We start from the raw sequence: 115,343 nt of genomic DNA, 5'->3' as shown, positions 1-115,343 counted from the left end.
TGGCAGGTCTTGACGATATATTAACATTCAAATGGCAGTTTTCAATGAATGGCGAAGAAATTTCAGCTGAGGCTTTCCAAAAACTTGTGGACGAAAAACGGGAATTTGTTCGTGTCGGTACAGAATGGTTCCGAATCGATGCAGAATGGCTCAATGAAATGCGTGAACTGATGGAACAGGCGAAAGAAGAAAATTGGACAGTACGCGATTTACTGTTCCGTGAACTCCCTGAAACGCTGACTGCGCCTTTGGAAGATGAAGGAGATTCAGATGCCGAGCGTGATGACCCATTATTCGCATTTGAGATGCAGCAATCTCTTCAATCCTATATTGACCAGCTGCAAAATAAAAAAGGATTACCAAAAATCAAAGTACCAGCTAAGCTTCATGCTGAGTTACGTCCATACCAGCAGGAAGGTTTTGAATGGCTCGTCTTTATGCGTGACCAGAAATTTGGTGCCTGTTTAGCTGATGATATGGGGCTTGGTAAAACTGTACAGCTTATTACGTATATGCTGCATACAGTATCCGTGCTCCAAATTGATAAACCGACATTAATTGTATGCCCTACATCCGTTGTCGGAAACTGGCAAAAAGAGCTAACACGTTTCGCTCCTGATTTAGAAGTCTATACACATTATGGACCCCGTCGTCTAAAAGGCGATGATTTAACAAGCTATGTAGCGACACAACGTCCTCATGTCATTCTTTCGACATATGGAACGGTTACTCAGGATGCGGATGATTTACAGCAAATTGATTGGTCGACAATCGCTTTGGATGAGGCACAAAATATTAAAAATATGCAAACATTACAATCCCGTGCAATCCGTAAATTAAAGGGCGAACATCATATTGCGTTAACTGGAACACCTGTTGAAAACCGACTTTCCGAGCTTTGGGCCATTTTTGATTTTATTCATAAAGGGTATTTAGGTAGCTTTACGAAGTTTGCTGATAATTTTATTACACCAATTGAACGGGATGAATCAGAAACACATAAGCGCGTTTTACGTATGAAGATCCGACCATTTTTACTGCGTCGTTCAAAGAGAGATCCCGAGCTTCAGCTAAACTTACCGGAAAAGCAAGAATCGCTTGAATTTTGTGCTCTTACACCTGAGCAAGCTGCACATTATGAAGGATATATTCAAGATACACTGGCATCACTTGAACAACTTACTGGTTTTGAGAAAAAAGGGCGTATTTTAAAAATGCTCAATAAATTAAAACAGCTATGTAATCACCCTGCGCTATTCTTAAAAGAGCCATTTGATAGTGCCAATAGTATGGTTAATCGTTCAGTAAAGCTAAAGCGTATTATTGAAATGACAAAGGAAATTATTGATAATGGTGAACAATGTTTAATTTTCACTCAATACATCGGAATGGGTAATTTAATCCAGCATTGTTTAACAGAGCTTTATGATGTGGATGTCCCGTTCCTGACCGGGAGCATGCCAAAACAACAGCGCGACAATTTAGTCGAACAGTTTCAGGCAGGTGAATTCCCTGTATTTTTACTTTCGCTTAAAGCGGGCGGTACCGGGCTCAACTTAACTGCAGCTACACATGTACTCCATGCTGATCGATGGTGGAATCCAGCAGTTGAAAACCAGGCAACAGACCGGGCTTATCGAATCGGGCAAACACAGTTTGTACAGGTGCATAAGTTTGTTACGATTGGGACAATTGAAGAGAAAATCGATAAAATGATTGCAATGAAATCTACACTGTCCGAAGAATTAATACAATCGAGTAAATGGCTGACAGAGCTTGATGATTCAGAATTAATGGATTTACTCGTTCTCGATACTGGCAATTTAAAATAATAAAAAGAGTCTACTTTTACGCCATGAAGTAGACTCTTTTTCATGCTTACTTCACTACTTATATTCAGTTGTTATAGGATTGTGAGAAAGAATGTACTACTGTGCGGTCAAACAGTAGATTAAAGCTGTTCACCTCCGCTATAGGAATTTACTTTTAGGAGAGTACACAATAATTTAAAGTGTTTTTACGAGTTTGCTGTCATGTTCAGGTAGTACGAAATCTGCTGAAATAGAGGGCTGTGATGCAAGTATTTCTGCTTCACCAGGGGTTTTTAATGCATAAAATTGGACTTCCTCCGCATTCACTTCCATCGTATACACCTTTTGGTTATCACGATTTGTATAAGTTCTTGACTGTATACGTCCTTTAATACCGATGAGCGAGCCCTTTCCACAATACTTCGTGATTACTTCGGCTATTTTCCCCCATGCAATACATTGTACGAAATCCGCATCCACCTTCCCTTCACTATTTTTGTATGGGCGGTTGACGGCGACGGCGAAACTTGTTTGCACACGCCCTTCCGATAATTGTCTGAGTACAGCATCTTTCGTCGTTCGTCCAACAAGTCCAACATGATTCATTCTTTGACCTCCCTTCTTTCGGAACTAGCTTTATCATAGCTGATATGATTCTTTTTTGGCAAAACGGCAAAATGACAATTTCAAGCGATATGAGCTTCGAAAAATTTTATTTAGCCTACTTGGTTACAGACTGATTTTTAGGTAAATGCTAATAAACAGTAGCTTGAAAGCATTAATTTAAGTATGCTGATTCTTACAGTTTCGCATTTTTTATATGTTATACTTTTACAAAAGACAATTGAGGGGGGATTTAATAATTGAAGACATTTAAAATGCTTGGTTTCGATTTATTACTTTCGAATGAAATTAAAAAGATCCCTTTAATTGATGGGATTATTATAAATCAGGAAAACAGCCATCAAATGTGGATTTTAGAGCTTTTTACAGAAGATACATACTATGATTTTTTCCAAAACTATATCACATCCGGCGAAGCTATTGATGCACGTGCAATTATCTCTCTTCCTGACAATGAACCCGCACCATTCGCTGTTGTCGTGCACTCCATTACAAAATTGGACGATAAAATTTCAGTACTTATAAAAGGTCGCTTAAAGGCACAACGTAAAAAATACGCGGAGCTATTATTAGGAAAGCTGCTTGAGGATGGTTTACGTAACGATGAACTTCTTGAGGCATTTGAACAAGGGATGCGTAATCGTCCTTCATTAAAAGATAAAAAATGAAAGTACAGTAATTGATACTGTGCTTTTTTTGTAGAATTGAATATTTAATATGAGCAGATATGGTGTAAAAAGCAATTTACTTTAGCAAACGATTTGAAATTGAAATTTTGGTGTAATTTGTAAATGAATTTCACACATCGTATATTTATGGTGGAGGTGAAATCAGTGCAAAAATCAAGGCATTACCTTTATACAGAAACCTTAATAAAACGAATTTTACCAGATGACTATGAGGTGAGTTCAATTCAGCAGGAGTTTTATCGGTTGGAGGCGGGATTATCGGGTGAAGTGAAGCTAAAGCAAGCTCTTTCTGACTATTTTTTTAAAACGGAATATCACATTATTTATAATTTCGAATGTATAAATGAAAATGGCTTCTCGCACCAAATTGATGCGATTTTAATTACTCCATTCTTTGTTTTGATATTTGAAGTAAAGCAACTATCCGGCGCATTATTCTACAAACCTGGACAGCATGAATTTTTCCGCATCCATAACGACAAGCGTGAAAATTTCCGGAATCCGCTTGATCAAGTATACCGCCACCAACTATTTTTGGAACAATGTTTGCGGAAATGGCAAATCAATATTCCTGTTTATTTTGCTGTCGTCATTGCAAATTTCCAGGCAACCTTGGATGCATCATTGGACAAATTCCCTATTTTTCATATTAGCGGTGTTCCTAGTTTTATCGAAAATCTATACTGCACTACATCTAAAACAAATGCTAATATTGATGTTATTTTTGCAAAGCTTAATCAACTTTATAACCCTCTTCCTCCACGCCGTTTCATAAGCCCGAATCGACTTCGTAAAGGTGTCCTCTGTAAACAGTGTAATTTTGAAAATACTATGTATTATCATTATGGTTTATTTATTTGTAATTTCTGTAATTTGAAAAGCCGTTCTGCCCTTTTCGAAACATTCTATCACTACCGTACTTTAATTAGCGAAAAAATTACTAATCAACAGTTCCGCGAGTTTTTTGGAATTCAAAGTATCCAAGCTGCTTCAAAGCTTTTAGTACGACTCGGCCTCGAGCGCCATGGTACGAAAAAAGGTACTTATTATATTATTCCCGAAGACATTTTACAATGGGAAGAAAGAAGACCGCGAAAAGCACGCATTAAGTAACTTTAGCGGATGAAGATTATAATAAAAAAATGGCATATTTTCTATTTGACGATTATCATCGCTGAAGTGGCGAATATCCGATGCTAGGTGACGAATACCTCAGTCCAATTGACGATTATCGATTCATAAGTGACGATTATCTTGATCAAAGTGACGATTTTTTTCTATTTGACGATTACTGAGGCTGAAGTGGCGAATATCTGATGCTATGTGACGAATACCTCAGTACATTTGACGATTATCAATTCATGAGTGACGATTATCTTGATCAAAGTGCTGATTTTTTCTATTTGACGATCACTGAGGCTGAAGTGGCGAATACCTCAGTACATTTGACGATTATCGATTCAGAAGTGACGAATAACTTGATCAAAGTGACGATTTTTTTCTATTTGACGATTATCATCGCTGAAATGGCGAATATCCGATGCTGAGTGACGAATACCTCAGTTCATTTGACGATTATCTTGATCAAAGTGACGATTTTTTTCTATTTGACGATTACTGAAGCTGAAGTGACGAATATCCGATGCTAGGTGACGAATACCTCAGTACATTTGATGATTATCAATTCATAAGTGACGAATAACTTGATCAAAGTGGCGGTATTTTTTCTATTTGACGATTATCATCGCTGAAGTGGCGAATATATAATGCTAAGTGACGATTATGACAGAAGACTTGACGATTATCGATTCAAAAGTGACGAATAACTTGATCAAATTGACGAACAACCCCAAAAAGCTCACTCGGAACCAAAAAAACCAGCGTCCTAATTGAACGCTGGTTTCCTTTTATTAACGGTTGTCTATCTTGTCTTTATCATCGCGGTCTTTTTTATCCTCAATGATATCTTCTTGGTTAACGGATGGTGCACCTGGTGCAGTTACGCCGTTATCACCATTTGGACCGCTTGAGCCATTCGGTACATTGGTATTGTTGTCCATTGTACTTTCATTTGTTTGCCCGTTTTGGCCATTTGCATTTGGATCAACCGTGTCAACCGTATCATCAATGACGTCACGTGTATCATCCATTACATCATTGACACCATTTTTAACATCCCCCGCAGGAGTATTGCCGTTTTGAGCGTTGTCGTCGTTGTTACATGCCGCTAAAAATAACGCCGAACCAAGTGAAAGTGCTAACAAAAATGATTTTCGCATAAAAAAATCCCTCCTCTCCGTATGCATTCATTGCTCAATCACATCATGTCCTCATGTGATCGTACATAGATTGCCCGGGAAAAGAAGGATCTATCCTACAAAAAAAGTGTGGTTATTTTAATTTATCTTTTAAAAGCTGTTCAACATAAGCGGCTTCTGCTTTGCAGTCAAATTTGAAATTTGTTCCTAATTTTTTCTGCAATTGAGCAATGTCTTTCTTTTGCTTTTCTGTTGGCTCTTCATTTAAAATTTTTGCAATGACCTCATCCATTTTCTTTGCAATTTCTTCATGGAATTCTGTGCTAAGCAAAATGTCTGCCGGTATTTTATCAATCCAAGCTGCATTTTCCTTAAAATAATTTTGCCAGCTTGCCATGAAGTCTTCCATTGAAAACTTTTCTTCATCCCAGCCAATGCTTGCTAAATAAGCTTCAAACGACGTCGATATTGATCGTGTAATGCTAATTTTTACGCCTGAAGACAGTTGTTTATACATCTATTTTAAAACCTCCTACGTTTAAAGCCGAACTTCGCTCATTATATATGAGTGTTTGAAACTTCCATAAAAAGGGGTAACTTACAATAATCTCACTCTTTGTAATATTTGGTAACTTTTTGTGAAAAGATGTCGGATAATATCTTTAACCTTTATATTTTATAATCTTTATGTTATAAATGCAAATCGCTTACTTTGGCTGTTCTGGTCCAATAGCAAACAGAATTTCACATTCACATACGAGCTCGCCGTCAACCGTTGCAGTTCCTCGGCCTTTACCCATTTGTCCACGCAATTTTATAAATTCGACTTCCAACTTTAATTGATCGCCCGGTACAACTTGGCGTTTAAAGCGACAATTATCTATACCTGTTAGGAAAACAAGTCTCCCTTTATATTGTGGTGCATTTAATAGAGCAACACCGCCAACTTGAGCCAATGCCTCGACAATTAAAACACCTGGCATAACCGGATAGCCCGGAAAATGACCATTAAAAAATTCTTCATTTATCGAAACGTTTTTTAAACCTAGTGCACGCTTTCCTTCTTCTATTTCCAGAATGCGATCTACTAATAAAAACGGATAGCGGTGTGGTAATATATTTTGAATTTGTTCTGAGTTTAACAAAATAATCCCCCTCATTACTCTATAATATTATGTATATAAATGTTCCCAAATATGTATGGCTCATTAAAACAACGAAAGGATGGAAGAAAAGCGCATATTCCCTGCTGCTTTTGTTCCGCATATACTTTTTCGTTGCAAAGGGATTGCTCGGTAATGATCTTCCCGACAATCCCTACTCTTTCCCATTTATAATATTGAGAAGATGCTGCCATGTATCGCCTTTTAAAACATCTGATGTCGCGCCATCCCCTATAATACTATAGCCAACAATTAGCCCTGCAATTGTTGCGATGCCAAAGACAAGGATGACAACTATTATACGCAGCCAAATGGGAATTAGACGAAGTCGGACCCAGCGAGTAGGCTGATCCGTATTGGGCTCAGAAACTTCTTTTAAGCTACGTCTCGTCTTTTTTGCTGGAGACGCTTGTTGTACAACTCGTCTATCTAACTCTTTTGTCATAAATTTTCTCCCCTAGAAATACTGCTTAGCGAATGCCGTTAATTAGTCCAAGCATTTGGTCTGCAATAGTTACTGCACGTGTATTAAATTGATATGAGCGTTGTGCCTGAATCAGATTGGTCATTTCTTGCGATAAATCTACATTCGACATTTCAAGCGCACCTTTTTGAATACCTACTTGACGATTCGCTCCCTGTAAATCCGTTAGCACTTGTGCTTGTGTAAATCCAAGCTCGCCCAGGTTTTCCGGTAACCCAATATATGTCCCACCCTGTAATTTTTCCATTACTTGTGGTTTTTGCAATGATGAAATACCTAGTTGAAACGTTAAGGTTGTACCATTTTCATAGTTCGCAACTAAAGTACCATCAGGATCCATCGTGAATTGTGTCACATCATCTGGGAAAGTTATCGGTTGACCGTTTGCATCTGCTACTTGGTATCCGTCACTGTTCACAAGTGTCACAATTCCAGCTTCTGTAGGAGATACGTAAAAGCTACCATTACGTGTGTATGCAGTACGCACTTCACCTGCATCATTTTGCATCAATACATTAAAGTATTGATTTTTCGTTGTTAAAGCAAAATCCAAATCACGTTCTGTTAATTGGATTGAACCCTGTGCCTGGTTTGATTGAATTTGACCAATTTGTGCCCCAACACCATAACGAATGCCTACTGGCGTATCCCTTACAGTACGGTCATATTCATCGTTTTTAAACTGTTGATAAAGCATTTCAGAAAAATTTGCCTGCTGCGCTTTATAACCATGCGTATTACTATTTGCAATATTTGAACTGATTGTATCTAGTTGCTGTTGAACTTGTGACAATGTGTTTGTCGCAGTCATCATTGTACGTAACATTTTCTAGTACCTCCCTAATTATACGAAACTTCGACGGTTAAAGAAAATCATTTGCCATTTCCTTATTTAGTTAACGCGCCCAATTTCGTTTACGGCTTTCTCCATGCTCTTATCATATGCCTGCAGCACTTTTTGATTTGCTTCAAATGCGCGATATGCGGTTAAAAGGTCTGTCATTGCTTTTGATGCATCGACATTTGAACCTTCTAAATACTGTTGTTGCATTGAAAACTGAACATTTGCCTGGCCGTATGCTGAAGGTAAATCGACACCATCCAATGTCGTAAATAAACCATTTTCTTGTTTCATAAGTACATCTGGATTTTCAGAAAATGCGACACCTAATGTGCCAACCTGTACATCATTTTCGTCAAAAATTGCACCATCTGCACTAATACGAATATTGTCGTTTGAAAATTGCAGACGCTCGCCATTCGAATCTAATACAAATAGTCCTTGAGGATTTACTAGATTCCCTTGTCCGTCCATCGTAAAGTTCCCGTTACGTGTATAGCTTTCTACACCATTTTCATTTTCCAGACGGAAAAATATTTGAGCAGAATTGCCTGAAGCCTCGTCAATTGGTAACGAACTATTTATTAATGCTACATCTGTCGTTAGGCCTGTAGAGTAAATTTGGCCTTGCGCTTGATTAGGCATTGTTTCTTGTAAATATACGCCAGCATTTAACGCGCCCACTGGATTTAGCTTTTTTAATGCAAAGCCCTTTTCGGTAGGGATTGTTGTCGAATTTACTGCAGACATTAACATATCCGGAAAAGAACGAATTGTCGTTTGGTCTGATTTGAAGCCAGGTGTATTAGCATTGGCCATATTATTTGTCAGAATTTCTGTTTTACGTTGTTGTGCAACCATTCCTGTAGCTACTGTATAAAAACCTTTAAACACCCTTTTCACCTCTAATTATGTTTGTATTTATAATTTATCGGTAAAATTTAAAGAATTATTAGTAATTTAACTTATTTATTTACCGCACGATCAATATTGTCTAGCATAATTCCAGTTCCAATTGCGACACAATCCATTGGGTTTTCCGCAACAAATACAGGTACTTTCAGCTCTTCAATTAACAGCTGGTCAATCCCGTGCAATAATGCACCACCGCCTGTTAAAATAACACCTCGATCGATAATATCTGCCGATAATTCCGGTGGCGTTTTTTCCAGTACATCTTTCGCTGCCTGAACAATCATCCCAATCGATTCTCGCAATGCTTGCTCAATCTCTTCTGAATTGATCTCGATTACTCTTGGTAAGCCAGTAACCATATCTCGACCGCGAATTTCCATTGTGTCTTTTCGTCCACCAGGGAAAACTGTACCGATTGTTGTTTTAATATTTTCTGCTGTGCGTTCACCGATTAACAGCTTGTATTCTTTCTTTATGTATTGCAAAATATCATTATCGAATACATCCCCTGCGACTTTTATAGATTCGCTTGTTACAATATCCCCCATAGATAGCACCGCAACATCCGTTGTACCTCCACCGATATCAACGACCATATTGCCACTAGGCTGGAAAATATCCATTCCTGCTCCGATTGCTGCAACTTTAGGTTCTTCTTCCAAGTATACTTTTTTGCCGCCTGATTTTTCTGCAGCCTCACGAATAGCTTTTTGCTCAACGGAAGTAATATTAGTTGGACAGCATATTAAAATACGTGGCTTTGACATAAAACCTTTTAAGTCCAATTTATTAATAAAATGCTTTAGCATTGCTTCTGTTACATCAAAATCAGCAATTACTCCATCTTTTAATGGACGAATTGCAACGATGTTTCCAGGTGTACGTCCTACCATTTGACGTGCTTCTTCACCGACTGCCAGTACTTTATTTGTCTTTTTATCAATCGCTACTACAGATGGCTCATTTAAAACAATCCCTTTACCTTTTAGGTGAATGAGTACATTTGCAGTACCTAAATCTATCCCAATATCTTTAGAAAACATGTTTTGTAATTCTCCTTCCGACCTTTTCAACATGCATACGAATCTTTATATCTGTATCTTAGTTATTTTATCATATACAATACTTAATTACATCAATATTATGGGAAGGTTTTTCCTTTATAATGGATTTTAATGGAATAATTCTGGAGTTATAATCACTTAAAAAAGCATTTAGTTGCTATAAAAACAGCCTAAATGCTTTTTTCTTGTTGCTTTGATATCCATTTTTTACGTGTTGCTTCACCACCGCGTAAATGGCGAATTGATTTGTTGTAGGATAATACCTGTTGTACTTGTAGCGCAAGTGGTTCATTCACTTGTTTTAGGCGCTCTGTCAAATCTTTGTGTACAGTACTTTTAGAAAATCCCGTCATTTTCGCGAGTGCACGCACGGTTACCCCTGTCTCTACCAACAGTTCACCCAATCGAACGCAGCGTTGCCGAATATGTTCGTGCACGTCCTCTCCCTCTCTATCTCAATTCTAAAGAGCCTTGCTTTCTTAATATTTCACCTTATGTGAGTTGGCTCTTATTTATTCGAGTTAGAATGAAGGAATCGATGAGATCTTGCTAAAAACATTTCCGTATCTATCCATTTTGTCAGGAAATCAAAAGGATAAATATTTGTTCGGGTTCACTAATACCCCATTTTCAACAACTTCGAAATGTAAATGGATACCTGCTGTAGGATTCCATTCATTTTCTTGGGAAGTAGCGATTGGCTCTCCTTGAGAAACTTTATCTCCTTGTTTTACAAGAATATCTGCCACTGAGTTATAGCGCGTTTGCATACCGTTTGGATGCGTTAGGGTAATCATATTGCCCGTAAATGAATCCATCTTAACCTCAGTCACTTCACCGCTCATTGCAGCTACTACTTCAAAAGGCTCGCTATTAATCGCAATTGATACCCCAGTTGATGTTGTAAACACTTGATTAAATACTAGTAATGCATTTTCTCGTGTTGCTTCATCTTTTGTCACATCATAAAAATCTTGTAAAATTGTTACTTCACTTAAGTATTGTTCTTTAAATGGATACTTTAATGTTTCCTGAGCTGTAGAAGTTGGAATAATTGTTTCTTCCACTGGTGCAGTTACTTCAGTTAATAATTCTTTTTCTTCCTGACTTTCGTATAAAGCGGTAAAACTAAAAATTACAGCCACAATCATTAATGCCATACTACTGTACGCTACCGGCCAAAACCACTTTTTTTGTGTAAATGGTTTCTGAGAAGGCTTTTGTTTAACTTCTCTCATGTTCATCACCTCAAGTGAAAGTGTAGACAGGAGTTTCAAAAGTTAAACATTATTTTTTACAATAATTTATCAATTTTAAGGTAGTATTTGGATAATAATGCGCAAGTATTTGTTCAGCTGCTGTTCCACTATGTGCCATCGCATTGGCCCCATACTGGCTCATACCTACCCCATGCCCGTACCCATAGGTCGTAATTGAAATACCGGTAGCTGTAGCTGACCATGTAAAACTGCTGGATTTTAAATTTAAAAGTGTTCTGATTTCTCGTCCTGACCAGATTTTTTTCCCAATTTTTATCTGCTCTATACGTTTAGAATCATTGAGCTGAATTTTAGCGTTTTGTAATTCGGATTTCGTGAATTTCTGTTGAAGCATTTTATTTAGTTGCTCAAATGTGTAGTGCGTTTCTTCAGGGTCGACTTTTTCAGGTGAAGTGGTAGTTTTTAAGTATGGAATGGAATTACCGCTATAATTTTTGGCGGATTCTGTTTGTTGATAGGACGCAGCATGAAACATTGCGGTAATTAGTTCATCATTGTAGGTGAGGATTTGATTGGCTGTTTGCTGAACGGCTTCTGTTAGTTTTTGTTCATATTCTGCAAAGGTAGTTTGCCATTTTTGTTCACGTAAATTTTGATCATTGTATACTTGGTGTGCGGTCGTTGTAAGAATTGGTTTTGCTCCATAGTCTGTCTGCTTCAATACGTATGTGCGTGCAGCAATAGCCTGAGCTTTCAAAGCTTCTAAATGGAAGCTTGCCGGCATCTCTCCTGCAAGTACACCGATTAAATAGTCTTCAATTGGTATTGTTTCATTGTTTGCAGTTATAAGTAATGGACATGACGCTGTTTCTGTTATTGGATCAGCTGAAGTAATATTTGGTTTTTTAGTCTTAAAAGTAAGAGGGATTAAAAATAACAAAACACAAATGATAAAATAAATTATAATTTTTTTCATGAGACAGTATATGAGAAGGTTGGAGGATTATGAGTTGGATTATTTAAGAGAAAATGTGGTATGAACATTCTACTTTATATTGTCATTATCTGTTTTTCGGGACATATATTTTACTGAATAGGAATTTTCGTTGATTCCTATATAAACTCTCTATTATTTATAAAATCTCCCGAAAATTAAAAAGCATTCCGAAAACTTTACTAGTCCTCGAAATGCCTTAAACTATTTATTTTTATACTGATACGATTGTTTCCTGTAAGATTTCTTCTTCTGTATCAATACGCTCAATATGGGCACCTAGAGAAGCCAATTTTTTGTGGAAATCAACATACCCTCGGTCTAAATGGTGTAATTTTGTTACTCGTGTTATACCTTCCGACACTAACCCAGTTAATATAAGTGCTGCTGCTGCGCGTAAATCTGTAGCTGAAACTTCAGCTCCCTGAAGATTTTTTCCACCTTCAATAAATACAGAGCGTCCTTCGATCTTTGCATCTGCATTCATTCGACGGAATTCTTCAACATGCATGAAACGGTTTTCAAAAACTGTCTCCGTAATGATGCTTGTTCCGTTCGCTGTTAACATTAAGGCCATCATTTGTGATTGCATATCGGTAGGGAATCCTGGATGTGGCATAGTTTTGATATCCACCGCTTTTAAGGGGTCATTTGAACGTACGCGTACGCCTTCATCTTCCTCAATAACTTCAACGCCCATTTCGCGCATTTTCGCGATTAATGCCGTCATATGCTCAGGTACTGCATTTTCGATAAGTACATCACCACGTGTAATTGCTGCTGCTACCATAAATGTTCCTGCTTCAATACGATCTGGAATAATGTAATGCTCGCAACCTTTTAGTTCCTTAACACCCTCGATGCGTATAGTATCTGTACCGGCACCGATAACACGACCACCCATTGCGTTAATAAAGTTTGCTAAGTCTACTATCTCAGGTTCTTTTGCAGCATTTTCAATAATCGTTGTACCTTTTGCAAGTGCTGCTGCAGTCATGATATTTTCTGTAGCGCCAACACTTGGGAAGTCTAAATAGATTTCTGCGCCTTTTAATTCATCTTTCACCTTTGCTTCCACATAACCATGTCCAAAGGAGATTTCAGCACCCATTGCCTCAAAGCCTTTTAAATGAAGTTCAATAGGACGAGAGCCAATAGCACATCCGCCAGGTAATGCAACACGTGCATAGCCGTTACGTGCTAATAGTGACCCCATCACTAAAATCGATGCTCGCATTTTACTAACAAACTCAAATTGTGCTTCACTTGATAGTTTCATAGAGGCATCTATAATCATTTCATTATTCTCAGCATTAAACTCTACAATCGCATTTAAACTTTTTAATACTTCACCAATCGTTCTAACATCTGCTAGGTTTGGTACGTCTTTAATCATATTTTTATTTTTAGAAGCTAATAGAGAAGCAGCTAAAATTGGCAATACGGCATTTTTTGCACCTTCAACACGTACTGTACCTTTTAGAGTCTGACCCCCAGTAACAATAATTCTCTCCACAATTCGTCCCTCCGAATTCAATTCTCATATAATAAATGGATAAGTTCAATTTAACAATAATTATTTTAAACTTCATTTGACTTCAATTTTACACACAAAAATCATACTACATTTATTGGTACTGTATTTCAAGCACCCAAATTACTATTTTAAGCTAATTTTTCTGAAAAGGCTATTAAATTATAATACGCAGCGCAACTATTTAATGTGAATAGACAAATTTCCACAAATAAGTACCACCATCTACTAACTACCCAAAACCTGTATATTCGCAAACGTCTATATTTCCTAGGAAATTTTATTTCTTGGAGTGAAAAACAAACAATTATTGCTCCCTACAAGAAATAAAATGGTCACATCCCCTTTAACCGAATATATAAGGGATGGTTTGAGACCAATCCAAAAAATTTAAAAAGAAGTCTGCTACAGCTGAGCCGATTGCAATACTCACAAATATATAGAAGAGCTGGATCTGAAACGTTTTCCCTTTTTTAAATAATTGTTCAATACGTAAGCCCTGTAATGCATAAAGAGCCATTCCTATAAATATAATATATGCTAAAACATTAATGATTGCCTGTTGACCAGCTTCAACAAATAAATCCATTTTTCTCCACTCCTTTTATACAACGAAAATATGTTTTGTGCAATATTATGACGAATCCTACTTTCAACTTTTTTTATTACTCGAAAATATGTTACACCCAAAAAAAGCGGGCAGAGAGACCTCTGCCCGCGTGTCATCAAATTTAGATGTTACCCTCATGAACGTTGATACGATTCATCGCACGATTTAAAGCTAGTTCCGCACGTTTGAAATCGATGTCATCTTGTTTCTTTTGAAGGCGACCTTCAGCACGCGCTAAAGCTTCTTTAGCACGTGCAATATCGATTGAAGCAGCAACTTCAGCAGAAGGAGCCAAAATCGAAATTTTATCAGGACGAACTTCAATGAAACCACCGCTAATCGCTGCAACTTCTGTCGTGCCATCTGCTTTTTTAAGCTTCACTGCACTAATAGCAAGTGGAGCAACCATAGGAATATGGCCAGCTAAGACACCGATTTCACCTGAAGTCGTTTTAGCGATTACCATCGTAACCTCTGAATCGTATACTGAGCCGTCGGGAGTGACAATATTGACTGTAACTGTCTTCATATTTTTTCCTCCTCGTCAGCTAATTAAACTTGTACGCCCATTTCTTTAGCTTTCGCTACTACTTCATCAATTGAACCAACTAAACGGAAAGCATCTTCTGGTAAGTGATCCCATTTGCCATCAAGGATTTCCTTGAATGAACGAACAGTTTCTTTAACAGGTACATAAGAACCTTTTTGACCAGTGAATTGCTCCGCTACGTGGAAGTTTTGAGATAAGAAGAACTGGATACGACGAGCACGTTCTACAGTTTGTTTATCTTCATCAGATAACTCATCCATACCTAAGATAGCAATGATATCTTGTAACTCACGGTAACGTTGGATTGTACGTTGAACACCAGTTGCGATTGCATAGTGTTCTGGTCCAACGATTTCCGGTGATAATGCACGAGAAGTCGAAGCTAGTGGGTCTACCGCTGGATAGATACCCATCTCAGATAATTTACGCTCAAGGTTAGTTGTTGCATCTAAGTGGGCGAATGTTGTAGCCGGAGCCGGGTCAGTATAGTCATCGGCTGGTACGTAAATCGCTTGGATAGAAGTTACAGAACCTTTTGTAGTAGATGTGATACGCTCTTGTAATTTACCCATTTCTGTAGCAAGTGTTGGTTGGTAACCTACCGCTGAAGGCATACGACCTAATAGGGCAGAAACCTCAGAACCTGCTTGTGTGAAACGGAAAATGTTGTCGATGAATAAAAGTACGTCTGCACCTTGCTCATCACGGAAGAATTCAGCCATTGTTAAACCAGTTAAAGCTACGCGCATACGTGCTCCAGGTGGCTCATTCATTTGACCGAATACCATTGCAGTTTGTTTGATTACGCCTGAATCTGTCATTTCGAAGAATAAGTCGTTACCCTCACGAGTACGCTCACCTACACCTGCGAATACAGAGATACCTGCGTGTTCTTGTGCGATGTTGTTGATTAATTCTTGGATTAATACTGTTTTACCTACACCGGCACCACCGAATAGACCGATTTTACCACCTTTGATGTATGGTGCTAATAAGTCTACTACTTTGATACCTGTTTCAAGGATTTCTACAGTAGTTGATAATTCATCGAATGTTGGAGCTTCGCGGTGAATTGAATCACGACGAACGTCTGCAGGAATTTCTTCACCTAAATCGATAACTTCACCAAGTACGTTAAATACGCGACCTAATGTAGCATCACCAACTGGTACTGAGATCGGTGCTCCTGTGTTTGTTACTTCTGCTCCACGTTGTAAACCATCAGTAGATGACATGGCAATTGTACGAACAGAATCGTCACCTAAGTGAAGCGCTACTTCTAATGCAAGAGTAGTCGGAGCTTCGTTAGGACGTTCAATTTTAACTGTTAATGCGTTATAAATATCTGGTAATTGACCATTAGCAAACTTTACGTCTACTACTGGACCCATTACTTGAAGAACGTGTCCGTTGTTCATTACTTTGTACCCTCCTATCGTATTCTTATACGACGTTGGTGAATGCGCCTATTCTAAGGCAGCAGCTCCACCAACGATTTCTGTAATTTCTTGTGTAATCGCCGCTTGACGTGCACGGTTATATTGTAGAGAAAGGTCTGCAATAAGATCGTTTGCATTGTCTGTAGCGTTTTTCATGGCTGTCATACGTGCTGAATGTTCACTCGCTTTTCCATCTAATATAGCGCCATAAATTAAGCTTTCCGCATATTGTGGAAGTAATACTTCTAAAATGGCTTCACCTGATGGCTCAAATTCATAAGCAGCATCGCTTGATGAAGGTGCAATATCAGTTAAAGGAAGAACTTTTTTCACAGTCACTTCGTTTTGAATAGCAGATACGAAGTGATTGTAGTACATATAAAGTTCATCATACGTACCGTCAATGAACATACCAACAGCATTACGAGCGATTTCTTTAATATCAGCAAATGATGGTTGGTCTGGAAGACCGATAACATCTGCGATAACATTGTGTCCACGCTTTACAAAGTAATCACGAACAACACGACCTACTGCTAAGATTACATACTCATCTGTAGAGTTGTGACGTTTAATAATAGTGTTTTGAACCTCACGTAAAATGCTTGAGTTGTAAGCACCTGCTAACCCGCTATCAGAACCGATAACTAAGTAAGCTGTTTTCTTAACAGGACGAGACGTTAACATTGGATGTCCACTATCTTTAGTACCTGCTGCGATTGCGCCTACTACCTCTTGAATTTTCTCCATATATGGAACGTAAGCCTTAGCGTTTTGCTCTGCACGGCGCAACTTTGAAGAAGAAACCATTTGCATTGCTTTAGTAATTTGTTTCGTAGACTTTGTAGAGTTAATACGACCTTTAATTTCGCGTAAGTTTACCACTGGTATTTCACCACCTTTTGATTTTTATCAAGCTCTTATTAAAAAAGAGTTGTCCAGTTTTTCACGCTTTATAAACATGCGTGAAAAACCGTTCAATTCTTACTTACTCAGATTTAGCGAAAGTCTTTTTGAATGCGTTAATTGCTTCAACATACTCTGCATCTGGAGCAAGTTCTTTAGTTGTACGAACATGATCTAAAACATTTGTGTGGTTTGTATCTAACCAGCTTAAGAATTCGTTTTCAAAACGAACGATATCTTGTACTGGAATATCATCTAAGTGACCTTTAGTTAATGCATAAAGGATCGCAACTTGTTTTTCAACTTTAAGTGGTTTGTTTAAGTCTTGTTTTAACACTTCAACTGTACGTTTACCACGCTCTAATTTACCAAGCGTAATTGGGTCTAAGTTAGATCCGAACTGAGCGAATGACTCTAATTCACGGAACGCTGCTAAGTCAAGACGTAATGTACCTGCTACTTTTTTCATCGCTTTGATTTGTGCAGAACCACCTACACGTGATACTGATAAACCAGCGTTGATTGCAGGACGTACACCTGAGTTGAATAAGTCAGATTGTAAGAAGATTTGACCATCTGTAATAGAGATTACGTTTGTTGGGATATATGCAGAGATATCGCCCGCTTGCGTTTCTACGAATGGAAGCGCTGTAATCGAACCATTTTTGTAAGTTTCGTTTAACTTCGCAGCACGCTCAAGTAGACGGCTGTGTAAGTAGAATACGTCACCAGGGTAAGCTTCACGACCTGGAGGACGGCGTAGAAGAAGTGAAAGTTCACGGTATGCTGATGCTTGTTTAGTTAAGTCATCATACACGATTAATACGTGTTTACCATCTAACATGAATTCTTCTGCCATAGAAATACCTGCAAATGGAGCAAGGTATAATAATGGAGCTGGTTGTGATGCAGAAGCTGTTACAACGATTGTGTAATCTAATGCACCGTGCTTACGGAAAGTTTCAACTACGTTACGTACAGTTGATTCCTTTTGTCCGATTGCTACGTAGATACAAATCATATCTTCGCCTTGTTGGTTTAAAATTGTATCGATTGCTACAGATGTTTTACCAACTTGACGGTCACCGATGATTAACTCACGTTGACCACGACCAATTGGAACTAAAGCGTCGATCGCTTTAATACCTGTTTGTAATGGCTCATGTACTGATTTACGTGCCATTACACCGAAAGCTGGACTTTCGATTGGACGAGATTTTGTTGTGTTGATTGGACCTAATCCATCCACTGGCATACCAAGTGGGTTTACAACACGGCCAATTAGTGCTTCACCAACTGGTACTTCCATAATACGACCTGTACGACGAACCTCATCGCCTTCTTTGATGCCTAGGTAGTCTCCTAAAATTACGATACCAACGTTACCTTCTTCTAGGTTTTGTGCCATACCCATAACACCGTTTGAGAACTCTAAAAGCTCTCCAGCCATGGCGTTGTCGAGGCCATGAGCACGAGCGATACCGTCACCAACAGTGATAACTGTACCTACTTCGCTTACTTTTAATTCCGATTGATAACCTTCAATCTGCTGTTTAATCAGACTGCTGATTTCTTCAGCTTTGATGCCCATGTATGTTCACCTCTCACATTTCTTAAGATTTAGCCAACTAATACTCGTTTTAAGTCCTCTAGCTTAGAAGCTACAGTGCTGTCGAAAATATAGTTGCCGATTTGAACGCGTACGCCACCAATTAATGACGCATCGATAATGTTTGTAATGTTCAGTTGCTCTTTGCCGACTAACTTACTGAAAGCAGCAGAAATTTCTGCTCTCTCCCCTGCCGTTAACTCGCGCGTAGAGTAAACTTTTGCATCTGCAGAGCCTTGAGCAGCTGCTGCTAATGCTTGATACTGTTCTGCTACAGCTGATAATTCGTTTAAACGTTTCTTTTCGATTAAGAATTGAACCATGTTAATTACGATTGGCTGTGCACCAGTTAAAACTTGTGCAATCAGTTCTTTCTTACGGTCAGTAGAAATTTTAGGAGCAGATAGTAATGCTATAAACTCATCGTTTAAAGCCAGTACTTTTGTAAGTTCCTGCAAATCTGCACTTACTTCAGTAAGAACGTTTTGTTTAATTGCTAATTCATACGTTGCTTGAGCATAGCGATTTGCTACAGTCGATTGACTCATTTCGCTTCGCCTGCCTTCGCAATCGTTTCTTTAATTAATGCGCTGTTATCAGCTTCGGAAATTTCTTTCCCAAGAACTTTAGACGCAGCAAGTACTGATAATGAAACGACTTCTTCACGTACAGCAGCGATTGCTTTTTCTTTCTCTGCTTCGATATCACGAACAGCAGATTCTTTTAAACGGTTCGCTTCAGCGCGTGCAGCGACAACGATCTCTTCGCGTGTTGCTTCGCCTTGCTTTTTAGCACCTTCAATAATTGATTGCGCTTCCGTACGAGCTTCTTTAAGAAGGCTCTTTTGTTCTTCTAATAGTGCTTGTGTTTCTTTTTTGGCTTTTTCAGCCGCGTCGATACCGTTTGCAACTAACTCTTCACGTTCGCGCATAATACCCATTAAAGGACCCCAAGCGAACTTTTTAAGAAGTGCCATTAATCCTAAGAAAATCACTAATGTTGCGATAGCGTCTCCTAAGTTAAGGCCAGTAGCACCTGCACCTAGTACAAGATAATCTAAAAACACGATTGTTTCACTCCCTTCAAGAGCTTGAATAGAAATCTATATTTTGTATTACTTTTTATTCATTTTAAAATTTGTAAAAAAAGGGTACTCCTTTTTTATACAAAACTAATGGCGAAGGGTTTCAAAAGAATTCTACTTCGCCACTGGGTTTAAAATAATCTTAATGAAGACTATTGGTTCATTACGATGAATGCGATTACTACTGCGATGATCGGTAATGCTTCTACTAACGCTACCCCGATGAACATTGTAGTTTGAAGAACGCCACGTGCTTCTGGTTGACGAGCGATACCTTCTACTGTTTTTGAAACGATAAGACCGTTACCAATACCTGCACCTAGTGCTGCTAAACCGATTGCGATTGCTGCTGCTAATAAACCTACTGAACCTACCATTGATAATATCCTCCTTGGATGTGTTGTTTTTTTTTTTTCAAATTGCCGCGCTACAATGAATGCGGAAATTTATAATTAATGGTCTGCACTCACTTTGTGAGCCATATAAACCATTGTTAACATAACGAAAATGAAAGCTTGGATAAACCCGATGAAAATTGAGAATCCCATCCATGCCATCATTGGTACGATTGCACCGAAGAAACCAAACACACTTGAAACTGCTAAACCAGTTAGTAACGTTAGTAAAATCTCACCGGCGTAAATGTTACCGTAAAGACGTAGACCAAGAGTTAGCGTATTTGCGAACTCCTCGATAATTTTTAACGGGAACATAAATGACATTGGTTGGACGAATGTTTTAGCATAACCACCTGTACCTTGCATTTTCACGCCGTAATAATGTGTTAATACTAGAATCATCGACGCTAATGTCATTGTAACGACTGGATCGGCTGTTGGTGATTTCCACCATAAATCACTGCCATACAAAATACCACCCATTGGTAAACCAAGTAAGTTGGATACGGCAATGAACATGATTAATGTAATACCTAGAATGTGGAAGCGACCGCCTGTTTTCCAGTCCATGTTACTCTTAATAATATTTTTCACGAAATCCATAATCCATTCCATGAAGTTTTGCATACCAGTCGGTTTTAATGCGAGTCTTCTTGTAGATACAACTGCGATTAAAAATACGATGGCTGCTGCTGCTAAAAGAGTTAACACTGTAGATAAGTTGAAAGTAAGCGTCATAAAGCCTAAATCCAAGTGGAGCTCTGGAGCTGTATGATCCATTTTTGCATTCACCTCTCTTTCAAATGCACCTTAGTGGCTTTTTGTTTGATGTACAATTCTTTCTACTACTAAAAAGATGTACGGAATCATCAGCCCAATGACCGTGCTTATTAAATGAAAATATTGTGGCAACGATATTGCGATTGCGACTGCGGCAACACCTGATCCAAAGCGAAGCGCTGTACCGATAGATGCTACTTTTGTCCCTTCACTAATGGAACGGTCAAATTTTTCCATACGTCGAACTAATATCCAAAAGTTATACGTACCAAAGAACGCACCCAGGGCTATACCAGCAAATACAGAATCATATGGCGAAAATCCCCAGCCTAACGCACAAACAACAAGCAAAAAAAAGAACGCTTTCTTCTGCATTGTAAAAATGTGATGCAAATTTAGCATTGGCAATTAATCTCCTGAAACTTTTTCGAGTAAAGAAAGTGTTCATCGACCATTAAATGAATTAAAATCGTAGTGAATGCACTACAAAATTAGAGGCCGTTACAAGTACTAAATAATTTTTACTATAGACAAATCACATAGTAAACATTCATTTCATACTTCTAAATGTCTCTTAATCTTCACGGACTTAATCCAGACGCAACGTTGCAAATTGACGAATTTCGTTTCAACCGTCAATCTAGTAGAAACTTGATATAACAAGTGTTTCAACGTCTTCAGACTAAACGAAACCCTTATCATTCTTACCCTTTGTAAGCATACAATAGGGGGTTTTTGATGTCAATTAGTAATGGTGAAAAACTTCACACAGTTAAATTCCTTGTCAAATTGTTGACAAATTTGTGTATTCTTGTTCATAATTATTCTCTGCTTTTTTTCACTAAAGCTAAAATTCGCTATTTCATGCATTTTTTCCATTCCCACTTAATATGAAGCATCATAGAAAAATTTTTTTAGCAATAATAGCGAATTTTGCTATTGACAAAATAGAAATAAGTGTAATCTCCTATTTTTCCCTCTTAAATGTTAAAATTATTGCGCTAGGATAAGTTTATCTAGTTTCTGCATTTTTAATTATATCTTCCAATAGTTGCTTTTGTGCGAACTTTAACAATGCTTCCACGATACGAGCAGATGCAAATCCATCACCATATGGGTTCGATGCATGAGCCATCGCTTCGTATGCTTTAGTATTTGTTAATAGTTCTTTCGCCATTGAGTAAATAACTTCCTCATCTGTACCAGCAAGCTTTAATGTACCAGCCGCAATACCTTCCGGACGTTCAGTCGTATCGCGTAATACGAGCACTGGCTTCCCTAACGATGGCGCCTCTTCCTGTACTCCACCTGAATCAGTTAAAATCATATACGAACGGGCTGCAAAGTTATGGAAATCAAACACTTCCAATGGTTCAATTAAGTGAACTCTCGGGTTGTCACCTAAAATTTCATTTGCAACTTCTCGTACTGCCGGATTCATATGCACTGGATACACCACTTGAATATCTTTATGTTCATTTAATAAACGCATAATAGCACGGAACATATTGCGCATTGGATTACCTAAATTTTCACGACGATGTGCCGTCAGTAAAATCATTCGGTCTGTCCCTATCTTTTCAAGTACTGGGTGGGTATAGTTTTCGCTAACAGTAGTTTTCAGCGCATCTATCGCCGTATTACCTGTCACGAAAATTGATTCATCCAATTTATTTTCTTTTAGTAGATTTGCTCTTGATTGTTCTGTAGGAGCAAAATGCAAATCCGCCATTACACCCGTTAACTGTCGATTCATCTCTTCTGGATAAGGCGAGTATTTTTGCCCTGTACGTAAACCTGCCTCTACATGACCAATTGCAATCTGATTATAAAAAGCAGCTAAACTTCCGACAAATGTTGTCGCAGTATCTCCATGGACTAATACAATATCCGGCTTTGCCTCTTTCATTACACGGTCAAGACCAAGTAATGCATTTGTCGCTACATCGACTAATGTTTGGCGATCCTTCATTATATTTAAATCATAATTTGGTGTAATATCGAACGTTTCCAATACTTGATCAAGCATTTGACGGTGTTGCGCTGTCACAGTTACGATGGATTCAATTTCCTCTGGATGCTTTTCTAACTCCAACACAAGTGGTGCCATTTTAATTGCTTCTGGACGCGTCCCAAAAATCGTCATAACTTTAAACTTTTTCGTCATCATTCTTCTCCTTGTCTAATCTAGAGTATTAATTATTGTATTGATTCAGCAGTTGTTTCAAACACTGCCGATTCAAGATAAAACGCCCGTTACTTGTGCACGGGCGTTTGTTGTTTTCATTATTTTGTACCGAATAAACGATCCCCAGCATCACCTAAACCTGGTACGATATAGCCGTGGTCGTCTAGTTTTTCATCTAAAGATGCAATGTAAATATCTACATCCGGGTGTAATTTTTGAATTTCTTCTACACCTTCTGGAGCAGCAATTAAGCACATAAACTTAATGCTTTTAGCGCCACGCTTTTTCAGTGAGTTGATTGCTTCAACAGCTGAACCACCTGTTGCTAACATTGGGTCGACAATAATAAAGTCACGCTCTTCAACATCAGCTGGAAGTTTTGCATAATATTCTACAGGCTTTAGCGTCTCTGGGTCACGGTAAAGACCAATATGCCCTACTTTTGCAGCAGGAATTAGCTTTAAAACTCCATCTACCATTCCGATACCTGCACGTAAAATTGGTACAATCGCAATTTTCTTACCTGACAGTACTTTTGCCTTTGCTTTTGTAACAGGTGTTTCCACTTCAATTTCTTCAAGTGGTAAATCACGTGTAATTTCAAAAGCCATCAATGTTGCGACTTCATCTACTAGCTCGCGGAATTCTTTTGTCCCAGTATCTTTATCTCGAATATAAGTTAACTTATGCTGAATTAATGGGTGGTCAAATACGTATACTTTACTCACATTGACATCTCCTTACTGTTGTTTATCTAAGTTAGTATAACAGAAAATAAAGTTAACGAAAACTCTCACAGGAATGTTTTGAAAAACGTCTTATTTTGTATAGTAGAGTTTATATTTCACAATAATTAAAATGGATATATTTATCACTAAAATAGCTAGTATATGTCCACTCTCTCTTTCAGCTAGCTTTATCCTTAACTTGCCCTCCATATAAAAAAATACCCTTCTTAATATTTGCATGCAGAACATAATAAAAGCCTTTCTAACTACAAATGCGTAGTTGGAAAGGCTGAAATTTAATTAAGCATATAATGGGTATTTCGCTGTTAAAGCTTCTACACGTTTAAGAGCTTCTTCTTTTACTGCAGCGTCTTCATGATTTTTAAGAACAGATGCTATGATTTTGCCTACTTCAATAACATCCTCTTCTTTAAAGCCACGAGATGTTACAGCAGCTGTACCTACACGAATTCCAGAAGTTACAAATGGAGATTCAGTATCGAATGGAATTGTATTTTTATTTGTTGTAATCGCTACTTCATCTAATACATGCTCCGCAACTTTACCTGTTAAACCTAAAGATTTTACATTTAATAGAAGTAAGTGGTTATCTGTACCACCTGATACGATTTCAACGCCTTCTTCCATTAAAGATTTAGCTAATGCTGCTGCATTAAGTTTAATTTGTTTTGCGTACTCTTTAAATTCTGGTTGTAATGCTTCACCGAATGATACTGCTTTTGCAGCGATGACATGCATTAATGGACCACCTTGAATACCTGGGAAAACTGATTTGTTTAATTCTTTTTCCCATTTCGCATCATTTGTTAAAATCATACCGCCACGAGGACCACGTAACGTTTTATGTGTTGTTGTTGTTACGAAATCTGCGTATGGTACTGGGTTTTGATGTTCACCCGCAGCAACTAAACCAGCAATATGTGCCATATCTACCATGAAGTATGCGCCTACTTCATCAGCAATTTCTCGGAATTTTGCGAAGTCAATTTCACGAGGGTAAGCTGAAGCACCTGCAACAATTAACTTTGGCTTAGATTCCAACGCTTTTTGTCTTACATCTTCATAGTCGATAACATTTGTATCTTCAGTTACACCGTACTCTACGAAATTATATAAAATACCAGAGAAGTTAACTGGAGAACCATGCGTTAAGTGACCACCGTGAGATAAGTTCATGCCTAATACTGTATCACCCGGTTTTAAAACTGTATGGTAAACTGCCATGTTTGCTTGTGCACCTGAGTGAGGCTGTACGTTAACATATGTAGCACCGAATAATTCTTTTGCACGGTCGCGCGCAATATTTTCAACTACGTCTACGTGCTCGCATCCACCATAGTAACGTTTCCCAGGATAGCCTTCTGCATACTTATTTGTAAGGTATGAGCCTTGTGCTTCCATTACAGCTTCCGATACGAAGTTTTCTGAAGCGATTAACTCAATGTTCGTGTTTTGACGTTTTTTCTCTAAAAGAATTGCGTCTAAAATTGCTTTGTCTTGTCCAGCTAAGTTTTCAAATGCCATTATAAAAATCCCCCTAAATTTTGTTCCGAATAAATCGGAGTTTCCAATTCAAAATGATGTATGTAACGTTAAAGCGTTACTTATATTGCGCACGTTCTCCACCGATAAGTTTTGGACGTGTTGTCGCTAATGTAATGACAGCATTACCTAAACGTTTAACAGATGTCCGAATAGGTACCGCTACGGCCTTTAAATGCATGCCGATTATAGTTTGACCGATATCAATCCCATAGTGCGCCTGAATTGATTCCACAACAACAGGTTCAGTCATCTGTGAAAAAGCATAGGCGGACATGGAGCCACCCGCTGTACGCACTGGAATGACTGAAACTGGTTCTAAGTGATACTTTTTAGCCACAGCTGACTCAAGCGTTAAAGCTCGATTAATATGTTCGCAGCCCTGAAAAACTAAATGGATATTGTTTCTTTGTGCGAATTTTGAGAATTCTTCATATAAAACTTCTGCAACATTGAGTGCGCCGGCTGTACCAATCTTTTCGCCCATTACTTCCGACGTGGAACAGCCAACGACAAAAAGCTGATCTTCGGTAAACTTCACTTGTTGCTCAAATTCAATTAATGCTTGTTTTAAATCATTTTGCAAATCGTGTAAGCCCGTCATTAGATCACTCCTTGTTACCCTTCAATTTCTGAAATCTTTTCTACGCGGCGAATATGACGCCCACCTTCGAATTCAGTATTCAACCAAGTTTCAACAATTTCTCTAGCCAATCCTGGTCCTATTACACGCTCGCCCATCGCCAATACATTGGAATCATTATGACAGCGTGTTGCTTTTGCAGAAAATACGTCATGTACAAGTGCACAGCGGATGCCCTTAAACTTATTGGCAGCAATCGAAATACCAATACCTGTGCCGCAAATTAGTATTCCACGGTCGAACTCACCTGCTGCTACACGTTCTGCTACGGGACGAGCATAGTCTGGATAGTCTACAGAATCATTCGTTTGTGGACCAAAATCTTCATAACTTATCGACATTTCGTCCAATAGTGACATAATTTCTTTTCTTAAATTATTTCCACCGTGGTCTGATGAAATCGCAATTTTCATAAAGGTACCTCCTACCTCTTTTTTACTCAATTATATTCAACATCAGTGTACCATTTATTACATCAAAATGACACGTGTTTTCCTCAGAAGTTTCGCATTATCAGTTCAAAACACGAATATTCAACCTATAACATTATTATATTGTTATTTTTTTGGACAATTCGCTTTAAAAGTTTACATAAAAAAGATCACCCTTATCAGAGTGACTTTTTCCAATTATTGTATGGATAATAAATAATCTGCTACTGCTTCTTCTTCACCTGCTGCAGTTCCTGCAGGCATTGCGCCTTTACCATTTTCTAAAATATCGATAATTTCCTCTTTAGATAATGAGATGTTAGTTAAGTCTGGTCCCATTGCCCCTGATAAATCTCCCCCGTGACAACCGATACAGCTGGCATTCACTACTTTTTCCCCTTCTGAAACATCTGACGTAGCTGAGTCATTTGGTTCGGTAGATTCAGTAGGTGTTGAATTTGTAGTGTCCGTATCTGTTTCTTCTGCATCCCCACATGCAGCTAAACCAGCTACTACTACACCCATTAATAACCAGTATTTGAGCTTTTTCAAAACGATCCCTCCAGGATTAATTTTTATACGTAATATTCCGTACATACCCTATTCATTTCAACATGAAACGACAAACCCCTTTTATAATGCACATAGAGTCATAATTTTGACAAATAGAAACCCCTTATAAAATTGGATTTTGTCCAAGTCTATAAAGGGTATTGACAATCTATTGATTGCGGTCGAATTGCTGAATCATTCGATATAGCTCAGCAGATTGCTGTTTTAGATCGCTCGCCAATGCTTCTACTTGCTTAATAGCATGCGCTTGTTCTGAAGAAGCAGCACTTACTTCCTGCGCACTTGCGGATGTTTGTTCAGCAATTGCGGCTACTTCTTGTGATTGATGCGATGTATGCTCGATATTTTTCATTTGCTGTTCAACCAATTGAGAGATTTGAACAACATCATCTGCCATTTCATACACTGATTTCGTCATACCTTCAACGGCTGTTGTCGTTTCAGATACACGCGAAGACTCGTTGGCAGCAAATGAAACTTGTTCGTTCATTTGTTTTACTACAATAGATACATTTTGTTGCATCGTCTGAATTAATTTTGTAATTCCTTGAACCGCGTTAGCACTTTCATCGGCTAAACCACGTACTTCTTCTGCTACTACCGCAAAGCCTTTACCGTGCTCGCCTGCTCGTGCTGCTTCAATTGAGGCATTTAATGCAAGTAAATTTGTTTGACCCGCAATATCTCCAACTAAGCCGATAATTCGTTCAATTTGCTCTGCATTTTTTTCTAATTCGCGAATATTAACTAATGAATTTTCATTATCCGCCGCAATTTTTTGAATACTATTTACGACTCCGTGAATCGCATCTGTAGTTGACGTTAAATTTGATAAAAGATCTTTCGAACGACTAGCTGTATGTAATGCTTTATTGTTTACTTCAGATGCTAGTGTACGTACTTCTTCAATAGCTTCTACTGTTTCCTGAATCGCAACTGCAGAAGATTCAGCTCCTAATGAAATTTGACTGATATTGCTCGTAATTTGCTCTGCATTATTTGTTACAGATATACTTTCATCTGAAAGCTTTCGAATAGTTTCATCTGTAGTTTTATAATTCCCCTCAATGCCATTAACCATTTTGCGCAAATTAACGACCATCGCCTGAAATGCCTCAGCTACAGTCCGGATTTCATCATTTGTTTTCGGCATGTCGACATCTTTTCCAATTTTACCCTCAGCTACCTGATTGGCACTGCTCTCTAATCGCTGTAATGGACGTACAATTACTAAACTAAACACAGCTGCCAATGCACAAGACCAAAAGATTCCTAATACATATGTAATAATTTGAAACATGCTCGTACTAGTATTTTCGAAAAACATCGGACGTAAATATTCGATAAATACAAAACTACATGTATATGTAATAAGCGCTAATATCCCGACAAATAATACGAGCTTCCGACGTAAACTAAATGATTTTTTCTGTGAATCCATGTTAAATTTTTCCCTCCAACTGTAATTTGGTCTCTAGTTTATTAATCGCTTCGTTTAGTTGGTCATATGTCTGCTCATATATTTGCAGGTTGCCTCCAAATGGATCTTGAATATCCGGTCCACCCTCCATCGCTACATATTCTTTTAACGTAAACGTTTTATGTGCAGCTTCTTCAACAAGATTAATGACCATTTCTTTATGTGCCGTCGTCATAGTTAAAATCAAGTCTGCCCACTGTGCATCGTTCTTTGTAAATTGCGAAGAATGATGGGGTTGAAAAATATCCTTTTGCAATAATATTTCTTCGGCATTTCGGGACATCCCATTTCCCTCGTAGGCATAAATACCCGCAGAACGTACATTTATATTCTCATAATTTTTAGCTTTTAAAATTGCTTCTGCCATAGGACTTCTACATGTGTTTCCTGTACAAATAAAGTAAATATTTATCTTCCTCACACCCTCTAATCTACCATTTTAATAACATAATACTCATTACAATCAGTAATAATCCAGCAATTTTCTTTAATGCGTTATTTCTCAAAATAGTAGTTTTTTGCGCTACTACTAAAGCTGCATAAGACAATAAGAATGTGGATAACCCTGCACTGATAATAAAAACATATTTTTCTAAATTTAGCATACCAAAAGATAGGCTAACTGAAAAGGTATCAATGCTCGCAAATATGGCAATAATCGGTAAAGATATGGCAGGGAAACTTTCATCTTTTTTTGACAGCAGTAATTGCAAACCTACAAAGAATAGTAATATTGTAGAAAGGCTTGTTGCCCAGTTATTTAAATACACGGCTATCCATTCCCCAAAACGGTATCCTATTAACGGGAAAATCATATGTAATAATGCCGTCCATAACGCTAATAACCACTTAGCTTTAACATTTGTAGCAATTAAATAAAGTGCAACGACATCAAACGACATTAATATCCCAGCAACCACTTCCTGCATTTTTTCCCCTCTTCCTCTATGCGCTGTTGTAATTTATGCTTTTCCAATTAAAATTATCCTACAGATTTACACACAACAAAAAAAACCACATCTACAAAATTTGCAGAATGTGGTCATAAAGATTATTTAAGGGAAAACCAATTGCCGCCAGCTGCTTTTTCCAGGCGGTTCATAATTGCTGTCCCTACCCCGGATTTTGTTGTAGCCGTTGCTAAAATAATTGTTGCATCTGTTTTATCACAAGCGCGCAAAGCATCATACAAAGTTGCACTCATCTGTTCAAGATTATGCGCTTCGCCAAAGGAAAAATAGTAGTCTACTTTTATATCTTTAAAGCTTTCTGGAGCCAATAGAGCAACTTTATGCTCAGATTTTAATTGTTTTATTGCATTTTCAATTGTTTCTTTATTTGCATCTATTAAATAAACAGGTGCATTTGGTGCATAATGGATATATTTCATCCCTGGTGCTTTCGGTGTCGACTCAATTTTTTGTTGTTCAATGCTTGGCTCATCTACCGGACCGATTACTGCTTCTAGCATTTCTTTCGTTACTCCACCTGGACGTAAAATAACAGGGGTATTTAACGTAACATCGAGTACGGTTGATTCTACACCGATCCCTGTCATTCCCCCATCTAAAATGCATGGGATAATACCCTGTAAATCTTCGAAAACATGATCCGCTTTTGTCGGGCTTGGCTTCCCACTGCGATTTGCACTTGGCGCAGCTAATGGTGCTTTTAAAGTTTGCAGCAGTTTGAGAGCAACCGGATGATTAGGCATACGGATGCCAACTGTATCTAAACCCGCTGTTACGCTCGGTGCCAATATATTTGGTTTTGCATGCATAACAATTGTGAGTGGACCTGGCCAAAAAGCCTCCATGCATAATTTAGCAACTTCAGGAATATATGATGTATAGAGGGATACTTCTTCCGCAGTTCCAATATGTACAATAAGCGGATTATCGGAAGGACGACCTTTTGCATCGAATATTTTTTTCACTGCTTTCTCGTCTGTTGCCACTGCACCCAGCCCGTAAACTGTTTCGGTAGGAAATGCAACAACTTCCCCCTTTTTCAACAAATCCACAGCTTGTGTATAATTTTCTGAATTATCCACAAAATAATCCACAGTTAATTGTAAAGTTCGCATCATTTCATCCCCCTATCTATAAGTATTTCAAAAGATTATCCACAATTTGTTAATAACTAACAGTTACCTGTGTATATTCTTTTATTTTCTGTTGATTACTTTTTTGTTTATTTTTCTTCCACCATTCAGAAATATAAAATGTTGGTCGTTCAGTTTTCGCTGGTTCATCTTTTTTACAAAGCGTTGGAAATACTGCACAGAACCAATTTTCTCCGCGTCCTTGTCCAATAACAAAATTGACAGAATAATATTTATTTTGTGGATAAAACTGCCCTAAATACCATTTTGGCGGCATTAAGTTATCCCCAAATTTATATGAAACTTTTAATTGTGGGTAAGTTTTCTGAATTTCTTGATAAATCTTTTCCACACTGTGGATATCTTCCGAAAAATCTGATGTTTCCTGCATATAACCTTGAATTGTTTCTACGACCTCATACTTTACCAATTGATCAGCTTTTGTTGAGCTATTTGCAATTACACGGATTTTTAACTGCTCATCGCTTAGCGCCTGCCCTTCACGTACCCCCTCTACAAAATCAGGTACTATACAAGCTGCACTATATATAAACAACACACTTATTAGTAATTTAGCAACCGCTAAAAATAGATTGGATTCATTTTTAATATCGTAATCATGTAACATTTTCATTCCCCCTTGCAAAACATTGTTTACAAGGAATCTAGTTTTTATTCACTAATCTCACAAAAAATAATTCGATCTTTTTTATTTATATCTTTAACTATTGTTACATCAGCATTTGGGAAGCTCTTTTTGAAAAATCCAGCTACAGCTTCTCCCTGGGTATAGCCAATTTCAAGTCCGATTAAGGCAGGTGTATTCATAATCGCCGGTAAATTTTCTGCTAGTTTACGATAAAGCAACAGTCCATTTTCCTCGGCAAACAATGCACTATGTGGTTCATGTGCTACGACTACATCCGACATGTCCTTCATTTCATCAAACGCGATATAAGGCGGATTAGATAATACGATATCCCATTTTTCATTGGCAATCGGTGTTGTTAAATCACCTTGCTTAAATGTAATTTGTGCGTGGAGTTGCTCTGCATTTTTCTTCGCTTTTTCCAATGCGGCTTCCGAAATATCCGTTGCTGTTACATCAAGATTCGGGCATTCTTTTTTCATCGTAATAGCGATTGCTCCACTACCTGTTCCGATATCCGCAAATTTAAGTTCTTTTTTTTCACCGAATAGCTTTTGTATCCGCTCTATTGTCCCAACGATCAATTCTTCCGTTTCAGGACGTGGAATTAAAACCGACTCATCCACATTGAAAGTTCTTCCATAAAATTCTTCTATACCTGTAATGTATTGTATAGGGCGTCCTTTAATATGTTCCTGCAAATAAGCGTCAAATTGCTGATGATGTTGAACTGCGAACGGCTCATGCATTTTCATCATCAAGCCTGAATAATTTGTCTGTAAAATATGCTGCAATAGTAATCTTGCGGCATTTCCTTCGCGACCGTTTTCCTCTAAAAAAGAAGAAGCCCCATTCAGGGCCTCAAAAATAGTTTTATGCATCTTCATTTAAGTTGGCTAAGCGTGTTGCTTGCTCATCTAAAATAAGTGCATCAATGATTTCATCCAACTTACCTTCAACAATTTGATCAAGTTTTTGAATCGTTAAGCCAATTCGGTGATCTGTTACACGGTTTTGTGGATAGTTGTAAGTACGGATACGTTCAGAACGGTCGCCTGTTCCTACTGCTGTCTTACGTGTTGCATCGATTTCAGCCTGTGCTTCTTGACGGTGTTTATCCGCTACACGCGCTACTAAAATTTTCATCGCTTTTTCTCGGTTTTTAATTTGTGAACGCTCATCCTGCATCGAAACGACAACCCCAGTTGGTAAGTGGGTCATACGTACAGCGGACATAGTTGTATTTACTGACTGACCACCTGCACCTGATGAAGCGAATGTATCAACGCGAATATCCTTTTCATGGATTTCCACATCTTCTACATGTACTTCCGGTAAACACGCAACTGTTGCAGTTGATGTATGAATACGGCCTTGTGATTCCGTAGCCGGAACACGTTGAACACGGTGTGCACCGTTTTCATATTTGAATTTTGAATAAGCACCTTGACCGTTAATCATCAAGATTACTTCTTTATAGCCACCTGCCGGATTTGGCGTTGCTTCCATAATATCCACTTTCCAGCCTTGTGTTTCTGCATAACGTGTATACATACGGAACAAGTCACCAGCAAAAATATTCGCCTCGTCACCGCCAGCAGCACCGCGGATCTCCATAATTACGTTTTTCGAATCGTTCGGGTCTTTTGGAATTAATAAAATACGCAGACGTTCTTCCAAATCGGGAACTTGTTTATTTAAGTCGTTAAACTCTTCCTTCATCATTTCAAGCATTTCTGCATCTTTTTCAATTTCCATTAATTCGCGTGTATCAGCTAGTTGCTCTTTTACTGATTTGTATTCACGATATACGTCTACCATTTCCTGAATATCGGATTGCTCTTTTGAATACTCACGTAATTTGTTCGAATCACTTACGATATCTGGATCGCTCAGTAATTCATTTAATCTTTCATATCGGTCCTCAACCGCCTGTAAACGATCAAACATTTGTATTTCACCTCTAAAAGTTATTTTATTTCCTCACATTACCATGTGTTGATTTCCATTCCGAGTCGGACGCTTTCCGCGGGCACGAGGCCAACACGATGTTGGTCACAAAAGCGTCGCCACAGGACGTGGTGTTCTTAGCTTTTGTTCCTTTTGCTCTACCTCGTGCTCCTGCGATTACTCGTCGCAAATAGCCATTTGCTATTCCCGCAGGAGTCGCCTCCCCTCCATTCCAATCAACGGTCTTTAACATCTAGTTTTATTATCTTCATCTTTAATGAAGCATCAAATTAATTTCTCGAGTTACGTTAAAATGCACCTTTACTAGTATAAAGAAATTTCACGGTTGTTGCTACCTCTACGGCGAACTTTATTCATATCATTTATACTTTGCATAAATACATTTAGGATTCCAGTTTTCTTTGAAATATATACTATATGCCTGAAGTTATAAAGGTGGGTTTGAATGACATTTACGACAAACGGGATAATAACTATCATTGCCCCCAATTTGGATTTGATCACCTGTACGAACGGGTTTTTTATTTTCATCTACTCTTAAATTCATCGTCGCCTTTTTATGGCAGAACCAGCAAATTGTTTTCATTTCTTCAATTTTGTCAGCATAAATCGTCATGTAACGGCTACCTTCAAACAGTTCGTTCTGGAAATCATTTTTTAAGCCGAATCCCATAACCGGTATATTCAACTCATCGACAATTTGAGTCAATTGAAGAACATGCTCTTTTGATAAAAATTGTACTTCATCAACGAGTACACAGTATAATTTTCCTTCATGATCTTTGACGATCTCATAAATATTTGTATCATTAAAAACGGCAATTGCCGGGCGTTTTAAACCAATTCGGCTTGATACCACTCCTACTTCATCACGTGTATCAATGCCTGATGTAAATATAAGAACTGATTTATTTTGTTCTTCATAATTGTGAGCAACTTTTAAAATTTCAATTGATTTCCCGCTGTTCATTGCACCATGTTTATAAAATAATTGAGCCATTATAATTCCTCGTTTCTCCACGTAATTACAGACAAAAGAGCATGGGACAAAACGAAAAATATCTATTTTTTCAAAGAAAAAATAGATATTTTTCTGTTTCTGCCAGAATTGATTTCCGTTACGGGGACGCTTTCCGGGGGCACGGCCTGAGCCTGTAGTCTCAGGCGTCAGTGCTCCTGCGGTTACTCGTCGCAAAATAAATTTTGCTGTTCCCCCAGGAGTCGCCCCTTCACTTCAATCAATTCATATAATATCAATTTCTACATAAGAGTATTTTCCTTTTACAAAGAAATTTCTACTTATGTCCCAGCCTCTTTACTTTTTATTTTTCTTCTTTTATCTTAGCTATTTTTTCACGATTCGTCTATTGCAAACGATGCTGTACTTTAAGAAAACTTGTGTGAAAGACTTCTAATATAACTAAATTTTTGCTAATATAATTTTATTTTTTCTAATAAAACTCGTGTCTTCTAATAAAGTATGTATATTTTCTAATATACGTTTTCCGTTTTCGAATTTACTTTTAATGCTTTCTAAAAACCATTAAAAGTATTCTAATAACTTCACAATATGATCTAATATAATTATTTTGCTTAATATAAAAATCAAAAACCCATCTCCAACAACGTGGAGATGGGTTAAGGTATTATTTCATACCATATTTTTTGTTGAACTTATCAACACGTCCGTCAGCAGAAGCGAACTTTTGACGACCTGTGTAGAATGGGTGACATTCGTTACAGAACTCGATTGAGATCTTTTCTTTAACTGAACCTGTTTCAAAAGAATTACCACAAGAGCAAGTTACTGTTGCTACTTTGTAATCTGGGTGGATACCTTGTTTCATATTCGTTTTCTCCTCTCGCCCTGAACCATCTGGAACAGAGTATTTTCGAACTGCACCTTACATAGCCCGAATATGTCACTACATACGTAATGTGTGGAGGTCAGCTATATATGTGCACGTTTCATACTTAAAGAATTATAGCAACAATTAAAATAGGTTGCAACTATTTTTAATTATTTTTGAAAAGCATTAGAATACAATTCGTTACCTTCACATGGGGGTTAATTTAAAATAGAGTATAGCCTTTCAGCAATTACTTGATGAAAGATTACAATAATCCTTTACCGTTCGTTGCTTTTTTCATATCCGTATCAAGCTTCTCGAAAAATTCTTCATTTGATTTCGTTGTGCGTATTTTGCGTAAAAACTTCTCGCCGAAATCATGAGAGTCACTAAATGTTTTACGGATTGCCCATAACTTATCCAACTGATCTTTCGGAATAAGAAGCTCTTCTTTACGCGTACCTGAACGGCGAATATCTAGTGCCGGGAATATACGGCGCTCTGCCAAGCTGCGGTCTAAATGTAATTCCAAGTTACCCGTCCCTTTAAACTCCTCGTAAATTACTTCATCCATACGGCTACCTGTATCGATAAGAGCAGTCGCCAAAATTGTTAAACTACCACCCTCTTCAATATTACGAGCCGAACCGAAGAAACGTTTTGGACGATGGAATGCAGCTGGGTCAATACCACCTGAAAGTGTACGGCCACTTGGCGGAATAACTAAGTTGTAAGCACGTGCTAAACGCGTAATGGAGTCCATTAAAATAATGACATCACGCTTATGTTCTACTAAACGACGTGCACGTTCTAGCACGATTTCCGCTACTTTCACATGATTTTCCGGCACTTCATCAAAAGTAGAAGAAACAACATCAGCGTTTACTGAGCGCTCGATATCTGTTACTTCCTCTGGACGCTCATCAATTAATAATACGATAAGTTCCGCTTCCGGATGATTTGTCGTAATTGCATTGGCAATTTCTTTTAATAAAGAGGTTTTACCTGCTTTTGGCGGTGCCACAATTAACCCACGTTGACCAAACCCAACAGGAGCTACTAAATCCATAATTCGTGTTGAAAGTTTTGTAGGTACTGTTTCCAATTTAATATGACGGTCCGGGTAAAGTGGCGTTAATGCAGGGAAATGCACTCGCTCTTTAGCTACTTCCGGATCTTCGCCATTTACTGCATCAACTTGCAATAGTCCATAATAGCGTTCGTTTTCTTTTGGAGGACGAACTTTTCCAGATACTTTATCTCCATTTCGTAAATCAAAGCGGCGAATTTGCGAAGCTGAAATATAAATGTCCTCTTTCGAAGGGGAATAGTTAATCGGGCGTAAAAACCCGAAGCCATCTGTAGGAATGATTTCTAAAACACCTTCCATGAAAAAGAAGCCTTCCTGTTCAGAGCGTGATTTTAAAATCGCAAAAATAAGTTCCTTTTTATTTAGCTTACTAGCATTCATAACTTTAAATTGCTTCGCTAAAGCATATAATTCTTTTAATGTCATGCTTTCTAATTGAGCAATGGTTAATGCTGTCATAGGTTTTCTCCAGTCTATTAATTTTTTGGGCTTTTACATATAGAAAATTTAGGAATGCGCGTTGGAAGAAGATTCACTTATTTGAAAGATGCCCGGCTATTATACCGGGCATTAATTATATAATATCGTAAATTAAATGAAAATGGGTTTTTCTATGTTAATTACAATATATGAGAAGTTAGAGTTGACCGTACTTTGGCTTTTTGGCAATACTGTGGCGCCCTTCGATAAAGCGTACTGTACCGGATTTTGCGCGCATTACAACCGAATGTGTCAGTGCATAGGAACCTTTATATTGAACACCACGTAAAAGTTCTGAGTCAGTAACAGCAGTTGCTGCAAAAATTGCATCGTCGCCCTTAACTAAATCATCCATCATTAATACTTTATCTACGTCGATGCCCATTTTTTTGCAACGTTCTAGTTGTTCTTCATCTTCCGGAACTAGTTTAGCTTGGAAATCGCCACCTAAACATTTTAATGCTACTGCTGCGATAACACCTTCCGGAGCGCCACCCATACCAAACATAATGTCGATACCTGTTTCGTCAAAAGCTGTATTAATTGCAGCAGCTACATCGCCATCTTGAATAAATTTAATACGAGCACCTGTTTCACGGATTTCATCAACAATATGCTGATGACGCTCACGATCTAAAAGTGTTGCTACAACATCAGAAATATCTTTATTTTTTGCCTTAGCTACTTGCAGTAGGTTATAAGTAACAGAGGCATTAATATCAACTTTACCTGCTGCTTCTGGACCTACTGCAATTTTATCCATATACATATCCGGTGCGTTTAAAAGGTTTCCACGGTCTGCAATAGCCAGTACTGTCATCGCGCCATTTGTACCTTTTGCTACGATATTCGTACCTTCTAATGGATCCACTGCGATATCAACTTCAGGTCCGCCATTTCGAAGCCCTAATTCTTCACCGATATAAAGCATCGGTGCTTCATCCATTTCTCCTTCACCAATTACAACTGTCGCATGCATTGGGATTGTATCAAACATAACACGCATCGCTGTTGTTGCTGCGTCATCTGCTTCATTTTTAAGTCCGCGTCCCATCCATTTCGCTGATGCAATCGCTGCTGCTTCTGTTACACGTACTACTTCCATTGATAAACTACGTTCCATTTTGTGTTTGCCTCCTGTAATCGGGTAAAGCCGATTTTAACAGCATTAAAAACCGCTGTTTTGAAATTGTATAATTAACTTAACATTATTTTCAAATTTAATTTTAACATATTCTAAAGGTGCACGAATTTGCGCATCAATTATGGCAAATTTTATGCTTTATTATTCGTTTTAATGACTGATGACTCTTTGCGGATATTCGCACCTAACGCACATAATTTTTCAATTAACGAACTATACCCGCGTTCGATATGATGAATCTCATGGATTTCTGTCTCACCTTTTGCAATTAAACCGGCTAAAACCAATGCCGCACCTGCACGTAGATCAGTTGCTGTTACAGCAGATCCTTCTAAAGAAACGGGTCCTTGTATAATTGCGGTATTCCCTTCTACTCGTGCCTTTGCACTCATGCGACTTAATTCATCGATATGTTTGAAGCGTGCTGAATAAATTGTGTCCGTTATCATTGAAGCGCCTTCTGCCTGGGTCATTAATACCGATAATGGCTGCTGTACATCAGTTGGAAACCCTGGATATACAAGAGTTTTAACATCAACTGCCTGTAAATTCGTTTGTTTTGGAATGTACAAACTTTCTTCGTTTTCTTCCACGATTACGCCCATTTCCCGAAGCTTCGCTGTCACTGCCTCTAAATGTAGTGGAATAACATTGTCGATTACTACGCCATCACCAATCGCCGCTGCCATTATCATAAATGTTGCAGCTTCAATTCGATCCGGAATAATCGTATGCTTCGTTCCTTTTAACTCATCGACACCTTCAATACGTATAACACTTGTACCAGCACCTTTAATATTTGCGCCCATATTTGTCAAAAGTGTCGCAACATCAATAATTTCAGGCTCTTTAGCAGCGTTTTCAATAGTTGTTTTACCTTTTGCCCGCACTGCTGCCAGCATTATATTAATTGTTGCACCTACACTTGCCACGTCTAAATAGATTTTTGCGCCGATCAGTTCATCTGCACGCAAATAAATTGCACCGTGCTCATTCGTTACTTTTGCACCTAAAGCTTCAAATCCTTTAATATGCTGATCAATTGGACGCGGACCTAAAAAACAGCCTCCTGGCAAACCAATTACGGCTTGCTTAAAACGTCCTAACATAGCACCCATCATATAGTAGGATGCCCGTAATTTTTTTACATTGCCATTCGGCAGAGGCATTGCTACCATTTTCGACGGGTCGATTGTCATCTTCCCATCTTCAAATGTTACTTCCCCACCGATTTCTTCAAGTAGTGCTTTTAATGTCCACGCATCCGAAATCTCGGGAATTCCTCCAATTGTAACGGAAGAATCCGCCAAAATTGATGCAGGAATTAAAGCAACTGCACTATTTTTTGCACCACTAACAGTAATTTTCCCTTTTAGTCGACGTCCGCCTTGAATTTTAAATACATCCATTTTGTGTTCTCCCTTATAATTGGACAAATTTCACAATGAACCAGATTGCTGTGAAGTATTCTTATTATTTCCCTTCACGCTTTGCCCAATCCGCTAAAAATCCTTCAATTCCTTTGGCTGTTAATGGATGGTTAAACAGTTGCTGTAAAACTTTGTATGGTGTAGTTGCAATATGTGCACCTGCCAATGCAGCTTGCGTAATATGTTGTGGATGACGAATAGAAGCAGCAATTATTTCAGTATCAATCTCATGGATTGCAAACATTTCTGCAATTTCACGAATTAATTCAACACCGTCTTGACCAATATCATCTAAACGTCCTAAAAATGGAGATACATATGATGCGCCTGCACGAGCGGCCATTAATGCTTGGTTTGCAGAGAAAATTAATGTCACATTTGTTTTAATCCCTTTTTCAGAGAAGTGTTTACATGCTTTTAAACCATCTGGAGTCATCGGCAGTTTTACAGTAATGTTTGGGTGAATTGCCGCTAATTCTTCCCCTTCACGAATCATGCCTTCAGCGTCTAAAGAGATTACTTCACCAGACACCGATCCGTTTACTAATTCCGCGATTTCACGTAAGCGATCGTGGAAATTTACACCTGATTCTTTCGCTACTAATGAAGGGTTTGTTGTTACACCTGAAAGAATACCCCAAGAGTATGCTTCTTTAATCTCGTCAAAGTTTGCTGTATCAATAAAAAATTTCATTTATATGTCCTCCGATTTATGTGTACTTAGAAAAACACATCCCGCCCAGTTGTGAACGAGATGCTTGAAGTTGAAAACAAGTGTTCACAAAGAAATGTGCTCTACTTTGCGCATTTCTTTTGTGGAATCATTTATTTGTTAAGCTTTCCCCGAGCTACCGAATTCACGCATTTTTCCGATAACTGTCGCTTTAATCGCTTCTCGAGCCGGCCCTAAATATTTTCGTGGGTCATATGTTTTCTTGTCGCCATCCAAAAATTCACGGATCACTTTAGTCGCCGCGATTTGGTTTTCTGTATTTACGTTAATTTTAGCTGTACCTAACGAGATAGAACGTTGAATATCCTTTGTTGGAATTCCAGTACCACCATGTAAAACTAAAGGTACATCCGTTAGTGTAGAGATTTCTTCCATTTCAGTGAATCCTAAGTTTGGCTCCCCTTTATAAGGACCGTGTACTGAACCTAGTGCTGGTGCAAGGCAATCTATTCCTGTAGCTTCCACTAAAGCTTTGCACTCTTGTGGGTTAGCATACATAATACCACCGATAACACCATCTTCCTCGCCACCTACTGTACCCAATTCAGCTTCTACAGAAACACCTTTTGCATGAGCATATTCAACAACAGATTTTGTTGTTTCTATATTTTCTTCGAATGGATGATGTGAAGCGTCAATCATTACAGAAGTAAAGCCAGCATCGATTGCTTCTTTACATTTATCGAAGCTCGAACCATGGTCTAAATGAATGGCAACTGGAACTGTTGTTTTATAGCTTTCCATTAAGCCCTCAACCATTTTTACAACAGCAATGAATCCGCCCATATATTTACCGGCACCTTCTGACACACCTAAAATTACCGGTGATTTTTCTTCTTCTGCTGCCTGTAGAATAGCTTGTGTCCACTCTAAGTTGTTAATATTGAACTGACCTACTGCATAACTTTCTGCTTTTGCTTTAATTAACATTTCTTTCATTGAAACTAACGGCATTATTAAAATCCTCCTCGAAGATACATAAATAGTTTGCTACTAGAAAAACATAGTTTGTGCAATATGCTTTTTTTAAGTATTTTTTCTATTGTCAATTCTATGCAAATTTAAAAGAATTGATATAAACAATCAGATTAATCATAACAAAAACAGACAGTATGCGCTACTGCCTGCTCACCGGTTAATTTATATTTTTTCGTGGATTGTTAATATTTTTTTGACCTCATCACGTATTTCAAATATATTGAATGGCTTAGAGAAGTACTTTGTCACGCCGAGTTCTGTTGCGGTATCAATCATATGCTGTTCAACGTACGCTGTCATCATTATTACCGGTAAATCTGGATTTTCACTTTTTAAATGAGCTAAAATCTCCAATCCATCCATTCCAGGAATTTTCATATCCAGTAAAACGCAATCTATTGCATTTTCCTTTGCTATTTTTAATGCATCGTAACCATTTGCAGCCAGATGTGTAATAAATCCTTCTTTTTTAAATAATTCATCTAACAGCAACCTTATCCCTCTTTGATCATCTACGATTAATATATCCCTCATAGTCATTCCCCATTTACGATAATGATTTTATATTACTAAATTCAATTTTTATCTTTATTTTCCTTCTTTTACAATAAGTATATATGATTTTGCTTTTTCTTGAGCACAATTTTATAATAGCTTTGAGGTGGAATTATGTCTAAAATTTTAACTACTCAATTAACAGGGCTATTTCAGCGCATTCAACAGTCAGAAGAAGAACCGATTGAGGAAACAGCCCGTTTATTGGCACAGGCGGCAATCGGGCAAGGAACTATTTACTTTGCTGCTTTTGGTGAAATGGAAGCTGTCGCAATCCATGCAGAGCTTGGCGCAAATCCTTTTGCAAAGTTTGCCCGTTATACGGATGAGGTAGAGTTGCTGCCAGCCGATCGTCTCATTATTTTTACGCAGCATGCAACGGATGAACAAGCGTTAAAGCTCGCGCAAAAACTACATGATGACTTTATTCCCTTTGCAGCTGTCGCAAGTGAGGTTGCTGAGACCGGCAATAAATTAAGCGAGCTTGCCTATACGTATATTTCATTAAAAGTACGTGGGGGAATTTTACCCCATCCAACAAAGCTTGGTGAGCGAATTGTATTTCCTCATTTAATGGCTGCTTTATATATTTATGAAGCAATTAAAATGGAATTTGATGAAATGCTGGTCGATGATGAAGAAGATGACGAAGAGGAGTCTATTTCTCCATTTGCTTAATTCGCAAACGATTCTTATTACGTTTCAATACGTAATAGGGGTCGTTTTTTATACGGATTTTCAGTTTCCCCAAAATAAAAGCGTGCCCCATTTAAAATAGGACACGCTACTAAAGTGTTATTTTCGGTTGTTAAACGCAGCTCCAACAAACTCACGGAATAGTGGCTGTGGGCGTTGTGGGCGAGAAATTAATTCTGGGTGGAATTGACCTGCCACAAAGAATTTTTTCTCTGGTAATTCAACGATTTCCACTAACTTATTATCAGGTGATACACCTGAGAATACCATACCTTCCGCTTCCATTGCTTCACGGAATTCATTGTTAAACTCGTAGCGGTGACGGTGACGCTCATACACTAACTCTTCACCGTTGTATGCCGCACGTGCACGTGATCCTTCTTTTAATTTACATGGATATAGTCCAAGACGTAACGTACCGCCTAAATCTGTATCCTCAGATTGATCTGGTAAGAAATCAATGATTGGGTACTTCGTGTTTTTATCTAATTCTGTTGAATGTGCACCATCCAAGCCCATTACATTACGCGCAAATTCTACAGTAGCCATTTGCATACCTAAACAAATACCGAAGAACGGAATGTCATTTTCACGAGCATAGCGAATGGATTCGATTTTCCCTTCAACACCGCGGTCACCGAAACCACCTGGTACTAAAATACCGTCTACTTGTCCTAATAATTGCTCCACGTTTTCAGCAGTAATATTTTCAGCATTGATCCAATCGATTTCAATATCTGAATTGTAAACATAACCTGCATGCTTCAATGCTTCTACTACAGAAATATAAGCATCTTGTAGCTCCACATATTTACCGACTAAAGCGATACGTGTTTTATGTTCTAAGTTTTTCACTAAATGTACAAGGTCTTTCCAATCTTCCATATTTGCCTGTGGTGCGCTAATGCGGAAGTGGTCAAGAACGATTTGGTCGAATCCTTGTGCATGTAAGTTTAATGGCACTTCATATAAATGTTCGGCATCACGCGATTCGATAATATCAGAAGATTGCACGTCACAAAATAGTGCAATTTTCTCTTTCATATCCTGAGGTACCGGCTGTTCAGTACGTAAAACGATAATGTTTGGCTGAATACCTAATGAACGTAACTCTTTTACAGAGTGCTGTGTTGGTTTTGTCTTCATTTCTCCTGCAGCCGCGATGTAAGGCATTAATGTACAGTGGATATACATGACATTTTCATGACCTAGATCACGACGCATTTGACGAATTGCTTCAAGGAAAGAAAGGGATTCGAAGTCACCTACTGTACCGCCAATTTCCGTAATTACCACATCCGCCGAAGTTTCACGGCCTGCACGTTGAATACGGTCTTTAATTTCATTTGTTACATGAGGAATTACTTGAACTGTGCCACCGTTGTAGTCACCACGGCGCTCTTTATTCAATACAGACTGATATACTTTACCAGAAGTTACTGTTGAGTGTTTTCCTAAATTAATATCAATGAAACGCTCATAGTGTCCTAAGTCTAAATCCGCCTCTGCACCATCATCAGTAACGAAAACTTCACCGTGCTGGTAAGGGCTCATTGTACCTGGATCGATGTTTAAATACGGATCAAACTTTTGGATTGTTACTTCCAATCCACGGTTTTTTAATAAACGACCTAAAGAAGCAGCTACAATTCCTTTACCAAGAGATGATACTACCCCACCTGTTACGAATATATACTTTGTCATATAATAAATTCCTCCTTCTTTCTAAAACAAATTAGAAAAACACCCGGTTACTTACTTGAAGCAAGTGAATGTTTTTCTAATATACATATAAAAAAATAAAAAACGCTCCTCCTGCATCAGTTTGCAGGGGGAGCGTATTACTTATACGGTCAATCTCCTTTTTAAAGGAGCCCAAGTAAAAGATTATACGTAACTGAAAAAGAAGTCAAGCACTTTCAATTTTTCAATTGAAACACTACTTATTTTAAATCTTCTTCCTCTTCCAGCTCTTCATCCAATTCCTCTTCGTCGTCATCCTCGATAATAAATGTATCATCTTCATCGATCAGCTCTTCATCGATGTCGGCGTCGATTTCCTCGATGTCTTCTTCTACAAAGTCGATGTCTTCTTCCACTTCATCTTCATCGTCTTCGTCGTCTACGAATTCATCATAATCTTCCTCGAATAATACATCCTCTTCTTCAAGGTCAAGTACTTCTTCATCTTCGTCATCCGCGACTTTAGCTTTCTTTTTACGCGTCTTAATAGTCGGTGCAGTTTCTTCTTCGATTGTTTCTACTTTATACCATTCACGTAATCCCCAACCATTTTCCTGGTTTAATAAGAAACGACCTTCTACATTTAAGTCTGTATAAAATTGCACTAAACGAGATTTCAAGTTTTCATCGGAAATTCCATTTAATTCTTGGATACCTTTTAATAATTCATTTAAAGGCATTGCTTGTTTTTTTTCTTCTAGTAGTGCGTATGCTAAGTCGATTAATGACTCTTCTGCTAATTGTTCATCTGTCATACCACGAAAGTTCAAATCGTGCACGTCCTTTCTTATCTTACATATCTATTTATCCAGAGGCACTATGTTCATTCAACCACACTCAAACACCAGCCGAATGAAGATAAGCATAATACCCATTATATACAAACATGCCATCACTATGCTAGTTTCATTTCTTGTTTTTTAAATTTGTTGCTTTTTTATATGCTACATAAAATAAAATGAATGATAATATCAGCAAAGGGACTGCTGCTAATTGCTGATTGTATAAAAAGAAGGTTGCGATCAGGCATGCTAATATCAAAATGTAATGTAAATATTGCTGCACAATGCCGCACCTTCTTCCTTTAAAATATCATGTGTTTACTAGTATAACGAAATTTACTGTCCACGTGGTATGCCAAATTAATTTATTTGCAATTTTTGCAAAATATTAGTGATTTTTTGCTTTTTCTATTACATATTGCGTCGGTATTGACCGCCAACTTCATAAAGTGCTTGTGTAATTTGCCCTAAGCTTGCTACTTTTACTGTTTCCATAAGCTCTTCGAAAATATTGCCACCCGTTTTTGCAACTTCCTTTAACTTATTAAGTGCTTCAGCACAAATATCCGCATTTGCACCTTTAAAACTTTCTAAATTAGCAATTTGTAAATCCTTTTCTTCTTTTGAGGCACGTGCAATCTCCATATTATTGATCGTATCCTCAGAAGGCGGATTTGGATTTAGGTACGTATTCACCCCAATAATCGGCAGTTGCCCTGAATGCTTTAAATGCTCGTAATACATTGATTCTTCCTGAATTTTTCCGCGCTGATACTGTGTTTCCATCGCACCGAGCACACCACCGCGATCATTCATGCGATCAAATTCCTCAAGCACTGCCTGCTCCACCAATTGTGTAAGCTCCTCGATAATGAAAGCGCCTTGTAAAGGGTTCTCATTTTTCGATAAACCATGCTCTTTTGTAATAATCATTTGAATCGCCATTGCACGACGAACCGATTCTTCTGTCGGAGTAGTTATAGCCTCATCATATGCATTTGTATGCAATGAATTACAGTTATCCTGTAACGCCATTAATGCCTGTAATGTTGTACGAATATCATTAAAATCGATTTCTTGTGCGTGCAGGCTGCGACCCGATGTTTGGATATGATACTTTAGCTTTTGTGAGCGTTCATTTGCACCGTATTTCTCACGCATAACGACTGCCCAAATACGGCGGGCTACACGGCCGATCACTGTATATTCAGGGTCCAGACCATTTGAGAAGAAGAAACTTAAGTTCGGTGCAAAATCATCGATATTCATACCACGACTTAAATAGTATTCCACATACGTAAAGCCATTTGCGAGTGTAAATGCTAGCTGTGAAATTGGATTTGCTCCTGCTTCGGCAATATGATAACCCGAAATCGAAACAGAATAGTAATTGCGGACTTTATGATCGATGAAATATTGTTGAATATCTCCCATCATACGCAGTGCAAATTCTGTAGAGAAGATGCATGTGTTTTGCCCTTGATCTTCTTTTAATATATCCGCTTGTACAGTACCGCGCACAACTTGCAATGTTTGTTCTCTTGTTTCTGTAAACTCTTCTATAGTTAATGTACGACCAAGCTCTTGTTCACGCTTACGTACTTGTTGATCTATTGCTGTATTCATAAACATCGCCAAAATAATCGGTGCCGGTCCATTTATAGTCATCGAAACGGACGTTGAAGGTGCACATAAATCAAAGCCTGCATAAAGCTTCTTCATATCTTCAAGTGTACATATACTTACTCCTGATTCGCCAACCTTCCCGTAAATATCCGGGCGTGTATGAGGGTCCTCCCCATATAGTGTTACTGAGTCAAATGCAGTTGATAGGCGCTTTGCATCATCATCCTTCGATAAATAATGGAACCTTTTATTTGTACGTTCTGGTGTTCCTTCTCCAGCAAATTGACGTTTCGGATCTTCTCCTTCGCGTTTGAACGGAAACACGCCTGCTGTATAAGGGAATTCCCCTGGTACATTTTCTTTATACACCCAGCGTAAAATTTCACCGTAATCTTTATAGCCCGGTAATGCTACTTTTGGAATTTTTAAGCCGGCCAAAGACTCTGTTCGTAAAATGGTTTTAATTTCTTTATCGCGAACTTTAGTAATTAGCTCATCACCCGCATACGCTTCTTTTAATGTTTGCCAATTTTTTAGAATACGCTTTGATTCTGCTGTTAGTTCATTTTGTACCCCTTCCAATAAAGAATTAATCGACAATATCAATGCTGTTTCACTTTCGTTCAGCAATGCTTTTGTTCCTTCGAGCTGATACCATTTTGTTGCGAGGTTTGCCTGTTGTTCTGCATGCTTATGATAGTTACGTACTGTTTCTGATATTTCGCGTAAATAGTAGCGGCGATCATTTGGGATGACAATGTTTTGCTTTTGGGTTTTCACAAATTGCTCATAGGAAGTTTCCCAATTGTAGCCGAACTTTTCGTTGATTTTGGATACGAGTGCAGCAAACAATGAATTCGTTCCTAAATCGTTAAATTGTGAAGCGATTGTCCCGAATACCGGCATTTGTTCAATTGGCTCTTCCCATAGCTCACGTGAACGCTGGAATTGTTTTTGCACTTGGCGTAGTGCATCTTCTGAGCCTTTTCGCTCGAATTTATTGATTGCGATTAAGTCAGCAAAATCTATCATATCGATTTTTTCGAGCTGTGTTGGCGCACCAAACTCACTTGTCATTACATACATTGAAAGATCTGTATATTTTGTGATTTCTGCGTCCCCTTGCCCAATGCCGCTTGTTTCGACAAGAATTAAGTCAAATCCTGCTGCTCGTACTACATCGAGTACATCGCCAATTGAGCTTGATAATTCTGTATGCGAGCCACGTGTTGCCAAACTACGCATATAAACCCGATTATTAAAGATGGCATTCATACGAATACGGTCACCAAGCAATGCACCGCCTGTTTTTTGCTTCGTTGGATCGACTGATATAATAGCGAGCTTTTTATCCGGAAACTCTTGCAGGAAACGGCGGATTAATTCATCCGTTAATGAAGATTTCCCTGCGCCACCAGTACCGGTAATTCCAATAACTGGTGTGTTTAAGTTCTTGCTACGTACAAGCTGCAGCATATTTTGAATCTCTTCTCCATCACCATTTTCGGCAGCTGTTATTAAATTCGCCAAAACTTCCGGTGTATCTGTCGAAAGCTTTTCTAAAAGCTCTTTATAACTCCCTTTTAATGTAGAAAAGTCCGCGCCTTCTAGCTTTTTATTAATCATTCCTTGTAAGCCTAATTGACGACCATCCTCCGGCGAGAAAATGCCGGCAATCCCATACTCATGGAGCTCTTTAATTTCACGTGGTAAAATAACTCCCCCACCACCGCCAAAAATCTTAATATGCGGGGCACCTTTTTCACGCAGTAGGTCATACATATATTTAAAATATTCCATATGTCCACCTTGGTATGATGATATCGCTATCCCTTGTGCGTCTTCCTGTATAGCAGCGTTAACAACTTCCTCTACTGAACGGTTGTGACCTAAGTGAATTACTTCTGCACCACTTGATTGTAAAATTCGGCGCATAATATTAATCGAAGCATCATGACCATCAAAAAGACTAGATGCTGTAACGAAACGAATATGATTTTTTGGTTTGTATACTTCAATTTTCCCCATTTTATTACCCCTTTGTTATAGTGAAATAATGAAAAAACACCATACAAAGCACACTTCCTAAAATAGTTGCTCTACATGGCGTTTTTCCTTTCTTATTTTTCAAACTGCATAATGCCTTGTAAAAACATTGTTGTTTGCAATTCAATATATTCTTCAATTGTATAGCGTTTTTGTAACGCCCATTTACGGAAAGCCCAACTTTGCCCCTGAACGACAATTTGATGCGCCGCCAAATAGATGGCATCGTTTGATAACGATAAATTACCAGAGTCGACACAATCTTTTAGTATACGCTCAAAAATCGCGACCATTTCAATCTCCTTGTCGAGAATATAATGCATTGCTTCTTTCGGCAGTGACTTCGTTTCCTGGTACATAATCGTAAACTCTTCAGGCATTTTATCAATGAGCAGATAATATTGACGAATTGCTTTTTCCAAACTTGCCACTGAACCTATTTCAGAAGGAAATTCCAATAAACATTCCGTCACTTCATTGAAGATATTGTCACATACTAAAAATAAAACATCTTCCTTAGTCCGAATATATTCATACAATGTCCCAATTGAAAATCCGGCAGCCTTTGCAAGTTCTCGTGTTGTTGCACGGTGGAAGCCCTTTTCCTTAAAGAGCTTCACACCTGCATCGATAATTTGCTGGCGCCGCTCTATAATTTTATTTTCATCCTTTATTGACGATCGTACGTGCAGCTTATCATTGTTCGCCATACACTATTTCGTAATCATACGCGAAATTACGAGGCGTTGAATCTCTTGTGTGCCCTCATAAATTTGCGTAATTTTCGCATCACGCATATAACGCTCTACCGGATAGTCTTTTGTATAGCCGTAGCCACCAAAAACCTGAACAGCTTCTGTCGTTACTTTCATCGCTGTATCTCCCGCAAGTAGCTTCGCCATTGCCGATGCTTTTCCGTATGGTAAATCGTTTGATTCCAACCATGCTGCTTGGTACGTCAATAAACGTGAAGCTTCAATTTCTGTTGCCATATCTGCAAGTTTAAACGAGATACCTTGATTTGCTGTAATCGGTTTTCCGAATTGGACACGCTCTTTTGCATAGTCAACCGCTGCGTCCAATGCGCCTTGTGCAATTCCTACTGCCTGTGCAGCAATCCCGTTACGTCCACCATCAAGTGTTTTCATGGCAATTTTAAAGCCTTCTCCTTCTTCACCTAACATATTTTCTTTCGGCACACGGCAATTATCAAAAATAATTTCAGTTGTAGGAGATGAACGAATTCCTAGTTTTCTTTCCTTCTTGCCTACTGAGAAGCCTGGGAAATCCGCTTCAACGATAAAGGCAGTTGTACCGTTTTTCGCCTCTGGATCTGTTACTGCAAACACGACGTAAATATCTGCGATTCCACCATTTGTTATAAAGATTTTTGAGCCATTTAAAATGTAGTCATCGCCGTCTTTTACCGCATATGTTTTCATCCCTCCAGCATCTGAACCTGATGCCGGCTCTGTTAAGCCGTAAGCACCGATTTTCTTGCCTTCAGCCATTGGTCGAAGATATTTTTGTTTTTGCTCTTCATTTCCGAATTTAAAAATTGGCCATCCTGCAAGTGATGTGTGTGCAGACAATGTTACCCCTGTTGATGCACATACTCGTGATAGCTCTTCTACTGCGATACAGTACGCTAAGTAGTCAAAGCCTGCTCCGCCGTATTCTTCCGGCCATGGAATACCCGTTAAACCTAGCTCTGCCATTTTGTCAAAAATGCCGCGGTCAAATTCTTCATGCTCATCGCGGTGTTCTGCTGTTGGTGCTACTTCATTGATTGCAAAGTCGCGAATCATTTCGCGTAGTTGTTGGTGTTCTTCTGATAATTGAAAGTTCATATCCCCATATCCCCTTTAAATTAGATTACCTGTTAATTTCCGTTACGGTTACGCTTCCCACAGGTTTTAAGCATTTGTTCCTCTTTACTTGTGTCCACCGAGAAGCAACCTTAACTACATATCAAAAATATCTACCCAATCACATGCTTACTAATAACGATGCGTTGGATTTCGCTTGTGCCTTCATAAATTTGCGTAACTTTTGCGTCACGGAAATAGCGTTCTACTGGATAGTCTTCTGTATAGCCATAGCCACCGAAAATTTGTACTGCTTCAATTGCTGTGTCCATCGCTGTTTGTGAAGCGAATAATTTGGCCATTGACGCTTCCTTACCGCATGATAATCCTTCACTTCGTAAGTTTGCAGCACGGTAAACAAGTAGCTTTGCCGCTTCAACTGCAGTCGCCATATCGGCAAGCTTAAAACCAACACCTTGCTGCTGGGCTATCGGTTTTCCAAATTGAATGCGCTCTTTTGCATAATTCGTCGCAGCTTCCAACGCCGCTTCGGCAATGCCTAAGCTTTGGGCTGCAATACCAATCCGACCTACATCTAAATTGGCCATTGCAATTTTAAAACCTTCCCCTTCCTGCCCTAGAAGATTTTTGGCAGGAATACGCATGTTTTCGAATGTTAGCTGTACTGTTCTAGAGCCATGCAGTCCCATTTTGCGTTCATCTTTGCCGATAATTAGGCCTGGTGTATTCTTTTCTACAATAAATGCTGAAATACCGCGTGATCCCGCTTCAGGATTTGTAGAAGCAAAAACGATATATACATCGGCTTCCCCGCCATTAGTTATGAATACTTTTGCACCATCCAGTACATAATGCTCTCCATCTCGGATTGCCCGTGTTTTTAAAGACGCTGCATCACTTCCTGCACTTGGTTCTGTTAAACAAAAGGCCCCAATATATTCACCACTTGCAAGCTTCGGTACATATTGTTTCTTTTGTTCATCATTGCCGAAATACAAAATCGGATTTGTGCCAACAGACGTATGGACTGATAAAATCACACCCATTACTGCACTCACTTTCGATAGCTCATTGATGGCAATAATATAGGAAGTAAAGTCCATTTCTGCCCCGCCGTATTCAGCAGGTGCTGTAATGCCCATCAGGCCGAGCTCCCCCATTTTTGTTAGTAAATGCCTGGGGAATTCACCCGCTTCCATTTGCTCGATAAATGGCTCGATTTCAGTTTTGGCAAAATCACGAACCATGTTACGCATCATTATCTGCTCATCAGTAAATTGTAGATTCATAGGAGTCCCTCAGCTTTCGTATATGTAGAAACCTCGGCCGCTCTTTTTGCCTAACCAGCCGGCTGCCACATATTTGCGTAATAATGGACAAGGGCGATACTTACTATCACCAAGTCCTTCGTGTAAAATTTCCATAATCGATAAACATGTATCCAGCCCAATAAAATCAGCTAATGTGAGTGGACCCATCGGATGATTCATCCCCATCTTCATCACATCATCAATCGCTTCTTTCGTTGCTACCCCTTCATATAAGGCATAAATCGCCTCATTAATCATAGGCAATAAAATACGATTTGAAATAAAGCCTGGGAAATCATTTACTTCTACACCTGTTTTACCAAGTTGCTTTGTCATGTCGGCAACCATTTCATATACTGCATCTGTTGTTGCAAGACCTCGAATAATTTCCACAAGCTTCATGACAGGTACAGGATTCATAAAGTGCATGCCAATAACCTGCTCCGGACGCTTAGTAACTGCTGCAATTTCTGTAATTGGCAAACTTGAAGTATTTGTTGCCAAAATCGCATGTTTTGGTGCAATTTCATCAAGCTGTTTAAAAATTGATTGTTTAATATCCATATTTTCAACGGCCGCTTCAATAATAATATCGGCGTTTTTTGCATCTTCAATGGTCAAAGATTTTGTAATGCGTGCTAATATAGCTGATTTTTCCTCTTCTGTTTTACGACCTTTTTCTACATCACGTGTCAGGTTTTTCGTAATGTTATTTAAACCACGTTCGAAAAACTCATCCTTCATATCATTTAAAATGACTTCATAGCCTGCTTGTGCACAAACTTGTGCGATCCCGGAGCCCATTTGTCCTGCACCGATGACCATAACTTTTTGAATCGTCATTTATTTCATCCCCTTAGTTTGTTACTTCGATTAAAACTGCGTCCCCTTGACCACCGCCTGAACAAATTGCCGCAATCCCTAAACCACCGCCACGACGCTTTAATTCGTAAGCGAGTGTTAAAATGATACGGGCACCACTTGCTCCAATCGGATGACCTAATGCAACTGCGCCACCATTGACATTCACTTTATTCTCATCTAATCCGCTAATTTGATTGCTTACTAGCGCAACTGCTGCAAATGCTTCATTAATTTCGATTAAGTCAATGTCTGCCAATGTTTTACCTGACTTTTTAAGTAACTCATTTATTACAAGTCCCGGTGTTTGAGGGAAATCTTCCGGCGCTACGCCCACTTCTGCATGTGCTAGGATTGTTGCAAGTGGCTGGCGGTTTTCCTGTCTTGCCTTTTCTTCACTCATAAGTACTAATGCACAAGCCCCATCATTCACACCCGGTGCATTTCCGGCTGTAATGGATCCATCGCTACTGAATGCCGACTTTAATTTTGCAAGCGTTTCCACTGTTGTCCCTAAGCGTGGTGCTTCATCCGATTCAATGCGGAGCGGCTCACCTTTTCTTTGTGGAATTTCTACAGGTACAATTTCCTCAGCAAATTTGCCTGATTCAATTGCTGCAAGCGCTTTTTCATGGCTACGTGCTGCCCATTCATCCTGCTGTTCACGGGATACCTCAAACTTGCTCGCTGTTTCATTTCCGTAAATGCCCATATGCACTTGTTTCGGATGAAATGCACATGACAAACCATCATAAATCATTCCATCTACTAAACTCGCATCGCCCATACGTAAGCCGAATCTCCCTTTCGGCATATAGTACGGTGCATTTGACATCGACTCCATTCCACCTGCAACGATTACATCTTCTTCTCCTAAACGTATAAGTTGATCGGCAAGTGTGACACTGCGCATTCCTGATGCACAAACTTTATTAATCGTTTCTGTTTTCACATTCCATGGTATACCGGCTTTATTTGCTGCCTGTCGTGAAGGAATTTGCCCCTGACCTGCCTGCAAAACTGTCCCGATAATCACTTCATCTACAGCTTCTGCTGCTACATTTGCTTTTGCCAATGCCTCTTTAATTGCAATTCCACCTAAATCACTCGCTGTTAATGAACTTAAACCACCGCCAAATTTACCGAATGGTGTTCGTGCTCCGTCTAAAATGACTGTTTTCGACAATCCATACACCCCTTTGTTTGAATCTGCTGATCTTGCAAAATCCTAAGTAGAATTTTGCCTTTTTCCCTACCTTTAAGTAACCCCTTACTTAATATCCCTTTGTTTAAATCATTTTTTTGTTATTCGACTGAACGCTCGCTCAATCAATATTTAGAAAAAAATGAGAGTAATATCTACTCCCATTTTTTCACTTAATTTCATTGTATTAAATAGTATTCTAAACTGCAACAATTATTCAAATATACTGACTTTAAATATTATTCTCTTTAATTCTTATTTTCTTTATCTTGTTCGCCATTTTCCTCTAAAGGAGTATCCACCGAATTTTCATCCGTTGCGACTTGCTGTTCTTCTGTAATTGATGATTGTTCCACAGGTGGTGATTCTTTTTCAACTTCTACAAGTTCTGTTTCCTGCACTTTTTCGATAGTCGGTTCTTCAGAAACTTCCACTGGTGCTAAAACAATTTCTTCTTCGATTTCTTCTACTTGCTCTTTTTGTACTTGAACTTTTTCCGGTGTACCGAATACTGCTCGCTCTAAAATTTCCGCAATATCAAATGTTCCAACCGTTTCTTCCACTTCTTTTGCTTTCGTACCATCTGAAAGCATTGTTAAACAGTACGGACATCCTGATGAAATTACAGAAGCCTGTGTTGCCAGAGCCTGCTCTGTACGTGCTACGTTAATACGGTTTCCGACATGTTCTTCCATCCACATTAAGCCACCACCAGCACCACAGCACATACCGTCTTGACGATTACGTGTCATTTCAACCAGCTTAACACCTGCTATGCCTTTTAAAATTTCACGTGGTGGATCATATACATCATTGTAACGACCTAAATAACAAGAATCATGGAATACAATCGTTTCATCCACACGATAGTCCATTGTTAGACGACCTTCTTGGATTAAATCGTATAAAAGTTCTGTATGGTGAAGTACTTCACCTTTCCAGCCGAAATCCTGATATTCATTTTTGAAAATATTGTATGCGTGCGGGTCAATTGTAACAATTTTCGTTACACCATTTTTTTCAAATTCATCAATATTTGCTGTTGCGAGCTCTTGGAACAGGAATTCATTTCCTAAACGACGTGGTGTATCACCAGAGTTCTTTTCCTTGTTACCTAAAATTGCGAACTTAACCCCAGCCTTATTCATTAATTTAGCGAATGCTAATGCAATTTTTTGTGAGCGGTTGTCAAATGAACCCATTGAACCTACCCAGAATAAATATTCCATTTCTTCGCCTGATTTTTTAAGCTCTTTAACTGTTGGAACATGAACAGATTCGTCCAACTCTCTCCAGTTTTCTTTTTCTTTACGGTTTAAGCCCCATGGATTACCTTGGCGTTCGATATTTGTCATCGCTCGCTGTGCATCCGGGTTTACTTTACCTTCTGTCATTGTTAGGTAACGGCGTAAATCAATAATTTTATCCACGTGCTCATTCATTACTGGACATTGATCTTCACAGTTACGACATGTCGTACAAGCCCAAATCTCCTCTTCTGTAATAACATCGCCAATTAATGATGGGCTATAAATATCTTCAATTACCGCACCTTCAGCACCAGCTGCCATCGCTAATTGGTTCCCTTGTGTATTATTGAAGAAAGAAAATGGTACCCATGGCTTTTTCTTTAATTCAACTGCTCCTGTAAATGTTAAGTGATCACGTAATTTTACAAGTAAATCCATCGGAGACAGCATTTTTCCTGTACCTGTTGCTGGACACATATTCGTACAGCGCCCACATTCTACACAGGAATATAAATCGAGCATTTGCTTTTGCGTGAAGTCATGGATTTTACCAACACCGAGCGGCGGCATACTTTCCTCGTCTTCCGCTTCTTCCAAAGCAGCAAAATCGATTGGACGTAATGTACCCATACGTTCCTGACGATTAAAATAAACGTTTAAAATCGACGTGATTAAGTGGAAATGCTTACCTTGTGGAATATAAACAAGGAATGCTAATAGCGCTAATAAATGCGCCCACCACATTACAAAGAACATTACAGCAGCAATTGTTGGGTTCATCCATTGGAATACCCATGCAATAGCTGAGGCAACAGGTTCAGAGCCTGTTAAGCCATGATCATGCCAAATTAAATAAAAACCGTTACCAAATAGTGTAGCAAACATTAAAATTGCTAAAAACATGTATACTAAACCGTTTTTAAATCCTTGCTTTAAACGAGCAAGCTTCTCCATATAACGACGGTAAAATGCGACTGCAACTGCGATTAAAATCGTTAGTACGACAAGCTCCTGTGTAAATGTAAATACTGGGTATAAGCCACCTAATGGCAAATGTGAACCTGGTGCCAGCCCTTTCCAGATCAGGTCAATTGCTCCGAACTGAACCATTAAAAACCCGTAGAAAAACAGAACGTGTACAAGTCCCATCTTTTTGTCTTTCAATAATTTTGATTGACCAAATACTTTCTCAATAATATCTTCCATACGCTCAGAAAATTTTTGATTGAACTCCTCTTTACGGCCAAGCTGAATGTAGTCATAGCGTGTTTTCAATAAGTATGCAAATAACCCTAATGCATAAAGTAGCACAGCAATGAATGCAATCCAGTTAATAATTAAAAATGTATTCATACTTTTCCCCCCTGGAATACTAAGTTTCCGAACCCCTTTGTTCCTATAAACTATATTACCCTATTAATCTATAACCTCATTGTAGTTATGAATGAGCATTCAGTCAACAGATTTCATCATTAATTCTGAAAATTAAATCAAAATATAAAAAATGCTAGCTTGACAATTTATTTGTCTAAGCTAGCATTTTCCTGCTTTATTTAAAGACGTCACCACTGCGAATATATTCAACATCCGGGATGGATAAGCGATAATTCACTACCCGTGCTGCAGCAAATAGATAATCCGATAAACGATTTAAATATTTTTGTACCACAGGTGAAACATCTTCAATTTCTTTCATTAACGATACAGTTTGTCGTTCTGCGCGACGGGCTATCGTGCGAGCAATATGCAATGTGGCAGCAGCAGGCGCGCCTCCTGGTAATATGAAACGTTTTAATGGAGGTGCTTCTTCAGATAATAGGTCAATCCGATTCTCTAGAACTGCAATAGGTTCCTCTGCTAATTTATAGTGACGTTCCTTCATTACATTGGCCAAATCGCCGCCGCCATCGAACAATTCATGCTGGATAGCTGTTAAATCTTCAATAATATCCTGAAATTTACTTGAATCGAGTTCCGAAACTGCTTTACCGATAAATGAATTTAATTCATCAATTGTTCCGTATGCCTCTACACGTAGATGATCTTTATCAACACGCCCTCCAATAATGCTGGTCTTCCCTTTATCGCCTGTCTTTGTGTATAATTTCATCAAATTTCACCCTTTCGATTTAGCGTTGCATTAAAGAATTGTATGATCTTTATACTTTTTTATTGCGGACACAGTAACTTCAAAAACGGCTCTACCGATTAATTTTCCGACTTCAGTAATTGGTCCTGCATACGGCATTTCTTCACCTTGCTGGGTCGCGGCGATTAATAAGCTGTCCGTTGCGGTACTAGTTGCCGTTGTATTTGTTAAAGGGTCTTTAATTTGTTGGTCTGCCATTGCTTTTGTTTTCGCTTCTGTTGCCGTAATCATAGCTTGGATAAATGCTTCATCCGTTAGTTTACCATTAATAAAAACCCATGTATTAATAGTCCCGATATGCGGCTCATCTTCGCGTAAATAAGCTTTTGTGACATCAACACCATTTCCTACCCCTGCTGTTACCATAACACTAATTTCAACATTATCTTTCGAAAAATGCTGAATGGCTGCACATTTCGTTTTCACAGCTGTTAACATAACGACCGTATTTGTTGGTGAAAAGTGATTGTGTTGTAAAAATTGCTCTGTTTCTTCTTTTACATTGTATATATCATATTCCGGAGCAATCGCACGGTTTAAAAATGTATCATACCAGCCTATTCCCGCATTATGTACTGCCGAAGAAATAACTTTTAATGGGGATGGAGAAATGTACTTAACATATTCATCTGTTATTTTGAAATTATTTTTATTTATAGTCGATTGTTTTTGTTCTAATTCATTTGTTGGCATCATTGTTATTTGTGGCTTTGGCAGTTCAGGATGTGGATAAGTCACCACACGCGCCTGGTAGACATCGGCAATTTGATCTTGCATAATGACTTCATGTGGCTCCCCAAAAGCTCGTATTTCCCCATTTTCAATTAAAAGCAGTTCATCACAATATAGCGACGCCAAATTAATGTCATGAAAAATTGATACAACCGTTAATCCATTAAGTTCTACTTGCATTCGAATCATGTCCAAAATTTGCTTCTGGTGAGCAATGTCCAAATGATTTGTCGGCTCATCCAAAAGAAGCAGCTCCGAATCCTGAGCTAGTGCCTGTGCAATAAATACACGTTGTTGCTCACCACCTGAAAGAAACTCCAGATGTCGATTTCTGTAATGCGAAACCCCGGTGCTTTCCATTGCACGATTTACAAGGTTTTCATCTTCCTTTGACCATGTGGAAAAAAAGCCGCTTTGGTGTGGATATCTGCCTAGTGAAACAGCGTCATATACACTGTTCGTAAATACACTGGCGTTTAGTTGAGGAAGAACGGCCATCTTTTTTGCCAACTGTTTAATATCGTAGCTATTAATCGGGTGATCTTCAATCATGATTTCCCCCCGTGTAGGTTTTAAAACGCCACTGATCATTTTTAATAATGTCGATTTCCCACTACCGTTCGGACCAAGAATCCCGAGGATTTTACCTTTTTCCACGTGAAACGTCATATTTTTCACAATCTGTTTCCCGTCATAACCACCTGACAATTCGTTCACTTTTAACACTATGCAACAACCTTTCTACGTTGCTTAAAGAAAATATAGGCAAATACCGGTGCACCAATAAAAGAAGTAATTACGCCAATTGGGAGTTCTACAGGTGAGATGATGGTCCGTGATACTAAGTCGCAAATGACAAGTAGACTCGCACCGTTCATAAAGGATAATGTCAGTAAATGTCGATGATCGGCTCCAACTAATAGACGAATCATGTGCGGGACAACTAATCCGACAAAACCAATCGTACCGGATGCAGCTACAGCCGACCCTGTTAAGATTGAGCCACCTGCTAAAATCATATATTTACTGCGCTTCACATTTACCCCTAAGTATTGAGCACGTTCCTCTCCGTATATCATTGCATTCAGCTCACGGCGATTGAACCATATAATACTCGTACCGATAATCATGAATGGTAAAATCATATTTACATATGACCAGCCGCGCATCGATACACTCCCAAGCAGCCAACCAATAATCGCTCTAAGTTCTTCCCCCGTTAAAGCAACCATTAATGAGATACATGAACCTAAAAACGAACTAAATATAATTCCTGTTAAGATTAACGTTTCCATTTTCATAGAACGATCCACAAGTCGGGCAAATGATAATACTATGACCATTGTACATGCGGCACCTGCCATGCTGAATACTGGTAATGTAAATGCACCAAGAAACGGAATCGATATACCTAAAAAAATCGTCATAACAGCTCCGACTGATGCACCTGATGAAATCCCTAGCGTATAAGGATCGGCCAATGGATTTTTTAATAGCCCCTGGAAAGCCGCCCCTGCAATCGCCAGTGATGCACCAACGATTGCGGCTAAAATTACCCGTGGCATTCGAATTTTCCACAGTATACTGTAAGCTATCGGATCTGTCGTTTTATCCCATAATGTCGAAAGGGGGATATTAACCGTTCCAAATGATACTCCGATCCACAAGCTGCAAAGAAGCAATGCAATGGAAGTAACATAAGCATATATATATTTTCTATTCTTTAAATACATCTGGATAAATTGCCTCACCTAGTGATTCAATACCTTCTACAATACGTGGACCTTGGCGACTCGTCGTATCCCCATCTACGACATGAACATTGCCATTTTTAATTGCATCCATTTCGTTATAGGCAGAGTTATTTACGATGCTTTCATAGTCGTTTTCATATGTTACAATCACTTCGTCCGGATTACTGTCAACAAATTGCTCAGAGCTATACATTGGCCATCCAAGCTCTTGTACTGCATTTTCTACATTTAACACTTCTAGCATTTCATTGATAAATGTTTCTTGTCCCGCTGCATATAAGTCCGGCTCTGTGCCCACTACGATAAACACAGATTTTTCTTCTAAATCAGCAACTTTAACTTCAATGTCTTGAATTCCTTTTTGAATGGATGCAATCATCTCTGTTGCCTCAGCTGTTTTCCCTGTTAATTGCCCAATTTGTTCAATAGTCGTATATGTTTCTTCAAATGTTGTAGTATTTTTCACTACATATACAGGAATGCCCACTGATTCAAGCTGCGCAATCCCTTCTTCATTAAAGCTATAAAGACCTGATTCATGAGCTACTACTAGATCTGGCTGCAATGCAATCAATTGTTCCAAGTTAAATTCCATTCCACCGACTTTTTCTTTTGTCTGAGCTTCTTCCGGGTAATTATCATTATCGGATACTCCAATAATTTGCTCATTTAAGCCTAAGCCAAATAATATTTCTGTATTCGATGGAATAAGGGAAATAATGCGTTCAGGAGCTTTTTCCACTGTCACTTCTTTGTTTAAAGCATCCGTTACCGTTATAGGGAACTGTGCTTGTTCCTCAACCGCGTCCTTCGATTGTTGAGCTGAATCTTTTTCTACTGCTGTTTCTTCAACCCCACAGCCTGCAAGAAGCATAATTGAAATAATTCCCGTTGAAGAAAGTCGTTGCCAAGTTTTCATATGTAATTAATTCCTCCTAAAATTGTTCTAACTTGTAATTTTACACAAAAATAAAAAGCCTCCTACATACTAGGAAGCTTTATGAAAGCAAATAAATTCAAATAAAAAATTCATTCACCACATCCTATCCGCGTAGGCATTAATCGGGCATTATAAAGGCAGGTCTCCTGGCTTATGCATTAACGTTTATGAGCTGCCTTCCCGAAAATTTCAGTGGCATATAGCTCCAAACTAGCAATTACAGTGGCGGGACCGCATCGGATTTGAACCGATTTCCCTTTTACTTCTTACTTTAATTAGATATAGTAAGAACCTTTATAGTACATATTTAATTAATATTTTTATTATAGCGGATATTTCACTTAATGTATGCAAAATTACCAAAGTTTCAGATAATTTGTTTATAATTCAGTTTCTGCGTAGTAAATAACACAGATCATTCTTTTGTTTTTAAATTGTTTTCAATTGCTGTCTCTGCTAAACGCTTAATTGTAATGTCATCCATTGGTGGATTGTGTAAGCCTGCACGTACATCACGGTAATAGCGTTGAAGTGGGTTGGACCGTTGAAGACTCTTTGCGCCAACTAAACGCATCGCCTTATCAACGACTTCAATCGCTGTATTTGTCACAACATGTTTAGCAATATTGATTTCGTTAACTAAGGTCGCCTTCTTCGTCGGGTCATCATACAGTCTTGCTACCCCATAAATAGTAAAACGAGCTTTTGTTAATGCTAAATCCATTTCTCCGATGAGCGTTTGAACATTCGGCAATTGTGCAATTGTCCCTTGAATACTATTTGGTGAATGGCTATTCGCAAAATCAACCGCATAATCCCGTGCTGCCTGCGCAATTCCTAAATAAGTCGCCGGGATAAGCAGCAACCAGCCGTTCAGTTTAAAGCCTGTTGTATAGTTTGGAATTTCCACTAAGTTCGTCTGATCAATGCGTACATTGTCGAGCACTAAATCATCGCTTCCCGTCCCGCGCATTGATGCCACATCCCAAGTGTTTTCGACCGATACTCCTTCAGCCGTTTTCGGAACAAGGAAAAACCCTAGCTGATCCTCATCTTCAATCCATGCAGATACTAAAAAATAATCGAGATCCGGTGCACCGCTCGTATAGTTTTTACGCCCGTTAATTATATAATGTTCGCCACCACGTTTTGCGGAAGTCGCCGGACGCCCACCACGCACTGGACTTCCCATCGCAAACTCACTTACTGCACGATTTACTGTGGCACCATTTGCAATTTCTCCACCAAACCAATCAAGCTTTTGAGGATTCCAGTAACGGTTTTCAAAAATCTCGCCTACATTTTGAATTGTCCACGAAACTGCCAACCCCGTACTTCCGCAATAGCTTGCCAATGTTTCATGTAGTAAAAGCGCATCATATACGGTGAAGCCATCTCCTCCGTATTCCTTTGGCAACGTTATTTTTGTATAGCCAATTTCGCGTAGCTTTTGGAAATTTTCAAATGGAAATGTCGCTTGCTCATCTGTTTGTTGAGCCAATTGTTTTATACTCTCTGAAATTGTTTCGAGCTTTTCCAACCATTGTCGCTGCTCGTCCGTTTCAATAAATAATTCCTTGCTCATGAAAAGCACCACCCTCGTCTGTTGTCTTACGTAGTTATTTCTTCAAATTAATAGTACGTTTCAGAAATTTACAAGTCAATAGATATCCCTAGTTTCTTTGTAGGGATTTATTCACTTAATAAATAAGGGGTAATTTCCTATTTAAAGTGGAACGGTGGCGGGAGAAAGGAGAAAATATTCACGTTAATGTAGAACGTTACGACCCAAAAGGAGAACCTTTACAACAAAAGGTAGAAAGGCTCAGTTAAAAAGTAGAAACATCGCAATTCGAATGAAAAAACACCCTATTTTCCGTTAATAGAAAATAGAGTGTCGTGAAATTTTGGATTACATTTTCTCAGGTGCACTTACGCCGATTAATTTCAACGCATTTGCTAAAGTTGTTTTTACTGCTGTAATTAACGCTAAACGTGCTGCAGTTAACTCTTTATTATCTTGGTTTAATACTTTTTCAGCATTGTAGAAGCTATGGAATGCAGCTGCTAAGTCTTGAATATAGTTTGCGATACGGTGCGGTGTACGGTGTTTCGCTGCATCTGCCACGATTTGTGGGAATGCGCCGACCTTTTTCAGAACATCTTCTTCTTTTTCTGCTACAAGTAAGTTCAGGTTTTCTAATGATGCTTCAAAACCTTGCTCGCTTGCTGCACGTAAAATTGATGAGATACGTGCATGTGCATACTGCGCATAATACACTGGGTTTTCATTAGATTGTGATACTGCTAAGTCTAAATCGAAATCCATGTGTGAATCACCTGCAGTTTTTACGAAGAAATAACGTACTGCATCCAAGCCTACTTCTTCTACTAATTCACGCATAGTTACGGCGTTACCTGTACGCTTACTCATTTTGAACTTCTCACCGTTTTTGTAAAGCTGAACCATTTGAATTACTTCAACTTCCAATGTTTCACGCTCGTAGCCAAGTGCTTCAATCGCTGCTTTCATACGTGGGATATAACCGTGGTGATCAGCACCCCAAATATTGATTAATTTATCAAATCCGCGACGTAATTTATCTTCATGGTAAGCAATATCTGGTGTTAAATATGTGAATGAACCGTCGTTTTTAATTAATACGCGGTCTTTGTCATCGCCAAATGTAGTTGAACGGAACCAAGTTGCTCCATCTTCATCAAATACGTGTCCATTTGCCTTTAGTTTCTCTAGAGCAACATCGATTTTGCCGTTTTCATATAATGAAGTTTCAGAATACCAAACGTCAAATTCAACACGGAAGTTTTTCAGATCGTTTTGTAATTTTGCCAACTCTAGCTTCAAACCGTGCTCACGGAAAAATTTAAAACGTTCTTCTTCTGATTTATCTAAAATTGCAGCACCGAATTCTTCAGTTAACTTCCCTGCAATATCAATAATATCTTGTCCGTGGTAGCCATCTTCCGGCATCTCGGCATCCATACCTAAAGCTTGTTTATAGCGTGCTTCCAATGAGTAAGCTAAGTTGTTGATTTGGTTACCTGCATCGTTAATATAGTATTCACGAGATACATCAAAACCGGCAAAATCCATAACGTTACATAAAGAATCCCCTACAGAAGCACCGCGGGCATGTCCTAAGTGTAAGTCCCCAGTTGGGTTCGCTGATACGAACTCGACTTGTACTTTTTCCCCAGCTCCAGCAGTAGAACGACCGTAATTTTCACCTTGTTCGAATGCTGCTTTTACTACACCTGCTAAGAAGTCTTTACGAACTGTAATGTTTAGGAAGCCAGGACCTGCGATTTCGATTTTTTCGATATCTGTCCCTTCTGTTTTTACATTCTCTAAAATGCTTTCTGCAATGGCACGCGGTGGCTTTTTCGCCAATTTAGTTAATTGCATCGCTACGTTTGTAGCAAAATCACCGTTTGCTTTGTCTTTTGGTGTTTCCAGGTGAATATTTAGTTCTGTGCCAGCTTCGACTAAGCCTGCCTGATTGATCGCTGCTTTTAAAGCGTCTTTAATCGATTGCTGTAATTGTTCTACTGCATTCATGAATATACCTCCGTAAATTGAATTTCCAATGTGTATTGTCCGACAGAATTGCCGCCTATTATAAGATCATATTGCGTTTTAAAACGCCCTGATACTTTTTCGCTTTGTGTTACTTCAATGGATAACTGATGCGTATCGGTAACGATTGGCAATGATCCGAATGGACTTTCATAATGTCCATTTTCCCGTAAGCCCAGATTTAAAGGAAGACGCATGTTGACACCACCGCTTCGCATTATAAAGGCTTTCGCTTCATCTAGCTTTATCGTCGTTTGAATTCGTGTCTCTTCCTGAACTTCTTCATAGCGTAAATAATGATTTGCGCCTTTTTCTACACAGTTGCCTTCTAGCCACATTTCATATTTTTCAAGCTCGCCCTCGGTAGGAATGATGGAGGAAATTAGCTTAATTTTGACTGTTTTCCCATTCTCGTTCGCCACAGCAGTCAGCTCCTATGCATATATTTCTATAACCTTTTTATTATAGGATAAGTTCCTCTCTTTAAGCAACATCGAACTTAAACTTTGCCTTAGTACTTTTATCATCTAGTTTTGAGTATTTTTCCGTTATTTAAATCATTTTTATAGTATTTTGGGTAGAAAAGAGTAATGATTATTTTATAAAGGAGTTAATTATGTTTATCGAAATATTATCTTATTTTTGTATATTATTTACGTTTACACTTTTAATTTATTGGCCATTTATTAATTATTTTAAAATTACACCATTTATTAATCGATCAATTCCATATGTGACAGGTATAAAATTTGGCGTGACGGGGCTTATTTTAACTTATTCTGCAATACATCTTGTTGATGGCGTATTGGTAAATTCCCAGTTTATTTCCGTTCTGTTTAGTGGATTATTAGGTGGACCTTTTGCGATATTAATTAGCGGCCTAATTATAGGGATTGGTCGATTTTTCCTGTCAGAAATATCGATGGCTTCTACTATTTTTAACTACAATTTTATTTTACTAGTATTGGTGCTATTTCTAATTACACGAAGGTATGCAATGACCGCTAAAACAGTATTCATATATTTTTGGTTATGTTTGATTGAAACGATATTGATTTCTTTTATCGGACTTTGCTTTATTAGTAAGGGATTCGGATTCCTCCTGTTATATGGTTTATTTACTATTTTCGCATTTTACTTTATTTTCATCGTAATTCATCATGTAAAACGTACGAATGATACTGTACAGGAAACTACTTATTTGCGAAAAATTGATTATTTAACACAGTTGCCTAATACAGCAGAATTAGAGAAGTGTCTTCAACAACTTGTTAAGAAAAACGGTGTATTCAGTTTATTATTGGTAGATATTCGGGATTTTAAAATGATTAATTCCCGATACGGATTTTCAACAGGCGATTTAATTATTAAGCAGTTGGCTTTTCAGCTAAAAGAGTATGCAGCTAAAAATGATGCATTTGTTGCCCGGTTAGGCGGCGAGGAGTTTGCCATTATTTTAAGGGATATCCCTCCAGCTCTAGCGATTTTTGAGGCGGATAATTTAATAAAGACTATAGCCCAACAGCCTTTTAATGAAATAGGAAAAGAGGAAATTTATATATCCGTTACGATTGGATTAAGCTCTTATCCGGATAATGGCCCAAATTCACATAGTATGATTGAAAATTTAATTAGAGCTTCTCAACATGCCAAATCGAATCTAACATCAGGCTACTTTCATGCAAACAACTTAAAGTAAATACTTAAAAAGCGAGCGACAAAATTTCGTCGCTCGCTTTATTTTTCTTTTTATTTCACCCAACCTAAAATCATTTCGCGAATTAACTTTGCTGCTGTGTTTACTGTTATTTCTGAATGGTCGTAAATCGGTGCCACTTCTACAAGGTCAAAGCCGACAACATTAACTTCAGCGTGCGCGATTTCATGAATCGATGCTAAAAGTTCTTTTGGTGTAATGCCACCTGCATCTACAGTACCTGTGCCTGGAGCATGTGCCGGGTCCAATACATCAATATCAATTGTCACGTAAACATTGCGCCCTTTTAATGTTGGCAGGATTTGCTTTAAAGGCTCGAGTACTTCGAATAATGAAATGTGCATCCCGTTTTCCTTTGCCCACTGCAATTCTTCCTTTAAGCCTGAACGAATTCCGAATGAATAGACATTTTCAGGTCCGATTGTATCCGCAATTTTACGAATTGGCGTTGCATGTGAATACTGTTCACCTTCATAATCGGTACGCAAATCTGTATGCGCATCAAAATGAATAATTGCTAAATCATCATACTTTTCGTATACCGCTTCCATTACTGGCAATGATACTAAGTGTTCGCCACCCATGCCAACTGGAACTTTGTTGTCTGCCAATACTTTACGAACAAATGTCTTAATTTCCGCCAAAGATTTTTCCGGATTACCGAATGGCAACGGAATGTCTCCCGCGTCAAAAAATGGAACATCCGCTAATTCGCGGTCTAAGTAAAAACTGTATTCTTCCAAACCGACTGATACTTCACGGATTCTAGCTGGCCCAAAACGTTGACCTGGACGATAGCTTACTGTCCAATCCATTGGCATGCCGTAAAGAACTGCCTTACTTTCTTCGTAATTTTGGTGGCTTTTAATAAACATATTGCCAGCATAAGTTTCATCAAATCTCATTTACGATCACCTACATCCTTCTCTATTTTAAATTATCAATTATAAATCAATTTGTTCTCAATTTCGTATGCATAGCGACCGGTGATTTTGCTCATACTAAATCTAACAAATGAAACTTTTGATCGCTATTTTCGTATAATTAAGTACAACTGACAAAATTCGACATTGTGAATACGTATAGTCATAGCAGTATTAATGCTTATTTCCATTTAATGTGCTACGACAAAAGTATAGTTGTTTTCATTGAAAGTGCAATAGAATTTTTATAACTTTTCATAAATGACTGAAAATTTTTTGCTTACTATAAAAAAGAAATGAGGTGGAAAAACTTGAAAAGACAGCAATATAAAAAACGAAAAAGCCGTAAAAGATTTATAAAAAAAGTAGGACTCGTTACTATTGCCCTTTTATGTTTTTTCGCTGTAACGTTCCTTTCATTGCGTATATATGCACAAGTTGCCGGAGCACCACCACTTACTGTTCCGAAAGCTTCGATCTTTTTGGATAGCAACAATAATAAAATTGGCGATTATTTTACCGAGGAGCGTCGCTATTGGACAGAATTGGATGATATTTCACCTTATTTAATTGACGCTACTGTAGCCGTGGAAGATAAAGACTTCTTTGACCATAGTGGTTTTGACTATTCCCGAATTGCCGGTGCCGTTTTAGCAGATATTAAAGCGGGAGGTAAAGTCCAAGGAGCTAGTACACTCACTCAGCAATATGCGCGTAACCTTTATTTAACTCATGAAAAAACATGGACCCGAAAAATAAATGAAGCCTTATTTGCCTATCGTTTAGAATTATTTTACTCAAAAGAGGAAATTTTAGAAGGCTATTTAAATACGGTTTACTACGGACATGGAATGTATGGTGTAGAAGCAGCGAGCCGTTATTTTTATGACAAATCAGCAAAGGATTTAACATTAGCCGAAGCTTCTATGCTTGCCGGTGTTCCAAAAGGGCCGACGTATTATTCGCCACTAAATGATTTAAAAAAGGCGACAAATCGTCAGCAAGTTATTTTACGATTAATGGCTGATCAAGGAAAGATTACAGAAGATGAAAAAACACGTGCTACGTCTGAACAAGTTGTACTTAAAAGTGATCAATGGATTGCGTCAAAGTCGATAGCACCTTACTTTTTGGATGTTGTTAGGGAAGAAGCGACTGACATATTAAAATCCAAAAACCTTAGTATTAATGAAGGTGGATGGACGATTCAAACAACATTGAACCAGGCGCATCAGCGTGCAGCTGAAAATGCGATTGAAAAGAATATGCCTAATAGTGATTTACAAGTTGGTTTAGTCAGTATGGATGCGTACACTGGCTATGTAACAGCTCTTGTAGGAGGACGTGATTATGGTGTAAGCCCCTTTAATCGGGTCTCATTGGGAAATCGTCAACCCGGCTCCGCCATCAAGCCGATTTTATACGCAGCGGCTCTTGAAAAGAATTTTACCCCAATGTCGTTTTTGGATGTTAGTGAGACAACATTCACTTATGATAGTGGGCGAGCAACTTATACACCACAAAACGTCAATAATAAGTTTGCAGATCATGCCATTTCCTTAGCCCAAGCATTAGCTATTTCCGACAATATTTATGCAGTAAAGACATTGGAAGGGATCGGCTACCGTTCCTTCCGAGATATTCAAAAACGCTTTGGACTTCAATATTCTGAAAAAGATATCCCATCCATTGCTTTGGGAACCGCTGAAAATTCGCTGTATGATTTAACAAATGCATATAACATACTTGCAGCTGGTGGAGAAAAGAGAAAACCGGTTACCGTATTATCGATTACTGATGCAAAAGGGAAAGTTGTTTATAAATATAAAAAACCGGAGAAAGAACAAGTAATTTCTGAACAGGATGCTTTTGTTCTCACACAAATGATGACAGGAATATTCGATCCTGTATTCAGTGATTACTCTCCTGCAACCGGCCTATCTTTACGCTCTAGAATGTCCCACACGTATGCAGCAAAATCGGGGACGACAAATAGTGATCAATGGATGATTGGCTTTACACCTAGCTTAACTGCCGGTGTATGGAATGGCTATGACCAAGGGAAAACACTATCTGTGCAGGCAGATATGGCAGCTTCCAAACAAGTGTGGATCGATTTTATGGAAACCGCCCTTGATGGAAAAGCAAACGAAACTTTTAAAATGCCAAGTGGCGTCGAGCCTGTTACGGTTGATATTCTAAGTGGTAATTTAGCCGATGCCTCCTGTCCGAACCAGCGTGTCGTTTATATGAAAACGGCAGATATCCCAACGGAATCATGTGGAACATTCGATTTCTTCGATACTGATACATGGGGTAATTTCTTCGAAACATTACCATTTGAAGCATTTAAAGGTTTTTGGGACTAAAAATTAAAAAAGCTCTTTCGTTTCCGGTTCTAGTCCGTAAAACGAAAGAGCTTTTCTATTGTGGTTAACGAAAGGATGAGAATCATGGGGCATTCGGCTTGGGAATGTTCAAATGCCGCTTAATACTCATCACTATTCATTTTCCACGTGTCCTAGCCTACTACTTTGCAAGCTTTAAAATCAGTTTACTTTCTTTTGGAAGCAGTTTCAACCACCGATTAGTATGTTCTTTAAATGTCACATATTGTTCACCGGATGAATTCATTTTCCCAAAAAATAATTGACTGATTATAAATTTATTTGTGTCTTATATTTACCCTATAAGTAGTTTTACGCTAAATCATTTGCTAATTTTTCATCGCTATTGTTCCACATTTCTTCATTGTGGCTTTTCAGGAAGTCTGCCAATATTTTTTTCGATGGTGCATCCATATGGTCAACGATGATATGGCGCTTCATAGATTTATCCATTCTATTTACATGATCCGCCAATATTTTGTAGCCGCGGCGCTTTTCACGGTTCACAACCATTTCACATGCAGTTACGCCTGCAAAGTAGGCACCGGATTCCTTATGGTCAATCGTCACCCATACTAACCAGTAATTCTTCCCGCCTGCAGAGTCTTCACGGTTCGTTGTAAATTTAATGCCACGCTCTACTTCACTTTTTGCATGCATTGCACCTATATCAACAATCGCCGTTCCTTCTGCGACATCGACAATGACTGGCGACACATTTTCCAGAGAAAGTGAGCCAATGCCAAAACCTTTATGCCCATCGGTTGGATCATTTTTAATAATCGTAAAACCCATTTTTGGTTTAGATTTTTCTTCATTTGCCATTGTAAATACCTCCAAATACGCTAATATAAATACTATACACTATATCTTAACTAGGAGGCGACTATATGCCAATCGTTACAATTAAAATGGTTGAGGGGCGTACAGAAGAACAAAAGCGAGCGCTTGTAGAAGAAGTTACACAAGCTGTTTCAAAAACAGTTGACGCACCAGTAGAAAATGTATCCATTATTATCGAAGAAATGTCTAAAAACCACTTTGCAAAAGGTGGCGTGCGATACAGCGACAATTAATTTGTCCTATATTTCAGTTGACTACGCAGTAAACAATGAAATTGCAGTACAAAAGGGATGAATCTATAAATGATTCACCCCCTTTTTTATATATGCTCAATTAGTTTCTGTATTTCCTGACGTAAAGCTTCCGGAATGTTCTCGTCATCGAATAACTCTTCCGGGTAATAAACTTTATGGTCCACTTTTATACGGCCGGCAATTGCTTCAACTATTTGACTTTCCTCTGATAGCTCACACTGCCCACCGTCTTGCATAAGTAAGTATATCGGCTTTTTTGTCCCTTCAATTCCAGGTCGATAAAAGTCATATGGTAAATCGGATGTGGAATCATGTACTAAATAATAATCAGGGTCCATACCCGCCTCTAAAAATAGACGGCGCAGCTCTGCATAAACTTCAGGTTGCTTGAATGGGTTGAGATTTGTATATTGGAACAATTTCCGATTAACGAACCTTCTACATAAATCACGTAAAATCAGGTCCTCTTCCTTCATCCAAAATTGGAAGTATGCGAGCATAATACTTTCATCTAATGCAATATAATCTTCTAGCGTGACATCACCTTTGAAAAAAGCAATAAAAGGCGTTGGCTCATATTTAAACACATAATTACTAGCACATAACACTTTTACCCGCTTTAAAATATTATTGAGTACAACTTCTGCACTCCGTGATACAGGGTGGAAGTAAATTTGCAAATACATTTGGTAACGGCTCATAATATAATGCTCTACTGCATGCATTCCACTTTCTTTTATAACTACGCCATTTTCGCGGGGGCGCATAACACGCATAATACGTTCCATATCAAAATGACCGTAGCTAACGCCTGTATAATAAGCATCACGCTGTAAATAATCCATTCGGTCGGCGTCAATTTGACTTGAAATTAAGCTGACAACCAATTCATTCGGATATGTTTTTTCTATCACTTGGGCGACTTTCTCAGGGAAGTCCTGTGAAACCCTGCGCAGTACTGCATTTACTTCAGTCTCCCCTAGTAGAATTTGACGCGTAAAATATTCATGATCGGTCTCAAATACATTTTCAAAGGCATGGGAAAACGGGCCGTGCCCTAAATCATGCAAGAGCGCTGCACATAATACAAGTAACCTCTCAGATTCGTCCCATTCTTTTCTTCCTCTGAATACGTCATCTACAATACGGCGTACAATTTCGTACACTCCTAGTGAGTGATTAAAACGGCTATGCTCCGCTCCGTGAAACACTAAATATGTGGTACCTAGCTGTTTAATACGGCGCAGTCTTTGAAATTCTCTTGTTTTTATTAAATCCCAAATCACTTGATCCCTAACATGAATATAACGATGGACAGGGTCTTTAAAAACTTTTTCCTCTTGCAGTTTTGTTTTTGCATATGTCGTCAACATAGCCGACCTCCTTATCCCTTTTCCTTATTATAAGTGAGTTCTCAGTGAAAAAGAAATGAATCCATTAGGCAAAGGCATTATTGCCTTAAATTCTTTAAATTCTTTATAGATTATTTTCATCTGCAAAACCCTTATAAACGCGAAAAGGACCTATTCTGAAAATTATTTCAGGACTGGTCCTTACGTCGTTACTTTTTTAGTTTGTCGAGTACCTTTACCATTAACTCCTCTTCAGTTAATGCGGCAACCGGACGATTATTTACAAATGTAAATGTTTTTTTGCGGCCTGGACCACAGTATGAATGACAGCCAATTTCAATCGTTGCTTCTGGATCAATTTCTTTTAATTTTGGAATTAACGTCTTTAAATTAACGGCCTGACATTCATCGCAAACGTGAAATAAGTTTGCCATAGTGTCAACACCTTTCTCTTAGCTATTTTAACCTATTCTTTATTGTATCGCATATTGCTTATTCCATTCAAGTATATACTAGCAATTCCGTCAAAGGTCTGATAGGAATATATTTCTCATTATTCTATCAACAATTTACGATATAGTGAATAAATGTTTTCCTCTTTGGACATGATAGATTTACAACAACAAAACTATCAAAAGATCAGGGGGAGTTTTAAATGACAAAAACAAGACAAGATGCGTGGGTAAAAGAGAATGATGAGTTATTAGCAGAAGCTGTTTTGCGCCATGTTAAAGAAGGAAGCACACAGCTTAATGCTTTTGAAGAGGCTGGTGATCTACTGAACCGAACAGCTGCAGCGTGTGGTTTCCGCTGGAATGCAGTAGTACGACGCATTTACGAGGAAGATTTAGCACAGGCGAAAAAGGAACGAAAAGAGCGTATGCGTATGATGAATACAGCAACAAAGCGAAGAACAACGCCTTTATACTTAATGCCTTCAAATGAAAATCAGCCGACTTCCATTCCACTATCGGCATTATCATTGGATATCGTTATTGCATATTTAGTAAAGTTGCAACATACGAACTCAAATGAACAAGATTTAGTGAAGTGGCGTAAATTAACATCACTGTTAACAGAACAAAAGAATCAGCTTGAACAACAATTGGCTGCACTTCAAAAAGAAAATAAAGCGATTAAAGAAGATTACGAGCAATTTGTATCTATTATGAATCGCGCTAGAAGACTTGTGGCACTAGAAGATTCAGAGCCGAATGCACCAACATTCAAAATGGAACGAAACGGTAACTTAATTTCACAATCATCATTAAATGATTCAGGCGAAGCGCTATATTAGCACCTCGCCTTTTTTTATTTATTTAACATTGATTCATTGCGTTTCAATACGCGTTGTAAATAATATTCATATAGTTCCATTTCACTTTGCTGCAATGGTTTTTCATTTAACTGTCCATTCCATTGATCTAATAATTTTCGGAGGCGCTCATTCACTTGGGACACAGTGATGTCTTGTCCTGTCAGTTGCTGTAATGAGGCCATAACGTCTGGTTTAATGTCCGGATATTGAAATTTCGTTTCCTCACCTTTTAGACCTGCCCCGTAAAATTGCTTAATCAGCTCTGCTCGCTCACTTCCGCTACCCTCTACACATAAGTAGATTTGTACAGCAATTCCATTTTTCATACGGCGCTGTGATATTCCGGCAAACTTTTTACCATCGATACTTAAATCATATGAACCTGGACAATACGAGCCAACAATTTCATATGCTTCTATTTTAGTTGCGACTTCCGGAAAAAGCTGTCGAATCAATTCAACCATCATTTCAAAGGCATTGTTAATACTAAGAGGTTTGTCTTCCCCTATGACAATGGAAATGTTCAGCACTCCCCCGTCCAGTACAACAGCTAACCCTCCTGAATTCCGGACAATCGGTTCATGACCGTGCAAAATTAATGTTTGCATGCCTTCTTCTATATGCGGTAATCGGTGATCCTGAATGCCTAACACTACTGAATCATCATGCACCCATGTACGAATTGTGGCATCTGACATGTGCTGTCCAACAAGATGGCAAAGTGTGTCATCCATCGCAAATGACTCTAAAGGTGAGCGTTTGTTTGCACTAATCGATTGATCAATGAATCGCCACTTCGTTTGTTTTAAAATTTCGTTCATACATATACTCCTAGCTTAATTTCTCTTCACTTTAGCATACCTCAATTCAAAGTGATGTCAAATTGGTGAAAATATCGATTATGCAGGGTTGAAATGATTTTTTTTTATTGATTTATGCTACACTAACTGTGAATCATTTTCATTTACAAGGAGTGTTTAAGCACATGAATGAAGCAGCAATTACTTTAGATGGCTGGTATGCATTACATGATTTCCGTTCGATTGATTGGGCATCATGGAAATTAGTTTCAGCTGAAGAACGCGAAGCCGCTACGAAAGAATTTATCGCATTTTTAGAAGACTTAAATAAAGATACAGGTTCGAATGCTTTCTACTCTATTATTGGTCAAAAAGCAGACTTCATGATGATGACATTACGCGAAACACCGGAAGAGCTAGGAGAAATCGAAACAAAATTTGCTAAATTGGCAATTGCAGATTTCACTATTCCAACCTATTCTTACGTTTCGATTGTAGAATTATCAAACTACCTAGCTGGTAAGTCGGATGAAGATCCATACCAAAACCCACATGTACGTGCGCGTTTATATCCTGAATTGCCAAAGTCAAAATATGTTTGCTTCTATCCAATGGATAAAAAGCGCGATGGCAATGACAACTGGTACATGCTTTCAATGGAAGATCGTAAAAAACTGATGTATGACCACGGTCTAATCGGACGCAGCTATGCAGGTAAAATCAAACAAATCATCACTGGTTCAGTTGGATTGGACGATCATGAGTGGGGCGTTACATTATTCTCTGATGATATGCTTCAATTCAAAAAAATCGTTTACGAAATGCGCTTTGATGAAGTATCAGCCCGCTATGGCGAGTTTGGTGAGTTCCTAGTAGGTAACTTATTAGACAATGAAAAACTGGAAAAATTATTAGCGATTTAATACTCATATACCCGTTCAACCTCTTGATATTTGGTTTATCCATTCATTCGAGTTGCTGAACGGGTTTATTTATGACCTCAAGTTAACGAGAAAATTTTTATATTAAACACTTTTCCCTTATTTATCATCAATCGTCCCCACTTATTCACCACTCCCCTATACATAATCGACATTTTATGATGCATATTCGCCACCTTCCCCATGAAATGGAAAAAAGATGAGTCGATTAGTTCGACTCACCTTCGGTATGATCATCCTGTAATTTTAAAATAATAATAATGGTATTAATGAACAAACCCGTTACGATGAGAAGGATTAGTAAATACCAATGAATCGGTTGTTCATAGAATATCGCAACTGCATAGGACAAAAATGCACTAATTATTATCCCTAACCATATACCTATTTTCATGAGGTTCCACTCCCGCGATTTTCATTAACAATGGGCAACAATCTTCTATTTATGTAATTTATATTACCCATTTCATTAAAATTTATTACATCTCCCCAAATAAATTACTCTATAGTATGTTAGGTATTCAAAAAATAACACTGTATCGGTGTTCAACTTTTTTTTTATGCATATACTAAAACGAAAAAGGAGGTTACTTAGAACGCCTATAGTTCAAACAAAAGATAATCTTCCTGTTCGATTAAGACGCTACAAAAGGTTATTCAGTTGACCTGCCTAGTAGTATGGACAATAGCGTAGTAGTCACATATTGAATCTGAGTGTGATGAGTATCGGCAACTGCAACTTGTCTAGCGGTAAACTAAATTTATTTAATGAAAGGATGCAAAATTGACTTATTACTGGACGTCTCCAATGCAACAAATGAACCCTTCGGCGGTTACAATGCCTTCGACTATGCAAGGGGTAGGCTTTCCACGAGAGGAATCCTATATTGAAAATATTCTACGGTTAAATCGTGGGAAACCAGGTACGTTTTATTTTTCATTTGATAATGCGGTAGCTGGCAGCAATACGCGTGCTGTTCGCGGTGTTGTCGAAGCAGCAGGACGCGACCATGTTATTTTACGTGATTTAAAGAATAACCATCGCTTCTTGTTCCCGATGATTTACTTTGATTATGCTGAATTTGATGAGGAATTAAGCTACTTTACACAAACACCTTAATAGGCGGTAAGTCTTTTAAGGTGCATGAAAAAGCAAGGTGCCTTCACAAAGCACCTTGCTTTTTATATTTACACTTTAAATTGCTGTATTTCCTGTTGTAGGTTTTGGGCATTGTCACTTAATGTAGCTGCCACTGCATTGACTTGCTGCATCGTTGCCGTTTGTTCTTCCACGGCTGCTGCTATCATTTCGAGGTGGCTACTCGATTCGTTTGAGCCATTGGCAATTTCATTTACCGAAGCAGTTACTTGTTCTGCACTTGCCGAAAGCTGTTCCGATGTAGCTGAAATTTCTTCTATTTGCATAGACATTTCGGTTACTGCATCCACAATCGATGTAAATGATTGTCCTGCATTTGTAATGATATTCACTCCGTCGTTTACAGATATTAAAGAATCCGATACAGCACGCTCGACATTTTCTGTATCTGCTTTAATTTCAAGTGTTAAGTTGACGATTGAATTGGCTGAGTTTTTCGATTGCTCCGCCAGCTTACGTACTTCATCCGCTACAACTGCAAATCCTTTTCCGTGCTCCCCTGCCCGTGCTGCTTCAATGGCAGCATTTAATGCAAGCAGATTCGTTTGATCTGTAATTGCCGTAATAATTTGCGAGATATTATTGATTTCCTCTGTTTGTTGGGCAAGCTTTTGCACTAAATCATTAACTGAATTTGTAGAGGAACTAATAATTTTCATTTGCTGTTGTGCATCATGAATAATTTGACCACCATTTCTCGCTGTTTGTGTTGCATCAACAGAATTGCCATGTAATTTTTGAGTCGCTTCTGCAATTCGCTGTACTCCGGCTGCTGTCTCTTCCATTGCACGAGCACTTTCGTTCGAAGCATGTGCAGAGATTTGAGATCTTTCTGCGGTATGACTAACACGTGTCGTCACATCTTCTGTTGTTGCCGTAATTTCTTCTGTACTCGCTGAAAGTTCTTGCGCAGCAGCACTTACTTGCTCTGAATTCATTTGCATATTTTTAATAAGGTTAGCTAAATTGCTTTTCATCAAATTGAAGGATTTACTTAGCTGACCGATTTCGTCAGTTGTTTTCACAACAAAATCCTGCTGTGATAAGTCTCCTGATGCAATAATATTCGCTTCTTTTACTATGTTCTTTAACGGTGATGTAATTGTTTTACGAATAAATAACATCACAAGTACAGCTATAAATATACTAATTGCCAAGGCAATACTTGCAACCGTTTGAGAAAAGGAAATTGAATTGGCGGCTTTTGTACTAATCACTTCAAGCTGCTGCTCCTGATATGAAACAATCTGATTTGTCACATCAAACATGCCGTTACTTGCCACATGAAGCTTCGTATTAATAAATCCATTTGCCAGTATTTGGTCTCCGCGATTATATGCATCGACCATATCTAGGTAACCATTGTTAAAATCATCTCGGAATTTCTTTACTTGCTCCATATATTCCTGCATTGCATTACTTACAACCAATGATTCCAAATAATCAATTTCCGTGTCCAATAATTCATTGTACTGCTTAAAGTTATCGAAAGATTCCTCTTTGCCGTCCAACACGATGGCACGTGCATACATCCCTTGCATCCCTATATTCAGGCGGATTTGATCAACCGTACGGATTTGCTCAACACGATGGTTGAGTGCTTCATCCATATCTCCCTTAATTTTATTTAAACTAATAAAGTTAAGAACTACAGTAATCGTAATTAAGACAATCATTAAAATGAAAGCAGAATTTAACTTTTTCCCAACACTCATTTTGATATCCCTTCCTTCTGTCAATCATTCTCTAGAAAGTCCAATGCAGCCTGTCCTAAAACTTTTGCGGCAATCAGCATGGCTCTTTCATCAAAATTAAATTTGGCATGATGATGTGGGTAAACCGTTTCCCACTGTGGATCTTTGGCTCCAGTAAAGAAAAATGTGCCTGGAATATGCTGCATATAATAGCCATAATCCTCACCAATCATAAACGGAGGACACTCCGTCACCTTTTCTACTCCACTTGTTTGCTCTGCTACTTTTGCTATAAACTTTGTTTGTTCTTCATGGTTAACAACAGGTGGATATCCATCAAAATATTCATAACTATACGTAGCGTGCATTCCTAAACAAGTTGCTTTTAACAATAATTCGATTTCTTCTTTTATTTGCCTGCGGACCTGTTCATCTAGAGCACGTACTGTCCCTTGTATTTTCACTGTATCGGCGATGACATTAAACGGATTGATTGCTTCAAACTGACCAATTGTCACAACCCCCGATTGCAGCGGTGCGATCCGGCGGGAAATAATCGTCTGTACTTGTGTAACAAAGTGGGCTCCTACGACTATTGCATCCACCGAATGCTGTGGCTCTGCGCCATGTCCGCCCTTACCTTGAATTACAATTTCAAATCGGTCTGCTGCTGCCATAATTGCCCCATCTTTTACAAGCACTTCTCCTAATGGGGTTGGTGCCCATAAATGTGTCCCAAAAATAACGTCCACACCGTCTAGGCAGCCATCTTCAATCATGGCCAATGCACCACCAGGAGCTAACTCCTCTGCATGCTGATGAATAAAAACAATATTACCGGACAATTGATCCTGCATACCGACCAATACTTTTGCTAAAACGAGTAATGTTGCCGTATGACCGTCGTGACCACACGCATGCATTACACCATCGTTTTTAGATTTATAAGGCACATCATTTAATTCCTGAATAGCCAATGCATCAAAATCCGCACGTAAAGCAACCGTTTTTCCTGGCTTGGTACCTCTTAGTGTGGCTACAACTCCACGTCCCCCTACATACTCGCGCACTTCTAATCCAAGCTCACGATGAAAATTTGCAATATATGCGGGTGTATGTACTTCCTCATGCGATACTTCAGGATGCTCATGTAAATAGCGACGTATAATCACCATTTCTTCAAAATGATCTTCCAGCTTTAATAATAATTGGTTCATTTTCCTTACCCCTTTACTAACCTACTTTATAACTATACAATAAATTCAAACAATTTAGATAAAAGATTTATTTTTCCTAGTAAAATAATAAAAAAAGCATATACTACCATTTTTAGGAGTATATGCTTTCTATTTACCTATGACTTTTTTACTACTGATATTATAACCATTATCCAACCAATTAAAAATAGGACACCACCGATAGGAGTAATAGCTCCCAATATGCCGATTCCTGTTAAAGCTAATAGCATTAGACTTCCTGCAAAAATGACGATTCCTGCATTAAAACAAATCATTGCTATTTTCAATTGCTTTACTTCACCTAAAATAGCCTTTGACATTAATATACCGACTAATATGAGTGCTGTTGCATGGAACATTTGATATTGTATGGCTGTATCCCATATTCCTGTACTGTAGTCATCTAGCATATCATCCAGTGCATGTGCTGCGAATGCGCCTAATGCAACTGCTAAAAAGCCATGAATCGCTCCTGATATTATTGAACCTTTCATTATCTTACCTCTTTCTTTTATATATTCAACGATTCCCTATTTAGTAATAACAATTAAAAATCAAAAAGTGAATCCCCATTTGCATCCTCTTCCTCGAGCTTTTGCGACGGAATTGCAACAGGCTGTGTATATACAGGTGAGGAAACAGTCGTACTAACAAGATTTGTAGCCGGGAGCTTTGTAGAGTTTATTTTTTCGTCCAATACGACATCACACAATGCACGAATAGCCGTGAGCTTTTCACGAGCCCGTTGCTCCGTTGTCGCATGAGTAGCTTCTGCGGTCAACTTTTCAATTTGTTTGATGATTGTTTCATACGTGATCATCTCCCATTGTCCCCTCCTCTATTTTTCGGCACAAACTTTAAGCAATCCATTCCCGATGACTGTTTTACAACGAGAGATGGTAGCTGCTTCGTTTTAAAACCATAAGCCGTACACCCGCGCGGATTATTTTGATCCCATGTCACACGGAAAAAATGACATTTAAAGCAATCAACTTTCATTTGCCGCTCCCTCTCTTTCTATCATTACTTTACCATGCTTCACAGTAAAAGTTTAGATTGTTTAGAACCATTCTCATCTAAACACCAATTTATGGGCTTTTCACCTATCGACTGAAGTGCTTCATTTGTTTTTGAGTAGGGTCTGCTTCCAAAAAATCCACGATGGGCACTTAATGGGCTTGGGTGAGGTGCCTGGAGAATAATATGCTTATCGGAAATTCGTTCAATTAAAATCCGTTTACTTTGCGCTGGCTTTCCCCATAATAAAAAGACGATTGGTTGAACGCGCTCTGCAAGTTTTTCGATAACTGCATCAGTAAACTGTTCCCATCCTTGTCCTTTATGAGAATTCGCTTTTCCTGCCTGGACAGTTAATACAGTATTCAGCAATAAAACACCTTGTTTTGCCCAAGATGTTAAGTCTCCACGCTCAGGTATTTCGCAGCCCATGTCCTGCTGTAACTCTTTCATCATATTTCTTAAGCTTGGTGGCAATTTTTGACCTTGTTCGACCGAAAAACTAAGTCCATGCGCCTGGTTGGGACCATGATATGGATCTTGTCCTAAAATGACTACTTTAACCGAATCATAATCTGTCAGCATAAAGGCATTTAAAATATGTTCTTTTTTTGGATAAACAGTTTCCAACTCATACTGCGTGGATAAAAAACTTTGCAGGTTTTTATAATAAGACTGCTGCACTTGTGCTGCCAAAATTTCCTTCCAACTATTAGTTAATTGTTCAATCATAGTTTCACCTCACCTCAAACGGTATTGAAATTTATAGAGAAGTTCAAGTAATTTCTTCTGACCTTAAAGTTTTTTCTTTTTCTGGCTATTTTTATATAGTCAGATAAGCGCTATACTAAGCATTATTATTATTCGAATATTCACTTTAAGGAGATATGTTTTATGACACTAAAAAAAACTTTAACAATTGCAGGTTCTGACACTTCCGCAGGTGCAGGGATGCAGGCAGATTTGAAAGCTTTCCAGGAACATGGTACTTACGGAATGGTCGCATTAACAGTAGTCGTAACAATGGATCCTATAACTTGGAGCCATACTGTGACACCATTGCCGACAGACCTTTTGCAAAAACAAATCGATACAGCCCTTTCTACAGGAGTAGATGCAATTAAAACAGGAATGCTTTCTACAGAAGAGATTATACAAATGGCATCACAGGCCATTCAATCTTCAGGAACGGATAAAGTAGTTATCGATCCAGTAATGGTATGTAAAGGCGATGACGAAGTATTAAATCCTGGCAATACAACAGCTATGGTTAATTATCTATTACCTTATGCTACAGTAGTTACACCTAACCTTTTTGAAGCAGGTCAACTGGCTGGAACAGGTACACCAAAATCAATTGAGGAAATGCAGGCTGCCGCAGTAAAAATACATGAGCTTGGGGCAAAAAATGTTGTCATTAAAGGCGGAAAAGCATTAGTACATGATAAAGCGGTTGATTTATTTTATAATGGACAGGAATTCAAATTACTTGAATCCGAAAAAGTCACTTCAACTTATAATCATGGGGCAGGCTGTACATTTGCAGCTAGTATTTGTGCCAATTTAGCAAATGGTCTTTCTGTTGAAGAATCCGTAATAGAAGCGAAGGAATTCGTTTCGGCTGCAATTAAACATGGCTGGGCTTTAAACGACCATGTCGGTCCAGTTATGCATGGTGCTAAACCCCGATTTGGCGCACCGAAAGTAACGGTCACAACGATCCCTAACTACATTAATGCATAAAATATACTAAGTCGCACAGGAATTCGCTTCTTGTGTGACTTTTTCTTTTCATACTCCACAAAATTTGACTATACTATTAACAGATAGATTCGAAAGGAGTTAATAAGAGTGATGAAGGAAGTAAATACTAACGAGCTCCAGGAATTACTTAATTCTTTTGCGAACAAAGACGTTTTTATTCATCTAGAAACTACGAATGGCTCTTATGCAACACACTATAATGAAAACTTTTTCAATGCAGGGGCGTTTATCCGCAATGTACAATTACGTTATGAATTAGGGAAAGTTGTAGGAGATGCCCCGCACCGTGTTGGCTTGAAAATGCCACATGGTTGGGTATATGCACAAGGAATTACACATTTTGAATTAGACGATCAAGGTCGCTTATTAATGGCTGGAATTGATAATACAGGAAAGCTAGCGATTGCGTTGGAAATTAGCGAATCGCCATTTGCTTATTAAGGAGGTTGCTTACATGACATTACAAGAAGAACGCCATGTTTTGGTCGTTTACCCTCACCCAGATGATGAAGCCTTTTCGGTTGCAGGTACATTACGCTTATATCACAATATGGGAGTTCCTGTTACATATGCTTGTTTAACATTAGGGGAAATGGGCCGGAATCTAGGAAACCCTCCGTTCGCCACTCGTGAATCATTACCGGAAATACGTAGAAAAGAACTGATTGCTGCTTGTGAAGCAATGGGTATAGAAGATTTACGTATGATGGGTTTACGTGATAAAACGGTGGAATTTGAAGATGATGAAAAGATGATCAAACTCGTAACCGATTTAATTGTGGAACTTAATCCTTCTTTAATTTTCACATTTTTACCTGGTTTTGCAGTGCACCCTGATCATGAAGCAACTGGTCGTGCAGTAGTAGAGGCCGTTCGTCGAATTGATAAGCAATATCGTCCTCGTATTTTAGCATGCGCTTTTGCCAACGATACAGTCGAGAAAAATGGAGAGCCCGATGTAACAATAGATATTAGCTCTGTCAAAGAAGACAAATTAAAGGCGTTAAAAGCCCATATTTCCCAAACTGGCTGGATGTTGCAAGAAACAGAAAAACGTATCGATGAAGGTGAAGTTTTATCGGACAGCTGGTTAAATACTGAAAAATTTTATAATGTTACATTTAACGATTAATTCTTTCTATATTCTTAAATGGTATAGAATTTACATCAAAAATAATCAAAATAAAAAGCGTCGCAAATTTTGTTTTGCGACGCTTTATTGTCTATCTGGAATTAGAAATAGTTCCCCTACTCTTCTACATAAGGAATAGTCAATGGACCAATTGGTAATATTGCAATAGAATAGTTTGGACCATATTTCTCCTTCAATTGCTCCAGTAATACTTCAATATCTTCTACATAATTTAACATACTATTCTCAACTTGCTCTCGTGTTAATGTTGAATATAAATGAACATCCGCCCATACTTGGATTACAGCTTGTTTTTGAACTTGCCATTGATCAAACTTTTTAAAATTTTCATCATTAATCATGTCAAGCAGTTCTTGTGGAGTTTTTCTCATTTGCAATATTTCTGCATAATTTCCGTGGTTAGGTAAACCATCTATACACTCTGCAGCACAAATAATCGTACCACCTTCTTTTACAATTTTTTGTGCGGCACTCATACCTTTAACCGCTTGATATAAATTTTGGTCTAATGGATAACCAGAATTCGATGTAATAACTACATCAAATCGATCTTCGCATTTCACCATCGTATGTTCTTTTACATATGCACAGCCTAAATCATGAGCTTCAATTAATTCTCCTGCAAATACATTTGTAATTTTCTTTTCGCGATTTAATGTAACATTTAACATAAAATGGGGTTTACACATACCATTAATTTCACGTGTCATATCTTGCAATGGATTATCAATCATATTTCCCCATGTAGCTAAAGGATGTCCAATCATTTTTGCATTATGAAATGTCATAATTGTTTCAATACCGGCAATACCAGGCATTATTCCTTTTGGTCCTCCAGAAAATCCAGCAAAAAAGTGTGGCTCTATAAATCCTGTTACAATTCGAAAATCTGCTTCTACATATTCAGAATTCAGCCAAACATCACAGCCAAATCTGCTTGTTCCAACTTTTGTTTGAGTAGATTTATCATGACAACTATTATTGATAATCCGAATATTTTTGACAATATCTTCACTCAACATTTGAATAAATTCTTCTTCCGTTTGATCACGATGTGTCCCCGTACCATTTATAATAACAAAATTCTCTTTTGGTACATGGGGTAGCGCATTAATAATCGCAGGAACGATTTTTTCATTTGGTGTAGGACGTGTAATATCACTTATAACAATTGCAACTTTGTCTGTTTCTTTTACGATTTCATGAATCGGTGAAGTACCAATAGGGTTTAATAACGCTTCGTTCAATGCCCCCATCTCATCATCCATACCGTTAATGCTTTTTGGTTCTAAAACGACAGAATGGTCAGGTACATTAATTTTTAATTCTCCTTTTCCATACAATAAAGATACTTCCATTGTATTTCCCCCTCTATGCATTCACTTGTGGAAGCTGGTTTTGTGTTTGAAATTTTTCAATTGCTTTTACAAGTGGAATAATAATTAATAATTGAATTAGAATTCCTGGTAAAGCTATTATAAATGCGGCTTGAATAAACATTTGGAAACCAAAATCGAAATTTGAGAATCCATATAAAATAGCGGCTGCAACTCCGTATACCATTCTTCCTATTAGCATCGAAACTAAAAGACTAACATATGGGTTTAACTTCAAGTTTTTATATGTGTAACCAGCTACAAAACCATAAGTAGCCAATTCGAACATCATACTAAGACCTACAGGGAAAATAATTGGCATGCCCGAAATTAAAAAGGCAACAAATGGAGTAAGCATTCCTGCTAGTAAACCATATTTTTTACCACATATAAAACCACATAGTAAAATCGGAATATGCATCGGTAATAAAACAGCTCCTGGAGTACCAATTGGTAAAATCTTAACAATTTGCGCCAAAACGATGGCTATCGCAATAAACAAAGATGTATATACTAAATAACGTGCCTTCAATTATTTCACTCTCCCATTTGGTTTATATATTCAAAATATCTGTCCTCTAAAGGAATCCATTCTTGAATATATTTTTCTACTATTTCAGGTGTATTTCTCTTTTTAAGCCTAGTCATTTGTTCTAACTTTGTAATTTCTAAAATTAACGCGTAATCAATATATTTTTGTAATGTTGGGTGTAACGCGTATACACCTTCTAATAGCAAAACTGTGCTTTGCTGTCCTTGTTTTTCTTCATAAGTTCTTGTTTGACAATTAAACGCTTTGTAATGGGAAAATTCTCGTTTTTTAAAAGGAATGCAAATCTCTTCTTCCACTCGTTTATAATCCACATTTCCGCCTATTTCAGCTAACCTTTCTGGAGTTTTCATATTCATTGGTAAGAAGAAATGATCCATCGGTATCATAACTATATTGAACTTTTCTTTTAATTTTTGAGCCAACGTGGTTTTTCCGCTTGTTGCTGGACCATCTATCGCTATAAGAACGGGTTCATTTTTTTCTAGTGATTGCTGAATTATAAATTCTATATCCTTTATTTTTTCCATTAATACAACCTCCAATTTTTTATAAAAACACAATATTTTGTATTTTTAGAATCTTACTATTATACTTTACTAATATACCAATTAAAATAAAATTTAACAGAAATTAATAGTCTGACTAATTTATTGAGGTGCAAATATGTTAACAAAGGTTTTAGCTGAAGCTATCGTTAATGAAACTTCAAAAGTACTTTCATTAAACGTTAATATAATGGATTTGGAAGGAATTATAATCGCTTCTAAAAATCCTTCTAGAATTTCTCAATTTCATGAAGGTGCTTTAATGGTCCTTAAAAAGAAAAAAGTTATTAAAATTTTTAAAGAGGATACTCAAAAATACCAAGGAACACAAGAAGGCATTAATATTCCAATTGAATTTAATAACGAAATTGTTGGTGCAATTGGAATCACTGGCAACCCTAATGAAATTGAAGAAATTTCCAATATAGTAAAAATGCTTGCTGAATTATTATTAAAGCAAGCACATATAACTTCTGCAAATGAATTTAAAAATATTCAACAATCCTTAATTATTGAAGAGCTACTGCAACCTTCCATAAATATCGTAAATTTAAAACGCCTTCTTTTTAATTTGGATATATCTGTAGAGAACAAATATTTAATTTCGGTTATGGAAACTAATAATCATTTTGAAACAAATACAAAGGAATATTTTATTTTCATGAATGATTTAGTTACTCGGGCCACATTACATAAAAAAATGTCCATTAGTCGCTATTTATTAGTGTTCGATCTTTTCAAACAACCAATGGAAACAGTAATCAACGATTTCAAAAATTTTATCAATCTTAGTAAAAACATTAAAATTGTTTATACGGCCCCTATAGATAATATTACAAATTTAAAATTTGCTTATGAGGAATGTGAATTACTATTAAATTTAAATATAGAAAGCAACATTATTAATTATCAAAATCATCTACTAGAAGGGATGCTTGCACAAATTCCATTGAATGCTGCAAAAAAATTTTTACATAATCCAAATTATCAATTTATCCTTGATAATGAAGAATTGCTCTCTACTTTTATAAACTCAAATTTAAATGTTACTATTGCAGCTAAAGCATTATTCATTCATCCCAATACATTAAAATATCGATTAAATAAAATTCAGAAAGAATCTCTCCTTAATCCTCGTAATATTAACGATATTATTACAATCAAATTTATTATTTGGCTAAATCAATTTACATTTCAGCAAAATAAATTATGAGTAAAATAGCAAATGGCTGTAGCATATTGGATGATACAGCCTAATAGCTTTATTTTGTTACACTTTTATCTAAGCCAGGGTACTCATCCGTACCAATAATACCTCTCTTTCTTTGATACCTATCTACTAAAATTACTGCTAATGGACACAGAATGGATGTAGTAATAGTTGAAATCGATATCTGTGCAGTTGCAATAGGCACTATCGCTTCAATTTTTGCATATTCAGCTGCACTCATCGCGCCTGAAGAAACTGCGACAGCGGCTGCAGCTAAAATGGCTGCTGGAGTTGCTGCTGCATTACCTGCTGTTGAAGCTTCTGCAAACGGTGCAATATAACTTTTTTCTTTGAAAAGTTTAAATACTAAGGCACCTGTTACTGAAGTAACACCGAATGTTAAAAATGCTAAAACTAAACCGCCTGCAAGCACTTCCGGATTAAAGAAATTTGATAAGTTCATACCAGCCCCTAATGAAAAAGCAAAGAAGGGTATTAAAATAGATTCTCCTGGTTTTAAAAAATCACGCATTTTTGGATCTAAATTTCCTAACAGCATACCGATACCAATTGGTAATAATACCGCAACAAACGAAATTACCGGGAATGCTGTTCCTAACATACCTAGCGAAACTAAAGTTAGAAATGGACCATCGTTAATTGCTAGAATAGATAAACCCCCTACATCAGAGCGGTTACCATATTGTCCAGTTAAAGCTGCGTACATACCACTATTACTATTTGTCATACCTGCAATAATAGCTAGCGTTGAAAGCCCAAGAATACCAGTCCATGGGTCAAACATCATCCCAAACAGCATCCCTACTCCAAGCCCACCAAAATATTTAGTTCCGGTTAAAAGGACGCCTTTTTTTAAGGATCTTCCTCCAACTTTTAAATTCATTTGACTCCCTACGATGAATAAGAATAAGGCGATCAGAACTAATGCGCTATCTTTAAATAAATATTGTGAAAATCCGCCAATTCTTAAAAATTCATAATAGCCGTCACTTGTCGGAGCAGTACCTAAAGCTTTTAAAATATTCATTACAAACGGAATATGCAATTGATCAATTGTATTTAATGTAGCCCCTAATAATAGTGGTATCACCATCATCCCACCAGGTACTTTTTCAATCGTATCCTTGATATTCAATATAAAAACCCCCTATTAATTTTTAATTTCGTTGTAAAAAAATGTCCTAACGATTTGCTCAGTTGTTGAAACCAATAACTCCCCTGCATGTAACATGGCCTCTTCTAAGTTCATTGGACAATTAATGATGCTATTTACACTGACAACCCCATGCTCATATAAACTTTCAAATCCTTTACCTATGGATCCGGCTATTATAATTGTCGGTACATTTTTTGATTTTGCCCTTTGCGCTACTCCAAGTGGGGTTTTTCCATACACTGTTTGGCTATCAACTTTTCCTTCACCAGTAATCACTAAATGTGCATCATTTAAATATTCATTTAATTTAATAAAATCTAAGACGACATCTACACCTCTTTGAAATTCCACGGGAAAAAATGCTTGAAATGCTCCACCAATTCCACCTGCGGCACCTGCACCTGCTTTTTCATGAAGTGTAATACTTGTTGTTGCCTCAATCATATTTGCCCAGTGCATTAAATTTTCATCTAAAATTATGACGTCTTCTTTTGTCGCCCCTTTTTGAGGTCCGAAAACGTGGGAAGCCCCAGTAGGACCAATTAATGGATTTTCGACATCTGAAGCTATTAAAAACTTACATTCTTTAATTCTTTGATCGAAATGAGATAAATTAATATGGTGAATATTATTTAATTCACCGCCTCCAAACTTTATTTCCTCCCCCTTTTGATTTTGCAGTTTCATTCCTAATGCTTGTAACATGCCAGCCCCGCCATCATTTGTTGCGGAACCACCCAATCCAATAACGAATGACTTATACCCTTCATCTAATGCATGCTTTATAAGTTCTCCTGTTCCATAAGTTGTTGTAGTTAATGGAGATAATTGTCCATTTGGGACTAGGTGTAATCCAGAAGCAGTTGCCATTTCAATTACACATGTTATTCCATCACCTAACACTCCGTAAGATGCATTCACCTGATTTCCTAATGGTCCTGTCACTGATAAGCTTTTTTTTGTACCTCCAGTCGCCGCAACCAAAGTATCCATCGTACCTTCTCCACCATCTCCTACTGGAAGCTTTATGGTTTTAACATCTCTAAAAGCCTGTTTAATTCCCATTTCTATGTAATTTGATACTTCAACGGCACTTAGGCTCCCCTTAAAGGAGTCCGGCGCTATAATAATGTTCATTATTACCCTCCTAATTTGTAAACGCTTCCAACTAACTGAATTATAAGATTATTTATTGGGTACTTCTATATTAATAGTGACAAAAAAAATGCTCTTTTCGCTTATAAATTTATTAAATCTAACAAAACTTATTATTTTACCTCCTAAGAGTTCTAAAAATAAAAACCCAGGAGAATTTTTTAGACTGTATGTTGTTACATCAATTTGGTTTTAATTCCATTGCATAGGGTAAAGATAAACCCCTCCTACTCAACATATATTTCTGAAAATTTAATCTTTACGCAAAACAGTAGACAAATGAATATTCAAGATTTATAGTGTATAAATATTCAACTAACAAATTAAAGAGGTTATATATATGACAAAGAAATTTTCTTTTTATACGTGGTTTCTTTTTATAGCGTTTTCTGTACTTGGTGTGTTTATTTTTATTACTCCGATTGGAACAGATGATGGCATAAAAGTACCGATTGCTATTCTTGCTAATTTTTTGGCAGGTAAAGTCGAACCATTTATTCATTGGTTCGCATTCATCGTGTTTGTAATTGCTGCTGCGGGTTCTGTAGCAATGCAATTCATTCCACAAAAAGGTTCTCGTACATTAGCGGATTCTTTATTCCGTGTTAACTGGTTCTGGACAATTATGCGTGTGCTTGCAGTTATTTTCGCAAGTATGTATGTTTTCCAAATTGGGCCTGAGAGTCTGACAAGTGATGTAACAACAGGTGTGCTGCTTGATCCTGCTGTTGGACTTGTAACATTCATGTTTGTATTATTCCTTTTTGCCGGATTATTACTACCATTATTGACTGATTTCGGTTTACTTGAATTTTTCGGGTCTATGATGGTAAAAATTATGCGTCCCCTATTCAAAATTCCTGGTCGATCAGCAATTGACAGCTTAGCTTCATGGGTTGGTGACGGGACAATTGGTGTCTTACTGACGAGCAAGCAATATGAAGACAAAAATTATACGGGACGTGAAGCCGCAACAATCGCCACAACGTTTTCTGTCGTTTCGATTACATTCTGCCTAGTCGTTGTTGAAACAATTGGTATTGGGGATTACTTCCTTGAATTTTATGCTTCTGTAATCATCTGTGGTTTAATTTTAGCGTTTATTATGCCACGTATTTACCCGCTTAAACAAAAGGCGGATACGTTAATTGACGGTAGTGAAGTACCTGCCAATCGTGAAGATGTACAAGAAGGCTTTAATGTATTTTCATACGGCTTACACAATGCATTAAATAAAGCGAATTCAAATCGCAGCTTAGGCAAAATGGTGAAAAACGGTTTTGTGAATGTATTGGAAATGTGGTTTGCGGTAACACCTATTATTATGGCATTTGCAACAATTGCATTAGTTTTAGCTGAATTTACAAGCTTCTTCCGTATTTTAGGAATGCCGTTTGAACCAATTTTAGCGCTTCTTCAAATTCCAGAAGCAGGTGAAGCCGCACAAACAATGATTGTCGGTTTTGCTGATATGCTATTACCATCAATTTTAGGCGCAGGTATTGAATCGGAAATGACGCGTTTCTTCATTGCAACGGTATCCGTTACGCAATTGATTTACATGTCGGAAGTCGGTGGATTAATATTAGGTACGAAGCTTCCATTAAAGCTTTGGGATTTATTCATTATCTTCCTAATCCGTACAATTATTTCGATTCCAATTATTGCTGCAATTGCACATTTACTATTCTAAATCGAACAAAAAATAAAGGGCTGCCGAAATATCAGATTTCCCTCTGACATTTCGAGCAGCCCTTTTTATATTTTATTTTGTGCTTGTGAATCCACCGTCGATACGAATGACTTCCCCATTAATATATTCTGCTTTTGATGTTAATAAGAATGTTACGAGCTCCGCCACTTCCTCAGGTGTCCCTAAGCGTTTTTGTGGGATTCCACTTGTTGCATTTTCCTTCATTTGTGGGTTTGCTTCAAAGAATGATTTTACCATTGGTGTTTCGGTCGGTCCTGGTGCAATGGCATTGACACGTAATCCGTCCTTTGCGTACTCTGCTACCATACTTTTCGTTAAGCCAATTATGCCATGTTTCGTTGCTGAGTACGTGACAACGGAGTCTTGACCTATGACACCAGCACTAGAAGCTGTATTCACGATTGAACCGCCACCATTTTTTAGCATCACTTCCGCTACATAACGTACCCCGTATAATGCACCTAACAAATTGATGCCAACAATCTGTTCAATTTCTTCGATTGTTGTATCTAAATAGTATTTCCCGCTTCCCGAAATACCCGCATTATTGAAGAAGTAATCGATAGAACCGAATTTCTCCATTGTTTGGTCTACATATTTTTTTACTTCCTCTGCTTTCGAAACATCTGCTTTTATAAAAATAGCATCAACGCCAAGTGCTTTTACTTTTTCGACGGTTTCATTTCCGCCTTTTTCGCTTACGTCCACTACTGCAATATTTATACCTTCTTGGGCCATACGGATAGCTGTCGATTGACCTAATCCGCTTCCCCCACCTGTAATAATAGCTGTTTTAGTCATATTTAATTCCTCCTAGATATGTTCTTGGAACTTGTAAAAAATTGATTTACTATAAAACAAAATTCCACTGCCATAGCATTGTATTTTTTACCCCTTCACTTCTTTACATAAACAATAAAACGGTAAATACGGGTTCTGACAATTCTTCATAAGGCTATCCGATTTGCTAAACAGATATGCAACTTTCTTTATTAACGTAGCATGAAATAAATTACTTTCTTCAATAAAACGCTTTCATTATGAATAATTTAAGAACTTTCTAAATTTACTGACTTTTTAGGTCTCATAAGCGCAAATTTATGATAGAATGATGTAATCTTTAAACTGATTACGGAGGTCACATGAAAATGGAAGTTGCTCAACCTAAAACAATTGCAGTTGAAAATGTATTGATTGCCCATCATTTTTTAAAAGATGTAGTCGTGCATACCCCGCTGCAATTAAATGAATATTTATCCGAAAAGTATGGTGCAAAAATTTATTTTAAGCGTGAAGACCTACAGCATGTTCGGTCCTTTAAATTACGCGGTGCCTATTATAAAATTAAGAAAATCGAAAATGAGGCCCGTGCTTCTGGTGTCGTATGTGCAAGCGCTGGGAATCATGCACAAGGTGTTGCTTATGCCTGTGCAAAGCTTGAAATTCAAGCAACCATTTTCATGCCAAAAACAACACCAAAACAAAAGATCGATCAGGTTCGTATGTTTGGCCGGAACTTTGTTGAAATTGTGTTAGCCGGTGATACATTCGATGACTCAGCGGAAAGCGCAGTAGCTTATTGTGAAGAAGAGAACCGTATTTTCATCCACCCATTTGATGATGTTGACGTCATGGCGGGTCAAGGAACTGTAGCCGTCGAAATTATGAATGATATCGAGGAACCGATTGACTATATTTTCGGCAGCATAGGTGGCGGCGGTTTAATGTCCGGCGTATCCGCCTACATTAAAAACTTATCACCTACAAGTAAAATCATTGGCGTAGAGCCTGCCGGTGCAGCAAGTATGAAGTCTGCCTTTGAAAATAAGGAGCCTATTGCTCTCGACTGGATTGATAAATTTGTCGATGGTGCTGCTGTTAAATGTGTCGGGCAGGAAACGTATGAAGTATGTAAGCATTATTTGGACGATATTATTACTGTTCCAGAAGGAAAAGTGTGTACTACGATTTTAGACTTATATAATAAGCATGCAATTATAGCCGAACCAGCTGGAGCTTTGTCAGTTGCAGCTCTTGATTTTTATGCGGAACAAATCCGGGGGAAATCCGTTGTTATCATTATTTCAGGTGGAAATAACGACATCGGACGGATGCAGGAAATTAAAGAACGCTCGCTTATTTACGAAGGACTATTACATTACTTCATCGTTAGCTTCCCACAACGTTCCGGGGCGCTAAGACAATTTTTGGCCGAAGTGCTTGGGCCGAATGATGATATTACAACTTTTGAATATACGAAGAAAAACAATAAAGAGAGTGGTCCGGCATTAGTAGGGATTGAACTTGCCCACCCTGATGACCGCGCCGGTTTAATCGAGCGCATGTTGGCCAATGGTTTTGAATATAAAGAGGTCAATAAGGACAGTACATTGTTTGCACTGCTTGTGTAGCTCCTGGCTAAAACCTTTTTCATTCCATCTATATAAAAAATCCCGACAGTCATTACCACAATGATTGTCGGGATTTTAATTTAGCCTAATAGCGCGCGATCTGAATTCATTTTTTCTCCGCGGATATGCTCGAATTCGGTCATTAAATCCGGAATCGTTAGTGCCGGTTTTCGATCTTCCCCTACTTCCAGGATAATCTGCCCTTTGTCCATCATAATTAAGCGATTGCCTAAGTCCAACGCCTGCTGCATATTATGCGTAACCATAAGCGTTGTCAGCTTACTTTCTTCCACCAACTCTTTTGTCAGCTTTGTAATAAGCTCTGCACGTGATGGGTCCAGTGCTGCTGTATGTTCATCGAGTAGCAAAATGGAAGGCTTCGTAAAGGTAGCCATTAATAGACTTAATGCTTGGCGTTCACCACCAGATAATAGACCTACCTTTGCATTTAGACGGTTTTCTAAATTCAGGTGCAATTTTTCTAATGAGGATTTGAAAAATTCACGGCGTTTTTTATCTACACCGAACCGAAGTGTGCGTTTGGCATTGCGTGAATAGGCAATCGCCAAATTTTCTTCAATCGTCATTGTAGGTGCTGTACCAGCCATTGGATCCTGGAACACACGGCCAATATGTACCGCCCGCTTATGTTCAGGTAAACGTGTTAAATCATTGCCATTAATAATGACGGATCCAAAGTCGGGTGTTAGGGCCCCGGAAATCATATTCATCATTGTCGATTTTCCTGCACCATTACTTCCAATTATTGTGACAAAATCGCCAGGTGCTAAGTGCAAATTAATATTATCCAATGCCATTTTCTCATCGGGTGTTCCTTCGTTAAACACTTTATTGATACTATCCAATTTAAGCAAGGCCATTCCCTCCCTGCTCAACTTTTAATTTTGCCTTTTGTAGTGCCATTCGTTCTTCCAAACGTTTTGCCTTACGTTTCTTTTCTTTATACTTATTAACGATTTGCGGAATTACTAATGCCAAAATAACGATAAATGCTGTTATTAATTTCATATCACCTGAATCCAGCCATTTTACACGCAACGCTAAAGCGTAAATCATACGGTAAATTATTGCCCCGGCAATAACAGCGAAGGTTACGCGTACAATCGATTTAGCACCAAAAATAGCTTCCCCTATAATAACAGAGGCCAAACCGACAACAATCATCCCGATACCTAATCCAACATCCGCAAATTTTGTATATTGCGCAATTAATGCCCCGGACAGTGCAACCATACCGTTTGAAATACCTAACCCTAAAATAACTAATGAATCAGTATTTGCCGAAAAACTGCGAATCATCCGTTTGTTGTCCCCTGTTGCACGAATCGCCAAACCGACTTCCGTTTTTAAGAACCAGTCAACGATAAGCTTAATAATAATCGTCACAACAAGCATAACGGCTAAAATACCCCAAGTTGTTGGCACCGTTGTCATACCCATTGACTTTAAAGCATTTGAGATGACTGAATCAATGCCTAAACTTGCCCAAAAATTATTAAATACTGTAAAAATTGTTTCTGAATTTAAGAGTGGAATATTTGGTCTTGTTACACCCGTATCGGAGCTTAATCCCATAATGCGAAGATTAATAGAATAAAGCGCGATCATCATTAAAATCCCTGCAAGCAGCGGATTGATTTTCCCTTTAGTGTGTAAAATTCCTGTCATACATCCAGCAATAAATCCAGCAACTGTTGCGACCAATGTTGCGAGTATCGGATTATAGCCAAGTACAATCATCATTGCGGCCGTACCTGCACCCGTTACAAAGCTTCCATCAACCGTTAAATCCGGAAAATCCAGCACCCGGAATGTTAAATAAACACCCAGTGCCATAATTGCATAGATGATTCCTTGCTCTACCGACCCAAACAAAGCTGTAAACATCTCGAATCATCTCCTATAATTTTTATCCACTGCACCTTGCGAGCTTATGAGTATCCATTAAAAAGTAGTTAAACGTTAATTCGCGCTAGGACCCTCTAGAATATTAGCCTTGGATTTCATTACGATGACTTTAGGCAGACCTTCTTTGAGGGCACAAGCGCGAATATTTATTCCTGGCTATTTACCAGCATTCAAATTATTGTACTTCTGCTTCCCACTCAGGTTTAACTTCTAAGCCTAAATTTTCTGCAGCCGCTTTATTGATGACTAATTTTAAGTTTGCTGGGTATGCTGCCGGAATTTCAGAAGGAGATTTCCCTTCCAATAAAATTTGAGCTGCCATTTGCCCTGCTTCATAACCGATATCGTAGTAATTAAAACCGTATGCTGCTAACCCGCCACGTGCTACAGAGTCCAATTCACCAACGATTAATGGTAATTTGTTTGCATTTGCTACATCGATAACTGATTCTAATGCATTTACAACTGTGTTATCTGTAATGATGTAATACGCTTCTACTTTACCTAATAATGATTCAGTTGCTTGTTTTACTTCCGCTGATGTTGAAGCAGATGCTTCTACAATTGTAATACCTTCTTTTGCTGCTAATTCTTTAGCAGTTGAAATTTGGGCTACTGAATTTTGCTCTCCAGCGTTATAAACCATCCCGACATTTTTTACACCGAGTTCTTTTAAAAACGCCATTGTTTTTGGCATTGTTTCCGGATGTAAATCAATTGTTCCAGTAACGTTTGCCCCTGGAGTTGCCATTGATTCGATTAATTCCGCACCTACCGCATCGGTTACCGATGTGAAGATAATTGGAATATCAGCAGTTGCACCTTTTGCCGCTTGTGCAGATGGTGTTGAGTTTGCAAAAATCAGGTCTACATTATCGCTTACTAATTGTTGTGCAATTGTCATGTTTGTACTGTTATCTCCATTAGCTGAGTTATCCACATATTCCGCTTTAATTCCTGCATCTTCAATCGCCTTTTTGAATCCTTCTTTTGCAGCATCTAATGATGGGTGCTCTACGATTTGAGTTGTTCCGATTTTAAATGTTTTTGCTTCATCAGTTTGTGCAGACTCTGTTCCTCCGTCACTAGCTGTAGCATTAGTAGCAGTATCTTGCTCTTCTCCACCGCATGCTGCTAAAAGTAAAAGAAGCCCAAATACTAAAAAGGAAAGCTTCGTTAATTTACGTGTCATATAATTTATCCCCCTATTATTCTCTGACGCTTTAAAGCGACGAACTTCATTTGGATGAAGTGTGAATTAAAATTATATTACCTCTTCATTTTCAGATAGTCAATAAGATTTAGAATGTTCAGATATTAAATTGAATTACTCATTATCCCTACATGTTAATTTCGCGCTTTAAACCACTGAATTATATATGTATTATTCAAAATTTTATCATTTGTCAATTTATTGAACTTTGAAGGGAAATTAGTTCTATAATTCTTTACTTTCTTTTTTAATATTGCTATGATTGCAGTTGCTTTGCGTGGTTCGTAACCATCCCACGTTAAAAAACTAGGAGGAATTAATATGAAAGTAAAGTTTCTTGCAACTAGTGCAATTATTGCAGCATTATATATTGCAATAACAATGCTAGTTGCCCCGATTAGTTTTGGACAAGTACAGTTCCGTATTGCCGAAATATTTAATCATCTGATCGCCTTCAACCCCCGTTTTATGTTAGGTGTTGTATTGGGTGTATTTTTTTCCAATTTCCTTATGTCATCTGTCGGTCCAATTGACCTAATTTTTGGCGTAGGACATACTATTCTTACACTTGGTATTTTTATTTTCATCTGTAAGTTTGTAAAAAACATTTGGGCACGTTTAGTTATTAATACGACACTCTTTACGTTTACAATGTTTATCATTGCGGCACAGCTTAACCTAGTGTTGGACTTTCCGTTTTGGGAGACATGGTTATTTGTAGCATTTGGGGAGTTTGTTGTTTTAGCAGTTGGCGCACCTATCATGTACACTTTAAATAAACGACTTGATTTCAAAAAATTGATCTAACATATATCGTTTCACCCACTGGCATTTAGTCGGTGGGTTTTTTGGTTAAGTTTTTTTAGAATTGTTTGACATTTTTATTTTCAGTGTTAGAATAAGCATATTCAAAATATTACATTACGGTAGCAGGTTGCGGGAGCGCGACCACCGTTTCAGTTGAGAAGAGTTTAGTTGAGTAAATTGTTGAATAAGAAGAGTAGCATTTCCCGTTTTGTATAGAGAGCGTATGGCTGGTGAAAATACGTCAAAAGGTAAATGTGAATGGGCCTTATGAAAGCTGCCGGCATTAGTCGGCGGACGGTACCCTGCCGTTATCAGGTTTAAGTGGAGGCTATTTTATAGCTTCAATCGAGGTGGCAACGCGGTGCAGATCGTCCTCAGCAAAAGTTTATTCTTTTGCTGGGGACTTTTTTTATTCCCAAAATTAAAAGGAGTGTGTCGAATGGCAATTCAACAACGTTTTCGTACATCAATGAAAAAAGTGAACGGTGATCTACTGACACCAATCTCCATTTTCCAACGTTTAAAGGGCGAACGAAAATTTCTTTTAGAAAGCTCATCCAAATATGAAGGTAATGGACGCTATTCCTTCATCGGCGTCAATCCAAGAAAAACCTATAGCGGCAACGGACAGCAACTTATTGATAAATCTCATCTATCCAATAGAGAGTACACATATGACGGTGAGCTTATTCAATTGATTAAACAAGTAATGCCGCGCATATCATCACATACCGAATATCCTTTTACAGGCGGGGGGATCGGCTATATTCATGCATTGCAAAAACCATCGCCTGAACTGCAGTTTCATGTTTACGATACACTCGTTATTTTCGATCATTTAACAGACGAGATTGCTGTTTTCCATACGAATATTGAAGCCGAGCAGGAGGAGCCAAATATTGATGTACTGATTGAGCAGTTGTTTACAAGTACAACACCAGAAGAAACATCGTATACCCTAAACCATGTCGAAAATGAACGAAACGGTTATTATGCCGCACAATTTGACGGGGATGCCCTTTCGCTTTATCGAAAAATGCGGATTGATTATGCTGCACCATATATGTATTATGTCGAATTTGACGATTGCACTGTACTTGGAACATCACAGGCAAACTTTATGCAAGTGCAGGACGGATCTATTTCAGTTACAAACAAAGCATTGCCGATTGAACCATTTAGTGTGGAAAATTCAGTGCAGAAATTGGCCACAACTACACAAGGCTCACTGAACCCAACGTTGCATGCGATTGATGTTGTAAAGGAGCTTCTGCCGGCACAAGGATTAATCGGCTATATCGGGTTTAACGGACAAGTCGATTTCACGACACCCGATAATACGATAACGATTCAGGGAAATGTTGCACATCTTCACACAGAAACGAGTGAGGATGCCCCATTCCACTCACTATTGAAAGGATGATTATGTATGTCTTTACTTCCGTTTATTGAACAAATCGAGCGAAAAGAGCATTTAGTGTTCGAAGAGATGCAGCAGGCTGCACAACTCATTTTTAATGAGCAGACACCGAAAGAACAGATAGCTGCCTTTTTAACAGCAATGAGTATCAAAGGCGAAACAGCACATGAAGTTGCCGGACTCGCTTCTGTCATGAAATCACATGCCGTCTCTGTTGATGCACCAGAAGGTATTTATATCGATAATTGTGGTACAGGTGGCGATGGCCTCCAAAGCTTCAATATTAGTACGACCGCCGCTTTCGTGTTAGCTGGCGGGGGCATTTTAGTCGCGAAGCATGGTAACCGGAAAGTGTCGAGTGCTTCAGGCAGCTCGGATGTTTTAGAAGCACTTGGCATTACCCTACTCCCGGATACGGCACAAACGATAGATTTATTGAAACAGCACGGAATCGCCTTTTTACATGCACCAAACATGCATCCAAAGCTAAAGCGAATCGGCGAAGTTCGACAATCACTTGGAAAGCCGACAATCTTTAATTTAGTCGGACCTTTAACAAATCCTGTACCTTTGAAAACTCAATTCGTTGGTATTAACCGCCCTAACTTTACTACGGATTATGCTGAAGTGCTGCACATGCTCGGTCGTGAGCGCGCGATTGTCGTATCGGGTGCACAAGGAATGGATGAGGCATCATTGGACGGTGAGAATACATTCGTCCTTTTAGACCACGGTGATATTATTCCGTTTAAGCTTCGTGCGGAAGATGTAGGCTTAACTGCAAAGCCATTATCGGCTATCCGTGGTGGCACCCCTGCTGAAAACGCAGTAATTATGCGCGATTTATTAAAAGGAAAGCAAAGTGTATATTTCGACACAGTCGTGTTAAATGCCGGCATTGGGTTCTTTGCATATGGCTTAGCGAGCACGATGAAAGAAGGTATCGACATGGCAAAGGACAGCATCCTGTCGGGTCGTGCATATGAAAAGCTAGAAAGTGTTGTTGCCTATAACAAAAAAGTGATGCAGGAGGAAACGATTATATGACTATTTTAGACCGAATTATAGCGCAAAAAGAGCTTGAATTACCTGCTTTACTTGCATCAGCACCAAACTTCCCAACAATTGATAAGGTACGTCCCTCTTTGTATGAAACATTAATTACCGCCAGTACGTTGCAGGTCATTTCTGAAATGAAACGCGCCTCACCATCAAAAGGTGATATTGCGACACATATTGACCCTGTTGAACAGGCTAGACAGTATGAGGAAGCCGGTGCTGCCTGCATTTCCGTTTTAACAGAGCAGGCATTTTTTAAAGGCAGTTTCGAAGATTTACATGCGGTAGCAAATGCGGTGAATATTCCAGTGTTATGCAAAGACTTCATGATTCATGAAGTACAGATTGACTACGCAAAGGCTGCAGGTGCCTCGATCATACTATTGATTGTGGCAGCATTGACGGATGAACAATTAAAGGCACTATACACATATGCAACCGAAAAACAGCTCGAAGTCCTTGTAGAAGTACACGATACGGAGGAGTTACAGCGTGCACTCAATATTGGCGCGAAAATTATCGGAGTTAATAATCGTAACTTAAAGACATTTGAAGTTTCCTTAACAACTACCGCTGAAATTGCCCAGCATCTTCCCCCTTCTTCCATTGCATTTATTAGCGAAAGTGGCATTTGGAACGCAGAAGATGCACAGTTTGTGGCGAATGCAGGCGCAAAAGGAGTTTTAGTTGGCGAATCATTAATGGTAAGCGGAAACGTCATGAATTCCCTTAAAGCACTACAAATCGACATCATAGCGAAGGTTGGCGAAAAGAGATGACTAAAGTAAAAATTTGCGGATTGAAAGAAATCGAACATGTCGAAGCTGCGGTAAAAGCTGGAGCGGATTTTATCGGATTTATGTTTGCGCCCAGTAAACGACGCATTACAGTAGAGGAAGCAATCGAGCTGGCAAAGAGTATTCCAAGTACGGTAAAAAAGGTTGGAGTTTTTGTAAATGAACAGACAGATATCATTCGACAAATTGCCGATCAAGTCGAACTCGACTATATCCAGTATCACGGAGATGAAACGCAGGAGGAAATACAGGAAATCGGTCTGCCAGCTATTAAGGCATTTTCGATTCGTGGGGAAGAAGACATTAAGCGAGCAGCAACATATGATGTCGACTACTATTTATTCGATTCGCCAGGTACGAACTTCCGCGGAGGTAGTGGAGAATCATTTGACTGGATGCTTTTGGATAAAGTAAATATTCCGATGGAAAAGGTCATTTTAGCAGGTGGATTAAATGGAGAAAATGTAGGACTGGCGATAATGCTTGTCGAGCCATTTGCTGTAGATGTTTCAAGTGGTGTAGAGGTAGATGGTCGAAAAAGTTCGACAGCGATTACGAATTTTATTGAAATAGCAAAAGGAGAGTTGATTTTATGACGACGACTGTAAAAGGGCGCTTTGGACGATTTGGCGGTCAATTCGTGCCCGAGACATTGATGACTTCACTTGAGGAATTAGAGCTTGCATATGAGGAAGCAAAAAAGGACCCTTCTTTCAAGGAAGAACTTGACTATTATTTAAAGCAATATGTCGGACGGGAAACTCCCCTTTATTTTGCTGAGCGTTTAACGAAAAAAGTCGGCGGTGCGAAAATCTATCTAAAACGTGAAGATTTAAATCATACCGGCGCTCATAAAATAAATAATGCGATCGGCCAAGCACTTTTAGCAAAACGTATGGGGAAGAAGAAAATTGTTGCTGAAACTGGTGCAGGTCAGCATGGGGTCGCAACGGCAACTGCGTGTGCATTGCTTGATATGGAATGTATCGTTTATATGGGGGCAGAAGATGTACGCCGTCAGCAACTGAACGTTTTCCGTATGGAGCTGCTCGGAACAAAAGTTGTTGCGGTAGAAAAAGGTTCCGCAACATTAAAAGATGCGGTGAATGAAGCATTGCGTCACTGGGTCACTCATATTGAAGATACGCATTACATTTTAGGATCAGCACTTGGGCCACACCCCTTCCCTACAATTGTCCGTGATTTCCAGCGTGTCATTGGGGATGAAACACGTGCCCAAATTTTACAACAGGAAGGACGTCTTCCGGATACAATTATTGCTTGTATTGGCGGCGGCAGTAATGCAATCGGAATGTTCTACCCGTTTGTGGAAGATCAAAATGTTGCATTATACGGGGTTGAAGCTGCAGGTTCCGGTGTAGATACAGATAAACATGCCGCAGCAATTCATGTCGGGAAAACAGGCGTCCTGCACGGTGCTTTCATGTATTTACTGCAAGACAAAGATGGTTTTGTACAAGAAGCACACTCTATTTCAGCAGGGCTCGATTATCCAGGTGTTGGTCCTGAGCATTGTCATTTACATGAAACAGGCCGTGCATCCTACCCTTCTGTTACAGATGAACAGGCACTTGAAGGTGTGAAGCTGTTATGTGAAACGGAAGGAATTTTACCGGCATTGGAAAGCGCGCATGCCGTTTACTATGCAAGTCAATTTGCCAAAGACCGTCCTGCTGATGAAATTGTTGTCGTTTGCTTATCAGGACGCGGAGACAAAGATGTGCACACATTAATGGATAAACTTGGAGGTGGCGTGAAATGACATTGCAAAAACAGCTTGAAAACGTATTAGCTGCAGGGGATAAAGCATTTGTTCCTTATATAATGGCAGGCGATGGCGGGCTTGAAACGTTAAAACCTACTATATTAAAGCTTCAGCAAATCGGAGTTTCCGCAATTGAAGTCGGAATTCCATTTACAGATCCTGTAGCAGATGGACCAACAATTGAACAAGCCGGCGAACGTGCACTTGCACACGGTGTGACATTGAACAAGGTGCTGGATGAACTGCAAAGCTTTGCACAGGAAATCCGTATTCCTCTTGTTGTCATGACTTACTTAAATCCGATTTTAGCTTATGGAATTGAAGCATTTGCAGAGGATGCAAAACGTGGTGGTGTTCAAGGACTGATTGTACCGGATATGCCTTACGAAGAAAGTGCTTTATTGCATGACGCTTTAAAAGAAAACGGCATTGCGCTTGTTCAGCTCGTGTCATTAATGAGCCCTCCTGAACGTATTAAGAAATTAGCCACTGCAAGTGAAGGCTTCGTTTATGCCGTTACGGTAAATGGTATTACTGGTGAACGTGCAAGCTTTGCTACAGAACTTGCCGGGCACTTTGCGAACTTAAAAGCAGCGAGCGATATCCCGGTGTTAGCAGGATTCGGGATTTCAACAACCGAACATGTGAAGAGTTTTGGTGAGATTGCAGATGGCGTAATTGTCGGCAGTAAAATTGTCACTGCCTTAGTTGAGCAAGACTGGGCAACGATTGAAACGCTAGTGCAAGCGACGAAAAAAGCTACGATAAATTAGTCTACTTTCTCTTTCCTTCCTGTGGTATCGTTTACTTATTAAGTAGTAGCGGATGGAGGCCAATGAATGAGTGTAAAGGATTTTTTTGCTGGGGTATTTTTCATCGCACTTGCAGGTTATTTTACGTATGCTTTAGTCGACAACATGTCATTACTCTTTATTGAGAGTACGACCGTTTGGCAATATTTTGTTGCATTCTTTCGTGTAGCGCTTATTATTTTCCTTTTCAACTTAGGACTTTCCTTAATGAAACGTTTTTTCACAGGTGGAAAAACAACAAAAAATGGGGACGCTCGGTAATTCGATGCGTCCCCATTTTTTCGGCAATTCTATATTACACTTGGAGCTGTGGATAAATTTCATTTACATTTTCACGCAGCTTCGCCTTTAAAAACTTCCCTACAGAGGTTTTCGGAATTTCTGTTAAGAAGACGATATCATCTGGTAGCCACCATTTGGCAAATTGCCCTTCCAAAAATGCAATTAATTCTTCTTTTGTAGCGGTTGCTTCCTCTTTTAATACGACACATGCCAGTGGCCGCTCCTGCCATTTCGCGTGTGGGATAGCAATTACTGCCGCTTCAAATACAGCTTCATGCGACATAAGCGCATTTTCCAAATCAACCGATGAGATCCATTCGCCGCCTGATTTAATTAAATCTTTTGTGCGGTCTGTTATTTTAATAAAACCCTCCTTTGAACGGACTGCTATATCGCCCGTGTAAAGCCATCCGTCTGAAAATGCTTCCGCTGTGCGCTCATCTTTATAATATTCAGCTGCAATCCAAGGTCCGCGTAAACGTAGCTCCCCCATCGTTTCGCTGTCCCAAGGTACTTCACCGTTTTCGTTTACGATGCTCGATTCAATTCCCGGAACTGTTAGCCCCTGCATTGCGCGTGTTTCAATTTTTTTATCTAACGGCCAGTCATCCATATGTGACATATCACGTGACATCGAAACAATCGGTGAAGTCTCCGTCATACCGTACACCACAATATAATTGACGCCCATTTCTTCATATTTCTTAATAAGTCCTTTTGGCGAAGCTGATCCCCCGCAGAAAATGGCCTGTAATGACGATAAATCACGCGCCTTCTTTTCTAGCTCCTGTATTGCGCCAAGCCAGATTGTCGGTACTCCTGCTGTTTTCGTCACACTATATTGCTCGATGAAATCTAAAATTAAAGCTGGTGTAAATTGTGGGCCGATTAACACTTGCGTCGCCCCAACATTTACTGCTGCAAATGGCATTCCCCATGCATTTACATGGAACATCGGGACAATCGGCAAAATCGTGTCACGCTCCGAAATCCCCATCGTATCCACCATTGAGATGGACATACTATGCAGCACGAGCGAACGATGTGTATAGACAACTCCTTTTGGATTGCCTGTTGTCGCACTTGTATAACACATACTTGCCGGTTCATTTTCATCCAAATCTTCCGGGAACTCGAAGCTGTCTTCTGCTTCTTCAAGCAGTGCTTCATACGATAAGACGTTTGGTAAAGTTGTGTTTGGCAAGTCTCCATCTGCCATTATGATGTAATGCTGCACTGTTTTTAATTCGTGCTGCACTTCTTCAATTAACGGCACTAAATCTTCGTCTATTAAAATAATTTTATCTTCTGCATGATTAATAATGTACGCAATATGTTCCGGTGATAGTCGAATATTGACCATATGCAATATTGCACCTGAACATGGAACTGCAAAGTATGCTTCTAAATGGCGGTGTTGATTCCAGGCAAATGACGCAATTTTATCGCCGCGTTCCATGCCTAACTTTGTTAATGCGTGCGCCAGCTTTCTTGTGCGCTTTACCCATTGCCCGTATGTAAGGCGGTGAACCTTATTCTCACTTGTACGTGATATTATTTCCTTGTGTGCATAATACGTTTCTGCACGCTTGATCATATCTGTTAGAACGAGTGGTGTTTGCATCATCATAGTTTGTTTCCCCCTTGTATTAAGCGTTTCTTTTATTGGCAAATCCCCATCCCCAATAGACGCCTCCCAATTTATCCCACAATATCATTCTAATATAATATACTGAAAAATGAAAATATTTTGTTAATAATGGCGCTTTTTGCTTATTATGGTTTGTTAATTTCAGTTGAGATTAGGCGATTGTGAGGGAACTGAGAAGTGAAGTGAGGGGTTTTTAAAAAACAAGAAACTCATCTACAATAAAAAAGCGAGTGAAACTGCTTTTCAACAATTTCACTCGCCAACATTATTTTAAATTGCGTTTTGTGCTAATCGTACTTTTAGTTTTTCCAGCATATCGACCGTCATTTTTTCCAAATCGTAGCTTGCTTTAAAGCCCCATTCTTCAATAGCAGCTGATGAATCAATAGCATTTGGCCAGCTGTCTGCAATTGCCTGACGTATCGGATCTACATCATAATCCATTGTGAAGCTTGGAATATGCTTTTGAATTTCCGCTGCAATTTGCGACGGCTCGAAGCTCATCGCTGATATATTAAACGCATTACGGTGTATAAGCTTTGCCGGGTCTGCTTCCATTAAATCAACAATTGCCTGCAGTGCATCCGGCATATACATCATATCCATAAAAGTACCTTCTGCAATATAAGATGTGTAGCGACCTTCCGCAATCGCCTTATAATAAATATCTACCGCATAATCCGTCGTTCCCCCACCTGGTGGCGTTACATAAGAAATTAATCCTGGGAATCGGACTCCGCGCGTATCCAGTCTATAGCGTGTATAGTAATAATCACATAATAATTCGCCCGCTACCTTGTTTACTCCGTACATTGTAGTTGGACGCTGTAATGTATCTTGTGGTGTATTGTCCTTTGGCGTAGAAGGACCGAATGCGCCAATTGAGCTTGGCGTGAAAAACTGCATATCGAGCTCACGTGCTACTTCAAGTGCATTCATTAAACCGCCCATATTTAAATTCCATGCGAAAACTGGATTTTTTTCTGCTGTTGCTGATAGTAGTGCAGCCATATGAATCATCGTATCTGCGCCAAAATCATGTGCGAGCGCATGCATGCGTTTCCCATCTGTTACATCCAATACTTCAAATGGACCTTCATGCTGATCAATTTTTCGAATATCTGTTGCCAATACATTGTCAACGCCATACGTATGACGTAATTTTTCTACTAATTCCGAACCAATTTGACCTAAAGCACCGGTCACCATAATTTTTTTCACGATGAAGCCTCCCTATCCTTTAAAAGATGAATCCACCCCTAAATATTGCTGAACTCTATCTATTATTTCTTATTCATTAAAACAATTGTCTTTGTGGAAAGTACAATAATCCACAGCGAAAACTTGATGTTCAAAGATTTCCATGAAATTGATTATAGGGTGTTCTTTTGTAAAAAACAATATTTTTTGAATATTCTTTTTCAGCGATACATTTGTACGTGTACAAAATCCGAATGGCGAATGCCCGCTAGATAGATATAGTGGGAATTTTATTCATCCAATATGGCTTCATAAATATTGTGAAATAGAATTTTTTGGTTGTCTGTTAGCTTCACATATTGTTCGTGTACATTTACTTTTTGAATAATACCTGTAATTGTGTAAATGCCTGTTTGCTCCCATACCTTCAATTGGATGGGGCTAGCTTCTGAATAGGCTCTCTGTAAATTTATATTAATTTGCTCCAACTGAGCTTCATCCAATTCAGGCTGCATCACCAGCGAGTCCTCTTCCTGCCATTCACGCAATAACTTTACATGCTCGGGTAACATCATCGCGGTCCATTTAATCACACCTCTATCTTTGTTCATCGCGTTCACTCCCTTATTGTTTATGTCCGCCTACTAATGTCGACCGTGCAAGTGCTGTACCCGCTTCTGTATAGGAAACTGCACGTAATAAGGCAGTCGTTCCGTATTTTGTACGTAAACGGTCCATTGTTTCCCCGAGCTTACGGTTGCGCCACCTCTTCTCATCAAATAAGCTGAGCTGCATTGAATATTCACTTTCGATATTACTTAATGTAATCGTAATTTTGCGTGCTGGGCGTTCTGCATAAAATTCGTCGAGTAATTGTTTGCATACTTCAAAAATCTTCAATGTATCATTTGTCGGCTCATCAATTGTGCGCGAACGATGGAATCCACCTCCGAAAGCATCTTTACTATAGCTAAGTCCCAATGATATCGTTCGTCCGGTTTTCTTTGCTTCCCTTGCACGCCTTGCTACGTCTTCGCACATTTCAAGCAGTACGACTAAAATTTCCTTTCGGCTGCGGTAATCACGCATGAGCATTTGCCCTTTTCCGAAGCTGATTTGCCCCTGCATGATTGGTGCACCAACAGTCGAGTGATCGATTCCCCATGCATGATAATAGAGCTGATTACCCAACACTCCAAAGCGTTTTTCCAGTAGGGATAAATCGGTATGCGCTAAATCATAAACAGAGTAAATACCCATATGATTCAGCGTTTTTTCTGTACGACCACCAATTCCCCACATTGTGGATAGCGGCATTATCGGCCATAATTTTTCCGCTACATCATTATATGTCCATTTCGCAAATCCCGTTTTCTTTGCTTCAATATCCAGCGCCAGCTTTGCCATAAGCATATTTGGTCCAAAACCGACTGCACATGGAATGTCAAATTGGTTGTAAATAAGTTGTTGAATATACTGCGCCGTTTCTTCAGGAGTTCCCCATAACTTTTCTGTGCCGGTCAAATCGATAAAGCTTTCATCAACGCTATATACATGAATGGCCTCTTTTGGAACGAAATTATTGAACAAACGTGTAATTTCCATCGACATACGAATAAAGAGTGACATTCGTGGCTCAAATAGGCGAATATCCGGATGTGGCGGGATTTCAAACAAACGTGATCCGGTGCGAATATTAAAACGCTTTTTCATTGGTGGCGATGCAGCAAGTACAACGCTTCCCTTTTGCTGAAAATTCCCGACAATGGCAATTGGCACTTCCATTACATTTAAGTTTTCTAACGATGCGATACAGCTCGCATAAAAGCTGCGCATATCAATACATATAATCGAGCGTTCTGGTGCATTTTCATACATGAAGCTCATCTCCTTAAAGAGAACATTTGTTCTTATATTAAAATGAGACATGTGAGATGGCAAGTGGTAAGTAATGGGGAACTTTGCACAAAGGATTATTTTTTCGTCAGATATTTTATGTTATTCACCTAATTTGTGCTCTTTTTAGACAATCTATTGGATATTATAGTCTTTTTAAGGGCGGGGAAATTTTATTCGCCTCTTCTTTATTCTTATTCGTCAACTGTAGTGACTTAATCGTCAACTTCAAAAACTTAATCGTCAATCGGTTTTACATATTCGTCACTTAAGCACGGATAATCGTCACTTTCACTTTTATAGACAGCTTGATTTTTTATTCGCCACTTAATACAACTTAATCTCCACTCTCTATTTTGAAATATAAAAAAGCGTACCCATATCTACCAGGTACGCTTCAAAAATTTATTCTTTTATCACTTTCTCATAAAGACCCGGACGGCGATCCTCGTAAACCGGGATTCGTCCGCGCACTTCCTCGACATTCGAAAAATCAACATCAATAATCGCCAGCTCCTCATCTTCTGCACCTGTCCAAAGAACCTCTCCCCATGGACCGATAATCATCGATTGCCCGTTGAAATTTTCCACTTTGCGTGCAATGCGATTTACCGCCACGACGAAGCACTGATTTTCAATGGCACGGGCCTGCAATAAAATTTTCCAATGATCGATACGTGGCGTTGGCCATTGTGCGGGGACAAATAATACCTTTGCACCATCCAATGCATGAGTGCGTAACCATTCCGGGAAACGAATATCATAACAAATGACACCACCAGCTTCCAGCTCACCTAATGCAAAGCGGTTCATCTCATTACCTGACTCCAAATACAAATGCTCATCCATTAAACGGAATAAATGTACTTTACTATACTCGCCGACCAATTCCCCATCACGATTATATGTGTACATTGTATTATAAAACTTGTCGTCACATTTTACCGATACGGAACCACCGACAATATGTATCGCCAATTCCTTTGCTAGCCCGCTTAAAAATACTTTTGTACGCTCTCCGTTAACATCAGAAAGCTCATCTAATTTTTCAAGTGCATAACCAGTATTCCACATTTCCGGTAATACGATGATTTCTGCACCACCTGCTGCCGCTTCACGAATGAACTTTTCCGCACGCTCATAGTTTTCATCTACTTTTCCAAAACCTACATTTAATTGAATACAGCCGATTTTCATAAATAGACACCGCCTTTAAATAATTTTCCTACAATATCGTTTTCACATACTTGCCTTCTATTGTAACATTCTACTTTGAGTTATCAAAATCTTCGCTTTACTTAAACCTAGAAAAGTACTAAGATTAATTTTAATATTTTTAAAGGGTGATGAATAATGGAATTCTCAAAAAAACTACAGCAGCTTCCTCCACAATTTTTTGCAGCGCTTGTGAATAAGGTGAACGCAGCAATGGCAGAAGGTCGCGATGTCATTAATTTAGGTCAAGGAAATCCAGATCAGCCAACACCGGCACATATTGTTGAAGCATTGCAGATGGCGGCAACTGATCCGCAAACACATAAATATTCCCCGTTTCGCGGCATTGCGGAATTAAAACAGGCAGCAGCCGACTTTTATAAACGTGAATATAATGTGGATATTGATCCGCATACAGAGATTGCGATACTTGGTGGGACAAAGGTAGGTTTAGTCGAACTTCCGCTTGCGCTATTAAACCCTGGAGACTATATGCTTCTTCCAGACCCAGGTTATCCTGATTATTTGTCGGGAGTAGCACTTGCAGATGTTAAATTCGATACAATGCCACTAAAAACAGAAAATCAGTTTTTGCCGGACTATAGTGCCCTGGCAGATGAAGTAAAGCAGCGCGCCAAGCTTATGTATTTAAATTATCCGAACAACCCTACTGGCGGTATCGCCACAAAAGAATTTTTCGAGCAAACCGTTCAGATGGCGAAGGAAAACCGTATCGCTATTGCACATGACTTTGCATATGGTGCCATTGGTTTTGATGGAGAGCGTCCGCCAAGCTTTTTGCAGGCTCCTGGTGCAAAGGAGGTTGGCATTGAGCTTTATACTTTGTCGAAGTCCTATAATATGGCGGGGTGGCGTATTGGATTTGCTGTAGGAAATGCGCAAATAGTAGAAGCAATTAATATTATTCAAGACCATCTCTTTTGCAGTCAGTTCCCTGCAATTCAGCATGCCGCAGCCCTGGCACTGAATGAAGAACAAACTTGCGTGGAAGAACTGCGGGATTTATATGAACGACGACGAAATGTCCTTTTGGAAGAAACTCAAAAAATCGGCTGGCATATTACTGCACCTAAAGGCTCGTTTTTTGCCTGGCTTCCAGTCCCTGCACCGTATACGAGCGAGCAATTTGCCGACCTTTTACTGGAAAAAGCAGATATTGCTGTTGCTGCGGGAAATGGATTTGGTGAGTATGGTGAAGGTTATATTCGTGTCGGGCTACTCGTGGATGAAGAGCGGTTGCGCGAAGCCATCCAACGTATTGCGAAGCTTGAGCTCTTTACAGAAATGCTGTCAAAATAACCAAGCTTGGTCATTTAAAAATGTCAAAATTGAATTACAAAGAAGAAGCGGGAAATTTATTCGCCAAATGAAAATTATATTATCCACTTAATTAACGATAATCGCCATTTAGATAAGCTTATTCGCCAACTTCACACGGATAATCGCCGCCCTGCCTTACTTAATAGACACTTTCTTCTGGGTATTCGCCATTTCCGCAAAAAGCCCGGCACTATGTGTAAATAGTGCCGGGCTTTTATTTTACTTAATCACTTCTAACTCACGGCCAACTTTCTCGTAAATCGCCAATGCTTCATCCAGCATTTCTTTCGTATGTGCTGCTGTTGGCATATTGCGTACACGACCTGTTCCTTTTTGGACTGTTGGGAACACGATTGCTTTTGCGTAAACGCCTTCCTCAAGCAAACGCTTTGAAAACTGCTGCGTCAGCTTTTCTTCACCAATAATACATGGTGTAATCGGTGTTTCGGATTCTCCAATATTAAAGCCTAGTTTTGCTAAGCCGTCTTTTAAATATTGACCGTTTTCCCAAAGCTTGTCATGCAGCTCTGTAGATTCCATAATCATTTCCACTGCGCGTGTAATTGCCGCTACATCCCCTGGTGGTAAAGCGGTAGAGAATAAAAACGGACGTGAACGGACCTTTAGCCAATCAATCAAGTTTTTCTTCCCTGCTACATAACCGCCAACAACACCAATTGCCTTTGATAATGTACCGATTTGGAAGTCAATTTCGTTTTGCAGACCGAAATGCTTCACTGTTCCTGCACCTTTACCTGTAACGCCTGAACCGTGTGCATCATCTACATACGTAATTAGGTCAAACTCTTTTGCGATTTCTACGATTTCAGGAAGCTTTGCAATATCGCCATCCATCGAGAATACACCATCTGTAATGACCATTACTTTATTGTAAAGACCTGATTCCTTTGCATCTTTTGCCTTTGCGCGTAAATCATCCATATCTGCATGGGCAAACGGAATAATTTTTGCCTTTGATAAACGGCAGCCATCAATTATCGAAGCATGGTTTAATGCATCCGATAAAATCGCATCATTTTTATCCATTACAGCGGAAATTGCCGCCATATTACAATTGAAGCCTGATTGATAGCTAATTGCTGCTTCTGTACCTTTAAATTTCGCTAATGTTTCTTCAAGTTTTACGTGTAAATCAAGTGTGCCATTAATTGTACGAACAGCACCAGCACCGACACCGTAAGTAGCTATTGTATCTTGTGCAATCTTCTTCAGTTCATCATTTGTTGCCAAGCCTAAATAGTTGTTTGATGATAAGTTAATCAACTGTTTGCCTGCTACTTGAATAATCGGGCCGTTTGCACCTTCTACCGGATCGATTTCATTGTATAAACCTTGTGCTTGTAATGCCAATAAATTTTCATCTAAAAAGGTATTTAATACGTTTGACATGCGCGTTCATCCTTTCGATTTCTATCTCCACTTTATTTTAGCATATAGGGAAATTTTTTTATGTAAGTGGCTCTCCTATTATTTCCTCAAGCTTTCTTCTAAAGAAAAAGAGCGATGGCTGAATGACATAGCCGGTGCCGAGCGCTAAAATAACCGTCCCTACACCAACAGGTCCACCAAGTAACCAGCCTGCACTTGTTGCAAATACTTCCATAATCATACGTCCTGTTTTGACAGAATAGCCTTTACTCGCAATGATCATCATAATCGTATCACGAGGCCCTTCACCTAAATTTGGTGCAATATAAAGTGCACAACCAATACTCATGATAAAAAATCCTGCCGTAAAATAGGCGAACTCAAACAAAAATATATTTGCCACAGGTAATAGCCAGTTGAAAAAATCAATAAACGAACCAATCAACAGCATATTTAAAATTGTCGCCCGCTTCGGAATCCGCTTTAAATAAAGAGATGTCGCGATAATAATAAAAAGCCCTGTCAAAATAGACCACGAACCAATCGTTAGTCCAACCTGCTTATACATGCCTATATGAAAAACATCCCATGGACCTGTCCCGATCACATTACCTTTAATCGTCATCGTTATACCCAGAGCCATAATAATTTGCCCTATAAAAAAACTTCCCCATTGCCATTTAAATTTCTTCGACACAACAATCCTTCTTTCTATTTCACGGCAATCACTGCATAATGACCGTTTGTTGCCTTTACTAAATCTGTCGGTGCAAGCTTAATTTGCATCCCTATTTTGCCTGCACTCACAATGATATAATCAAGTGCTGCAGCGGCTTGGTCGATAAATGTTGGAAACGGCTTTTTCATACCAATTGGCGAACAGCCTCCGCGCACATATCCTGTTAAGCCAAGCAACTCTTTCACTGGAATCATTTCAACTTTCTTTTCCCCTACTACTTTTGCAGCTGCTTTTAAATTGAGTTCAGCGTCGACTGGGATGACGAAAACGAAGTATTTCCCCTTACCGGCAGTGGCAATTAATGTTTTATATACCATTTCCACAGGCTGACCAATTTTACTTGCCACAGTGATGCCATCAACCGCTCCCCCATTTTCTGTTGTATATTCAAAAATCTCGTGTGCAATTTTTTGCTGCTCAATTAAACGAATTGCATTTGTTTTGGCCTGTTTCTTCGCCAACGAAAACACTCCTTTTTATCTTATACATCTCGGCATAATTGCGTCTGGATCCGGCTTTAAAATCGCCTGATGCTGCCCGGTCAGCAGTTATTTATTTTTAGGCGGCTTAACTTCTTTTTATGAGAGCATTTAAACATAATAAAAAAGAAGCAAACTTTGAAAATAGTATATCATTGAATGCACTATTAAGGGGCTTTCACAAATTAAAAATAAAAACCCCCTCTAGTAGTTCCACTAAAGAGAGCTTGTTGTTATGCAATTTGGGAGAAAATCGGTTCATCTATTGAACGATAACCGTTATTTACCATCGCAATATGCGAATTATACTTTTGTGTAGCGGTATTGAATGAACGCTGAAATAACAGCTTATCCAGGTCATTTAACGTTTGCTCGTCTCGATTACGTGCCAAATCCTTTTGGAATTTCTTAGGCATAACAAAAGATACATCTTCGTTCTCCAAAGGATTGAATTCCTTAGGTTGATTTTTGCTTTCCCCGACTGGTAGGTGCGAACTTGTGCGTGCTGCTACATCCGTGTCGTGCAATTCTTTTTCCGTTTTACCAGAAAGTAAATGTTCAAGTGCTTCAAGCAGTGGATTTTTACTTGTATCTGTATATTTTGCATGCTTCTTATAAATTTCACTTGCCTCTTTGCGCTGTAGTGATCGTTTTCTATCTTCTAATGCGAGGTTGGATCCTTGGACAATGCTAGAAATTTTCACCTGTTTTCACCTCTCTTGTAGTTTCCCGAATAAAATTTATTTAAATATACCAATATAGTTAAGAAATAAATAGAGAATATTCACACAATATCCACATTCAGAACTTTCATACTAAAGCCCACCTCTTCCATTTACCTATAAATTGATATTTATATAAAAGTACCCAATACCTAGAGGAAAAAACATTTCCTAGCATTATCCCTATCCTTTTTAATAAAATAAGAATGTGTTAAAAGTCAATTCGGCTTTTAACACATTCTTATTTAGTAACCGTTAAAATTCACAAATTCTCCAACAGGTTTACGATATCCGCGGGCGCGTACTTTATCTACACTTTTTCCAATCGTAATCATCATGATCGGCTCCAAATGATTTGGAATATTGAATACTTTCCTTAATTCCTCCACATTATGTACATGCATTGGACATGTATCAAAGCCATAATGTTTTGCGCTTAGCATAAATAACATGGCGTGAAGACCCGCATTTAATGACAATTCCAAATCCAGTGCACCTTGTTTCCCCTTTAAACCATCACTATAGTTTTTGATGGTACTAATTGTTGTTTCATAGTCCACTTCATCCATCATTTTCAGCATTTTTAATGGGCTATAAATTTTCTCAACATCCGGTCTTTCAATACTATTTTTATTGCCCATTACAATGACAACGCCGCTTGCTGTATGAATTTTATATTGGTTGTAGCTTAGCTCCCTAACCTTCTCTTTCTTCTCCTTATCCGTAATGACTAAGTAATTTGTAAATTGTAAATTATACGCACTCGGTGCTGTTTTAGTAAGTTCAAATATTTTTCTAAAGTCTTCTTCAGTCATCTGTTCATTTTCAAGAAAATTCATTGCGGAGTGGCGAGATTTTACTAATTCTTCAAAGTTCATATTTTTTACCTCTTCCCGTGATATTTTATCTCTAATTAAAATATCTTTATTTCGAGATAAATTTACCACACTTTGAATTTAACTGTCAATAATTACATTTATAAATATTGCACCTAAATTTTTAAGGTCTACATTTTGTAAAAGCGGTTAAACTATTTGGCAGGCTATTTTTACTTCAAATTAAGGAGATGGAAAATGAGTTTGGATAATAAAGTAGTGATCGTAACAGGGGCAGCAGGCGGTATCGGGAAAGAGGTTGTAAGAAAATTAATTGGGCTACAGGCAAAAGTTGTGTTAGTTGATTTAAATGAAGATGCAATCAAAGCAGTTCAAACAGAACTTTCTCTTACTGTAGATAACAGCTTAATCGTAAAAGCCGATGTATCCAAAGAGGACGATGTGAAGAACTATGTGGACCAAACTATTTCGAAATTTGGACGCATCGATGGTTTTGTAAATAATGCAGGTGTAGAGGGTCCAGCAAAGCCTCTTGAGGATATTACAGAAAAAGAGTTTGATTTCGTTTATAGCATTAATGTAAAGGGTGTTCTTTTCGGTTTAAAATATGTATTGCCCGTAATGAAAGGGCAAAAATACGGTTCTATAGTAAATACATCATCTGTAGCAGGCTTAATTGGTTCCCCAAGTATGGCACTATACAATTCCTCTAAACATGCCGTAATGGGGCTTAATAAGGTGGCGGCTCTAGAGGCAGCGGCATTCAATGTTCGTGTAAATACCGTGAATCCGGGTGTCATCAATACACAAATGATGCGTAAAATCGAAGCAAATGTTGCCCCAGGCGCAGCGGAGGCCGCTCAAGCTGCATACAATGATGCCGTACCGATGAAGCGCTACGGTGAGCCAGAAGAGGTAGCAAATGTCATTGTCTTTTTGCTTTCCGATGAGGCTTCTTATGTAAGTTCTTCTTCATTTACAATAGA

Annotated in this window: 117 protein-coding genes, 2 riboswitches and 1 other annotated feature (2 of these 120 cut by a window edge); of the genes, 27 read left to right on the top strand and 90 right to left on the bottom strand. The window is 38.5% G+C overall.

From position 1 onward, the window contains the following. On the top strand, positions 1–1,832 hold the 3' portion of the coding sequence (locus H9635_RS13510) for a DEAD/DEAH box helicase (RefSeq protein ID WP_191700830.1). Its footprint begins 922 nt before the window's first position; only the last 1,832 of its 2,754 coding nucleotides appear in the window; its start codon lies off the left edge, out of view; its stop codon occupies positions 1,830–1,832. A 174-nt stretch (positions 1,833–2,006) separates the two neighbouring features. On the opposite strand, the gene H9635_RS13505 is transcribed toward H9635_RS13510, so the two are convergent. Next, a complete protein-coding gene (locus tag H9635_RS13505; protein WP_191700829.1) occupies positions 2,007–2,417 on the bottom strand; it encodes a single-stranded DNA-binding protein in 411 nt (136 codons plus the stop codon). A gap of 257 nt (positions 2,418–2,674) precedes the next feature. Here H9635_RS13505 and H9635_RS13500 point away from each other — a divergent pair, with 257 nt between their 5' ends. The 3 genes from H9635_RS13500 (at position 2,675) to H9635_RS13490 (ending at position 4,671) form a co-directional block, all read left to right on the top strand. Then, positions 2,675–3,103 (top strand): YwpF-like family protein, encoded by a 429-nt coding sequence (locus H9635_RS13500; RefSeq protein WP_191700828.1) that lies wholly within the window; start codon positions 2,675–2,677, stop codon positions 3,101–3,103. 165 nt (positions 3,104–3,268) lie between these two features. Then, on the top strand, positions 3,269–4,237 hold the full coding sequence (locus H9635_RS13495; RefSeq protein ID WP_191700827.1) for a nuclease-related domain-containing protein: 969 nt from the start codon (positions 3,269–3,271) through the stop codon (positions 4,235–4,237). 203 nt (positions 4,238–4,440) lie between these two features. Next, positions 4,441–4,671, top strand: a complete 231-nt coding sequence (locus tag H9635_RS13490) for a hypothetical protein (protein WP_191700826.1) — start codon at positions 4,441–4,443, stop codon at positions 4,669–4,671. A gap of 363 nt (positions 4,672–5,034) precedes the next feature. Here the strand turns inward: H9635_RS13490 and H9635_RS13485 are convergent, their stop codons facing one another. From H9635_RS13485 to H9635_RS13280, 42 genes are all read right to left on the bottom strand, one after another. After that, entirely contained in the window at positions 5,035–5,403 is a 369-nt protein-coding gene (locus H9635_RS13485; protein WP_191700825.1) for a hypothetical protein, read from the bottom strand. Between the two features lie 112 nt (positions 5,404–5,515). Then, entirely contained in the window at positions 5,516–5,899 is a 384-nt protein-coding gene (locus H9635_RS13480) for a hypothetical protein (RefSeq protein ID WP_191700824.1), read from the bottom strand. A 190-nt stretch (positions 5,900–6,089) separates the two neighbouring features. Next, positions 6,090–6,527 carry a 3-hydroxyacyl-ACP dehydratase FabZ gene (gene fabZ, locus H9635_RS13475; protein WP_191700823.1) on the bottom strand — a complete coding sequence of 146 codons (438 nt, stop codon included), beginning with the start codon at positions 6,525–6,527 and terminating at the stop codon, positions 6,090–6,092. 172 nt (positions 6,528–6,699) lie between these two features. After that, positions 6,700–6,990 carry a DNA-directed RNA polymerase subunit beta gene (locus H9635_RS13470; RefSeq protein WP_191700822.1) on the bottom strand — a complete coding sequence of 97 codons (291 nt, stop codon included), beginning with the start codon at positions 6,988–6,990 and terminating at the stop codon, positions 6,700–6,702. A gap of 25 nt (positions 6,991–7,015) precedes the next feature. Further along, on the bottom strand, positions 7,016–7,855 hold the full coding sequence (locus H9635_RS13465; protein WP_191700821.1) for a flagellar hook-basal body protein: 840 nt from the start codon (positions 7,853–7,855) through the stop codon (positions 7,016–7,018). 66 nt (positions 7,856–7,921) lie between these two features. Then, on the bottom strand, positions 7,922–8,764 hold the full coding sequence (locus tag H9635_RS13460; protein WP_191700820.1) for a flagellar hook-basal body protein: 843 nt from the start codon (positions 8,762–8,764) through the stop codon (positions 7,922–7,924). 71 nt (positions 8,765–8,835) lie between these two features. Further along, complete coding sequence (gene mreB, locus H9635_RS13455) at positions 8,836–9,828, bottom strand: rod shape-determining protein (RefSeq protein WP_318245218.1); 993 nt, start codon at positions 9,826–9,828, stop codon at positions 8,836–8,838. A gap of 191 nt (positions 9,829–10,019) precedes the next feature. Continuing rightward, positions 10,020–10,286 (bottom strand): sporulation transcriptional regulator SpoIIID, encoded by a 267-nt coding sequence (locus H9635_RS13450; RefSeq protein WP_191700818.1) that lies wholly within the window; start codon positions 10,284–10,286, stop codon positions 10,020–10,022. A gap of 150 nt (positions 10,287–10,436) precedes the next feature. Next, complete coding sequence (locus H9635_RS13445; protein WP_191700817.1) at positions 10,437–11,087, bottom strand: M23 family metallopeptidase; 651 nt, start codon at positions 11,085–11,087, stop codon at positions 10,437–10,439. A 49-nt stretch (positions 11,088–11,136) separates the two neighbouring features. Further along, positions 11,137–12,009, bottom strand: a complete 873-nt coding sequence (gene spoIID, locus H9635_RS13440) for a stage II sporulation protein D (RefSeq protein WP_191700816.1) — start codon at positions 12,007–12,009, stop codon at positions 11,137–11,139. A gap of 268 nt (positions 12,010–12,277) precedes the next feature. Next, the gene (gene murA, locus H9635_RS13435) at positions 12,278–13,579 is read right to left on the bottom strand and encodes a UDP-N-acetylglucosamine 1-carboxyvinyltransferase (RefSeq protein WP_191700815.1); all 1,302 of its coding nucleotides are present in this window, start codon (positions 13,577–13,579) and stop codon (positions 12,278–12,280) included. 364 nt (positions 13,580–13,943) lie between these two features. Then, positions 13,944–14,186 carry a DUF1146 family protein gene (locus tag H9635_RS13430; protein WP_191700814.1) on the bottom strand — a complete coding sequence of 81 codons (243 nt, stop codon included), beginning with the start codon at positions 14,184–14,186 and terminating at the stop codon, positions 13,944–13,946. 142 nt (positions 14,187–14,328) lie between these two features. Then, positions 14,329–14,736 carry a F0F1 ATP synthase subunit epsilon gene (locus tag H9635_RS13425; protein ID WP_191700813.1) on the bottom strand — a complete coding sequence of 136 codons (408 nt, stop codon included), beginning with the start codon at positions 14,734–14,736 and terminating at the stop codon, positions 14,329–14,331. 23 nt (positions 14,737–14,759) lie between these two features. Continuing rightward, entirely contained in the window at positions 14,760–16,175 is a 1,416-nt protein-coding gene (gene atpD / locus H9635_RS13420) for a F0F1 ATP synthase subunit beta (RefSeq protein ID WP_191700812.1), read from the bottom strand. Between the two features lie 48 nt (positions 16,176–16,223). Next, complete coding sequence (gene atpG / locus H9635_RS13415; RefSeq protein ID WP_191700811.1) at positions 16,224–17,081, bottom strand: ATP synthase F1 subunit gamma; 858 nt, start codon at positions 17,079–17,081, stop codon at positions 16,224–16,226. A 103-nt stretch (positions 17,082–17,184) separates the two neighbouring features. Beyond that, positions 17,185–18,693 (bottom strand): F0F1 ATP synthase subunit alpha, encoded by a 1,509-nt coding sequence (gene atpA, locus H9635_RS13410; protein WP_191700810.1) that lies wholly within the window; start codon positions 18,691–18,693, stop codon positions 17,185–17,187. Positions 18,694–18,722: 29 nt separating this feature from the next. Continuing rightward, the gene (locus H9635_RS13405) at positions 18,723–19,259 is read right to left on the bottom strand and encodes a F0F1 ATP synthase subunit delta (protein WP_191700809.1); all 537 of its coding nucleotides are present in this window, start codon (positions 19,257–19,259) and stop codon (positions 18,723–18,725) included. Then, positions 19,256–19,777: a F0F1 ATP synthase subunit B gene (gene atpF, locus H9635_RS13400; RefSeq protein WP_191700808.1), complete on the bottom strand. Its 522-nt coding sequence runs from the start codon at positions 19,775–19,777 to the stop codon at positions 19,256–19,258. The genes H9635_RS13405 and atpF overlap by 4 nt, the downstream gene beginning before the upstream one ends. Positions 19,778–19,947: 170 nt before the next feature. Next, positions 19,948–20,172, bottom strand: a complete 225-nt coding sequence (gene atpE, locus H9635_RS13395; RefSeq protein ID WP_191700807.1) for a F0F1 ATP synthase subunit C — start codon at positions 20,170–20,172, stop codon at positions 19,948–19,950. A gap of 75 nt (positions 20,173–20,247) precedes the next feature. Continuing rightward, positions 20,248–20,973 carry a F0F1 ATP synthase subunit A gene (atpB, locus tag H9635_RS13390; RefSeq protein WP_191700806.1) on the bottom strand — a complete coding sequence of 242 codons (726 nt, stop codon included), beginning with the start codon at positions 20,971–20,973 and terminating at the stop codon, positions 20,248–20,250. A 30-nt stretch (positions 20,974–21,003) separates the two neighbouring features. After that, positions 21,004–21,375: an ATP synthase subunit I gene (locus tag H9635_RS13385; protein WP_191700805.1), complete on the bottom strand. Its 372-nt coding sequence runs from the start codon at positions 21,373–21,375 to the stop codon at positions 21,004–21,006. Between the two features lie 610 nt (positions 21,376–21,985). Then, positions 21,986–23,140 carry a non-hydrolyzing UDP-N-acetylglucosamine 2-epimerase gene (gene wecB / locus H9635_RS13380; RefSeq protein ID WP_191700804.1) on the bottom strand — a complete coding sequence of 385 codons (1,155 nt, stop codon included), beginning with the start codon at positions 23,138–23,140 and terminating at the stop codon, positions 21,986–21,988. A 119-nt stretch (positions 23,141–23,259) separates the two neighbouring features. Continuing rightward, positions 23,260–23,889 carry a uracil phosphoribosyltransferase gene (gene upp / locus H9635_RS13375; RefSeq protein WP_191700803.1) on the bottom strand — a complete coding sequence of 210 codons (630 nt, stop codon included), beginning with the start codon at positions 23,887–23,889 and terminating at the stop codon, positions 23,260–23,262. Between the two features lie 300 nt (positions 23,890–24,189). Continuing rightward, positions 24,190–25,434 (bottom strand): serine hydroxymethyltransferase, encoded by a 1,245-nt coding sequence (gene glyA, locus H9635_RS13370; RefSeq protein ID WP_191700802.1) that lies wholly within the window; start codon positions 25,432–25,434, stop codon positions 24,190–24,192. 76 nt (positions 25,435–25,510) lie between these two features. Beyond that, complete coding sequence (locus H9635_RS13365; protein WP_191700801.1) at positions 25,511–26,056, bottom strand: TIGR01440 family protein; 546 nt, start codon at positions 26,054–26,056, stop codon at positions 25,511–25,513. A gap of 14 nt (positions 26,057–26,070) precedes the next feature. Beyond that, positions 26,071–26,508, bottom strand: coding sequence for a ribose 5-phosphate isomerase B (rpiB, locus tag H9635_RS13360; protein ID WP_191700800.1), 438 nt, complete (start codon positions 26,506–26,508; stop codon positions 26,071–26,073). A 216-nt stretch (positions 26,509–26,724) separates the two neighbouring features. After that, positions 26,725–27,078 (bottom strand): c-type cytochrome, encoded by a 354-nt coding sequence (locus H9635_RS13355; RefSeq protein ID WP_225231306.1) that lies wholly within the window; start codon positions 27,076–27,078, stop codon positions 26,725–26,727. 169 nt (positions 27,079–27,247) lie between these two features. Beyond that, positions 27,248–28,540 carry a methyl-accepting chemotaxis protein gene (locus H9635_RS13350; RefSeq protein WP_191700799.1) on the bottom strand — a complete coding sequence of 431 codons (1,293 nt, stop codon included), beginning with the start codon at positions 28,538–28,540 and terminating at the stop codon, positions 27,248–27,250. A gap of 1 nt (position 28,541) precedes the next feature. Next, complete coding sequence (locus H9635_RS13345) at positions 28,542–29,000, bottom strand: low molecular weight protein arginine phosphatase (RefSeq protein ID WP_318245217.1); 459 nt, start codon at positions 28,998–29,000, stop codon at positions 28,542–28,544. A gap of 10 nt (positions 29,001–29,010) precedes the next feature. Then, a complete protein-coding gene (locus H9635_RS13340; protein ID WP_191700798.1) occupies positions 29,011–29,508 on the bottom strand; it encodes a manganese efflux pump in 498 nt (165 codons plus the stop codon). A 122-nt stretch (positions 29,509–29,630) separates the two neighbouring features. Continuing rightward, the gene (locus H9635_RS13335; RefSeq protein ID WP_191700797.1) at positions 29,631–30,665 is read right to left on the bottom strand and encodes an L-threonylcarbamoyladenylate synthase; all 1,035 of its coding nucleotides are present in this window, start codon (positions 30,663–30,665) and stop codon (positions 29,631–29,633) included. Positions 30,666–30,714: 49 nt separating this feature from the next. Further along, on the bottom strand, positions 30,715–31,311 hold the full coding sequence (locus tag H9635_RS13330) for a stage II sporulation protein R (protein ID WP_191700796.1): 597 nt from the start codon (positions 31,309–31,311) through the stop codon (positions 30,715–30,717). 44 nt (positions 31,312–31,355) lie between these two features. Next, positions 31,356–32,219, bottom strand: coding sequence for a peptide chain release factor N(5)-glutamine methyltransferase (gene prmC, locus H9635_RS13325; RefSeq protein ID WP_191700795.1), 864 nt, complete (start codon positions 32,217–32,219; stop codon positions 31,356–31,358). Continuing rightward, on the bottom strand, positions 32,206–33,282 hold the full coding sequence (prfA, locus tag H9635_RS13320; RefSeq protein ID WP_191700794.1) for a peptide chain release factor 1: 1,077 nt from the start codon (positions 33,280–33,282) through the stop codon (positions 32,206–32,208). Before prfA ends, prmC begins: the two co-directional genes overlap by 14 nt. Before the next feature lie 448 nt (positions 33,283–33,730). Further along, positions 33,731–34,303 carry a thymidine kinase gene (locus tag H9635_RS13315; protein WP_191700864.1) on the bottom strand — a complete coding sequence of 191 codons (573 nt, stop codon included), beginning with the start codon at positions 34,301–34,303 and terminating at the stop codon, positions 33,731–33,733. Between the two features lie 646 nt (positions 34,304–34,949). After that, positions 34,950–35,150, bottom strand: a complete 201-nt coding sequence (rpmE, locus tag H9635_RS13310) for a 50S ribosomal protein L31 (protein ID WP_191700793.1) — start codon at positions 35,148–35,150, stop codon at positions 34,950–34,952. Positions 35,151–35,418: 268 nt separating this feature from the next. Further along, complete coding sequence (gene rho, locus H9635_RS13305) at positions 35,419–36,702, bottom strand: transcription termination factor Rho (RefSeq protein WP_191700792.1); 1,284 nt, start codon at positions 36,700–36,702, stop codon at positions 35,419–35,421. A 178-nt stretch (positions 36,703–36,880) separates the two neighbouring features. Beyond that, the gene (gene glpX / locus H9635_RS13300) at positions 36,881–37,846 is read right to left on the bottom strand and encodes a class II fructose-bisphosphatase (protein WP_191700791.1); all 966 of its coding nucleotides are present in this window, start codon (positions 37,844–37,846) and stop codon (positions 36,881–36,883) included. Between the two features lie 152 nt (positions 37,847–37,998). Then, a complete protein-coding gene (locus H9635_RS13295; RefSeq protein ID WP_191700790.1) occupies positions 37,999–39,276 on the bottom strand; it encodes a UDP-N-acetylglucosamine 1-carboxyvinyltransferase in 1,278 nt (425 codons plus the stop codon). Positions 39,277–39,340: 64 nt separating this feature from the next. Beyond that, entirely contained in the window at positions 39,341–39,991 is a 651-nt protein-coding gene (gene fsa / locus H9635_RS13290; RefSeq protein ID WP_191700789.1) for a fructose-6-phosphate aldolase, read from the bottom strand. Positions 39,992–40,129: 138 nt separating this feature from the next. After that, positions 40,130–40,984, bottom strand: coding sequence for a class II fructose-bisphosphate aldolase (locus tag H9635_RS13285; RefSeq protein WP_191700788.1), 855 nt, complete (start codon positions 40,982–40,984; stop codon positions 40,130–40,132). Positions 40,985–41,170: 186 nt separating this feature from the next. Further along, the gene (locus tag H9635_RS13280) at positions 41,171–41,548 is read right to left on the bottom strand and encodes a response regulator (RefSeq protein ID WP_191700787.1); all 378 of its coding nucleotides are present in this window, start codon (positions 41,546–41,548) and stop codon (positions 41,171–41,173) included. 129 nt (positions 41,549–41,677) lie between these two features. Between H9635_RS13280 and H9635_RS13275 the strand changes: the two genes are divergently transcribed. Continuing rightward, on the top strand, positions 41,678–42,241 hold the full coding sequence (locus H9635_RS13275; protein WP_191700786.1) for a DUF2529 family protein: 564 nt from the start codon (positions 41,678–41,680) through the stop codon (positions 42,239–42,241). 117 nt (positions 42,242–42,358) lie between these two features. On the opposite strand, the gene H9635_RS13270 is transcribed toward H9635_RS13275, so the two are convergent. The 16 genes from H9635_RS13270 to H9635_RS13195 form a co-directional block, all read right to left on the bottom strand. Beyond that, positions 42,359–43,963, bottom strand: a complete 1,605-nt coding sequence (locus H9635_RS13270; RefSeq protein ID WP_191700785.1) for a CTP synthase — start codon at positions 43,961–43,963, stop codon at positions 42,359–42,361. 239 nt (positions 43,964–44,202) lie between these two features. Next, a complete protein-coding gene (rpoE, locus tag H9635_RS13265; protein ID WP_191700784.1) occupies positions 44,203–44,781 on the bottom strand; it encodes a DNA-directed RNA polymerase subunit delta in 579 nt (192 codons plus the stop codon). 414 nt (positions 44,782–45,195) lie between these two features. Further along, positions 45,196–48,438, bottom strand: a complete 3,243-nt coding sequence (gene icmF / locus H9635_RS13260) for a fused isobutyryl-CoA mutase/GTPase IcmF (RefSeq protein WP_191700783.1) — start codon at positions 48,436–48,438, stop codon at positions 45,196–45,198. A gap of 92 nt (positions 48,439–48,530) precedes the next feature. Beyond that, positions 48,531–49,166, bottom strand: coding sequence for a TetR/AcrR family transcriptional regulator (locus H9635_RS13255; protein ID WP_191700782.1), 636 nt, complete (start codon positions 49,164–49,166; stop codon positions 48,531–48,533). Positions 49,167–49,169: 3 nt separating this feature from the next. Continuing rightward, the gene (locus tag H9635_RS13250) at positions 49,170–50,306 is read right to left on the bottom strand and encodes an acyl-CoA dehydrogenase (protein ID WP_191700781.1); all 1,137 of its coding nucleotides are present in this window, start codon (positions 50,304–50,306) and stop codon (positions 49,170–49,172) included. A 131-nt stretch (positions 50,307–50,437) separates the two neighbouring features. Next, positions 50,438–51,574 carry an acyl-CoA dehydrogenase gene (locus tag H9635_RS13245; protein ID WP_191700780.1) on the bottom strand — a complete coding sequence of 379 codons (1,137 nt, stop codon included), beginning with the start codon at positions 51,572–51,574 and terminating at the stop codon, positions 50,438–50,440. A 9-nt stretch (positions 51,575–51,583) separates the two neighbouring features. After that, positions 51,584–52,438, bottom strand: a complete 855-nt coding sequence (locus H9635_RS13240; protein WP_191700779.1) for a 3-hydroxybutyryl-CoA dehydrogenase — start codon at positions 52,436–52,438, stop codon at positions 51,584–51,586. Between the two features lie 13 nt (positions 52,439–52,451). Then, positions 52,452–53,642: an acetyl-CoA C-acetyltransferase gene (locus tag H9635_RS13235; RefSeq protein ID WP_191700778.1), complete on the bottom strand. Its 1,191-nt coding sequence runs from the start codon at positions 53,640–53,642 to the stop codon at positions 52,452–52,454. Positions 53,643–53,908: 266 nt separating this feature from the next. Beyond that, positions 53,909–56,263 (bottom strand): (Fe-S)-binding protein, encoded by a 2,355-nt coding sequence (locus tag H9635_RS13230; RefSeq protein WP_225231302.1) that lies wholly within the window; start codon positions 56,261–56,263, stop codon positions 53,909–53,911. 196 nt (positions 56,264–56,459) lie between these two features. Beyond that, positions 56,460–57,020 carry a cob(I)yrinic acid a,c-diamide adenosyltransferase gene (locus tag H9635_RS13225; protein ID WP_191700777.1) on the bottom strand — a complete coding sequence of 187 codons (561 nt, stop codon included), beginning with the start codon at positions 57,018–57,020 and terminating at the stop codon, positions 56,460–56,462. A 30-nt stretch (positions 57,021–57,050) separates the two neighbouring features. Next, the gene (locus H9635_RS13220; RefSeq protein WP_191700776.1) at positions 57,051–58,517 is read right to left on the bottom strand and encodes an adenosylcobinamide amidohydrolase; all 1,467 of its coding nucleotides are present in this window, start codon (positions 58,515–58,517) and stop codon (positions 57,051–57,053) included. Continuing rightward, positions 58,517–59,524, bottom strand: a complete 1,008-nt coding sequence (locus H9635_RS13215; RefSeq protein WP_191700775.1) for a FecCD family ABC transporter permease — start codon at positions 59,522–59,524, stop codon at positions 58,517–58,519. The genes H9635_RS13220 and H9635_RS13215 overlap by 1 nt, the downstream gene beginning before the upstream one ends. Beyond that, positions 59,508–60,464, bottom strand: a complete 957-nt coding sequence (locus tag H9635_RS13210; RefSeq protein WP_191700774.1) for an ABC transporter substrate-binding protein — start codon at positions 60,462–60,464, stop codon at positions 59,508–59,510. The genes H9635_RS13215 and H9635_RS13210 overlap by 17 nt, the downstream gene beginning before the upstream one ends. A gap of 140 nt (positions 60,465–60,604) precedes the next feature. Further along, positions 60,605–60,796: riboswitch (cobalamin riboswitch) on the bottom strand. Between the two features lie 104 nt (positions 60,797–60,900). After that, entirely contained in the window at positions 60,901–62,070 is a 1,170-nt protein-coding gene (locus tag H9635_RS13205; RefSeq protein ID WP_191700773.1) for an acyl-CoA dehydrogenase family protein, read from the bottom strand. A 327-nt stretch (positions 62,071–62,397) separates the two neighbouring features. Next, positions 62,398–64,065: an arginine--tRNA ligase gene (gene argS, locus H9635_RS13200; RefSeq protein WP_191700772.1), complete on the bottom strand. Its 1,668-nt coding sequence runs from the start codon at positions 64,063–64,065 to the stop codon at positions 62,398–62,400. Beyond that, positions 64,062–64,505, bottom strand: a complete 444-nt coding sequence (locus tag H9635_RS13195; RefSeq protein WP_191700771.1) for a DUF1934 domain-containing protein — start codon at positions 64,503–64,505, stop codon at positions 64,062–64,064. The genes argS and H9635_RS13195 overlap by 4 nt, the downstream gene beginning before the upstream one ends. A gap of 194 nt (positions 64,506–64,699) precedes the next feature. Between H9635_RS13195 and H9635_RS13190 the strand changes: the two genes are divergently transcribed. After that, a complete protein-coding gene (locus H9635_RS13190) occupies positions 64,700–65,782 on the top strand; it encodes a diguanylate cyclase (RefSeq protein ID WP_191700770.1) in 1,083 nt (360 codons plus the stop codon). 50 nt (positions 65,783–65,832) lie between these two features. On the opposite strand, the gene speB is transcribed toward H9635_RS13190, so the two are convergent. Further along, complete coding sequence (gene speB, locus H9635_RS13185) at positions 65,833–66,705, bottom strand: agmatinase (protein WP_191700769.1); 873 nt, start codon at positions 66,703–66,705, stop codon at positions 65,833–65,835. A gap of 329 nt (positions 66,706–67,034) precedes the next feature. Between speB and H9635_RS13180 the strand changes: the two genes are divergently transcribed. Beyond that, positions 67,035–69,092: a transglycosylase domain-containing protein gene (locus H9635_RS13180; RefSeq protein WP_191700768.1), complete on the top strand. Its 2,058-nt coding sequence runs from the start codon at positions 67,035–67,037 to the stop codon at positions 69,090–69,092. A 330-nt stretch (positions 69,093–69,422) separates the two neighbouring features. On the opposite strand, the gene H9635_RS13175 is transcribed toward H9635_RS13180, so the two are convergent. Further along, complete coding sequence (locus tag H9635_RS13175) at positions 69,423–69,935, bottom strand: YwhD family protein (protein WP_191700767.1); 513 nt, start codon at positions 69,933–69,935, stop codon at positions 69,423–69,425. Positions 69,936–70,000: 65 nt separating this feature from the next. Between H9635_RS13175 and H9635_RS13170 the strand changes: the two genes are divergently transcribed. Continuing rightward, entirely contained in the window at positions 70,001–70,186 is a 186-nt protein-coding gene (locus tag H9635_RS13170) for a 2-hydroxymuconate tautomerase (RefSeq protein WP_191700766.1), read from the top strand. A gap of 86 nt (positions 70,187–70,272) precedes the next feature. Here the strand turns inward: H9635_RS13170 and H9635_RS13165 are convergent, their stop codons facing one another. Beyond that, the gene (locus H9635_RS13165) at positions 70,273–71,580 is read right to left on the bottom strand and encodes an HD domain-containing protein (protein WP_191700765.1); all 1,308 of its coding nucleotides are present in this window, start codon (positions 71,578–71,580) and stop codon (positions 70,273–70,275) included. Between the two features lie 188 nt (positions 71,581–71,768). Beyond that, entirely contained in the window at positions 71,769–71,993 is a 225-nt protein-coding gene (locus H9635_RS13160) for a DUF1450 domain-containing protein (protein ID WP_008404549.1), read from the bottom strand. Between the two features lie 221 nt (positions 71,994–72,214). On the opposite strand from H9635_RS13160, the gene H9635_RS13155 reads away from it, so the two are divergent. After that, complete coding sequence (locus tag H9635_RS13155; protein WP_191700764.1) at positions 72,215–72,856, top strand: RsfA family transcriptional regulator; 642 nt, start codon at positions 72,215–72,217, stop codon at positions 72,854–72,856. A gap of 14 nt (positions 72,857–72,870) precedes the next feature. On the opposite strand, the gene H9635_RS13150 is transcribed toward H9635_RS13155, so the two are convergent. Next, entirely contained in the window at positions 72,871–73,698 is an 828-nt protein-coding gene (locus H9635_RS13150; protein WP_191700763.1) for a lipoate--protein ligase family protein, read from the bottom strand. 164 nt (positions 73,699–73,862) lie between these two features. Here H9635_RS13150 and hemQ point away from each other — a divergent pair, with 164 nt between their 5' ends. Then, positions 73,863–74,600 (top strand): hydrogen peroxide-dependent heme synthase, encoded by a 738-nt coding sequence (hemQ, locus tag H9635_RS13145; protein WP_191700762.1) that lies wholly within the window; start codon positions 73,863–73,865, stop codon positions 74,598–74,600. 226 nt (positions 74,601–74,826) lie between these two features. Here hemQ and H9635_RS13140 read toward each other — a convergent pair whose 3' ends face one another. After that, on the bottom strand, positions 74,827–75,012 hold the full coding sequence (locus H9635_RS13140) for a hypothetical protein (protein WP_191700761.1): 186 nt from the start codon (positions 75,010–75,012) through the stop codon (positions 74,827–74,829). 414 nt (positions 75,013–75,426) lie between these two features. Here H9635_RS13140 and gerQ point away from each other — a divergent pair, with 414 nt between their 5' ends. Beyond that, positions 75,427–75,738 carry a spore coat protein GerQ gene (gene gerQ / locus H9635_RS13135; protein ID WP_191700760.1) on the top strand — a complete coding sequence of 104 codons (312 nt, stop codon included), beginning with the start codon at positions 75,427–75,429 and terminating at the stop codon, positions 75,736–75,738. Positions 75,739–75,806: 68 nt separating this feature from the next. Here the strand turns inward: gerQ and H9635_RS13130 are convergent, their stop codons facing one another. The 6 genes from H9635_RS13130 to H9635_RS13110 all read right to left on the bottom strand — a co-directional run bounded on the left by H9635_RS13130 (position 75,807) and on the right by H9635_RS13110 (position 80,458). Further along, positions 75,807–77,492 carry a methyl-accepting chemotaxis protein gene (locus H9635_RS13130; protein ID WP_191700863.1) on the bottom strand — a complete coding sequence of 562 codons (1,686 nt, stop codon included), beginning with the start codon at positions 77,490–77,492 and terminating at the stop codon, positions 75,807–75,809. Between the two features lie 20 nt (positions 77,493–77,512). After that, the gene (locus H9635_RS13125; protein WP_191700759.1) at positions 77,513–78,688 is read right to left on the bottom strand and encodes a M20 family metallopeptidase; all 1,176 of its coding nucleotides are present in this window, start codon (positions 78,686–78,688) and stop codon (positions 77,513–77,515) included. A gap of 137 nt (positions 78,689–78,825) precedes the next feature. Next, on the bottom strand, positions 78,826–79,203 hold the full coding sequence (locus H9635_RS13120; RefSeq protein ID WP_191700758.1) for a DUF423 domain-containing protein: 378 nt from the start codon (positions 79,201–79,203) through the stop codon (positions 78,826–78,828). Positions 79,204–79,256: 53 nt separating this feature from the next. After that, complete coding sequence (locus H9635_RS13115; RefSeq protein ID WP_191700757.1) at positions 79,257–79,529, bottom strand: YwdI family protein; 273 nt, start codon at positions 79,527–79,529, stop codon at positions 79,257–79,259. Beyond that, positions 79,526–79,708: a uracil-DNA glycosylase gene (locus H9635_RS19295; RefSeq protein ID WP_225223709.1), complete on the bottom strand. Its 183-nt coding sequence runs from the start codon at positions 79,706–79,708 to the stop codon at positions 79,526–79,528. The genes H9635_RS13115 and H9635_RS19295 overlap by 4 nt, the downstream gene beginning before the upstream one ends. A gap of 39 nt (positions 79,709–79,747) precedes the next feature. Then, a complete protein-coding gene (locus H9635_RS13110) occupies positions 79,748–80,458 on the bottom strand; it encodes a uracil-DNA glycosylase (RefSeq protein WP_191700756.1) in 711 nt (236 codons plus the stop codon). Between the two features lie 162 nt (positions 80,459–80,620). On the opposite strand from H9635_RS13110, the gene thiD reads away from it, so the two are divergent. From thiD to bshB2, 3 genes are all read left to right on the top strand, one after another. Further along, positions 80,621–81,469 (top strand): bifunctional hydroxymethylpyrimidine kinase/phosphomethylpyrimidine kinase, encoded by an 849-nt coding sequence (gene thiD / locus H9635_RS13105; protein ID WP_191700755.1) that lies wholly within the window; start codon positions 80,621–80,623, stop codon positions 81,467–81,469. A gap of 111 nt (positions 81,470–81,580) precedes the next feature. Next, the gene (locus H9635_RS13100; RefSeq protein ID WP_191700754.1) at positions 81,581–81,931 is read left to right on the top strand and encodes a YojF family protein; all 351 of its coding nucleotides are present in this window, start codon (positions 81,581–81,583) and stop codon (positions 81,929–81,931) included. Between the two features lie 13 nt (positions 81,932–81,944). Further along, the gene (gene bshB2 / locus H9635_RS13095) at positions 81,945–82,622 is read left to right on the top strand and encodes a bacillithiol biosynthesis deacetylase BshB2 (protein WP_191700753.1); all 678 of its coding nucleotides are present in this window, start codon (positions 81,945–81,947) and stop codon (positions 82,620–82,622) included. Positions 82,623–82,738: 116 nt separating this feature from the next. Here the strand turns inward: bshB2 and larA are convergent, their stop codons facing one another. Genes larA through H9635_RS13080 form a run of 3 tightly spaced genes read right to left on the bottom strand, consistent with a single transcriptional unit; the run spans position 82,739 to position 85,099 of the window. Next, entirely contained in the window at positions 82,739–84,001 is a 1,263-nt protein-coding gene (gene larA, locus H9635_RS13090) for a nickel-dependent lactate racemase (RefSeq protein WP_191700752.1), read from the bottom strand. Between the two features lie 13 nt (positions 84,002–84,014). Then, positions 84,015–84,551 (bottom strand): ECF transporter S component, encoded by a 537-nt coding sequence (locus H9635_RS13085; RefSeq protein WP_191700751.1) that lies wholly within the window; start codon positions 84,549–84,551, stop codon positions 84,015–84,017. Positions 84,552–84,556: 5 nt separating this feature from the next. Then, a complete protein-coding gene (locus tag H9635_RS13080) occupies positions 84,557–85,099 on the bottom strand; it encodes a nucleoside/nucleotide kinase family protein (RefSeq protein WP_191700750.1) in 543 nt (180 codons plus the stop codon). Between the two features lie 136 nt (positions 85,100–85,235). Between H9635_RS13080 and H9635_RS13075 the strand changes: the two genes are divergently transcribed. Continuing rightward, the gene (locus H9635_RS13075; protein ID WP_191700749.1) at positions 85,236–86,330 is read left to right on the top strand and encodes a CdaR family transcriptional regulator; all 1,095 of its coding nucleotides are present in this window, start codon (positions 85,236–85,238) and stop codon (positions 86,328–86,330) included. A 49-nt stretch (positions 86,331–86,379) separates the two neighbouring features. On the opposite strand, the gene H9635_RS13070 is transcribed toward H9635_RS13075, so the two are convergent. Together H9635_RS13070 and H9635_RS13065 are read right to left on the bottom strand one after the other, a co-directional pair. Further along, positions 86,380–87,483, bottom strand: coding sequence for a 2-keto-3-deoxygluconate permease (locus H9635_RS13070; protein ID WP_191700748.1), 1,104 nt, complete (start codon positions 87,481–87,483; stop codon positions 86,380–86,382). A gap of 15 nt (positions 87,484–87,498) precedes the next feature. Then, positions 87,499–88,641 carry a glycerate kinase gene (locus H9635_RS13065; RefSeq protein WP_191700747.1) on the bottom strand — a complete coding sequence of 381 codons (1,143 nt, stop codon included), beginning with the start codon at positions 88,639–88,641 and terminating at the stop codon, positions 87,499–87,501. A gap of 358 nt (positions 88,642–88,999) precedes the next feature. Here H9635_RS13065 and H9635_RS13060 point away from each other — a divergent pair, with 358 nt between their 5' ends. Beyond that, on the top strand, positions 89,000–90,352 hold the full coding sequence (locus H9635_RS13060; RefSeq protein WP_191700746.1) for a YjiH family protein: 1,353 nt from the start codon (positions 89,000–89,002) through the stop codon (positions 90,350–90,352). A gap of 72 nt (positions 90,353–90,424) precedes the next feature. Here H9635_RS13060 and H9635_RS13055 read toward each other — a convergent pair whose 3' ends face one another. Next, positions 90,425–91,174, bottom strand: a complete 750-nt coding sequence (locus H9635_RS13055) for an SDR family NAD(P)-dependent oxidoreductase (protein ID WP_191700745.1) — start codon at positions 91,172–91,174, stop codon at positions 90,425–90,427. Positions 91,175–91,521: 347 nt separating this feature from the next. On the opposite strand from H9635_RS13055, the gene ilvA reads away from it, so the two are divergent. After that, positions 91,522–92,784, top strand: coding sequence for a threonine ammonia-lyase IlvA (gene ilvA / locus H9635_RS13050; protein WP_191700744.1), 1,263 nt, complete (start codon positions 91,522–91,524; stop codon positions 92,782–92,784). Between the two features lie 80 nt (positions 92,785–92,864). Here ilvA and H9635_RS13045 read toward each other — a convergent pair whose 3' ends face one another. The 3 genes from H9635_RS13045 to H9635_RS13035 form a co-directional block, all read right to left on the bottom strand. After that, complete coding sequence (locus H9635_RS13045; RefSeq protein ID WP_191700743.1) at positions 92,865–93,659, bottom strand: ABC transporter ATP-binding protein; 795 nt, start codon at positions 93,657–93,659, stop codon at positions 92,865–92,867. Then, a complete protein-coding gene (locus H9635_RS13040) occupies positions 93,652–94,692 on the bottom strand; it encodes an ABC transporter permease (RefSeq protein WP_191700742.1) in 1,041 nt (346 codons plus the stop codon). The genes H9635_RS13045 and H9635_RS13040 overlap by 8 nt, the downstream gene beginning before the upstream one ends. A 196-nt stretch (positions 94,693–94,888) precedes the next feature. Continuing rightward, entirely contained in the window at positions 94,889–95,905 is a 1,017-nt protein-coding gene (locus H9635_RS13035) for an ABC transporter substrate-binding protein (protein ID WP_191700741.1), read from the bottom strand. 292 nt (positions 95,906–96,197) lie between these two features. Next, positions 96,198–96,242: riboswitch (PreQ1 riboswitch) on the top strand. A 5-nt stretch (positions 96,243–96,247) separates the two neighbouring features. Here H9635_RS13035 and H9635_RS13030 point away from each other — a divergent pair. From H9635_RS13030 to H9635_RS12995, 8 genes are all read left to right on the top strand, one after another. After that, positions 96,248–96,733, top strand: coding sequence for a QueT transporter family protein (locus H9635_RS13030; protein ID WP_191700740.1), 486 nt, complete (start codon positions 96,248–96,250; stop codon positions 96,731–96,733). A gap of 171 nt (positions 96,734–96,904) precedes the next feature. Further along, positions 96,905–97,112, top strand: a binding site (T-box leader). Between the two features lie 60 nt (positions 97,113–97,172). Beyond that, on the top strand, positions 97,173–98,156 hold the full coding sequence (locus H9635_RS13025; protein WP_191700739.1) for a metal ABC transporter ATP-binding protein: 984 nt from the start codon (positions 97,173–97,175) through the stop codon (positions 98,154–98,156). 6 nt (positions 98,157–98,162) lie between these two features. Continuing rightward, on the top strand, positions 98,163–99,200 hold the full coding sequence (gene trpD, locus H9635_RS13020) for an anthranilate phosphoribosyltransferase (protein WP_191700738.1): 1,038 nt from the start codon (positions 98,163–98,165) through the stop codon (positions 99,198–99,200). Continuing rightward, positions 99,197–99,991 (top strand): indole-3-glycerol phosphate synthase TrpC, encoded by a 795-nt coding sequence (gene trpC / locus H9635_RS13015; RefSeq protein ID WP_191700737.1) that lies wholly within the window; start codon positions 99,197–99,199, stop codon positions 99,989–99,991. Before trpD ends, trpC begins: the two co-directional genes overlap by 4 nt. Further along, a complete protein-coding gene (locus H9635_RS13010) occupies positions 99,988–100,605 on the top strand; it encodes a phosphoribosylanthranilate isomerase (protein WP_191700736.1) in 618 nt (205 codons plus the stop codon). The genes trpC and H9635_RS13010 overlap by 4 nt, the downstream gene beginning before the upstream one ends. Continuing rightward, entirely contained in the window at positions 100,602–101,792 is a 1,191-nt protein-coding gene (trpB, locus tag H9635_RS13005) for a tryptophan synthase subunit beta (RefSeq protein WP_191700735.1), read from the top strand. Before H9635_RS13010 ends, trpB begins: the two co-directional genes overlap by 4 nt. Continuing rightward, positions 101,789–102,568 carry a tryptophan synthase subunit alpha gene (trpA, locus tag H9635_RS13000; RefSeq protein WP_191700734.1) on the top strand — a complete coding sequence of 260 codons (780 nt, stop codon included), beginning with the start codon at positions 101,789–101,791 and terminating at the stop codon, positions 102,566–102,568. The genes trpB and trpA overlap by 4 nt, the downstream gene beginning before the upstream one ends. Before the next feature lie 66 nt (positions 102,569–102,634). Further along, positions 102,635–102,868 carry a sulfate permease gene (locus tag H9635_RS12995; RefSeq protein WP_191700733.1) on the top strand — a complete coding sequence of 78 codons (234 nt, stop codon included), beginning with the start codon at positions 102,635–102,637 and terminating at the stop codon, positions 102,866–102,868. A 34-nt stretch (positions 102,869–102,902) separates the two neighbouring features. On the opposite strand, the gene H9635_RS12990 is transcribed toward H9635_RS12995, so the two are convergent. The 5 genes from H9635_RS12990 to H9635_RS12970 form a co-directional block, all read right to left on the bottom strand. Then, a complete protein-coding gene (locus tag H9635_RS12990) occupies positions 102,903–104,516 on the bottom strand; it encodes a long-chain fatty acid--CoA ligase (RefSeq protein WP_191700862.1) in 1,614 nt (537 codons plus the stop codon). A 294-nt stretch (positions 104,517–104,810) separates the two neighbouring features. After that, a complete protein-coding gene (locus H9635_RS12985) occupies positions 104,811–105,761 on the bottom strand; it encodes an L-threonine 3-dehydrogenase (RefSeq protein ID WP_191700732.1) in 951 nt (316 codons plus the stop codon). A gap of 269 nt (positions 105,762–106,030) precedes the next feature. Beyond that, entirely contained in the window at positions 106,031–106,351 is a 321-nt protein-coding gene (locus H9635_RS12980; protein ID WP_191700731.1) for a YolD-like family protein, read from the bottom strand. Between the two features lie 13 nt (positions 106,352–106,364). Beyond that, the gene (locus tag H9635_RS12975; protein WP_191700730.1) at positions 106,365–107,618 is read right to left on the bottom strand and encodes a Y-family DNA polymerase; all 1,254 of its coding nucleotides are present in this window, start codon (positions 107,616–107,618) and stop codon (positions 106,365–106,367) included. A gap of 423 nt (positions 107,619–108,041) precedes the next feature. Beyond that, positions 108,042–108,833 carry a carbon-nitrogen family hydrolase gene (locus H9635_RS12970; RefSeq protein WP_191700729.1) on the bottom strand — a complete coding sequence of 264 codons (792 nt, stop codon included), beginning with the start codon at positions 108,831–108,833 and terminating at the stop codon, positions 108,042–108,044. A gap of 156 nt (positions 108,834–108,989) precedes the next feature. Between H9635_RS12970 and H9635_RS12965 the strand changes: the two genes are divergently transcribed. Further along, positions 108,990–110,171, top strand: coding sequence for a pyridoxal phosphate-dependent aminotransferase (locus tag H9635_RS12965; protein ID WP_191700728.1), 1,182 nt, complete (start codon positions 108,990–108,992; stop codon positions 110,169–110,171). Positions 110,172–110,411: 240 nt separating this feature from the next. Here the strand turns inward: H9635_RS12965 and H9635_RS12960 are convergent, their stop codons facing one another. The 5 genes from H9635_RS12960 to H9635_RS12940 all read right to left on the bottom strand — a co-directional run bounded on the left by H9635_RS12960 (position 110,412) and on the right by H9635_RS12940 (position 114,399). Beyond that, a complete protein-coding gene (locus tag H9635_RS12960) occupies positions 110,412–111,602 on the bottom strand; it encodes a glycine C-acetyltransferase (RefSeq protein ID WP_191700727.1) in 1,191 nt (396 codons plus the stop codon). A 58-nt stretch (positions 111,603–111,660) separates the two neighbouring features. Next, complete coding sequence (locus H9635_RS12955) at positions 111,661–112,278, bottom strand: YczE/YyaS/YitT family protein (RefSeq protein WP_191700726.1); 618 nt, start codon at positions 112,276–112,278, stop codon at positions 111,661–111,663. A 14-nt stretch (positions 112,279–112,292) separates the two neighbouring features. Then, entirely contained in the window at positions 112,293–112,781 is a 489-nt protein-coding gene (gene ybaK, locus H9635_RS12950) for a Cys-tRNA(Pro) deacylase (RefSeq protein ID WP_191700725.1), read from the bottom strand. 251 nt (positions 112,782–113,032) lie between these two features. After that, complete coding sequence (locus H9635_RS12945) at positions 113,033–113,503, bottom strand: hypothetical protein (protein WP_191700724.1); 471 nt, start codon at positions 113,501–113,503, stop codon at positions 113,033–113,035. A gap of 263 nt (positions 113,504–113,766) precedes the next feature. Then, positions 113,767–114,399: a nitroreductase family protein gene (locus H9635_RS12940; RefSeq protein WP_191700723.1), complete on the bottom strand. Its 633-nt coding sequence runs from the start codon at positions 114,397–114,399 to the stop codon at positions 113,767–113,769. Positions 114,400–114,594: 195 nt separating this feature from the next. Between H9635_RS12940 and H9635_RS12935 the strand changes: the two genes are divergently transcribed. Continuing rightward, positions 114,595–115,343 carry the 5' portion of an SDR family NAD(P)-dependent oxidoreductase gene (locus tag H9635_RS12935; protein WP_191700722.1) on the top strand. Its footprint extends 22 nt past the window's final position, so only the first 749 of its 771 coding nucleotides appear in the window; its start codon is at positions 114,595–114,597; the stop codon falls past the right edge of the window.

It is taken from the genome of Solibacillus faecavium (assembly GCF_014836905.1).
Lineage (GTDB): Bacteria > Bacillota > Bacilli > Bacillales_A > Planococcaceae > Solibacillus > Solibacillus faecavium.
Note: the sequence above shows the minus strand (reverse complement) of the source record. Positions and strands in the feature narration are given on the sequence as shown.

Bases quoted from the DNA above. Each gene is read 5' to 3' on its own strand.
- H9635_RS13505 (WP_191700829.1), bottom strand. From the start codon at position 2,417: ATGAATCATGTTGGACTTGTTGGACGAACGACGAAAGATGCTGTACTC.
- H9635_RS13490 (WP_191700826.1), top strand. From the start codon at position 4,441: ATGCTATGTGACGAATACCTCAGTACATTTGACGATTATCAATTCATG.
- H9635_RS13485 (WP_191700825.1), bottom strand. From the start codon at position 5,403: ATGCGAAAATCATTTTTGTTAGCACTTTCACTTGGTTCGGCGTTATTT.
- H9635_RS13480 (WP_191700824.1), bottom strand. From the start codon at position 5,899: ATGTATAAACAACTGTCTTCAGGCGTAAAAATTAGCATTACACGATCA.
- H9635_RS13470 (WP_191700822.1), bottom strand. From the start codon at position 6,990: ATGACAAAAGAGTTAGATAGACGAGTTGTACAACAAGCGTCTCCAGCA.
- H9635_RS13465 (WP_191700821.1), bottom strand. From the start codon at position 7,855: ATGTTACGTACAATGATGACTGCGACAAACACATTGTCACAAGTTCAA.
- mreB (WP_318245218.1), bottom strand. From the start codon at position 9,828: ATGTTTTCTAAAGATATTGGGATAGATTTAGGTACTGCAAATGTACTC.
- H9635_RS13445 (WP_191700817.1), bottom strand. From the start codon at position 11,087: ATGAGAGAAGTTAAACAAAAGCCTTCTCAGAAACCATTTACACAAAAA.
- H9635_RS13430 (WP_191700814.1), bottom strand. From the start codon at position 14,186: ATGGATTTATTTGTTGAAGCTGGTCAACAGGCAATCATTAATGTTTTA.
- H9635_RS13425 (WP_191700813.1), bottom strand. From the start codon at position 14,736: ATGAAGACAGTTACAGTCAATATTGTCACTCCCGACGGCTCAGTATAC.
- atpD (WP_191700812.1), bottom strand. From the start codon at position 16,175: ATGAACAACGGACACGTTCTTCAAGTAATGGGTCCAGTAGTAGACGTA.
- atpA (WP_191700810.1), bottom strand. From the start codon at position 18,693: ATGGGCATCAAAGCTGAAGAAATCAGCAGTCTGATTAAACAGCAGATT.
- H9635_RS13405 (WP_191700809.1), bottom strand. From the start codon at position 19,259: ATGAGTCAATCGACTGTAGCAAATCGCTATGCTCAAGCAACGTATGAA.
- atpE (WP_191700807.1), bottom strand. From the start codon at position 20,172: ATGGTAGGTTCAGTAGGTTTATTAGCAGCAGCAATCGCAATCGGTTTA.
- atpB (WP_191700806.1), bottom strand. From the start codon at position 20,973: ATGGATCATACAGCTCCAGAGCTCCACTTGGATTTAGGCTTTATGACG.
- H9635_RS13385 (WP_191700805.1), bottom strand. From the start codon at position 21,375: ATGCTAAATTTGCATCACATTTTTACAATGCAGAAGAAAGCGTTCTTT.
- wecB (WP_191700804.1), bottom strand. From the start codon at position 23,140: ATGACGAAAAAGTTTAAAGTTATGACGATTTTTGGGACGCGTCCAGAA.
- glyA (WP_191700802.1), bottom strand. From the start codon at position 25,434: ATGGCATTTGAAAACTTAGCTGGACAAGACAAAGCAATTTTAGACGCA.
- H9635_RS13365 (WP_191700801.1), bottom strand. From the start codon at position 26,056: ATGACGGGCTTACACGATTTGCAAAATGATTTAAAACAAGCATTAATT.
- rpiB (WP_191700800.1), bottom strand. From the start codon at position 26,508: ATGAAAATTGCGATTTCATCAGACCACGGTGGAAATAATTTAAGAAAA.
- H9635_RS13350 (WP_191700799.1), bottom strand. From the start codon at position 28,540: ATGGATTCACAGAAAAAATCATTTAGTTTACGTCGGAAGCTCGTATTA.
- H9635_RS13340 (WP_191700798.1), bottom strand. From the start codon at position 29,508: ATGCAGGAAGTGGTTGCTGGGATATTAATGTCGTTTGATGTCGTTGCA.
- H9635_RS13335 (WP_191700797.1), bottom strand. From the start codon at position 30,665: ATGCGAACTTTACAATTAACTGTGGATTATTTTGTGGATAATTCAGAA.
- H9635_RS13330 (WP_191700796.1), bottom strand. From the start codon at position 31,311: ATGTTACATGATTACGATATTAAAAATGAATCCAATCTATTTTTAGCG.
- prmC (WP_191700795.1), bottom strand. From the start codon at position 32,219: ATGAAGATGCATAAAACTATTTTTGAGGCCCTGAATGGGGCTTCTTCT.
- prfA (WP_191700794.1), bottom strand. From the start codon at position 33,282: ATGTTTGATCGTTTACAGGCGGTTGAGGACCGATATGAAAGATTAAAT.
- H9635_RS13315 (WP_191700864.1), bottom strand. From the start codon at position 34,303: ATGGCTCAATTATTTTATAAACATGGTGCAATGAACAGCGGGAAATCA.
- rpmE (WP_191700793.1), bottom strand. From the start codon at position 35,150: ATGAAACAAGGTATCCACCCAGATTACAAAGTAGCAACAGTAACTTGC.
- rho (WP_191700792.1), bottom strand. From the start codon at position 36,702: ATGACAGCATTAACCATTGCTCAATTAGAAAGCATGACATTAAAAGAA.
- glpX (WP_191700791.1), bottom strand. From the start codon at position 37,846: ATGGAACGTAGTTTATCAATGGAAGTAGTACGTGTAACAGAAGCAGCA.
- H9635_RS13295 (WP_191700790.1), bottom strand. From the start codon at position 39,276: ATGGATGTATTTAAAATTCAAGGCGGACGTCGACTAAAAGGGAAAATT.
- fsa (WP_191700789.1), bottom strand. From the start codon at position 39,991: ATGAAATTTTTTATTGATACAGCAAACTTTGACGAGATTAAAGAAGCA.
- H9635_RS13285 (WP_191700788.1), bottom strand. From the start codon at position 40,984: ATGCCGTTAGTTTCAATGAAAGAAATGTTAATTAAAGCAAAAGCAGAA.
- H9635_RS13280 (WP_191700787.1), bottom strand. From the start codon at position 41,548: ATGACTATGAGGGATATATTAATCGTAGATGATCAAAGAGGGATAAGG.
- H9635_RS13275 (WP_191700786.1), top strand. From the start codon at position 41,678: ATGTCTAAAATTTTAACTACTCAATTAACAGGGCTATTTCAGCGCATT.
- H9635_RS13270 (WP_191700785.1), bottom strand. From the start codon at position 43,963: ATGACAAAGTATATATTCGTAACAGGTGGGGTAGTATCATCTCTTGGT.
- icmF (WP_191700783.1), bottom strand. From the start codon at position 48,438: ATGGGGAAAATTGAAGTATACAAACCAAAAAATCATATTCGTTTCGTT.
- H9635_RS13255 (WP_191700782.1), bottom strand. From the start codon at position 49,166: ATGGCGAACAATGATAAGCTGCACGTACGATCGTCAATAAAGGATGAA.
- H9635_RS13250 (WP_191700781.1), bottom strand. From the start codon at position 50,306: ATGAACTTTCAATTATCAGAAGAACACCAACAACTACGCGAAATGATT.
- H9635_RS13245 (WP_191700780.1), bottom strand. From the start codon at position 51,574: ATGAATCTACAATTTACTGATGAGCAGATAATGATGCGTAACATGGTT.
- H9635_RS13240 (WP_191700779.1), bottom strand. From the start codon at position 52,438: ATGACGATTCAAAAAGTTATGGTCATCGGTGCAGGACAAATGGGCTCC.
- H9635_RS13230 (WP_225231302.1), bottom strand. From the start codon at position 56,263: ATGAATACATTTTTAATTATTAACTGGATTGCATTCATTGCTGTGCTA.
- H9635_RS13225 (WP_191700777.1), bottom strand. From the start codon at position 57,020: ATGAAATTATACACAAAGACAGGCGATAAAGGGAAGACCAGCATTATT.
- H9635_RS13215 (WP_191700775.1), bottom strand. From the start codon at position 59,524: ATGTATTTAAAGAATAGAAAATATATATATGCTTATGTTACTTCCATT.
- H9635_RS13210 (WP_191700774.1), bottom strand. From the start codon at position 60,464: ATGAAAACTTGGCAACGACTTTCTTCAACGGGAATTATTTCAATTATG.
- H9635_RS13205 (WP_191700773.1), bottom strand. From the start codon at position 62,070: ATGAGCAAGGAATTATTTATTGAAACGGACGAGCAGCGACAATGGTTG.
- argS (WP_191700772.1), bottom strand. From the start codon at position 64,065: ATGAATGCAGTAGAACAATTACAGCAATCGATTAAAGACGCTTTAAAA.
- H9635_RS13190 (WP_191700770.1), top strand. From the start codon at position 64,700: ATGTTTATCGAAATATTATCTTATTTTTGTATATTATTTACGTTTACA.
- speB (WP_191700769.1), bottom strand. From the start codon at position 66,705: ATGAGATTTGATGAAACTTATGCTGGCAATATGTTTATTAAAAGCCAC.
- H9635_RS13175 (WP_191700767.1), bottom strand. From the start codon at position 69,935: ATGGCAAATGAAGAAAAATCTAAACCAAAAATGGGTTTTACGATTATT.
- H9635_RS13170 (WP_191700766.1), top strand. From the start codon at position 70,001: ATGCCAATCGTTACAATTAAAATGGTTGAGGGGCGTACAGAAGAACAA.
- H9635_RS13165 (WP_191700765.1), bottom strand. From the start codon at position 71,580: ATGTTGACGACATATGCAAAAACAAAACTGCAAGAGGAAAAAGTTTTT.
- H9635_RS13160 (WP_008404549.1), bottom strand. From the start codon at position 71,993: ATGGCAAACTTATTTCACGTTTGCGATGAATGTCAGGCCGTTAATTTA.
- H9635_RS13155 (WP_191700764.1), top strand. From the start codon at position 72,215: ATGACAAAAACAAGACAAGATGCGTGGGTAAAAGAGAATGATGAGTTA.
- H9635_RS13150 (WP_191700763.1), bottom strand. From the start codon at position 73,698: ATGAACGAAATTTTAAAACAAACGAAGTGGCGATTCATTGATCAATCG.
- hemQ (WP_191700762.1), top strand. From the start codon at position 73,863: ATGAATGAAGCAGCAATTACTTTAGATGGCTGGTATGCATTACATGAT.
- H9635_RS13140 (WP_191700761.1), bottom strand. From the start codon at position 75,012: ATGAAAATAGGTATATGGTTAGGGATAATAATTAGTGCATTTTTGTCC.
- gerQ (WP_191700760.1), top strand. From the start codon at position 75,427: ATGCAACAAATGAACCCTTCGGCGGTTACAATGCCTTCGACTATGCAA.
- H9635_RS13130 (WP_191700863.1), bottom strand. From the start codon at position 77,492: ATGAGTGTTGGGAAAAAGTTAAATTCTGCTTTCATTTTAATGATTGTC.
- H9635_RS13125 (WP_191700759.1), bottom strand. From the start codon at position 78,688: ATGAACCAATTATTATTAAAGCTGGAAGATCATTTTGAAGAAATGGTG.
- H9635_RS13120 (WP_191700758.1), bottom strand. From the start codon at position 79,203: ATGAAAGGTTCAATAATATCAGGAGCGATTCATGGCTTTTTAGCAGTT.
- H9635_RS13115 (WP_191700757.1), bottom strand. From the start codon at position 79,529: ATGATCACGTATGAAACAATCATCAAACAAATTGAAAAGTTGACCGCA.
- H9635_RS19295 (WP_225223709.1), bottom strand. From the start codon at position 79,708: ATGAAAGTTGATTGCTTTAAATGTCATTTTTTCCGTGTGACATGGGAT.
- H9635_RS13110 (WP_191700756.1), bottom strand. From the start codon at position 80,458: ATGATTGAACAATTAACTAATAGTTGGAAGGAAATTTTGGCAGCACAA.
- thiD (WP_191700755.1), top strand. From the start codon at position 80,621: ATGACACTAAAAAAAACTTTAACAATTGCAGGTTCTGACACTTCCGCA.
- H9635_RS13100 (WP_191700754.1), top strand. From the start codon at position 81,581: ATGAAGGAAGTAAATACTAACGAGCTCCAGGAATTACTTAATTCTTTT.
- bshB2 (WP_191700753.1), top strand. From the start codon at position 81,945: ATGACATTACAAGAAGAACGCCATGTTTTGGTCGTTTACCCTCACCCA.
- larA (WP_191700752.1), bottom strand. From the start codon at position 84,001: ATGGAAGTATCTTTATTGTATGGAAAAGGAGAATTAAAAATTAATGTA.
- H9635_RS13080 (WP_191700750.1), bottom strand. From the start codon at position 85,099: ATGGAAAAAATAAAGGATATAGAATTTATAATTCAGCAATCACTAGAA.
- H9635_RS13075 (WP_191700749.1), top strand. From the start codon at position 85,236: ATGTTAACAAAGGTTTTAGCTGAAGCTATCGTTAATGAAACTTCAAAA.
- H9635_RS13065 (WP_191700747.1), bottom strand. From the start codon at position 88,641: ATGAACATTATTATAGCGCCGGACTCCTTTAAGGGGAGCCTAAGTGCC.
- H9635_RS13060 (WP_191700746.1), top strand. From the start codon at position 89,000: ATGACAAAGAAATTTTCTTTTTATACGTGGTTTCTTTTTATAGCGTTT.
- H9635_RS13055 (WP_191700745.1), bottom strand. From the start codon at position 91,174: ATGACTAAAACAGCTATTATTACAGGTGGGGGAAGCGGATTAGGTCAA.
- ilvA (WP_191700744.1), top strand. From the start codon at position 91,522: ATGGAAGTTGCTCAACCTAAAACAATTGCAGTTGAAAATGTATTGATT.
- H9635_RS13040 (WP_191700742.1), bottom strand. From the start codon at position 94,692: ATGTTTACAGCTTTGTTTGGGTCGGTAGAGCAAGGAATCATCTATGCA.
- H9635_RS13035 (WP_191700741.1), bottom strand. From the start codon at position 95,905: ATGACACGTAAATTAACGAAGCTTTCCTTTTTAGTATTTGGGCTTCTT.
- H9635_RS13030 (WP_191700740.1), top strand. From the start codon at position 96,248: ATGAAAGTAAAGTTTCTTGCAACTAGTGCAATTATTGCAGCATTATAT.
- H9635_RS13025 (WP_191700739.1), top strand. From the start codon at position 97,173: ATGGCAATTCAACAACGTTTTCGTACATCAATGAAAAAAGTGAACGGT.
- trpD (WP_191700738.1), top strand. From the start codon at position 98,163: ATGTCTTTACTTCCGTTTATTGAACAAATCGAGCGAAAAGAGCATTTA.
- trpC (WP_191700737.1), top strand. From the start codon at position 99,197: ATGACTATTTTAGACCGAATTATAGCGCAAAAAGAGCTTGAATTACCT.
- H9635_RS13010 (WP_191700736.1), top strand. From the start codon at position 99,988: ATGACTAAAGTAAAAATTTGCGGATTGAAAGAAATCGAACATGTCGAA.
- trpB (WP_191700735.1), top strand. From the start codon at position 100,602: ATGACGACGACTGTAAAAGGGCGCTTTGGACGATTTGGCGGTCAATTC.
- trpA (WP_191700734.1), top strand. From the start codon at position 101,789: ATGACATTGCAAAAACAGCTTGAAAACGTATTAGCTGCAGGGGATAAA.
- H9635_RS12995 (WP_191700733.1), top strand. From the start codon at position 102,635: ATGAGTGTAAAGGATTTTTTTGCTGGGGTATTTTTCATCGCACTTGCA.
- H9635_RS12990 (WP_191700862.1), bottom strand. From the start codon at position 104,516: ATGATGCAAACACCACTCGTTCTAACAGATATGATCAAGCGTGCAGAA.
- H9635_RS12980 (WP_191700731.1), bottom strand. From the start codon at position 106,351: ATGAACAAAGATAGAGGTGTGATTAAATGGACCGCGATGATGTTACCC.
- H9635_RS12975 (WP_191700730.1), bottom strand. From the start codon at position 107,618: ATGTATGAAAATGCACCAGAACGCTCGATTATATGTATTGATATGCGC.
- H9635_RS12970 (WP_191700729.1), bottom strand. From the start codon at position 108,833: ATGAAAATCGGCTGTATTCAATTAAATGTAGGTTTTGGAAAAGTAGAT.
- H9635_RS12965 (WP_191700728.1), top strand. From the start codon at position 108,990: ATGGAATTCTCAAAAAAACTACAGCAGCTTCCTCCACAATTTTTTGCA.
- H9635_RS12960 (WP_191700727.1), bottom strand. From the start codon at position 111,602: ATGTCAAACGTATTAAATACCTTTTTAGATGAAAATTTATTGGCATTA.
- H9635_RS12940 (WP_191700723.1), bottom strand. From the start codon at position 114,399: ATGAACTTTGAAGAATTAGTAAAATCTCGCCACTCCGCAATGAATTTT.